This window comes from Kocuria aegyptia, assembly GCF_039530085.1.
GTDB lineage: Bacteria > Actinomycetota > Actinomycetes > Actinomycetales > Micrococcaceae > Kocuria > Kocuria aegyptia.
In genome coordinates this window covers 1-86,263 of the sequence record NZ_BAAAOA010000020.1, presented here as the reverse complement: position 1 = coordinate 86,263, position 86,263 = coordinate 1, and the positions used below count along the sequence as shown (strand labels likewise).

Annotated in this window: 80 protein-coding genes, 2 pseudogenes and 1 riboswitch; of the genes and pseudogenes, 42 read left to right on the top strand and 40 right to left on the bottom strand. The window is 71.6% G+C overall.

Features of this window, described 5'->3' with window-relative positions:
- Positions 1 to 295: 295 nt before the first annotated feature.
- Complete coding sequence (locus tag ABD220_RS10165; RefSeq protein WP_344122210.1) at positions 296 to 958, bottom strand: maleylpyruvate isomerase family mycothiol-dependent enzyme; 663 nt, start codon at positions 956 to 958, stop codon at positions 296 to 298.
- A 219-nt stretch (positions 959 to 1,177) separates the two neighbouring features.
- Here ABD220_RS10165 and ABD220_RS10160 point away from each other — a divergent pair, with 219 nt between their 5' ends.
- Both ABD220_RS10160 and ABD220_RS10155 read left to right on the top strand, forming a co-directional pair.
- Positions 1,178 to 1,621, top strand: a complete 444-nt coding sequence (locus ABD220_RS10160) for a MarR family winged helix-turn-helix transcriptional regulator (RefSeq protein ID WP_344122209.1) — start codon at positions 1,178 to 1,180, stop codon at positions 1,619 to 1,621.
- A gap of 383 nt (positions 1,622 to 2,004) precedes the next feature.
- Entirely contained in the window at positions 2,005 to 3,219 is a 1,215-nt protein-coding gene (locus tag ABD220_RS10155; protein WP_344122207.1) for a VWA domain-containing protein, read from the top strand.
- A 204-nt stretch (positions 3,220 to 3,423) separates the two neighbouring features.
- Here ABD220_RS10155 and ABD220_RS10150 read toward each other — a convergent pair whose 3' ends face one another.
- Positions 3,424 to 5,340 (bottom strand): serine hydrolase domain-containing protein, encoded by a 1,917-nt coding sequence (locus ABD220_RS10150; RefSeq protein ID WP_344122204.1) that lies wholly within the window; start codon positions 5,338 to 5,340, stop codon positions 3,424 to 3,426.
- 598 nt (positions 5,341 to 5,938) lie between these two features.
- On the opposite strand from ABD220_RS10150, the gene ABD220_RS10145 reads away from it, so the two are divergent.
- Positions 5,939 to 6,376, top strand: a complete 438-nt coding sequence (locus tag ABD220_RS10145; RefSeq protein ID WP_344122202.1) for a VOC family protein — start codon at positions 5,939 to 5,941, stop codon at positions 6,374 to 6,376.
- A 474-nt stretch (positions 6,377 to 6,850) separates the two neighbouring features.
- Here ABD220_RS10145 and ABD220_RS10140 read toward each other — a convergent pair whose 3' ends face one another.
- The 3 genes from ABD220_RS10140 to ABD220_RS10130 all read right to left on the bottom strand — a co-directional run bounded on the left by ABD220_RS10140 (position 6,851) and on the right by ABD220_RS10130 (position 8,729).
- Positions 6,851 to 7,837, bottom strand: a complete 987-nt coding sequence (locus tag ABD220_RS10140; protein WP_344122214.1) for a cation diffusion facilitator family transporter — start codon at positions 7,835 to 7,837, stop codon at positions 6,851 to 6,853.
- Positions 7,837 to 8,322, bottom strand: coding sequence for a transporter substrate-binding domain-containing protein (locus ABD220_RS10135; protein ID WP_344122200.1), 486 nt, complete (start codon positions 8,320 to 8,322; stop codon positions 7,837 to 7,839). Before ABD220_RS10135 ends, ABD220_RS10140 begins: the two co-directional genes overlap by 1 nt.
- Before the next feature lie 272 nt (positions 8,323 to 8,594).
- On the bottom strand, positions 8,595 to 8,729 hold the full coding sequence (locus tag ABD220_RS10130) for a hypothetical protein (protein WP_344122199.1): 135 nt from the start codon (positions 8,727 to 8,729) through the stop codon (positions 8,595 to 8,597).
- A gap of 1,012 nt (positions 8,730 to 9,741) precedes the next feature.
- Here ABD220_RS10130 and ABD220_RS10125 point away from each other — a divergent pair.
- The 7 genes from ABD220_RS10125 (at position 9,742) to ABD220_RS10095 (ending at position 16,604) form a co-directional block, all read left to right on the top strand.
- Positions 9,742 to 11,037, top strand: a complete 1,296-nt coding sequence (locus tag ABD220_RS10125) for a cytochrome P450 (protein WP_344122198.1) — start codon at positions 9,742 to 9,744, stop codon at positions 11,035 to 11,037.
- A gap of 196 nt (positions 11,038 to 11,233) precedes the next feature.
- The gene (locus ABD220_RS10120) at positions 11,234 to 11,527 is read left to right on the top strand and encodes an LLM class flavin-dependent oxidoreductase (RefSeq protein WP_425552548.1); all 294 of its coding nucleotides are present in this window, start codon (positions 11,234 to 11,236) and stop codon (positions 11,525 to 11,527) included.
- Complete coding sequence (locus ABD220_RS10115; protein WP_344122196.1) at positions 11,527 to 13,455, top strand: glycoside hydrolase family 15 protein; 1,929 nt, start codon at positions 11,527 to 11,529, stop codon at positions 13,453 to 13,455. The genes ABD220_RS10120 and ABD220_RS10115 overlap by 1 nt, the downstream gene beginning before the upstream one ends.
- Positions 13,456 to 13,465: 10 nt before the next feature.
- The gene (locus tag ABD220_RS10110; RefSeq protein ID WP_344122194.1) at positions 13,466 to 13,678 is read left to right on the top strand and encodes a CsbD family protein; all 213 of its coding nucleotides are present in this window, start codon (positions 13,466 to 13,468) and stop codon (positions 13,676 to 13,678) included.
- Between the two features lie 62 nt (positions 13,679 to 13,740).
- A complete protein-coding gene (locus ABD220_RS10105; RefSeq protein ID WP_344122193.1) occupies positions 13,741 to 14,151 on the top strand; it encodes a hypothetical protein in 411 nt (136 codons plus the stop codon).
- A gap of 236 nt (positions 14,152 to 14,387) precedes the next feature.
- Positions 14,388 to 16,031 (top strand): alkaline phosphatase D family protein, encoded by a 1,644-nt coding sequence (locus tag ABD220_RS10100; RefSeq protein ID WP_344122191.1) that lies wholly within the window; start codon positions 14,388 to 14,390, stop codon positions 16,029 to 16,031.
- Positions 16,032 to 16,181: 150 nt separating this feature from the next.
- Positions 16,182 to 16,604 (top strand): hypothetical protein, encoded by a 423-nt coding sequence (locus ABD220_RS10095; protein ID WP_344122189.1) that lies wholly within the window; start codon positions 16,182 to 16,184, stop codon positions 16,602 to 16,604.
- A gap of 285 nt (positions 16,605 to 16,889) precedes the next feature.
- On the opposite strand, the gene ABD220_RS10090 is transcribed toward ABD220_RS10095, so the two are convergent.
- From ABD220_RS10090 to ABD220_RS10080, 3 genes are all read right to left on the bottom strand, one after another.
- Entirely contained in the window at positions 16,890 to 17,240 is a 351-nt protein-coding gene (locus ABD220_RS10090; protein ID WP_344122187.1) for a DUF202 domain-containing protein, read from the bottom strand.
- A gap of 5 nt (positions 17,241 to 17,245) precedes the next feature.
- Positions 17,246 to 17,632: a YidH family protein gene (locus tag ABD220_RS10085; protein ID WP_344122186.1), complete on the bottom strand. Its 387-nt coding sequence runs from the start codon at positions 17,630 to 17,632 to the stop codon at positions 17,246 to 17,248.
- 429 nt (positions 17,633 to 18,061) lie between these two features.
- Positions 18,062 to 18,904 carry an IclR family transcriptional regulator gene (locus tag ABD220_RS10080; RefSeq protein ID WP_344122185.1) on the bottom strand — a complete coding sequence of 281 codons (843 nt, stop codon included), beginning with the start codon at positions 18,902 to 18,904 and terminating at the stop codon, positions 18,062 to 18,064.
- Between the two features lie 259 nt (positions 18,905 to 19,163).
- Between ABD220_RS10080 and ABD220_RS10075 the strand changes: the two are divergent.
- From ABD220_RS10075 to ABD220_RS10050, 6 genes and pseudogenes are all read left to right on the top strand, one after another.
- A pseudogene (locus tag ABD220_RS10075) lies at positions 19,164 to 19,412 on the top strand (choline dehydrogenase); the annotation flags it as partial.
- Positions 19,413 to 19,703: 291 nt separating this feature from the next.
- Positions 19,704 to 21,788, top strand: a complete 2,085-nt coding sequence (locus tag ABD220_RS10070; protein WP_344122184.1) for a BCCT family transporter — start codon at positions 19,704 to 19,706, stop codon at positions 21,786 to 21,788.
- A gap of 316 nt (positions 21,789 to 22,104) precedes the next feature.
- A complete protein-coding gene (locus ABD220_RS10065) occupies positions 22,105 to 24,450 on the top strand; it encodes an arylsulfatase (RefSeq protein ID WP_344122182.1) in 2,346 nt (781 codons plus the stop codon).
- Positions 24,451 to 24,574: 124 nt separating this feature from the next.
- Positions 24,575 to 25,516 carry a formylglycine-generating enzyme family protein gene (locus ABD220_RS10060; RefSeq protein WP_425552547.1) on the top strand — a complete coding sequence of 314 codons (942 nt, stop codon included), beginning with the start codon at positions 24,575 to 24,577 and terminating at the stop codon, positions 25,514 to 25,516.
- Between the two features lie 297 nt (positions 25,517 to 25,813).
- Positions 25,814 to 25,957 carry a hypothetical protein gene (locus ABD220_RS10055; protein WP_344122180.1) on the top strand — a complete coding sequence of 48 codons (144 nt, stop codon included), beginning with the start codon at positions 25,814 to 25,816 and terminating at the stop codon, positions 25,955 to 25,957.
- 150 nt (positions 25,958 to 26,107) lie between these two features.
- Positions 26,108 to 26,506, top strand: coding sequence for a cupin domain-containing protein (locus ABD220_RS10050; protein WP_344122179.1), 399 nt, complete (start codon positions 26,108 to 26,110; stop codon positions 26,504 to 26,506).
- A gap of 292 nt (positions 26,507 to 26,798) precedes the next feature.
- Here ABD220_RS10050 and ABD220_RS10045 read toward each other — a convergent pair whose 3' ends face one another.
- Positions 26,799 to 27,275, bottom strand: coding sequence for an excalibur calcium-binding domain-containing protein (locus ABD220_RS10045; RefSeq protein WP_344122178.1), 477 nt, complete (start codon positions 27,273 to 27,275; stop codon positions 26,799 to 26,801).
- A 519-nt stretch (positions 27,276 to 27,794) separates the two neighbouring features.
- Here ABD220_RS10045 and ABD220_RS10040 point away from each other — a divergent pair.
- On the top strand, positions 27,795 to 28,613 hold the full coding sequence (locus ABD220_RS10040; protein WP_344122177.1) for an alpha/beta fold hydrolase: 819 nt from the start codon (positions 27,795 to 27,797) through the stop codon (positions 28,611 to 28,613).
- A 71-nt stretch (positions 28,614 to 28,684) separates the two neighbouring features.
- The gene (locus ABD220_RS10035) at positions 28,685 to 29,239 is read left to right on the top strand and encodes an SDR family NAD(P)-dependent oxidoreductase (protein WP_344122175.1); all 555 of its coding nucleotides are present in this window, start codon (positions 28,685 to 28,687) and stop codon (positions 29,237 to 29,239) included.
- 274 nt (positions 29,240 to 29,513) lie between these two features.
- Here ABD220_RS10035 and ABD220_RS10030 read toward each other — a convergent pair whose 3' ends face one another.
- The 3 genes from ABD220_RS10030 to srmL form a co-directional block, all read right to left on the bottom strand.
- On the bottom strand, positions 29,514 to 29,672 hold the full coding sequence (locus ABD220_RS10030; protein ID WP_344122173.1) for a zinc transporter permease: 159 nt from the start codon (positions 29,670 to 29,672) through the stop codon (positions 29,514 to 29,516).
- Between the two features lie 214 nt (positions 29,673 to 29,886).
- Entirely contained in the window at positions 29,887 to 31,671 is a 1,785-nt protein-coding gene (locus ABD220_RS10025; protein ID WP_344122171.1) for an Ig-like domain-containing protein, read from the bottom strand.
- Positions 31,672 to 32,020: 349 nt separating this feature from the next.
- Entirely contained in the window at positions 32,021 to 33,175 is a 1,155-nt protein-coding gene (gene srmL, locus ABD220_RS10020) for a PheS-related mystery ligase SrmL (RefSeq protein WP_344122169.1), read from the bottom strand.
- A 334-nt stretch (positions 33,176 to 33,509) separates the two neighbouring features.
- Here srmL and ABD220_RS10015 point away from each other — a divergent pair, with 334 nt between their 5' ends.
- Complete coding sequence (locus ABD220_RS10015; RefSeq protein ID WP_344122167.1) at positions 33,510 to 34,628, top strand: alpha/beta hydrolase family protein; 1,119 nt, start codon at positions 33,510 to 33,512, stop codon at positions 34,626 to 34,628.
- Positions 34,629 to 34,851: 223 nt separating this feature from the next.
- Here the strand turns inward: ABD220_RS10015 and ABD220_RS10010 are convergent, their stop codons facing one another.
- On the bottom strand, positions 34,852 to 35,433 hold the full coding sequence (locus ABD220_RS10010; protein WP_344122165.1) for a TetR/AcrR family transcriptional regulator: 582 nt from the start codon (positions 35,431 to 35,433) through the stop codon (positions 34,852 to 34,854).
- A 91-nt stretch (positions 35,434 to 35,524) separates the two neighbouring features.
- Between ABD220_RS10010 and ABD220_RS10005 the strand changes: the two genes are divergently transcribed.
- Positions 35,525 to 36,412 (top strand): DoxX family protein, encoded by an 888-nt coding sequence (locus tag ABD220_RS10005; protein WP_344122163.1) that lies wholly within the window; start codon positions 35,525 to 35,527, stop codon positions 36,410 to 36,412.
- A gap of 462 nt (positions 36,413 to 36,874) precedes the next feature.
- Here ABD220_RS10005 and ABD220_RS10000 read toward each other — a convergent pair whose 3' ends face one another.
- Complete coding sequence (locus ABD220_RS10000; protein WP_344122161.1) at positions 36,875 to 39,214, bottom strand: right-handed parallel beta-helix repeat-containing protein; 2,340 nt, start codon at positions 39,212 to 39,214, stop codon at positions 36,875 to 36,877.
- Positions 39,215 to 39,634: 420 nt separating this feature from the next.
- Between ABD220_RS10000 and ABD220_RS18080 the strand changes: the two are divergent.
- Positions 39,635 to 39,886 (top strand): annotated as a pseudogene (locus ABD220_RS18080) (SDR family NAD(P)-dependent oxidoreductase); the annotation flags it as partial.
- A gap of 78 nt (positions 39,887 to 39,964) precedes the next feature.
- Here ABD220_RS18080 and ABD220_RS09990 read toward each other — a convergent pair.
- The 4 genes from ABD220_RS09990 to ABD220_RS09975 form a co-directional block, all read right to left on the bottom strand.
- Entirely contained in the window at positions 39,965 to 40,459 is a 495-nt protein-coding gene (locus tag ABD220_RS09990; RefSeq protein ID WP_344122157.1) for a hypothetical protein, read from the bottom strand.
- Between the two features lie 308 nt (positions 40,460 to 40,767).
- Positions 40,768 to 43,251 (bottom strand): PEP/pyruvate-binding domain-containing protein, encoded by a 2,484-nt coding sequence (locus ABD220_RS09985; RefSeq protein WP_344122155.1) that lies wholly within the window; start codon positions 43,249 to 43,251, stop codon positions 40,768 to 40,770.
- A 427-nt stretch (positions 43,252 to 43,678) separates the two neighbouring features.
- Positions 43,679 to 44,326: a dihydrofolate reductase family protein gene (locus tag ABD220_RS09980; RefSeq protein ID WP_344122153.1), complete on the bottom strand. Its 648-nt coding sequence runs from the start codon at positions 44,324 to 44,326 to the stop codon at positions 43,679 to 43,681.
- A gap of 325 nt (positions 44,327 to 44,651) precedes the next feature.
- Entirely contained in the window at positions 44,652 to 45,674 is a 1,023-nt protein-coding gene (locus ABD220_RS09975) for a zinc-dependent alcohol dehydrogenase family protein (protein WP_344122151.1), read from the bottom strand.
- Positions 45,675 to 45,847: 173 nt separating this feature from the next.
- Here ABD220_RS09975 and ABD220_RS09970 point away from each other — a divergent pair, with 173 nt between their 5' ends.
- Together ABD220_RS09970 and ABD220_RS09965 are read left to right on the top strand one after the other, a co-directional pair.
- On the top strand, positions 45,848 to 46,723 hold the full coding sequence (locus ABD220_RS09970; RefSeq protein ID WP_344122150.1) for a helix-turn-helix domain-containing protein: 876 nt from the start codon (positions 45,848 to 45,850) through the stop codon (positions 46,721 to 46,723).
- A 115-nt stretch (positions 46,724 to 46,838) separates the two neighbouring features.
- A complete protein-coding gene (locus ABD220_RS09965) occupies positions 46,839 to 47,408 on the top strand; it encodes a sugar O-acetyltransferase (protein WP_344122148.1) in 570 nt (189 codons plus the stop codon).
- 470 nt (positions 47,409 to 47,878) lie between these two features.
- On the opposite strand, the gene ABD220_RS09960 is transcribed toward ABD220_RS09965, so the two are convergent.
- From ABD220_RS09960 to ABD220_RS09950, 3 genes are all read right to left on the bottom strand, one after another.
- Positions 47,879 to 48,838 (bottom strand): 2-hydroxyacid dehydrogenase, encoded by a 960-nt coding sequence (locus ABD220_RS09960; RefSeq protein ID WP_344122146.1) that lies wholly within the window; start codon positions 48,836 to 48,838, stop codon positions 47,879 to 47,881.
- A complete protein-coding gene (locus tag ABD220_RS09955) occupies positions 48,835 to 50,034 on the bottom strand; it encodes a pyridoxal phosphate-dependent aminotransferase (RefSeq protein ID WP_344122144.1) in 1,200 nt (399 codons plus the stop codon). Before ABD220_RS09955 ends, ABD220_RS09960 begins: the two co-directional genes overlap by 4 nt.
- A gap of 251 nt (positions 50,035 to 50,285) precedes the next feature.
- Entirely contained in the window at positions 50,286 to 51,524 is a 1,239-nt protein-coding gene (locus ABD220_RS09950; protein ID WP_344122142.1) for an MFS transporter, read from the bottom strand.
- A gap of 459 nt (positions 51,525 to 51,983) precedes the next feature.
- Between ABD220_RS09950 and ABD220_RS09945 the strand changes: the two genes are divergently transcribed.
- From ABD220_RS09945 to ulaA, 3 genes are read left to right on the top strand one after another with little or no spacing between them, the layout of a single operon-like run.
- Positions 51,984 to 52,736 carry a YcnI family copper-binding membrane protein gene (locus tag ABD220_RS09945; protein WP_344122140.1) on the top strand — a complete coding sequence of 251 codons (753 nt, stop codon included), beginning with the start codon at positions 51,984 to 51,986 and terminating at the stop codon, positions 52,734 to 52,736.
- A 10-nt stretch (positions 52,737 to 52,746) separates the two neighbouring features.
- Positions 52,747 to 53,544: a PTS sugar transporter subunit IIAB gene (locus tag ABD220_RS09940; protein WP_344122139.1), complete on the top strand. Its 798-nt coding sequence runs from the start codon at positions 52,747 to 52,749 to the stop codon at positions 53,542 to 53,544.
- A 12-nt stretch (positions 53,545 to 53,556) separates the two neighbouring features.
- Positions 53,557 to 55,101, top strand: coding sequence for a PTS ascorbate transporter subunit IIC (gene ulaA / locus ABD220_RS09935; protein ID WP_344122138.1), 1,545 nt, complete (start codon positions 53,557 to 53,559; stop codon positions 55,099 to 55,101).
- A gap of 75 nt (positions 55,102 to 55,176) precedes the next feature.
- On the opposite strand, the gene ABD220_RS09930 is transcribed toward ulaA, so the two are convergent.
- Positions 55,177 to 56,289 (bottom strand): alanine racemase, encoded by a 1,113-nt coding sequence (locus ABD220_RS09930; RefSeq protein ID WP_344122136.1) that lies wholly within the window; start codon positions 56,287 to 56,289, stop codon positions 55,177 to 55,179.
- 166 nt (positions 56,290 to 56,455) lie between these two features.
- On the bottom strand, positions 56,456 to 57,400 hold the full coding sequence (locus ABD220_RS09925) for an NAD(P)/FAD-dependent oxidoreductase (protein ID WP_344122134.1): 945 nt from the start codon (positions 57,398 to 57,400) through the stop codon (positions 56,456 to 56,458).
- Positions 57,401 to 57,498: 98 nt separating this feature from the next.
- Between ABD220_RS09925 and ABD220_RS09920 the strand changes: the two genes are divergently transcribed.
- On the top strand, positions 57,499 to 58,149 hold the full coding sequence (locus ABD220_RS09920) for a helix-turn-helix domain-containing protein (protein WP_344122132.1): 651 nt from the start codon (positions 57,499 to 57,501) through the stop codon (positions 58,147 to 58,149).
- 42 nt (positions 58,150 to 58,191) lie between these two features.
- Here the strand turns inward: ABD220_RS09920 and ABD220_RS09915 are convergent, their stop codons facing one another.
- On the bottom strand, positions 58,192 to 59,571 hold the full coding sequence (locus tag ABD220_RS09915) for an MFS transporter (RefSeq protein ID WP_344122130.1): 1,380 nt from the start codon (positions 59,569 to 59,571) through the stop codon (positions 58,192 to 58,194).
- Between the two features lie 229 nt (positions 59,572 to 59,800).
- Here ABD220_RS09915 and ppgK point away from each other — a divergent pair, with 229 nt between their 5' ends.
- Positions 59,801 to 60,661, top strand: a complete 861-nt coding sequence (ppgK, locus tag ABD220_RS09910) for a polyphosphate--glucose phosphotransferase (protein WP_344122128.1) — start codon at positions 59,801 to 59,803, stop codon at positions 60,659 to 60,661.
- A 15-nt stretch (positions 60,662 to 60,676) separates the two neighbouring features.
- Here the strand turns inward: ppgK and ABD220_RS09905 are convergent, their stop codons facing one another.
- Entirely contained in the window at positions 60,677 to 60,868 is a 192-nt protein-coding gene (locus tag ABD220_RS09905; protein WP_344122126.1) for a hypothetical protein, read from the bottom strand.
- Between the two features lie 348 nt (positions 60,869 to 61,216).
- Between ABD220_RS09905 and ABD220_RS09900 the strand changes: the two genes are divergently transcribed.
- Positions 61,217 to 61,564 (top strand): hypothetical protein, encoded by a 348-nt coding sequence (locus ABD220_RS09900; RefSeq protein WP_344122125.1) that lies wholly within the window; start codon positions 61,217 to 61,219, stop codon positions 61,562 to 61,564.
- 40 nt (positions 61,565 to 61,604) lie between these two features.
- Here the strand turns inward: ABD220_RS09900 and ABD220_RS09895 are convergent, their stop codons facing one another.
- The 3 genes from ABD220_RS09895 to ABD220_RS09885 all read right to left on the bottom strand — a co-directional run bounded on the left by ABD220_RS09895 (position 61,605) and on the right by ABD220_RS09885 (position 63,085).
- On the bottom strand, positions 61,605 to 61,808 hold the full coding sequence (locus ABD220_RS09895; protein WP_344122123.1) for a hypervirulence associated TUDOR domain-containing protein: 204 nt from the start codon (positions 61,806 to 61,808) through the stop codon (positions 61,605 to 61,607).
- Positions 61,809 to 62,117: 309 nt separating this feature from the next.
- On the bottom strand, positions 62,118 to 62,447 hold the full coding sequence (locus ABD220_RS09890; protein ID WP_344122121.1) for a DUF3140 domain-containing protein: 330 nt from the start codon (positions 62,445 to 62,447) through the stop codon (positions 62,118 to 62,120).
- Positions 62,444 to 63,085, bottom strand: a complete 642-nt coding sequence (locus ABD220_RS09885; protein ID WP_344122119.1) for a GntR family transcriptional regulator — start codon at positions 63,083 to 63,085, stop codon at positions 62,444 to 62,446. Before ABD220_RS09885 ends, ABD220_RS09890 begins: the two co-directional genes overlap by 4 nt.
- 126 nt (positions 63,086 to 63,211) lie before the next feature.
- On the opposite strand from ABD220_RS09885, the gene ABD220_RS09880 reads away from it, so the two are divergent.
- From ABD220_RS09880 to madM, 4 genes are read left to right on the top strand one after another with little or no spacing between them, the layout of a single operon-like run.
- Positions 63,212 to 64,495 carry a malonyl-CoA decarboxylase domain-containing protein gene (locus ABD220_RS09880; protein ID WP_344122117.1) on the top strand — a complete coding sequence of 428 codons (1,284 nt, stop codon included), beginning with the start codon at positions 63,212 to 63,214 and terminating at the stop codon, positions 64,493 to 64,495.
- Complete coding sequence (locus ABD220_RS09875) at positions 64,492 to 66,018, top strand: AMP-binding protein (RefSeq protein WP_344122116.1); 1,527 nt, start codon at positions 64,492 to 64,494, stop codon at positions 66,016 to 66,018. The genes ABD220_RS09880 and ABD220_RS09875 overlap by 4 nt, the downstream gene beginning before the upstream one ends.
- 9 nt (positions 66,019 to 66,027) lie before the next feature.
- Positions 66,028 to 66,435 carry a malonate transporter subunit MadL gene (madL, locus tag ABD220_RS09870; protein WP_344122115.1) on the top strand — a complete coding sequence of 136 codons (408 nt, stop codon included), beginning with the start codon at positions 66,028 to 66,030 and terminating at the stop codon, positions 66,433 to 66,435.
- Positions 66,432 to 67,199: a malonate transporter subunit MadM gene (madM, locus tag ABD220_RS09865; protein WP_344122114.1), complete on the top strand. Its 768-nt coding sequence runs from the start codon at positions 66,432 to 66,434 to the stop codon at positions 67,197 to 67,199. Before madL ends, madM begins: the two co-directional genes overlap by 4 nt.
- Before the next feature lie 73 nt (positions 67,200 to 67,272).
- On the opposite strand, the gene ABD220_RS09860 is transcribed toward madM, so the two are convergent.
- The 3 genes from ABD220_RS09860 to thiE all read right to left on the bottom strand — a co-directional run bounded on the left by ABD220_RS09860 (position 67,273) and on the right by thiE (position 70,195).
- A complete protein-coding gene (locus ABD220_RS09860; RefSeq protein ID WP_344122113.1) occupies positions 67,273 to 68,184 on the bottom strand; it encodes a VOC family protein in 912 nt (303 codons plus the stop codon).
- 181 nt (positions 68,185 to 68,365) lie between these two features.
- Positions 68,366 to 69,376 (bottom strand): hypothetical protein, encoded by a 1,011-nt coding sequence (locus ABD220_RS09855; RefSeq protein ID WP_344122112.1) that lies wholly within the window; start codon positions 69,374 to 69,376, stop codon positions 68,366 to 68,368.
- 99 nt (positions 69,377 to 69,475) lie between these two features.
- Positions 69,476 to 70,195 carry a thiamine phosphate synthase gene (thiE, locus tag ABD220_RS09850; RefSeq protein WP_425552545.1) on the bottom strand — a complete coding sequence of 240 codons (720 nt, stop codon included), beginning with the start codon at positions 70,193 to 70,195 and terminating at the stop codon, positions 69,476 to 69,478.
- A gap of 15 nt (positions 70,196 to 70,210) precedes the next feature.
- A riboswitch (TPP riboswitch) is annotated at positions 70,211 to 70,314 on the top strand.
- Here thiE and ABD220_RS09845 point away from each other — a divergent pair.
- The 4 genes from ABD220_RS09845 (at position 70,310) to moeB (ending at position 73,935) form a co-directional block, all read left to right on the top strand.
- Positions 70,310 to 71,665, top strand: a complete 1,356-nt coding sequence (locus ABD220_RS09845; RefSeq protein WP_344122111.1) for an FAD-dependent oxidoreductase — start codon at positions 70,310 to 70,312, stop codon at positions 71,663 to 71,665. It overlaps the preceding riboswitch by 5 nt.
- A complete protein-coding gene (thiS, locus tag ABD220_RS09840; RefSeq protein WP_344122110.1) occupies positions 71,662 to 71,901 on the top strand; it encodes a sulfur carrier protein ThiS in 240 nt (79 codons plus the stop codon). Before ABD220_RS09845 ends, thiS begins: the two co-directional genes overlap by 4 nt.
- 64 nt (positions 71,902 to 71,965) lie before the next feature.
- The gene (locus ABD220_RS09835; RefSeq protein WP_425552549.1) at positions 71,966 to 72,763 is read left to right on the top strand and encodes a thiazole synthase; all 798 of its coding nucleotides are present in this window, start codon (positions 71,966 to 71,968) and stop codon (positions 72,761 to 72,763) included.
- A complete protein-coding gene (gene moeB, locus ABD220_RS09830) occupies positions 72,760 to 73,935 on the top strand; it encodes a molybdopterin-synthase adenylyltransferase MoeB (RefSeq protein ID WP_344122107.1) in 1,176 nt (391 codons plus the stop codon). Before ABD220_RS09835 ends, moeB begins: the two co-directional genes overlap by 4 nt.
- Before the next feature lie 225 nt (positions 73,936 to 74,160).
- Here moeB and ABD220_RS09825 read toward each other — a convergent pair whose 3' ends face one another.
- The 3 genes from ABD220_RS09825 to ABD220_RS09815 all read right to left on the bottom strand — a co-directional run bounded on the left by ABD220_RS09825 (position 74,161) and on the right by ABD220_RS09815 (position 75,795).
- A complete protein-coding gene (locus ABD220_RS09825) occupies positions 74,161 to 74,895 on the bottom strand; it encodes an ANTAR domain-containing protein (protein WP_344122105.1) in 735 nt (244 codons plus the stop codon).
- A gap of 313 nt (positions 74,896 to 75,208) precedes the next feature.
- Positions 75,209 to 75,412 (bottom strand): hypothetical protein, encoded by a 204-nt coding sequence (locus tag ABD220_RS09820; protein ID WP_344122103.1) that lies wholly within the window; start codon positions 75,410 to 75,412, stop codon positions 75,209 to 75,211.
- A 170-nt stretch (positions 75,413 to 75,582) separates the two neighbouring features.
- The gene (locus tag ABD220_RS09815; protein ID WP_344122101.1) at positions 75,583 to 75,795 is read right to left on the bottom strand and encodes a hypothetical protein; all 213 of its coding nucleotides are present in this window, start codon (positions 75,793 to 75,795) and stop codon (positions 75,583 to 75,585) included.
- A gap of 256 nt (positions 75,796 to 76,051) precedes the next feature.
- Between ABD220_RS09815 and ABD220_RS09810 the strand changes: the two genes are divergently transcribed.
- Positions 76,052 to 77,281 carry a cytochrome P450 gene (locus tag ABD220_RS09810; RefSeq protein ID WP_344122099.1) on the top strand — a complete coding sequence of 410 codons (1,230 nt, stop codon included), beginning with the start codon at positions 76,052 to 76,054 and terminating at the stop codon, positions 77,279 to 77,281.
- Positions 77,282 to 77,314: 33 nt separating this feature from the next.
- Here the strand turns inward: ABD220_RS09810 and ABD220_RS09805 are convergent, their stop codons facing one another.
- From ABD220_RS09805 to ABD220_RS09790, 4 genes are all read right to left on the bottom strand, one after another.
- Entirely contained in the window at positions 77,315 to 77,698 is a 384-nt protein-coding gene (locus tag ABD220_RS09805) for a low affinity iron permease family protein (RefSeq protein ID WP_344122097.1), read from the bottom strand.
- A 17-nt stretch (positions 77,699 to 77,715) separates the two neighbouring features.
- Positions 77,716 to 78,024 carry a hypothetical protein gene (locus tag ABD220_RS09800; protein ID WP_344122095.1) on the bottom strand — a complete coding sequence of 103 codons (309 nt, stop codon included), beginning with the start codon at positions 78,022 to 78,024 and terminating at the stop codon, positions 77,716 to 77,718.
- A gap of 152 nt (positions 78,025 to 78,176) precedes the next feature.
- Positions 78,177 to 78,899 carry an ANTAR domain-containing protein gene (locus tag ABD220_RS09795; protein ID WP_344122094.1) on the bottom strand — a complete coding sequence of 241 codons (723 nt, stop codon included), beginning with the start codon at positions 78,897 to 78,899 and terminating at the stop codon, positions 78,177 to 78,179.
- Positions 78,900 to 79,256: 357 nt separating this feature from the next.
- Positions 79,257 to 79,991 (bottom strand): GAF and ANTAR domain-containing protein, encoded by a 735-nt coding sequence (locus ABD220_RS09790; RefSeq protein WP_344122092.1) that lies wholly within the window; start codon positions 79,989 to 79,991, stop codon positions 79,257 to 79,259.
- A 486-nt stretch (positions 79,992 to 80,477) separates the two neighbouring features.
- On the opposite strand from ABD220_RS09790, the gene ABD220_RS09785 reads away from it, so the two are divergent.
- Positions 80,478 to 80,855: a hypothetical protein gene (locus tag ABD220_RS09785; protein WP_344122090.1), complete on the top strand. Its 378-nt coding sequence runs from the start codon at positions 80,478 to 80,480 to the stop codon at positions 80,853 to 80,855.
- A 66-nt stretch (positions 80,856 to 80,921) separates the two neighbouring features.
- Here the strand turns inward: ABD220_RS09785 and ABD220_RS09780 are convergent, their stop codons facing one another.
- Positions 80,922 to 81,986, bottom strand: coding sequence for a GAF domain-containing protein (locus ABD220_RS09780; protein WP_344122088.1), 1,065 nt, complete (start codon positions 81,984 to 81,986; stop codon positions 80,922 to 80,924).
- Positions 81,987 to 82,281: 295 nt separating this feature from the next.
- Between ABD220_RS09780 and ABD220_RS09775 the strand changes: the two genes are divergently transcribed.
- From ABD220_RS09775 to ABD220_RS09765, 3 genes are all read left to right on the top strand, one after another.
- Entirely contained in the window at positions 82,282 to 83,295 is a 1,014-nt protein-coding gene (locus ABD220_RS09775; protein ID WP_344122086.1) for a bile acid:sodium symporter, read from the top strand.
- A 260-nt stretch (positions 83,296 to 83,555) separates the two neighbouring features.
- Positions 83,556 to 84,041 carry a pyridoxamine 5'-phosphate oxidase family protein gene (locus ABD220_RS09770; RefSeq protein ID WP_344122084.1) on the top strand — a complete coding sequence of 162 codons (486 nt, stop codon included), beginning with the start codon at positions 83,556 to 83,558 and terminating at the stop codon, positions 84,039 to 84,041.
- Positions 84,042 to 84,125: 84 nt separating this feature from the next.
- The gene (locus ABD220_RS09765; RefSeq protein ID WP_344122082.1) at positions 84,126 to 84,308 is read left to right on the top strand and encodes a PspC domain-containing protein; all 183 of its coding nucleotides are present in this window, start codon (positions 84,126 to 84,128) and stop codon (positions 84,306 to 84,308) included.
- A gap of 447 nt (positions 84,309 to 84,755) precedes the next feature.
- Here ABD220_RS09765 and ABD220_RS09760 read toward each other — a convergent pair whose 3' ends face one another.
- Positions 84,756 to 85,760, bottom strand: coding sequence for a LacI family DNA-binding transcriptional regulator (locus tag ABD220_RS09760; RefSeq protein WP_344122080.1), 1,005 nt, complete (start codon positions 85,758 to 85,760; stop codon positions 84,756 to 84,758).
- Positions 85,761 to 86,263: the final 503 nt, after the last annotated feature.

The window sequence follows — 86,263 nt, the reverse complement described above, 5'->3', positions numbered from 1 at the left end:
TACGGTGCGGCCTCGGCCACAGCGTACAAACCCCAGGCGAGCACACCACCGAAGGGACTGCCGCGCGGATCATGTGACATCTGCTCCGACCTGCCCACAGGGCGGGCCCAGCCGAGATCCGAGGGCGCGGCTGTGCAGTCGCTGGTCGGACCGTCGACAGGAGGTGCACAAGAGGCCTGAAGCCCATGACTTCACGTAAGGCCGGATTTCGGTCCGGTCTCCACGGGGCGATGTTCCCGCAGGGTGTCGCGTGGCAGGTGGTGGGGAATGGCGCCTCGTCGGGGAAATCGGGGGATCAGGGGGCGGTCGCCAGATGCCGGCGGAGGGTGTCGGCGCCGGAGCCGGTGAGTCGGGGCAGGGCCGCCGGGCGGCCGGTGAGCAGCAACAACAGGGCGCTGATCGGCCCCCGGATCTCCAGCCCCTCACCGACGGCCCAGTCGACGTCCTCGGCTACGAGCCGGAAGCCGCTCAGCGCGATGTCGCGGAAGACCTTGGCTCTGCCCGTGCCGCGGGAGGTCCACACCCGGGTGGCGGCTTCCGCAGCGGCTTGCGGGGGCATCTCCAGATCCAGGCCCAGCGGGATCGCGATGTCCTGGCCATGCACGAGGACGTCGATCAGTGTCTCCCGGCCGGTCAGGCCCATGTTGTGCCGCCGCGATCCCACCGATGCGCGCAGCCGGGCGATCAGTTCTTCCGTCGGCAGGGCCGCTCGATCCCGGGCGGACTCGTGGATGATCCGGTTGACGCCCCCGGGGTGCTTCATGAACATCAGCAACCCCGTCCCGGGTCCGACCTGCTGCAGCGTGAGGTGGGCGGCCACGTCGCGTACCGTCCAGCCCTCGCACAGCGACGGGCGGCGCCACTGCTCCGCCGTCAGTCCCTCGAGCAGCTGGGCGGTGCGCAGGCGCTGGGCATCGATGGCGGCCCACAGCTGGTCGTCGGTGAAGGTGCGGTCCATGATGTCGTCTCCTCGGATGTCCCGGTACGGACGTGCCGTAACCGGTGTGGTCCACAGAACATGACGCCGCCGCAACGGGCGTCAGGAGCGGCCGCGAAGAACTTGTCGTTGGCCGCAGAGCAGGCCGGGGTTGAGGTGACCGGGGCCTCCAGCACGAGGCATCTAGTACGATGATAGGACTATTTTAGTTCGCTGATAGGATTGTTTCAAGGGGTGGGCATGGCGGAGGAGATACATGTGGGCGTGCTGATGTTCACCGCCTACCGGTCGGCGGAGAACCGGATCATCGACGCGGCCCGCCGGGCCGGCTACACCGACCTCACGGTGCCCCAGGCCCGCATCGCCGCCCGCATCGGCCCGCACGGGACCCGGCTGACCGAGCTCGCGGAACAGGCCCAGGTCGCCAAGCAGACGGCCACCGTTCTGGTGGACCGGCTCGAGCGGGCCGGCTATGTGGAGCGGGTGGTCGACCCCACCGATGCCCGCGCGCGCCTGGTGCGCATCGCCGCCCGGGGTGCAGAGGTCATTGCTGTCGCCCGAGCGGAGGAGGCCCGGATCGAGGCCGAGTGGAGCGAGCACCTGGGCCGACGACGGATGCAGCAGCTGCGCGAGGCCCTCACGATGCTGCGGGAGATCACCGACCCCTACGCCGCACCGGACTGACACTCGGAAAGGGAAGCCGCCGGCCTCGGCGCCCTCAGCGACTGACCCCACAAGGGGCACGCCGATCCCGTACATCGTTCAAGGGACCCGACCGGACCAGCCGCCGTGGCCTCACCCGTCCATTCCGAGGAGCCCATCATGGCACGGTACATTTGTGCATTAGGGAATGATCTGCCGCCGAGAGAAAGCCCGATATGCGAATCAGCATGCGTCCGCTCCTGACCGCTGTGTGCGCCGCCGCGTTGCTGACCGCCTGTGCCGGTGGGGAAGGGGACGGTCCGGAGTCAATCGTCTCCGAACCGACCACCACTTCCCCAACAACTCCTACCACTCCTACCGGCACTCCCGGCGGGGTGGGGGCGGTCGCGCACGGGCTGACGGAGGTGCCTTTCGACGACGCCCCTCGCCAGCTGACCGGGCTGGAACAGTCGTTGCTGGTCGATCCCGGGCCCTACGCCGAGGAGGGCACCACCGAAGAGGCGCTGGCCGCGGCCCGGGCGAGCGACCCGCAGAGCGCCGAGCAGTGGAGCGCGGCCATCCTGGCGCAGATCCACGGTGACTACGCCGAGGACGTCAAGACGGTGGTGCGTTTCGACCCGGGCACGGGTGCGCGTGGGGCGGAGCCCACCGCCGCCGCGACCGGCCCGGGCGTCGGGCAGAGCGTGGGCACCAATCACTTCGCCCTTCTGTTCGACGCCAGCGACTCGATGGCCATGGACGCCGGTGACGGGACCCGGATGGACACCGCGCGGGCCGCGCTGACCGCCTTCGTCGACCGGCTGCCCGAGGGCAGCACGGTCAGTCTGCGCGTGTACGGCCATACGGGCGACACCACCGCAGAGGGCAAGACCGAGTCTTGTGCGACCACCGAGGTCCTCTACTCCGGTGCAGCCGACACCGGTGCCCTCGGGCGGACCCTCGCAGGAGTGGAGCCCACCGGGTACACCCCGCTGGCGAAAGGCATCCAGGAAGCTGCTGCTGACTTCCCCGAGGAGTCCACCGACGGCATCGTCTACGTCGTGACCGACGGCATGGAGACCTGCGGTGGTGACCCGGTCCGGGCAGCCGAACAGCTGAGCGGTTCCGGCGTCGAGCCGGTCATCAACGTCATCGGTTTCCAGGTCGAGGACACCGACCACCAGGCCCTGGCCCGGATCGCCGCCGCCGGCCGGGGCAAATACACCCAAGCGGCTTCCCGTGCCGAGCTGGAGACCTACTGGCGGGAACAGAATCAGGCGATGATCCGGGCCTGGAACGAGTGGCGCAATGCGGAGCTGCGCGCCGTCAACGACGCCGGCAACGCCAACAAGCAGCTGACCAACGAGGTCGGCAACCGGATCAAGAGGACGGCCAACGACGAGGGCAATCGGGGCAAACGCGTGGCCAACCTCCTCGCGGGGGAGGTGGACGACGAGGTGCGCCAGAAGGTGTGGGACTTCTTCGACCAGCGCAACCGCACCGTATGGAACTGGGCCGATCAAGCACACCGGGACAACTGGGACGCCGCCGATGCGCAGCACCAGCAGGACTGGAACGCGGTCTACGACCGCGGCCAGAGCAAGTGGACCGAGTACTACGAACGTGCGCAGAAGGACTGACAGCGCGGATGGAGCGGTCCTGCAGGTTCCTGAGCAGGCTCCTCACCGGGGGCGCGGGCACGGAGACCACCCCCGGTCGATGACGCTCGGCCTGGCACGTCGTCCCCTCGGGGCTGCCGGTGCGGAGCACCCCACTGTGCACCACGGTCCGTGGCACGCTCCGGTCCGAGCCCCGAGCGCGTCCTGCCTGCCCGATGACGCGGGTCAGATGCTGATGTCGGGCCACAGGATGCGGTAGGCCACGGTGTAGCCGCCGATGTAGGTCAGGGACAGCACGAGCAGTCCCGCTCCGGTCACGGCGATCACCCCGGCGCGGCGCCGGATCGTGTCGGCCAGGTGCCAGGCGGCCGGGATCAGGCCGAGGACGCCGAGGAGCAGCAGCGCCTGCCCGAGGCGGGTGAGGGGCCGGAGCAGGGACAGGTCCGGCTGGAGGCTCGAGACGAACAGCAGCAGTCCCGCGAGCACCAGTACTGGGGCCGTGTAGGCCAGCCGGCGCACACGCCGGGGACGCACGGCCGCCCCGGGGGCGTCCCGGCGGCGGCGTCGGCGCAGACGATTCACCGGCCAGACCACCAGCGTGACCACGAGCACCAGCAGCGCCGCCAGCAGCAGCAGGTGCTGGACGAAGTACCCGTGCCAGGCGCTGACCTTGCCCTCGGCCCAGTAAGCGATCAGGGTGACGTCGCGGACGGTGCCGTCGTCGTCGGCGCGGGCCGCGAGGGTGCCCGTTCCTCCGACCTCGCGCCAGAGCCAGGGCTCGACCTCCTGCATGGTCATTCTCGTCGGGAGGAATCGGTAGCCGGCGGTGATCGTTCCATCGGGCCCGTCCGGTCCCTCGGTCACGCTGAGGATGGACACGGATCCCGCCAACGCCGCGGCGTTGGACTCCGCCCGTCGTTCGCTGCGGTAAAAACCGGCCACGGCCGCGGCCCGCTGCGCGGCGCCGGGGGCAGGCTCGGGCAGCGTCTGTCCTGGCGCGGTGAGGTAGCGGCCGGCGAACTGGTCGACCAGCTGCTGGCGCAGCACGCTGGTGCTCAGGGCACCTGCCCCGTTGCCGTTGAGGGAGACGAACAGGCCCGTGTCGGCCTCGGGGAACAGTGCCATTTCGCTGTGGAAGACGTTCGTGTCGCCGCCGTGGGAGAGCGCGCGCTGCCCCCAGACGTCGTGGCTCCGGAAGCCCAGGGTCATCTGCTCCGCCGCACCGAGCCCGCCCAGGTCCTCGGGCGGCAGCGCCGGGGCGTGCATCTGCGCCATCGCCTCCGGGCCCAGCACGGCGTCGGGGCCGTGGCCGAGGTGGAAGTTCAGGTACGCGGCCATGTCGGCGGCGGTGCTGCTCACGGACCCGGCCGGTGGGAGGGAGACGTGCTCGAAGGGCGCCTGCTCGGCTTCCGGGGCCGGGAAGCCGTCGGCCATCCGGCCGGCCAGCGCAGGTGGCAGGGGTTGTTCCGCCGAGGTGGAAGTCATGCCCAGCGGGTCGAGGATCTCGGTGCGCACGTACTCGGCGAAGGGGACACCGGTGACACGTTCGACGACGTAGCCGGCCAGGGCGTTGCCGTAGTTGGAGTAGGCCGGGGTGGTGCCGGGGGCGAAGATCTGCTGCGGCGGGTCCTCGGCCAGCTCGGTGCGCAGGTCCCGGACCTTCCCGGGGTCGTCAGTGAGGAGGTGGTCCACCCGCTCCTCGAAGCCGGCGGTGTGGCTGAGCAGGTGCCGCAGCGTCACCGCCCCCAGGGGCAGCTCGAGGGAGAAGTCCAGGTGCTCGCGGATGTCGGCGTCCAGGTCCAGGGCCCCGCGCTCGACCTGCTGCAGCACGGCGGCGGCGGTGAGGAGCTTGGACACCGACCCGGTCCGGAACAGGTGATGCTGCGGGTCCACCGGGGTGGCCCCCGGCACGGATCGGGGCCGGTCGGCCGCGCCGAAGCCGCGCAGTGTGACGATCTCGCCGGCGGAGACCACGGCCACCGTCGCCCCCGGGATCCGCTCGGTCTCCAGCAGGGCCGGGACCAGCCCGTCCAGCCACGTGTCGACGTCCTCGGCGGTCAGCTCCCGCGCCTCCTGCACATCGTGCTCGGTCGCGGCGGCGATGGGCGGTGTCGCAAGGTGACCAGCGAGCAGAAGAATCACAAGGACGAGAATCAGCCGCACGGTACGTTGCGGAGGGCGGGGAGAAGGCCGAGTCCTGGTTGAAGCGAGGGTCATGAGGCCATCCTCGCCGACCTTTGCAGTCGACATCCGCGTGTCACGCAGGATCAGGGACATTACTTGATCCCCTGGACGTCATCGGTGCGGCGTCCAGTCCTCGCCTTCCGTCGTCGTCGGAAACAGGGCCGGCGTGGACCCTGCGGAGTGGGCAGCGAGCGTGGGACCGCGGTGACTGCCGCACCGAGAGGCTCTCCGCCCATCACCCGGTCTCGAACGTGGGACGACGGCCTTGAAAGACCAGTACCTCGAGCGGAGCACCTGGGGAGCGTTCAGAACCGTTCCATGGAGATTCCCTTTTCCTGCCGGCGTCCTGCGTGCTGGGAGCGGGCACTGCAGCCGTGCTCTCAGTGCCGGTGGAGAGGCCGTTGCAGGGCAACGGGCGCAAGAACCGCTCGACGCCCTCGGCCTCACCGTGGCGGACCACCGACCAACGACTCGGGACGGGACAGGGGTTCCGCCTGCCGGAACGTGAAAAAGCGGCGGCCTGAACCGTTTGCCGAGGCTCGGTAACATGCAACGCATGACCATCAGGTTCGAGAACGTCGGCATCACCGTCCGCGACCTCGAAGCGGCGATCGCCTTCTTCACCGACCTCGGGCTGAGCGTCCTGGGCCGGGACACGGTCAGCGGTCAGTGGGCGGACACCGCCGTCGGCCTCGACGGCAACCACGCCCACATCGCCATGCTCCAGACCCCGGACGGCAACGGTCGCCTCGAGCTCTTCGAGTACATCCACCCTCAAGCCATCGAGACGGAGCCCACACGGCCCCACGAGATCGGCATGCACCGCGTCGCCTTCTCGGTCGACGACCTCGACGAGTCCCTCGAGATCGCGGCGAGACACGGCTGCCACCCGCTGCGCGGGGTGGCAACCTATGGGGATGCCTACAAGCTCGCCTATGTCCGCGGCCCCAGCGGCATCATCGTGATGCTCGCCGAGGAACTGAAAAAGCCCTGAGGACCAGTCGACAGTCGCGTGGCCATCGATCGACGGAATGCCGGCGACCACTTCCGCCGGCATCACCGGCGGGGGCACGCCGAGGAGCGCCGACGGATGCCCGCCCCATAGCTGCCATGGGATCTTCGGCCTCGGTACGTGCGCGCCGGTGGCACGATCAGTGCGCACAGGGCCGAGACCTGCATCCACAGCGCCGTGATGCTGCCGGCCGCAGGGCGCGACGCCCTGGTCCGGGTCGCCGACGAGCTCGCGGCGCACCTGGACCTGATGCCCGTCCCCCGCAGCGAGCAGCTGTGGGGCCGGACCCGGCTCTCCCCCGGAGACCCGTCCGGGGCGGGCAGGGCTGACTCCCTGCGGCACCTTCCCATGGCGCTGTCCGCGTCACCGGGGCGCTGTCGCCCTCGGCCGTTGGAGAGCGCGCCGACCCGTGACCGGGCCGTGCGGTGATCCGTTCCCGAGTCCAGGGCCCAGCGCTCAGGACCGGGAGGCGTGCCGCTCCAGGACGTCCGGGAGTTTCGGGACGGTGGCGATGACGGCGTCGCGGATCTTCCAGTCGAGGTCCAGCAGTCCGGCCCGGGCGGCTTCCAGTCGTTCGGGGGTGGCGGTTTCCGAGGGCTTGGGCACCACGAATCCCTCCACATGGAAGACCTGGCCTTCGTCGCGGACCCGGGCCCCGGCGGTGTGCACCCAGTCCAGGGAGCGCAGATAGGCGTCGATCTCGCCCAGCAGCGGATGCGGGTCCTTGTTGTCCACACTGGTGGGACGGGCATCGATGAGTCCGGCCACGGCCGCTTTCAGGTTCGTGATCCCGTCCCTGAGGATGGAGGTGGCGATGACGATCGCGGCCGCCGCATCGGCCCACCACCAGCCCAGCCCGATCCCAGCGACCCCGACCAGGGCCGACAGGGAGGTCATCCAATCGGCCTTGTTCATGTCCGCGTCCGCATAGAGCACCTTGTTGTGCAGCGCCGGGGCGAGCTTCAGCTTCTTCCGGCCCAGGATCACCGGCGGGATCGCCGTGATCACCATGGCGGCCATCATCAGCCAGCCCAGCCAGATGGTGGTGCCGAACAGGGCGATCCCGCCGATCGTGGGATGCTCCACGGTGATCAGCTTGAGCGCCGAGTCCACGATGAGATATCCACCCATCACCACCAGGGCGGTGGATGCCACCACGTGGGAGACCCCGATCGCCCGGTGGTAGCCGAAGGGCCGTTCGGCGGTGGCCGGCCGGCGGGTGATCCGCACCCCGATCAGGAACGCGATCGGCGGGATGAAGGAGAGCATGTCCTCGATCCAGGCGGTCTTCATCGCCTGGGAGTTGCCCATCACCGCGTAGACCAGCCCGACGATGAACACGAGAGAGCCGATGGTGATCCACTCCAGCCGCACCGCCCGCCGCAGGTCGTCAGACACCTTCTCGGGCAGCGGCTCGTCGTCGACGTTGTGGTGGGTGGCCATCACGACTGCCCTCCCCGGGCCTGCAGGAACTCGTCGAGGTCCAGCAGGAACGCGTTCTCGCCCCTGCGCACGGCCATCACGCGCTTCTCGGTCTGCCCGAACTCGTCGGTGGCCTGCGTATAGGGGCGGGTCAGACCGACCTTCTGCTGCCACGGGGTCTTGTCCGTCAGGCCACCGATCATCATGTCGAGTCGCCCGTGCTCGAGCTGGTCCACCAGCTCCTCCTCCCCGTCGGCGGTCCACTCCACCTCGGCGCTGAGGGTGGCGGCGTACTGCTCCACCAGCTCCACCTCCCGCCCCGACGGGGCCGGGCCCGCCACGGAGACGAAGGGCTCGTGGTGGGAGATCCCGACCCGCAGCACCGAGCCGGTGACCCGCTCCAGCGTCCCGTGCGGATCCGTCGGGTAGGAGGCTGCGCACCCGGTGGCCACCAGCACCACCACCACCCCCAGCCCGATGATCAGCTTTCTGATGACGAGGCTCATGCCATGACGGTAGACCCGGCCGGGCGGATTGTCCCGCCTCGAACCCCGCGGGTGGCTCCGCAGCCAGGGGTGTCAGGCGCGGTCGGCGATTCCTTCGGCCCCGGCGTGCTTCGCGCAGTGGGCGCAGCAGTAGATCGTGTCCCGACCTCCACGCCGTGGCCGAGGATCCGGCAGCCGCAGTGGGCGCCGCCCGTCGCACGGTGTGCCCGGATGCTCGCTCCGGGCAGCGAGCTGATCCGGAAACGGCACGACATCCGGGACGGAGGCGGAACTCAGGCGAGGAACTCGATGTCGTCCTCGGGGCGTTCCCGACCGGGTCCACAGGTGAGGGCAGGGCGCTCGTCGGTGACGAGGACCTCGTCGTCCTCGGGGCGTTCCCGGTGCGCTCCGGGGGTGGTGTCAGTCATGGTGTTCTCCTTCGGGTGGAGAGCGCTCTGTCGGTCAGGGCAGAGGCCCAGTGGTCAGAGCAGTCGCGTGGGTACTGGCCGCATCCGGACGAAGCGGCCCGGTGCCTGTCGGCATCGGCGGGTATCTGCTGTGAGGTCCGCCGCGGTCCAGCCGGAGTCACCGGTGGAGGAAGACAAGAGCGCGCCGGTGTCGACGCCCGCGGTGGTGACGCCGGCGCCTTCCGATGGCTGCCTCGGCGCGGACCGGTCTGGTGGAGATCGGTCCGGACAACAGCCGAGAGCACGTCCGCCCATGTCGGCACCCTTCATCGCGCGCAGCACAACCGGGGTCGGTCGACGCACCTCCGTCCGGCCACCGTAGAGACCCGAACCGACCGATCACAAGGGCGAGGATCTGCTGCCCGCCGATATTTCGCTGACCGACGAGTAGATTCCCGCCGCAGAGCCGACTCAGGGAAACGGTAAAGAGCGCCCGCGCGAGGAGCGTCCCCAGCGAAGGCGCACAGCCACGCGCCACAGCTCCCTCGGATGGTCTGTGATTCTTCAGCGTGTTCGTGATGAGCCATGCGTGAGGCGTTGCACTCCGCAGGTGGATGGTCGCTTCTTCACACGGTCATCACGGGAACCGTGGTGCTTGTACCCATGGTGATCACGGGAGCCGTGGGGCAGGGTGGGTGGAAAGGACCCGCTGTCGATCCGGAGGTTTTCCCGTGTGTATCCGAGACCGAGCTGTCGTGGAGGCCCGTTCCTCGAGGGGGGTTCCCCACCCCGTTGCAGGTCGGGGACGTCGTCCGTTTCCCGGCCGGGGTGCAGCGCAACGGCTGGACCTGTTGGGGGATCTACTCGTGGTGAGTACTGCATCGACGAGCCATGGGAGGACATCATAACCCGCTCCGATGACCACGCGGGGGCCCCGGGGGCCGGCCCGCCCGCGGACCCGCACCGCACCGACCGGGCGCCGGTGGGGTCCGCCGGGTCCCGGGCGTTGCCGCGAGCCTCTGTCGCGGACACCGTGCGCGTCCTGGGCGGAGTCGTTCTGCCGCTGCTGCAACGTGGGGTGATCGTGCGCCGTCCGCTGATGACGCGGCTCGTGGATCGGCTGGAGGCAGACCGCAAGGCCGTCCGCCTCCTCCAAGAGCTGCGACGACGGTACGGCCGCGGTCCGCTGCGGTTGCACACCCCGGGCCGGCGGATGGTCGTCGTGCTCTCGCCGGAGCACGTGCACCGGGTGCTCGCCGGATCCCCGGAGCCCTTCCATCCCGCGACCCGGGAGAAGCGAGCGACCCTGGCGCACTTCGAGCCGGCCGGGGTGCTCATCTCCTCCACCGAGGACCGCCCCGAGCGGCGCCGGTTCAACGAGGCCGCCCTCGACACCGACCACGCCGTCCACCGCGGCGCCGACGCCATGCTCGGGAAGATCAACGACGAGGTGGACCGGCTCCTGGCGGACGTGGACCAGCGGGGTGGTCTCGTGTGGGAGGACTACAACCGGCACTGGATGCGCATGGTCCGCCGGGTGACCTTCGGCGAGGGCGCCGCCGATGACGAACAGCTCACCGAGGACCTCCTCGCCCTGCGGGCGGCGGCGAACTGGGCTTTTCTGCACCCCGAGCGCCGTGGCCGGCGCGCCCGGTTCCTGAACCGGGTCCAGCACCACCTGGACCGGGCGGAACCCGGGACGCTGGCCGAGTGGACCGCGAAAGCACCGACCACGGCCAACACTTACCCGGAACACCAGGTGCCGCAGTGGCTGTTCGCCTTCGACGCCGCCAACTGGGCCAGCTACCGGACCCTGGGACTGTTGGCCTCCCACCCCGAGCACGCCGGCCTGGCCCGCCAGGACCTCGCAGGCCGGGACCTGCGCCGCCCCCAGGATCTGCCGTACCTGCGGGCCTGCGTACTGGAGTCGCTGCGGCTGTGGCCCACGACCCCTGCCGTGCTGCGCGAGACCACCCGGGGTACACAGTGGGAGGATGGCCCGATACCGGAGAACACCTCGATGCTCATCTACGCGCCGTTCTTCCACCGCGACGACGAGCACGTCGACGCCGCCCACCGCTTCGAACCGGATCTGTGGGCCCGAGAGCGCACCGAGGGCGACTGGCCGTTCATCCCGTTCAGCGCCGGGCCGGGGATCTGCCCGGGGCGCAACCTCGTGCTCCACGTGACCAGCACCGTCATCGGGCGCCTGCTCACCGAGCGGGACCTCGTCCTGGAGGACCACCTGCTGGACCCACGACATCCACTGCCGGGCACGCTGAACCCGTTCACGCTGCGGTTCCGCACCGAGCCTCGCCCCGCCCCGTGACGGGTGCCCGGTCGCGTGCGGCGCGGGAACCAGGACCTGATCACGTTGGGAGGTGGCGACGATGACCTCGAGGCAAACGCCCCGTCGAGCTGGTAGCAGTCGAGGGCGCCCACAGGGGGCAAGGATCGACATCACTGTCCATTTCTCCGACCGCGAGCCGGCCGGCCCGTACCGGGTCGAGGCCCCGGCCGGGCGCATGCTGCTGACCCACGTGCAGCAGGCGGAAGAGGCCGGGTTCGAGGCCGCGATGTGCTCGGACCACTTCCACCCGTGGAGCGAGGTCCAAGGGCAGTCTGGCTCTGCCTGGTCGTGGCCCGGTTCGGCGCTGCAGGCGACGTCGCTGACCATGGGCACGGTGTGCGCCCCGGGGCAGCGATACCACCCGGCGGTCATCGCCCAGGCCGCGGCCACGCTGACCGAGATGCACCGGGGCCAGGAGACCTTCATCCGCGGCTGCGGGTCGTGGGTCCTGCCGGAGCTCGAGCGCTGATGGCCGGCGGCTACCTCCCGATCGAGGACCACGCGGCGATCGGCAACCTCCGGTCGGTGGCACTGGTCGGCCGGGACGGCTCCATCGACTGGTGCCCGCTGCCGGGGCTGGAGAGCGCGAGCGTGTTCACCGCGATCCTCGACCACCGGAGAGGCGGACGCTTCCAGGTGCGCGCACGCGGCGCCGAGGTCGGAACGCAGGCCTACATCGCGCACACGAACGTGCTCGAGACCTCCTTCGACACCGGCGAGGGGCGACTGGTGGTCACCGATTGCATGCCGCTCCGAGGGAATCTGGACGGTGTGGGCGGATCCACCGCGGAACCGGCCGTCCATCGGCTGCTGCGGGCCGAGGGCGGCGACGTCCAGGTGCAGGTCGAGTGGAGCCCCCGGTTCCAGTACGGCAACGGGCTTCCGCAGATCATGTCGATCGACGGTGGCTTCCTGGCCTGGGCCGGCGACGACGCGCTCACGCTCAGCGGTCTGCAGCAGGACGAGGCGACATTGGCCGAGGAAGACGGCGCCGCCACGCTGCGCGCCGGCTTCACGCTGGGGGCCGGGCAACGCCGGGCGCTCGTCACCCGGTGGGGAGCGAATCCGGCCGGGAGCGGGCTCGATGACCCCCGGGACGTCGTCACCGCCGCGGTGGAGAGCTGGCGGGCGTGGGTCCACAAGGCCGAAGCCACTGGTTCCCGCGCGTGGGCGGCCCCGCACGAGGAGCTCATCATCCGGGCCGAGCTCGTGCTGAAACTGCTCACCCACGGTGAGACGGGGGCGATCGCCGCGGCGGCGACCACGTCGCTGCCCGAGGAGGTCGGGGGTGTGCGGAACTGGGACTACCGCTACAGCTGGATCCGCGACGCCGCTCTGGCCGCCCAGGCCCTGCATGCCCTCGGGCACGATGCCGAAGCGCACGCCTTCGTCGAGTGGGTCGAACGCGTCGCGCGCGAGCACCACGACGAGGACCGAGCGATCCAGATCGTCTACGGCGTGCACGGTGAGGCCGAAATCGGCGAGAAGGAACTGCCCAACCTCGAGGGCTACCGGCGATCGGCCCCGGTACGGACCGGCAACGGCGCCGTCGACCAGCTGCAGCTCGACGTGTTCGGTGAGCTGATCGGCGTGGTGTACGAGCTGGTCCGGGTCGGCGAGAACGTAAGCGACGACATCCTCGAGTTCCTGCCCGACGTGGCCGATGACGCGTGCCGCCAGTGGCAGGAGCGAGACTACGGGCTGTGGGAGCTGCGCAACGGACCCTTCCACTTCGTGTACTCCAAGGTGATGGTCTGGATGGGCCTGGACCGTGCCATCACCCTCGCCGAGGCCGGCCTCATCGACGGTGACGTGCAGCGGTGGCGTGCCACCAGCGAGCAGATCCGCGAGGAGGTCCTGCAGCAAGGCTTCGACCCCGAGCTGGGGGCGTTCCGGCAGTCCTACGAGCGCAACGTGCTCGACGCCTCCAACCTGCTGTTCCCGCTGCTGGAGTTCCTGCCCTTCGACGATCCCCGGGTCCGGTCCACGATCGACGCGACCATCGAGGGCCTCACCGACAACGGCCTGGCCCACCGGTACCACGCCGACGACGGCATCGCCGGCGGCGAGGGCGCCTTCGGTCTGTGCAACTTCTGGTTGGTCGACGCCCTCGCCATGTCCGGACGGACCGAGGAGGCCCGCGACCTGTTCGGGCGCATGGTCTCCCACGCCAACCACGTGGGCCTCTACGCCGAAGAGATCGACCCCGCCACCGGCGCCTTCCTCGGCAACTTCCCCCAGGCCTTCACGCACATCGGGCTCATCAACAGCGCCCTCTACCTGGCCTACGCCGAAGGGCGGGACTCACCGGTCCCGGACCCCATCGGCTCGGAAGAGCACCGGAACCACCGCATGGACAGCGCCCGACAGCGCTCCGCCGAAGCTCAGGGGGAGTAGCGGACACCAAATGGATCGAGAGCAGGGAGTATTCGTGGGACTCGGAGACAGGATCGGTGCCGCCGTGGACAAGGCCGCCGGTGCGGCCAAGGACAGGATCGGTGCCGCCACCAATCGGCCTGCTCTGCAGGCCGAAGGCCAGGCGCAGAACGCTGTGGGCCATGCCAGACAGACCGGCCATGATGTTGAGGAAGCAGCCCGGGACATCGTGGACGACGAGTAGCTCGGCTCGATCTGCCCCACCACGGGCATATCGAGACCTCACCCGTGGGCGTTGCGGAATGGATGCACTGCCCCCCGGGGGTGCACGAGGGTTCCGGGGCCCGGGCCCGCTACGGGCTGGTCCAGGCCGAACTGGACCCGGGCGGGCAGATGCTGGTCTTCCCGCAGGGCCCGGTGGTCGATCCCGGTGAACTGCGCGCCGGGGCCGGGCTGCTGCTGGCGGAGGAGTTCGGGCAGGCCATGTCCGCGGCGGTGATCGCTCCGCTGGGGATCCTCTACGCCGATCAGCGCCAGGAGGAGCGGATCGATGTGATGCTCGCGGTGGCGCGCCGGGCCGAGGCCGGGTGCGGTCAGGCGCTGGAGCCGGCCGATGAGCAGCACCTGGTCGAGCACCTGCGCTCGGGGCGGATCGTGGACACCTCCACGGCCTCGGCCCTGGCCCTGCTGCAGGCCTGTGGTGAGTTCACGCGCTGACCGGCCCACCACCGAAGCCGCCCCGATCCGGCCAGGACCGACAGGGCCCGCCACGGGCAAGGGGCGCACGCGAGCAGCCCGCCTTTCCCGTCTCGACATGTGGCCGGTCAGAAGTCATCCAGCCACGGGAATTCCTGGCATCGGTTCCGTCGGCCCTACCGGGCGCTCACCGACCGGTCGACGGGACGTCGCCGGCCGTTCAACCCCAGGTCAGGCGCGGGGCGGAGGATCGAGGCATGGCTACCTTTTCCCGCCGAGGACTGCTCCAGGGCTCCCTCGCGGCTACCGCCCTGACCGTCGCCGGCACGACCGCGGCCTCTGCCGCCGGCCCCGTGGCGCCGGCCGGTCCGTCGCTTCCGGCCCTGGTGCGCCGGCGCCTGCACCTGCCCAGCGGCATCGCCACCGGCGATGTGACGTCCTCCTCGGCGATCCTGTGGTCCCGGACCGACGGCACCGGCCGCATGGTGGCGCGCCTGCGCGCCGTGGACGCCGAGGGCGCGCCCGTCCGCGGCGGCTTCGAGCGGACCCTGACCTCTGGGTGGGTGAGTGAGGCCACCGACCACACCGTCAAGGTCGGGGCCACGGACCTCCCCCCGGGCACGCGCTTCGCCCTCGAGGTGCGATTCGAGGACGAGGAGGGCGTGCTCTCCGACGTTCGCCACGGCACCTTCCGGACCGCGCCGGGCGGCCGGGGAAGGGGCGGTTCCGGCGGGCGCGGACACGGCGCCGACAGCCGCAGCCAGTCCTTCGTGTGGACGGGCGACACGGCCGGACAGGGCTGGGGCATCAACCCCGACCTCGGCGGGATGTACACCTACCGGGCGATGCACGACCTGGACCCGGACTTCTTCATCCACTCCGGGGACACGATCTACGCCGACGGCCCGATCCAGGCGGAAGTCACCGAGGCGGACGGCCGCATCTGGCGCAACGTGGTGACGGAAGGCGTCACCAAGGTCGCCGAGACCCAGGAGGAGTACCGGGCCCGCCACCGGTACAACCTCATGGACGAGAACGTGCGGGCGATGTACGCCGACGTGCCCGTGGTGGCCCAGTGGGACGACCACGAGACCACCAACAACTGGTGGGCCGGGGAGATCCTCGACGACGATCGCTACACCGTGCGCGACGTCAACACCCTGGCCGCCCGCGGACGTCGGGCCTGGCAGGAGTACCAACCACTCGGCGAGGCCCGTGCCCTGCGCCCGGGCACCACCGGTTTCGAGGACCAGCGCATCTACCGCCGGCTGGAGCGTGGCCCGCAGCTGGACGTCTTCTGCCTCGACATGCGCACGTTCAAGGGCAAGAACACCGCCGGCACGGAGCCCCACGCCACGCCCCTGCTCGGGCAGGAGCAGGTGCAGTGGCTCATCGAGGGCGTGAAGTCCTCGCGGGCCACCTGGAAGGTGATCGCCGCGGATCTTCCCCTGGGGGTGATCGTCCCGGACGGGAAGGCGCAGGAGTCGATCAGCAACGCCGACGACGGGGCCCCGCTGGGTCGAGAGCTCGAGCTGGCCCGCGTGCTCAAGGCCTTCAAGGACGCCGGTGTGCGCAACATCGTGTGGGTGACCGCGGACGTCCACTACTGCGCGGCGCACCATTACTCGCCCGAGCGGGCTGCGTTCACCGACTTCGACGAGTTCTGGGAGTTCGTGGCCGGCCCGATCAACGCAGGCTCCTTCGGCCCGAACGCGCTGGACGGCACCTTCGGCCCGGAACAGGTCTTCGCCAAGGCCGGTCCCACCGGAGGCTCCCCACGCGACGGCCGCTTCCAGTTCTTCGGCCACGTGCAGCTGGACGAGGACGACGTCCTGACCGTGAGCCTGCGCGACGGCCACGGCGACACGGTCTTCAGCAAGGAACTGGTCCCGCAGCGCTGATCCCCACCCCGGTCAGCCCCCGACCGCCCCGGCCGGGCTGCTGCGCGGCTGCTTCACACACCGCGACGTCGGTGCGCCCGACCCGCCAGGACCACCTGCGGTATGCCAGGGTGATCGGAGAACCGATGAGCCCATCGACGGGAGAGTGACATGCGCAACCGACGGCTCTACGCGCTCATCATCGTCGCCCTGGTTCTTGCCATGGGCCACCACCTCGACCACATCATCCGCGGCAACCACGTCGGCTGGCCGCTGACGGGCGAGGTGAACGCCTTCACCTTCAGCCTGATCATCTACCCGCTGATCCTCACCGGGCTGATCCTCTCGCGGGCCGGGATCATCGGTCCCGGGACCTGGGCCTTCCTCTCCGGCGGCGGGGCGATCTTCCTGACCGTCATCCACTTCGGCCCCTGGGCCGTCGAGCCACCGGGCGACATCATCGGCCTCTACGACCCGCCGTTGATCGGCTGGCTCGCCTTCGGATGGCTGCTGGCACTCATCGCAGTCCTGATCGCCTCAACGATCTACGAGGTGCGGCTGTGGCTCCGGCACCGCTCCCTCGAGCACGCCTGACAACCACCCGATCGCGCCGAAGTTGCGCCCTCCACCGAGGAGAGCAGCATCTCCTCCGCGGCACCCTCGCCCGCGGCCGCGCCGTCCTCGCCGCTCATCTCTGATTCCAGCACTCCTGTCCCGCCAGGCACGGCACGGGACCGCTTCGCATATGGCCGGCTACCGGTCAGCGGCTCAAGAGGCGACGGTGCAGTACCGGTTCCTCTGCCGTTCGTTGTGTGAGCCCTTCGGCCGGAGGTTGCCGTGGAGGGCCTGTCCGAGCGAGGTGCGGAGAACCCGGCCTGGTCAGGTGAGGATGACCACCACGTAGAGGCCCAGCAGACCGAGGACGGCTGTTGCCGTGGCCAGGCCCAGGACGCCTGCGGCGTCGGCGGCCACCGTCTCGTCGGTGATCCCGCGGCAGCTGCGGGCATAACGGGCGCGCTGGCTCAGGCAGATCGCCGCCCCGGTGGCCACCGCCAGCGCGAACAGTGTCAGGACGAACACGCCGTGGTCGGCGATCCAGCGCAGGCAGATTGCGGCGGCGGTGATGAGGGCCAGCACGGTGCGTCCCCAGGCCAGGGTGGTGCGTTCGGGCTGGAGACCGGGGTCCTCGTGGGCGGCGCTGGTGTTCCGGTCCTGCTCGGGGCGGGCCATGCGGGTCAGTTCTGGATGACGAAGACGATCAGTGCCGCCGAGACGATGGCTCCGCCGGCTCCGAGCAGTGGTGCGATCAGTGGCAGCGGCAGGGGGGTCTGGTGGCGCAGGCTGCGTTCGACCTTGTACCAGCGCACGGCCGCACCCGCGCTGAGCAGCACGCCCAGCAGTAGCAGGACTACAGCCAGCAGGGTGCGGATCTGTTCGGGGAAGACGTCGGTGGTGAAGGCTTCCACGGCGATGCCACCGGCCAACAGGGCCAGGGCGGTGCGGATCCAGGCGAGGAAGGTGCGCTCGTTGGCCAGGGTGAAGCGTGGGTCTGGCTCGATCCCACTCCTCAGCACGCGGCGGGTGCGTCGGAGGGGTTCTCGTCCGGTACGGGAGTGGTCCACTGGATGTCCCTTGGTTGTTCGTGCGGGTGCAGAGAGCTCGCTGCGGAGAGGGCCGGGCCGGGATGTGTCGACCGTCGGGTGCGAGCCTGTGGCTGGAGCCGCCCCTCTGCGTGCCCGCCCAGTGGCTGATCGGGGTGACCTCGAGGTCGTCCGGCACCAGGAACTCACCGGCGAAGGCGGTGTGGCCGGCATCCCACGGTCGCCGGCGCGGGACGGAGTCCGCGGGATGGCCGGACGTTTGTAGCTTTCTCCGCAACTAGTTCTCCTCTGTGCAACACAGTGTGGGAGTGCGGAGGCGTCCGGGTCAAGAGTGGATGGTGCCGGGCGAGCCCGTGGGTCGCACGGCGCCGCCGGCAGCCGGATCCATGGCTCCGGCGGGCGTCCGTTGCTCGCTCGCCCCGACCTGCAGCGCGCCCCGGGCGCCGGCGTTCAGGCGTGAGTGTCGGGAATGTAGCCCATGCGCCGGCTGATGGTCTGTCCCGCCTGCTTCAGGTCCTCCACGAGGCCCTGCATCGCTTCCTCCGTGAAGCGGAAGGCCGGTCCGGCGATGCTGACGGCGGCGATGACCGCGCCACGGTGGTCGCGCACGGGCACCGCGATGCCGTTCAGACCGATCTCGAACTCCTCGAAGACGGTCGCGTAGCCCTGGGCGGCGATGTCGATGAGCTGGCGCTCCAGCTCGGGGCGTGACGTGATGGTGCGGCCGGTGACTGCGGGCAGCCCGTGCTTCTCGTACACGGCCTCGCGTTCGGGGGACGGCAGCGCCGCCAGGAGGACCTTGCCGCTGGAGGTCGCGTGGAGCGGCGTGATGCTGCCCAACCAATTGAGGGCTCCGAGCATGGTGGGGCCCATCTCCTGGTCCAGATTGACCGCTTGGCCGTCCCGCAGGACCGCCAGGTTGACCGTCTCGCGGTGGTTCTCCGCGAGGCGGAGTATCTCCGCGCGGGCCTCTGTCACCAGGTTGAGCCTGGCCGGGATGGCCTGGGCCAGGTGCAGAATGCCGAAACCGAGCCGGTACTTACCCCTCTCGCTGTTCTGGAGGACCAGATCGCCCTCCTCCAGGGCGCTCAGCAGCCGGGATGCCGTGGACTTGTGGACGCCGAGCTCGTCCGCGACCCTGCTGACGCTGGCACTGCCGAGGTCCGCCAGCAGCTTGAGGACGGTAATGGCCCGGTCGACGGACTGCAACTGCCCGGGTGCGGCCCCGTCCGGGGCATGGGTCCCCGGCGTGGCTCCGGAGCCGGGGGCGGGTTCCGACTTTTCGATGTCCATTGTCGTCATCCTATCGATTGGCTGGGGCGCGGACGACGATGCGGTCGAGCGTCGTTCGTCGGCCGGCGAGGGCGTCCAGGGAGGTCGCCACGCGCAACTCTTGACAGTACCCGTGTGACACGGAACACTTCCCTCAAGGTCGCGAGTTGTTCTCTCCGCAAGTAGTTGCGCAGAGCGGTGACTATCCGGTCCGTGGCAGTTCGGTTCCGGGGCGTAGCCCGGAGGCCCTCCATCCATCCCGGCGAAAGAGGTGCGTCTCATGGAGACGACGTATGACTATGTGATCGTGGGCGGCGGTAGTGCGGGTTCCGTGCTGGGCAATCGCCTGAGCGCGGACGGGACCCGGAGCGTTCTGGTCCTGGAGGCCGGGCGCAGTGACTATCCCTGGGACCTGTTCATCCAGATGCCGGCGGCGCTGACCTTCCCCAGCGGGAATCCTCTCTACGACTGGCGCTACAAGTCCGATCCGGAACCGCACATGCACGGACGCCGGATCGACCACGCCCGCGTCGACCACTACCGGCACGGAGTCAGTGCTTCGCTGCAGGCCGCGCCGACGCAGTGACATCCCCTCCACCGCGGCTCCGAGGACCGGGGCCTGCCGGACACGCCCCGGTTCCTGACGGACCTCGATGGCAGTGCCGAACCGTCGCCGAGGTGGCGGCACCGGTCGTGTCACCGACGGCGGGACCGGCCGGGCCACTGCACCGCTGAACTGAGCGAACACGTGTATCACGGCGAATCGTTATGCATTCACTCCAACTGAAGTGTAAATCGAAGGAACAGAGGTGCATGTTTCATGGCTGAAGACGTATCGTCCACTCACAAAAGGGGCGGCGACGAAGCTCAACATGCCGGTCGCAAGGCCGGCAATCCGATAGGCAGCCTGGATTTCCTCCGGCCGCGGTATCCTCACAACATTCACCCGGCGTTGGTCCCGGGTATCAGCGTCGATGAACAGCGTCGGCATTACGGTCTGGACAGGGTCGTATTCGCTGTGGCCGGTACTTTGACCGTGGCTTTCGTTGTCTGGGGTGTTCTCAGCCCGTCCAGCGTTTCCGAGGTGGCAAGCGCGGCCTTCTCCTGGACCACCGCCAACTTGGGCTGGCTCTTCAACGCCGTCGCCACCGTCGTGCTGGCGGTCCTGCTGTGGTTGGCTCTCAGCCGATACGGGAAGATTCCGCTCGGCAAGGACGGGGAGACCCCGGAATTCTCCACGTTCTCCTGGGTGGCGATGCTCTTCGCCGCCGGTCTCGGCATCGGTGTGCTGTTCTGGGGCCCCGCCGAGCCGCTGGCCTACTTCGTGAACCCGCCGCCGAGGACGGTCGAGGCCGAGTCGGTCGAAGCCATGCATCAGGCGCTGGCTCAAACCTACTACCACTGGGGATTCCACGCGTGGGCGATGTACGCCCTGGTGGGCGGCGCGGTCGCCTATGTGGGATACCGGCGCGGACGCGCGCTGTTGATGTCCTCGATCTTCCGGCACCTCTTCGGAAAGAGGCAGACTGAGGGATTCGCCGGAAAACTGGTGGACATCTTCGCCATCATCGCGACTCTGTTCGGCACGGCTGCAGCGCTGGGGATCGCCGCGCTCCAGATCGGCCAAGGCGTCACCGTTGTCTCGGGTGTCTCTGAGCTGACGAATACTGTCCTCGTCGGGATCATCGGTGTGCTGACGATCTGCTTCGTGCTCTCCGCCGTTTCCGGCGTCGCCAGAGGAATTCGTTATCTCTCGAACATCAACATCATTCTCACGTTGGGCATCGTCGGAGTGATGTTCATTCTGGGGCCGACGCTGTTCCTGCTGAACATACTGCCATCGGCGATCATGGAGTATGTCGGATCACTGTTCGATCTGATGGCACGGTCTGCTTCCTGGGGCGAGGAAACGCGCGAGTTCCAATCCACGTGGACCGTCTATTACTGGGCCTGGTGGATCTCCTGGTCACCGTTCGTCGGCATCTTCATCGCGCGCATCTCTCGCGGCAGGACCATCAGACAATTCATCCTGGGTGTGATCTTCATTCCGTCCGCACTGCTTTTTGTCGCGTACGGAACCATGGGGGCGACTGCGATCTGGATGTATCGGGAGGGGAGGCCGGGGTTCAGCGATTCGATGGCTCCTCCCGAAGTGCTGTTCACCTTGGTGGACAATCTTCCCTTCGCGGAATGGCTTCCTCTGGTGATCATGGTGGTGCTGGCGATCTTCTTCATCACCTCTGCCGACTCCGCCTCAGTGGTCATGGGTATTCTCACCACGCGCGGCAGTCAGGATCCCCCCAAAGTCGTGGTGATTTTCTGGGGCCTGGTCATGTCCGGGATCGCCGTGGTCATGCTGTTGATCGGGAGCACGTCCGCTCTTGCAGGGCTGCAATCACTGGTGATCGTCACGGCCGTGCCGTTCGCCGTCGTGATGATCCTGATCATCTTCGCCTGGTTCCGAGAGCTGCGATCGGACCCGTATATTTTGCGTGCTCAGTACGCCCAGATCGCGGTGAGCAATGCCGTACGAGAAGGCGTCCACAAGTACGGGGACGACTTCGGCCTCCAGGTCGTCGAGACCGATCCGGGGCGCGGAGCCGGTGCCGAAACCGATTCGGAGTGCCAGGAGTACACGGAGTGGTACCAGCGCACCAATGCAGAGGGCGAGCCGGTGGGTTTTGACTACGAAACCGGTGAATGGGCCGACGGCTGGGACCCCGTGACCGGCCAGATCCGCATCGTGCCCGCGCAGGCGACCGAGGACGCAGAGACGGGTGAGGACGAGAGATCTACGACTGAGGGCGTCCGTCGTCATGACGACTCCCCGCAGCCGGCGACCTCGGTCCCGCCGGGCGGTGCCCCGGTCAACGACGGCGGGGCCGTGAAAGGCACGCGACGATGACCTGCCCGGCCTCGACCTGAAAGCTGCGATGCCGCACCGCTGTGCAGACCGAACGAGAACGGAGCGAACCGGTGACGATCATTCGCACTTCCCATGTCGGTCATCTCGATGCGGTACAGCTCGCCCCCGCTGAATGAGGGCCTGCAGTGAAAGGCCCCAGTGATCAGTCGGTCCACGGCCTGCAGGTGCTTGCTCGCGGTGCGTCCGCGTCGCAAGAGGCGCACCCGACAGCAGCATTCGAGCTTCATTCCCATGAATCTGAGCTCGTCGGCACCACCGATCGAACCCCAGAAACCTACGATAGGAGCAAACTACGATGCGTGAAATCCGTGAGATTCTCCCCATCCCGGGGACCACGAAGTCCGTACCGACGGTGATGGACGTCCGGCAGCAGACGGAGGCCTTCACGCCAGTGGCTCCGCTGCAGGCTCCGGAGAACGCCCCCAACGTCGTCCTGGTGCTGGTGGATGACATGGGGTTCGGGGCGTCCAGCGCCTACGGCGGCCCCTGCGCGATGCCCACGGCCGAGCGCCTGTCCGGCGGCGGCCTGCGGTACAGCCGCTTCCACGTCACGGCACTGTGCTCCCCGACCCGGCAGGCCCTGTTGACGGGGCGCAACCACCACTCCGTCGGTATGGGCGTGACCTCCGAGATGGCCACCTCGGCCCCCGGGTACACCGGGTTCCGCCCGCCGAGCGCTGCCACGATCGCCCAGACCCTGAGCGGCAACGGCTACAGCACGGCCGCTTTCGGGAAGTGGCACCAGACTCCTCCCCGCGAGGTGTGCGCCTCGGGCCCGTTCGACCGCTGGCCCACCGGGGAGGGCTTCGACAAGTTCTACGGCTTCATGGGTGCCGAGATGAACCACTGGTACCCGCAGCTCTTCGACGGGACCACGCCCATCGAGCCCACTCGGCGCCCGGAGGAGGGATACCACCTCTCGGAGGACCTGGTGGACCGGGCCATCGACTGGGTGAACACGCAGAAGACCCTCACCCCGGACAAGCCCTTCTTCACGTACATCGCCTTCGGCGCCACTCACGGCCCCTTCCACGTGGGCCAGGACTGGAAGCAGAAGTACCGCGGCCGGTTCGACAAGGGGTGGAACGCTCAGCGCGAGGAGACCCTCGCCCGGCAGAAGGAGCTGGGCATCGTCCCCCAGGACGCGGAGCTGGCCCCGTGGGTCGACATGGTCCCGCACTGGGACGAGCTCGACGAGACCGAGCGCAAGGTCGCCTGCGGCTTCATGGAGACCTACGCCGCGTTCGCCGAGCACACCGATGCCCAGGTGGGCCGGTTCGTCGACGCCCTGGAGGAGATCGGCGAGCTCGACAACACCCTGTTCGTCTACATCCTCGGAGACAACGGTGCCTCCGGGGAGGGCGGGCTCGAGGGCACCACCCGCGAACACCTGGTGGGCCACGGGTTCGCCGACAGCACCGAGACGATGGCCGAGGAGATCGACACCCTGGGTGACGCCAGCACATATTCGATCTACCCGGTCGGGTGGGCCCTGGCGATGAACACGCCGTACCAGTGGACGAAGCAGGTCGCCTCCCACTACGGCGGCACCCGCGACGGCATGATCATGCACTGGGGCAACGGCATCACCCGCGGCAACGAGATCCGCCACCAGTGGCACCACGTCATCGACATCGCCCCGACGATCTACGAGGCCGCCGGCGTGCCGCACCCGGTGATGGTCAACGGCGTCGCCCAGCAGCCGATCGAGGGCACCAGCATGGTGTACTCCTTCGACGATCCGGGCGCGCCCGACCGGCGCCGGACCCAGTACTTCGAGATGTGCGGCAACAGGAGCATCTACCACGAGGGGTGGACGGCGGTCACCCGACACGGCGTTCCGTGGCAGATGGTGCCGGAGGGCCTGCCGTCCTTCGACGACGACACGTGGGAGCTGTACGACACCACCGTCGACTGGACCCAGGCCCACGACGTGGCCGACCGCTACCCGGAGAAGCTGCGTGAGTTGCAGCAGCTCTTCCTGATCGAGGCCAGCAAGTACCAGGTCTTCCCCCTCGACGACCGGGTGACGGAACGGGAGAACCCCACCCTGGCCGGCCGCATCGACCTCTTCGGGGACCGGGCGTCCGTGACGTACCGAGCAGGCATGGGCAGGTTCACGGAAGAGACCGCGCCCAACGTGAAGAACCGCTCGCACCGGATCACCGCACGGGTCGAGGTGCCCGAGGGCGGAGCCGAGGGCGTGATCATCGCCCAGGGCGGCCGGTTCGGCGGCTGGTCCCTGTACGTGGTGGACGGGTGCTTGAGCTACGCCTACAACTGCTACGGGCGCGAGCTCTACACGGTGGGCTCCGACCAGCCGCTGGAACCGGGGACGAGGGAGCTGGTGTTCGAGTTCTTCTACGACGGCGGCGGGGTCGGCCTGGGCGGCACCGTGCAACTGAGCGTGGATGGGAAGCAGGTCGGGGAGGGACGCGTGGAGAAGACCACCGCCTACTACTTCTCCTTCGACGAGACCCTCAACATCGGGATCGACCGGGGCACCCCGGTGACCGACGACTACCCCGTGCTGGACAACGCGTTCACCGGCACCATCGACACCGTGCGCGTCGATCTGCACGACGACGTCGAGGAGCTCACGGCGGCCGAGCAGCAACGAGCGCTGCTGGCCCACCAGTAGGGTCGGGCGCATCGTGCGATCCTGAGGACAGCGGTGCGGGTCCGCCCCGCACCGAGAGGAACCGGACGTGGCCCGGCGCAAACCCGCGCCGGGCCACAGCCACGCGAGACAGTGAGGAAAGACGTTGACCAGTTGCTGTGCACCCGCCAGGCGCTCCCCCGAGCCGGAGCGCCGGCTCGGGGGCGAGGGCGTCGTGGGGACGAGGGCGGGCGTTGCGACGCACGAGGACGTCCGCATCCCTGCGGGGACGTTCCTGATGGGCGACCACTTCGACGAGGGCTACGAGTCCGACGGGGAGGTCCCCGTGCATCCGGTGGAGCTCGATGCCTTCAGCATCGACGTCACCACGGTGACCAACGCCCAGTTCGCCGCCTTCGTCGACGCCACCGGGTACCGCACGGAATCCGAGACCTTCGGCTTCTCCGCCGTGTTCCACCTCGCCACCCGGGCCGCCGCCGCGGACATCGAGGGCGCAGCCACCGGAACGCCCTGGTGGCACGTGGTCCGCGGCGCGGACTGGGCGCACCCGGCCGGGCCGAGGAGCAGGTGGCAGGACATTCCCGACCACCCCGTGGTGCAGGTCTCCTGGAACGACGCCATGGCGTACTGCCGGTGGGCGGGGCGGCGGCTGCCCACGGAAGCGGAGTGGGAGTACGCCGCCCGAGGCGGCCTGACCGGTCAGCGCTATCCGTGGGGCAACGACCTGCAGCCGGACGGTGAGCACCGCTGCAACATCTGGCAGGGCGAGTTCCCGGTGCGCAACACCATGGACGACGGCTACCTGACCACGGCGCCGGCCCGGCACTTCCCGAGCAACGGGTACGGCCTCCACCAGACCAGCGGCAACGTCTGGGAGTGGTGCGCGGACTGGTTCCTGCCCAAGTACTACCGGAACTCCCCGGCGACGAATCCTCAGGGACCCAAGGTCGGCAGGGGACGGGTCATGCGCGGGGGCTCCCACCTCTGCCACGAGTCGTACTGCAACAGATACCGGGTCGCCGCGCGCAGCGCGAACACCCCCGACTCCGCGAGCGGGAACATCGGCTTCCGCACCGTGGCACTGTAGTGCTGCCCCAGCAATCGGGGGTGCTGTCACACCGCCCGGGCCGGGCCCGCGTCCCCACACCGCCGCTCGGTTCGGTGGGGTGCGGGCGGTGACGGTCGGTCGTCGTGGGGCCGGCAGATATTGCTCGGCCGACGAGATCGACGTCTTCTGGCGCCGGACAGCAGTACGGCGAGGATCCTTTCCCACTGCGACTGCGCCACCGACAACGGAATCCCCTTCACCATCAGCGGCCCCGACGTCTGCATCAAGTTCGCCACCCAGAATCAGCCCGGTGACACCGGCGGACTGGCCGAGCTCATGATCGGCTGGCAGCATGTGCACACCATCCCGCACGACCTGGCCAACGACGACGTCGGCACCGCCGAGCAGTTGGAGGCCACCGGCGGGATGGGACCGGGCGGCGCCCCCGGCCCGGCCTCCGGTGCCGCCCCGGAACAGTAGGGCCCCACCACCAGGGCCCGGGCGCCACACTTTCCATAGTTCACACGATTGCACTGAAGGTCCTTCTCGTGTGTGCCAGGAAAGGCTGTGGCGACCTGCAGAGCGCCCGGAGGCGTGTGCTCGGGTTTCCCGATGGTGTGTACTGGGGGCATGGAGACCGATCACACCGCCACCCCTCCAAACCTCGTGCTCGAGGAGGACGAGCGCCCCGTCGAGGGCTGGAGCGACGAACGCGGCCGGCTCACCTGGCGCCCCCTGTTCTCGGCCGATGCCACCCCCACCGACCAGCTGGTCACCGGGGTCGCCGAGCTCCAGGAGGACGGGTTCCTCGCCCTGCACCGGCATGAGCAGGCCGAGACCTACTACGTGCTGGCCGGAGAGGGCGTGGTGACCCTCGACGGGGCAGAGCACCCGGTGCGCGCCGGGTCCAGTGTCTTTATCCCCGGCTCCAGCGAGCACGGGATCCGGAACACCGGTACGCAGAAGCTGCGCTTCTTCTACGCTCTGGCGGCCGACGACTTCAGCGACGTCGAGTACGTCTTCTCCTGAGCCAACCCCGGGCCCGCGGCATGACGCCCCACCATGTGCTGGAGGTTCCCCGAGGACGTTCTGGGCCGAAAGATGTGATGCCGGCGGCCTCAGGGCCTCTTGAGCAGGTGTCGGCTCGAGTGCCGACAGCGGTGCATGAGCACATCGGCGTCCGCCGCTTTGCATACGGCCGGTTGCCGGACTCCCAGCTATGGGATTTGCGGCCTCTGCCGGTACGTCCGTCGGAGCGATCCGACCCTGTCGTCGTGGTGGTGCCAGAGGTGGGACAGACCTGTCGGACCGTGCGTGCCGCTCAGGCGGTGCGAGTGCGCCGTCGCAGCAGGAACACGCCACCGGCGAGGGCCGCAGTCAGGGCCAGGCCACCGGTCGCCGCGGCGGCGCCGTTGCCGTCGGCGGTTTCCACGGCCACGCCGGTGTCGGCGCCGCCGACGGGGACCTGCTCGATCTGCGGTGCCTCCTCCAGGCCGGTGCCGCCGGGGCCGGCAACGATGCCGGTGCGCGGGGGCAGCCCGTCCAGCTGCTGGTCCGTGGCCACGATCCCGGCGACCTTCGCGGCGTCGTAGGCGTAGGTGTCGCTCTCACACCCCACACCGTCGGAGTCGGTGTCCAGGGCGGGGGAGTAGGCCGGACTGGCAGCGGGGATGTTGTGGGCGCCGGCGGCTGCGGCGGCGTCGCAGCTGGGGAACGGCAGGATCGCGGCGGTGGCCGGGGCGGTGGTCAGGGCCGAGAGCCCGACGGCGGTGATCAGTGCGGCACTGGCTGCGCTCATTCGCATCTGTTTCTCGCTTTCGGAGAGGTAGTTGTCTTTGCAACGTATCCAGCCGGCATCCTCGAGACCACCCCGTCAGCGACACAAACCCGATCTGCCCCGGTTCTGTTGACTTCGGGAATTCAACGGGCCGAGACGAAACCTCTGTGTTGCGCGGCGGCCGCCTCGTTCCCGTCCATGGCACCTGGGACTGCGCCGTGGATCTCATGGCCGGAACAGAGCCTCCGGCTCCTGCCCCGGTGCCCCCGTCTTCCCACCGAGGACTGCTGACGCTGCGATCGACGGGCGGGGACTGCGGCGTTGCGCATGGGGTTCCTGTATTGCTCGGGCTGTCCGAGGTCGGCTTGATTCGGCCTGCTTCACTGCCCGAAGGGTTCTCCGGCGGTGGGTAGTGGTCGGCTTTCCCGCGTAGGCGTAGTGTCCGGAGGGCACCAAGCATGCTGATGAAGTGTCTGTCGAGGCTCGGTCGTCGAGAATCACCGGATCGCTGAGGCACGAACTGGAACAGGAGCCCATCCCATGACCTACCCCGTAACCCGTGAACAGGTCGAGGTGGACGGCACGGAGCTGTCCGTCCTGACCGCCGGTGACCCGCGGGCCCGGCCCCTGCTGCTGCTGCACGGCACCTTCTGGAGCCGGGTGTGGCAGCCTGTGCTGCCCGCCCTGGGCGGCACCGCCCGGTGCCTAGCCCTGGACCTGCCCGGTTTCGGCGCCAGCGGCGGGGAGCTCGACGTGGAGCACGCCACCGTCCCGGCCCTGGCCGACACCGTGCTGGCCGCCGCCGACGCGCTGGGGCTGGAGGAGTTCGACCTGGCCGGCCACGACATCGGCGGCGGGATCGCCCAGCACGTGGCTGCCACCAGCGGCCGGGTGCGGAAGCTGGTGCTGATGAACTCCGTGATGTTCGACTCCTGGCCGGTGCCGGCGGTCGAGCGGTTCCGGGACCCGCAGGTACGGGCGGCCACCACCGTGGAGGATCTGCTGGCGGCCCGGGCGGCCTCCACCCGCGGCAGCGTGGGGCGGGAACTGGGGGAGGAGGAACTCGCCGACTACCTCGCGCCCTGGCGCGAGCCGGCCCGGGTCCGGTCCTGGACGGCGCTGGCCGCCGCCGCGGACCCGAGATATACCATGGAGCTGGTGCCCGCCCTGCAGGAGGCGGCGCTGCCTACCCGCCTGGTGTGGGGCCGCGACGACGACTTCCAGAAGATCGGTTTCGCCTACCGCTACGTCGAGCAGATCCCGGGGGCGGACCTCGTCGAGGTGGACGGCAAGCACATCCCCACGGAGGACTCCCCGGTCGCGGTCGCCGAGGCGATCCTGGAGCACCTCATCGACTAGCCGGCCCAGCTCCGGGACGCCGACCCCGGGACTCGCGTTCTCCGTGCTGCATCAGCAGACCCACACCTTTCGTGCCACATAGTTCGGAGGCAAGTCCCACGGACCCGATCAGCCGCGCGATCCTGCTCACCCGTGCCGCACTGCCGGGGCTGCGGGCTTCGGGGGACGCGGTAGTCGTGAACGTCTCCTCCGAGCTCGGTCTGCTCGGGATGGCGTTCTGCGCGACCTATGGGGCGACCAGGGCCGGGATCGCCCACTTCGGGGAGGGCCTGAGCCGGGAGCTCTACGGAGAGGGCGTGCACGTGCTCAACGTCTTTCCCGGGGCCACCGGCACACCGATGACGGACAGCTCCGAGGCTCAGGCCGAGCACGGCTTCAACTACGAGAGCCCTGAAGAAGTGGCCGCCGCGACGGTGGCGGCGATGATCGGTGCTGAGATCATCGTGGTCCGCGGCCAACCCATGGGGCAGATGCTTACCCGGAACCGGGAGGACCCGGCCGCGGTGGGCCAGATGCTCGCCGCGGGCCAGGACGCGCTGGACCGGAGGCCGCGGCCGACCACTCCAGCCTCTGAACCCCATCCGACGGAGAAGCCGCGGCCCCGTCAGGACTCACAGCGGCGCTGACTCGGCGGCACCATCCTCTCCTTCGAAACGCCGATGAGCCCGACCTCGTCGAGGCCCTCGGCCGGGACTCCCTCACCGCCTCACCCGGGTGAGGCGGTGAGGGAGTCCCGGCCGCTCGACATGTGGCGGAACAGCTGCCATCAAGCCAGCTCGGATATCGCTCACATATGCGGCATTGCTCGTCGTGGTCAGGAATGCGTTATGTCCACCCTTGGTGGAGGTGGTTCGGGGAGCCCCTGTCCCGGCGGGGCTCCTCGAGCTGTTGCGGGAACGGCTACTGGCACTCGTCGTAGTGGTCCTCGTGCTCGGAGTGCCGGTGACCGTCGTGGAGATAGTCCACATGGTCGCCGTGCTGCATGGTGTCGTGCCCACAGTTGTCCCCGTGGGTGTGTTCGGCCTTGGTGTGTTCGGCCTGCTCGTCGTGACCAGCCATGATGATCCTCCTTGGAAGTGCGGACCCGGAACGGGCCTGCATCTTCAGCCAAGCACCGACACCGAAACCTGGCAATGGTACGGCCAGGACTGACGTTCCCCTGGTGCAAGGGGCATTCTCCTCGTCAGCGGTTCTCGGTCCGGGGAGACCGGTCCGGCGCCGGCCACTGCTTCCTCGTAGGTGGCGCCGAGGATCCCGCGCACGGCATCGCTTGTCAGCTGCTTCTGGTGACCGTGATGGTGGTGCCGTCAGAATCCCCGTCCGGATCGGTGTTGCCGGTGGCAACGTAGCTCAGCGCGGTCGGGTGCGTCAGGGAGCCGACCGTGAAGCTCATCGAGGACGTGGTCCTGGACGTCGAAGGGCTGCTCATCGCACAGGTGCCGTCGGCGGCGGTCTGGCACGAACCGGTCGTGCCGTCCGCGCTCCAGGTGCCCTGCACGGTCGCCCCGGCCACGGGGGCCCCGGTGTTGTCGACGACGGTCGTCACGACCGTGGCCGTCCACCGGTTCTTCTGCGCCTGGGTGGTGCCATCGAGGTCCCCGACGTGCATCGAGTCGGCGGCCACGTCGTTGTTGGCGACGGTGACGCCGGCCAGGTCGGTCGAGGTCTGCCCGGTGGCGTCGATGGCGGTCGCCGAGACCGTGTGCGCGCCGTCGGCGACGGTGGCGGTGTCCCAGGACGCCGTCCACCCATCGGCCCCGTCGGTGTCGGTGCCCACGGTGGTGCCGTCCACGGCGAAGGCGACCTTTGTGACTCCCACATCATCGGTGGCCTCGGCGGTCAGCGGCACCGTGCCGCTCACCGTGGCGTCATCGGCCGGGGTGGTGAGGGCCACGATGGGCGGGTCGTCGGCGGAGGCGGCCATCCGGTCGGCCACGTGCAGGCGGATGGTGGGCAGCTGGGCGTAGAGGCGTTCCCCGGGGCATTCGGTGGCCTCGTAGTCACGGTGCCCACCGATCGTTGGCACGGTCTTCTGGGTGCCGTTGACGGGGTTGGTGTAGGTGACCGTGGCTGTCGGGTCGAGGTCGTGGCGCAGGGCGAGTTCGGCCAGCAGGTCCTTGAGGGAGGACACCGCGGCCGGCTTCGGGTCGGCACCGAAGCGGCGGTGGTTGGTGAACTCCCCGAGCAGCGCCACCCCGAGGTTGCCGGAGTTCCACCCGACCACGTGGGCGCCGGTGACCATCCGGTCGGTGCCTTCCTCGTGGGCGAAGTCCGCCCCGGTACCGCCGGCGGCCCCGCACGAGGTGCTGGCCGCGCCCGACCAGCGGCCCTCGTAGACGATCCCGGACTCGTCGATCAGGTACTGGTAGCCGATGTCGCCGAAGCCCTGGTCGATGGCGTGGTAGCGGTAGAGCGCCCGCACCGTGGCCGCCGGATCGGGGTCGTTGTTGGTGGTCGCGGTGTGGTGGACGGTCGTCACCTGGGCGTCGTAGAACTGTGGGGCCCAGACCTCCTTGCCTGCGGCGTCATGGCGCAGGGACTCGTCGGCACCCCACTCGGCGCGGGTCCGGCACTGGCTGCTGTTCAGGGCCTGGGCGGACCCACCGGGGGCCTGGTCCACGGTGACACGGGGTCCGTCGGTGGTGTTCATGGCCACCGCGCGCGGGGACTCGGCCCCGGCGGGGATGCCGCGCACCTGGTAGGCCTGGGCGTCACCGGCGGGCACCAGGCCACTGGCCCACTGCCCTTCGCTCGTGACGCCATCCTCGCCCAACGGGAGCCAGGGCCCCCACGTCCCGTCGTGGCGCAGCCGCACCGCCCCGTGCGGCTCCGGACCGGGGGCCTCCGCGGCGTGTTCCTGGCCGACAGGGGTGTCCCACAGCACTCCGACGTAGTCGATGGAGAAGGCCGTGGTCACCTCCCCCGCCTGCACCGGTTTGGCCTCGGCCAGGGTCTCCGGGACGGTGCGGGCCTGCGCCGGACCCGACCACACCACCGCCAGGGAGACGAAGAAGCCGACCACGATGACGTGGGTGAAAAACCCCAGGAAACGGCGCATGCCCAGAACCCCCGAAAGACGTGATCACCTTGTGGAGGTCGCACGCCCACAGGTATCCCCTCCCGCCGACGGACCCCCATCCGTCGCCTCATTCTGAGCCGGTGCGCATCGGCGGGCAATCCCTGACCGGTGGGTAACGCGGAGCCGGCCGCCTGTACCGGACCGGCGGGAGGTCGACAGCTGCACCTGGCCCGGCCCCTCCGCAGTGCTTTGCATACGGTCGGTTGCTGACGAGGGGTCAGCTCATGGCATGGTTCCGGCCGTGCAGCCGGCATCGCCTGTTCCCCAGGCTGACCGCGGGGCACGGGGAGTTCCTTCATCGGCTGACACTGCTCTCGGCGACAGGCTCTTACCTGTGCTCATTCTGCGCAGGATCTGCTGGCTGTTGGATCAATTCGGCATGAGGGCCCTGATGGACAGCGAGGTAGACCGTGTTCCGCAGCTCGTTGGCCTCGGCGGAGGTGAGCGTCCGCAGGAGCGGGCGGATGTGGATCCGGATCAGCGCGTTGCTCTGACCGGGGGCGATGCCGAGACGGTCACGGGCTGTGGCGGGAAGCTGCTCGTAGCGGGTCAATGACAGGACCTGGACGGACTCGAGGAGGTCCGCGTCCTGCCCCAGGGCTGTGCGGATCCGATCGCCGATGGTCTCGTCGTCCTCGCTGTCATCGAGCACGACGGAGATGTCCCGCCGCGTACCGGGGAGCGGCGAGACGTGCTGCCATGGTTCCAGGTCGAGCATCTGGGCTGCGATGCGCGGCTCTGCGGAGCGCAGGTAGCGGATGTCGGGGATCGACTTGCGCAGCATCAAGGCCCGTTCCAGCCCCATGCCCAAGGCCAGTCCGGACCACCGCTGCGGGTCGAGGCCCGAGCCGCGCAGCACATCGGGGTGGATGCGCCCGCACTCGGCGAGCTCGAGCCATTGCCCGTCCATGTGCACGTCTACTTGTCGTCCGCCGAGCGTGTACGGGTGCTCGACGTCGGTGATCTGCCATCGCGCTCCTGGGAGGACTGCTTCGACGACCGTGGTGATCATCTCGAGCAGCTCCTGATCGGTCGTCCTCGGTGTGGACCGGATCCGCCACAGGTCGACCTGGTGCGGCTCACCCACGTGCGTGCGGTCGACGACATCACGTCGGTGGACGAGGCCCGGGACGACGAGCAGCTCGTCGATGTCGGACCGGCCGCGGTAGTCCTGCAACGCTGCGGGTAGCTCCGCACTCGTATGGGTGCGCAGCACCACGGTCGGCGAGACGTAGCGGGTGTACCGCTGCGCCCGGGTGACGTCGCCCGGGTCGTAGCCCAGGCGGTCGTAGTTGTCATGGACCGCGACGAGAGGCGGATGGCGCACCAGCCGGACGGAGCTGCTCCATCGGTGCTGCAGCGCGGCGACAAGATCATCGAGCAGGAGCTGCATCGAGTGCGCGCCTTGTGCTGGGTCGCTGAGGTCGCGCAGGGTCAGCGCGCGGGCGAGCTGGTCAGGGGTGATGTACGAGGGTGCCGACATGGAAGTCTCCTGTGGTGGCGGGACCGGTGGTGGAAACGGGAGTTCCCCCGGCCGTGCCTGCGGAGACTGGGCGGCTCAGAGATGCCCGCTGACAACCCCGCGGCCACTGAGCGGCCGGGGGTGCAGAAATCGCTGAGCACGCTCCATGCGGACAAGGCTAGCAACGATCACCAGCACCGGCATCTGTGCTGCATGTCGGATACAGCCGTGAATCGCTTCGGTGCGGTGGAGGCACGGGCAGACCCGGCCGCTCCGGGAGTACGGTTGGAGCATGGGCGATCCCGAGCTCGTGCCTCTGCCAGTGGGATTCCAGCGGTTCCATCGACGGGACTTCGTGAACTACCAGTTCAACCGAGCACATGCGCTGGGCTTCGCCGACCCCCTCGAGCTGGTCGACGCCGCGGCACGCATCCGGTCGATGGACGACTGTGTCGACGTGTTCGAGGCCTTGTCGCGCCGGGCGGCCGCCGAGGCCCGGCCTCGATACGCGGCCGGATATGCGAGGATCGCGGAATTCTTCACGCCGCCACGGGCGGCGGAGAAAACGGATCGCTACCGCGGCTGTCTCGAACTCTTCGACGCCACGTTCGCAGGTGCCGGCCTCGTGCGCCAGGAGGTCCCCTATGCCGGTGCGGCGCTGCCGGCCTATCTGCTGCCGGCGACCGGGACCTCAGCCGTCGGCACGGTGCTGCTGCACGGCGGGTTCGACTCCTTGATCGAGGAGTTCCTGCCCCTCTGCCAGCGGGTCGCTGCCGCCGGTTTCGACGTGATCGCCTTCGAGGGTCCGGGGCAAGGTGGTGCGCGGACGTTGAACGGGCTCACCTTCGACCACGACTGGGAGAAACCGGTCGGGGCGGTGCTGGACCACTTCCGCCTCGACCGCGCCGCCCTGGTCGGCATCTCGATGGGTGGGTACTGGGCGATGCGCGCTGCAGGACGTGAGCCGCGCATCGACCGTGTCGTGGCCTGGCCGCCGGTGTACGACTGGCTGCACAGGGTCCCACCTGTGCTGCGGGGCCCGGCCCGCACGATGACGCAACACCGGCGTTTCATGCGATGGAGTGTGCGCACCCGTGCCCGGTGGGTGCCGACACTGCGCATGGTGGCCGATCAGGTCCTGTACATGCTCGACAGCGACGATCCGGCCGATGTGGCCGAGTGGTTCATGGGCATGAACGCCGAGCACCTGGACAGCGCACGGGTGCACCAGGACGTGCTGCTCATGTGCGGAGAGCACGACGCCTTCCAGCCGCCGGCCCTGGCCCGGGCGCAGGCCCGAGCGCTCACGGCCGCCCGAAGCGTCACGACGCGCATGTTCACCCGGGCCGAGCAGGCCGACCAACACTGCCAGATGGGAAACCTCGAGCTGGCCTGCCAGGTCCTCACCACGTGGCTGCAGACGCCGGGCACGAGCACGGGAGCCTCGCCGCAGCACTCCGATCTCGCCCCGTAGCGGACCGGGACCATCCCCCAGGCGGTTCACCGTGTGGGCGTGCCCGGAAGGCCATACCGGGCGGCCAGGAACACCGCACCGGCCCCTGCGACATCGGCATGGCCGGCGGTCCAACCTCGGCGCCGGCCCAGCGGGGAGGACACCCCTCCGGGACCATGACGGGAGAAGCGGCGTGAGCGGGCCCCGACGCCTTTCAGGAAATCCCCCGTGCGGGACCCTTCGATTACCTCGCCGTGCCTTTGTCGAAGAGAAACCGGGCCACTGCCTGAGCCGACTCGGTGAGGTCGCCTCTCTCCGCTTCCGTGAGCGCTCCGCCGAGCCAGAGGTCCGCGAAGCCGTGCACGAGGGACCAGGCGGCGAGAGCGGCGATTCTCGGATCGGGTCCCACCACCTCGGGTGGCAACGTCGCGATGCCCTTGGTGAGCGCCTCGGTGGCGGCGGCCCGTGCCTGCACGACGTCGGCGCGGGACGCTTCGTAGAGATCCGGGCGGAACATCACCTGGGTGTGCGCTCGGTGCTCCACCGCGAAGTGCACGTAGGCGACGCCCACCTCGAGGAAACTGCCGGTGCGTTCGAGCACCTCGGTGAGGTGCTGCGCGAGCATCTGGAACCCCTCTGCCGCCAGCGTCGTCAAGAGCCCGGCCTTGTTGCCGAAGTGGTAGGCGGGGGCCGCGTGGGAGACCCCCGCCCGGCGCGCCAGGTCCCGGAGGCTCAGCTGGGAGGGCCCCACCTCGAGCACGGCCTGCGCGGCGGCATCCAGGACCGCTCGAGGCAGGTCGCCGTGGTGATAGGCGCGAGGAGTCATTCCTGCACCCTATCCCATATCTAGGCATTGACAAGTTCCTGATGCGGGCGCATTCTTGTCAATGACAAGATGGAATACCGAGGAGGGCACCATGTCAGTCCTGTTCGTCTTTCTCACCGCGGCCCTGGCGGCGCTCGGCGTCGCCGCGCTCCTGGGGCGGCGACGCCTGCGGGAGGCGGTGCCCCTGGCTCTCCGCGGAGGTCTCGCCGTGATGTTCCTGGTCACCGGGGTGTCACACTTCGCGGGTCTCCGCCAGGACCTCGTCGCGATGGTGCCGCCCGTGCTGCCCCACCCCGAGCTGCTCGTGACGGTCACCGGAGTGCTCGAGCTCGCCGGCGCCATCGGGTTGCTGGTGCCGTGGACGTCCGCCTGGGCCGCCGGTGGCCTGGCGCTGCTGATGGTGGCGATGTTCCCCGCGAACGTCTACGCCGCCACCGCCGGTCTGACGCTGGCCGGGGAGCCGGCCACCGCCCTGCTGCCGCGCGCCGCCATGCAGCTGCTCTACATCGCGGCCGCCGTCGCTGTAGTGGTGACTCATCGGCGGCAGGCGGTGCTCAGCGGCTGGCTCGGAAAGCTCATCACCGTCCTGCCCCGGGCGTACGGGCCTGCCGCGGCGATGCGCGAGGTCCCCGGTGGCGGCATCGTGCTCGTTTCTCGGCTGCGGCTGCGCTCCGCCCGGCATGTGCCGGGGTTTCTGCTCGCTTCGCTGCGACTGCGGCGAGCGCTGCGACGAGCCCCCGGGGCCCTCTGGCTCGATCTCGCCGCCCAGCCGCTGACGGCCACCTTCTGGACCTGGTCCGGGTGGACGGACGAGGACGCGATGCGCCGCTACACCCGCTCCGAGCTCCACGCCCACGTCATGCGGACCTACGGGCCCTATCTGCAGGAGTCGGCCTTCCGTACACTGCCCGCCGGGCAGGCGCCCGCAACGTGGCCCGAGGTCAGAGGAATGCTCGACGTCACGACCGCCCAGCGGTAGCCCGCGACAGCGGCCGCAGCCGAGGCGCCTGCCGGGAACACTCCGGCAGGCGCCGCCGCTGCGTCCATGGTCCGGGTGCCGCGGAAACGGCGTCCCGGGGGGCGTCTCATGCCCCGGGGCCCCGGGGCCCCGGGGCCTTCCTCGGGACGGGGAGGTGGCCGGACGCCCTGTGCTTTGCGCAGGGCCGGTTGCCGGGCACCTCCGGGCGCTGACGCATTGGTGGCAGAGGCGACGGCGAGGATCGGGCGACGGCTGGCCGATGCAGAGCCCAGGGCCCGCCTGCGGAGGCGGCACGGCAGCTGGTCCACGGCCAGGCGCGTCGCCGAGCGCCGGATCCGGCGGAGCGCCGCGCGGTCACCGACCGCACCGACATGGACGAGAGCGGCGCGCGCAGAAGCTGTTCGTCCAGCATCTGCGCGCGCCGTGATTCAGGGAGGGGCCGTTCTCGCTGCGGCCTGCGCGCTACTTGCGGCCTCCCGGGTGGCCGGTGGGCTCGAGAGCACCGATGTGGTGCCCGTTCTCTCCGCCGCCGGCAAGGAACGACCGGAACGTGGGCCGGGCGTAGTCCCCGAAGAGCAACGATCCGTCGTCGGCGCGCTCGTGCCGGGCCGGCTGCTCGAGCGAGACGAAGTCCCTCGGGAACACCAGCCGCTTCCCGCCGTCGATGCGGGATTCGGATCCGTCGTAGAAGATGTTGGTCCTGTCGGCGTCGCCCGAGACCTGATCCGCACGGTGGTGGCTGCCGGTGAAGACGGAGAGGTTGTTGCGGAAGACCCCCTGCTCCTCCGGTCCGAAGTACGGGTTGGTGCGGAAGATGAAGTTGTACCGCTTGTTGTCGACCGCGGTGTTGTTGGTGACGGTCAGGCGACCGGGGTTGAAGTTGTCGGAGAATCCGTCGAGGTTGTTGGCGTAGGCCAGGTTGCCGGTCAGCACGTGGTCCACCGGCAGCCCCTCGCCGCCCACCTTGAAGCCGGTGCCGACGTTGGAGTCCGCGTTGTAGCCGTCGGAGAGCCGGCCGTTGTGGTGGGCGATGTTGTTCTCCATGGTGATGGGGAAGTTGGGGCCCTCGTCGGTGCGGTTGTAGAGGTCCCAGCCGTCGTCGATGTTGTGGTGGGCGACGTTGTCGCGGAAGACATTGCCCGGGCCCACGCCCAGCTTCGCCGCGAAGCCGTCGGCGTTGATGTCGGACGGGTCGCGGTTGTCGTGGGCCTGCGAGTTGACGATCAGGTTCTCGGCCGGCCAGTTCTCCGGGGCACCGCTGCCGCTGAGCTGGAACCCGGTGTTCCCGTTGTGGCTGAAGACCATCGAGTCGAAGGTGTTGTGCGATCCGGAGGACCGCATGCCGTTGCCGGCGGCGCGGGTCAGCTCCAGGTCCGAGATCACCCAGTGGTCCGCATCGGCTCTCATCACCTCGGGGAGAGCGGAGCGTCCGTCGATGACCACCTCTGCGCCGTCGTGGGCGGTCAGGGTCTTGGGCGCATCGGCAGTGCCGGAGTACGCAGGAGTGATCCGGATCGTGCCGGCAGGCGTGTAGGTGCCCTTCAGGAGCTCGACGGACTGTCCGGGCAGCACGTGCTCGACGGCGGTCGTGATGTCCAGCGGCGAATCGACGGTGCCCGCACCGTCGGGGGTGCCTGCGGGGGCGACGATCAGCGCGCCTTCGTGGAACTCGCGGACCGTCACGTCGACGCTGCGCGTGATCGGGGTCCGGTCCGGACCCTCGGAGGGCGAGTAGGTCGCCGTGACCGTGGAGCGCCCCGAGGGGATCGTGATCGTGTGGCTCAGGTCGTTCTCGGCGCCGATCGGCAGTCCCTCGGCTGCCGGAGCGCCGTCCACGAGGAGATCCACGCTGCCCGCGTAGGGGGCCGAGGCCGCCACGTGGTAGTCCGTGCTGCCGGAGCGCGCCGGGGCACGCAGGTCGAAGGACGCCGGGGTCACCGCCTCGGGCCGCTGCGGTCGCGGCTGGGTGTCGGCGTCGCTCAGCACCAGGGACGCGTCGGAGAAGGTGACGGCGACGTTGCGGGACGCGAAGAAGCCCACCGTCATCGAGTCGGGCTCGATGTCCTGCACCCAGTCGGCCCCCTCCAGCTCACGGGTGTGCGTCTGGGGCTCGCCGAGGTGCGTGTAGGTCGTGGACATCACGAAGGAGTCGTCGGTGCGCTCCAGCCGCATGGTCACGGGCACGTCGGTCAGGAGGCCGTGGGCTCCCAGCCGGTGCGTCTGCCGTTCCGAGCCCACCGTTCCCCACGGCTCGGTCACACCGGTGCGCGTCATGGCCACCGGGCCCTGGCGCAGCACGGTCGTCGAGGCGTAGTTGGAGGCCGCCGGGACCTCCTCGAACCCGTCCAGCATCGGGTCCTGGCGCGCTGCGCCGTTGACGTCGCGCACCATCAGGCCGGCGCCCTCCTGCCCGCTCGGGTTGGCGCCCGTCTCCGGCCCGAGCTGGTGGATGGTCACGTCCGCCTCGAGGACGAAGTTGTGCTCGTTGGGGTCGAGGTCGACGTGGTAGAACGTGAGCCCGTCATGGCCGGGAGCGAGCTTCCCGCCGCGGCTCTCCATGAAGACATCGCCGTCGATCGACCCCGGTACCTCCGGTCTCGCCAGGTTCACGCCGACCTTGCCGGGCAGCACGTTGGAGGAGAAGTTCAGGTCGGTGGACTGGCCGAAGGTGATCTCCTGCCACTCCAGGGAGGCGCTGGAGTGCTCCGGTGCCTGCGGCTCGGCGGCACCCTCCGGAGAGGGTGCCGCCCAGACGCCCGCCGGGGCGATGAGAGTCGCGGTGAGGGCTGCGATGCTGATCACCGCGGCCCGGCGTGCTGAGCGCCTCGGGCGCCACGCGCGTTGCTGTGCATGGGTACCGGCGGCAGCCGGCTGACTGCCGCTGTTGCGAACTGGCATGTGCTGTTCCCTCCGAATGCGCTCGACGTGGGCCGGGGGTCCTCGAGAGGAGTCGGTCCTGCACGCTTTGCGTCTGCTGTGCACCGCCCGTGCCGACAGGTGCTGTCCGTTCTATGGAATACGCTTTCCAACGAGCGTAGGGTGACCTGAAACACATGTCAATGCATCGTGCCCGCTGGGCGGGGGATCACCGGCCGCAACGGCGGGATCAGCCGGCCGGCACCGGTCCGGAGGTCCGGCCCCGCTGTGGAAGCGCTCGGACCCGGCCGTGGAGGAGGCCGGGCGCCGGGAACCCGTCAGGCTCCCGGGGCTGCGTGGGAGCGGATGCGCAGCACCGACCCGGACGCACTGCTCTGCACGGCCCGCGCGATCATGCCGTGGCCGAAGCGGTCCCGGGGCGGTCCGGTGGCGATCTCCTCGGTCTCCGGCATCCGCGGGGACGGGGGGCAGGCCGCCCGCAACGCGACCAGGGGCGCGGTGAACGCGATGGTGCAGGGCCTCGCCCCGGACGCCGGGGTGCACGGGGTGCGCACCGACGTGATCGCCCCGGCCTCCGTCGCCATCCGCCTGACGCAGGCGCGTCTGGAGGACCCGGGCCTCGCCGCTGCCCTGGCCTGGCGGGCGGCACTGGGGCGGCGTCGGTGGGTGGGCCGGTCAGCGCGTGAACTCACCACAGGACTGCAGCAGGGCCAGGGCCGAGGCCGTGGAGGTGTCCACGATCCGCCCCGAGCGCAGGTGCTCGACCAGGTGCTGCTCATCGACCCACTCCACCCCGGGAACACCGGCCGGCTCCAGCGCCCGACCGCACCCGGCCTCGGCCCGGCGCGCCACCGCGAGCATCACATCGATCCGCTCCTCCTGGCGCTGATCGGCGTAGAGGATCCCCAGCGGAGCGATCACCGCCGCGGACATGGCCTGCCCGAACTCCTCCGCCAGCAGCAGCCCGGCCCCGGCGCGCAGTTCACCGGGATCGACCACCGGGCCCTGCGGGAAGACCAGCATCTGCCCGCCCGGGTCCAGTTCGGCCTGGACCAGCCCGTAGCGGGCCCGGGCCCCGGAACCCTCGTGCACCCGGGGGATCACGAGCATCGAGCGCTGGGCCGGGACGGGGTGCAGGACCGCTGGCCGGTCCGGGGCGAGGTCGGTCATCAGGGCTGTCCTCCGGTCGGGGAACGCACCGGCACCTGCGGGCCTGACGGCCCGCAGGCGATGCGCGTGACCAGCTTAGGACCGATGGCTCAACGCGGCCCGGGAGAACCACGAACGGCGCCTTGACGGGTCCCGCTGCCCGGGAAATCCGCAGCAGCACCTGCGAGCGCGAGCCCACCCGCTCGACCACCCCCGGACCAGGGCCCCGGGGGCCGGAGGGCTGGTGGCCCCGAAGCCGAGTCACGGAAGAGGGCCCCGGATGAGAGCACCGGCATGCGCCCGAGGACGCCGTGCACCGGCAAGGCGCACTAACGGCGGACAGTGTTGCGGTCGGGTGCCGTGTCCTGCACCCGGATCAGTCCCGTGGCGCCGTCGACGGTGACCACCTGGCCCTCGGTCAGCCGGGTGGTGGCGTCGGGCACGCAGATGACGGCCGGGATGCCGTACTCGCGGGCCACGGTCGGGCCGTGGGCGATCGTGGAGCCGGTCTCCGTGATGAGTCCGCCGAGGGTCAGGAACAGCGGGGTCCAGCCCGGGTCGGTGGTCGGGGCGACGAGGATGTCACCGGGCTGCAGCCTCGCCTCGGACGGCTGGTGGACGATCCGTACCGGCCCGGTCGCGACCCCGGTGGCCGCCGGCTGGCCCACCAGCACGTCCGGCCCGTACTCGGCCGCGGTGTCGTCGGGCAGGGCCTGAGGGTTCGTGCCGTCGGACAGCAGCAGGCCCGGGATCTGCCGCCGTCGGGCCTCGCGGTCGTGCTCCCGGCGCCGGCCGGTCACCACCGCGCGGAGGTCCGCGCCGTGCGAGGCGTCGAGGGCCTCGTCCAGGGTCAGGAACATGATGTCCTCCGAACGTTCCAGCAGGCCGCGTTCGGTGAGCTCGGCTCCCGCGGTGAGCAACTGCCGGCGCACCTCGGCCAGCGGGGTCAGCCAGAGGAACTTGGGCAGCTCGCGCAGGCCGGCCAGCTCCCGGCTGCGGCGCAGCAGGGAGCCGGCGAGCCGGGCCCGCAGCGGCCGGGTGCGCTTCGCGCGGTCGACGAGGTCCGTCAGAGCGGCCTCGGCTTCGACGGCGGCGCGGGCGAACCGGGCGGGCGGGGCCTGGTCCGGGTCGGTCACCTGCAGGTAGCCGGACAGGGCGGCGAACACAGGGGTGGAGTCGTCGGCCCACCGGGGGGAGCCGACGTCGATCTCGGCGCTGCCTCGGATCCCGTACTCCTCCAGGAAGGGTGTCAGGCCGAACTCGGGCAGCTCACCGCGTGAGAAGCGCCCGGCGAGCTCCTCCGGGGCGGTGCCGGCCAGCAGCGCGCGGTGCGGGCGGGCGGCCTCAGTGACGGACCAGAGCTCCAGGTCCATCTGGGTGGTGACGTTGTGGGGCATGCCGCGCAGGGTCGCGTTCAGCTCACCCGGCTGCAGGAGCGCGTCCAGCAGCCATCCGGCCACCCCCTGGGCGATGAGCGCCGCCCACAGCGGTGGCAGGGAGCGCATCATCGGTCCGGTCATCGTCGCGTCCTGCAGGCCGGCGGCGCAACGGATCCGGCTCGCCGTGTCCGCCGGCTCGGTCCTGGGCTGCCGGCGGACCTGCTCGAGTTCGTGGAACGCACGCTCCCGGGCGGCGGCGGGCCGTGCCAAGGCCCGCAGGGCGCCGAGCAGCGAGGCAGGCACGACGGTCAGGAGCAGCCGCGCGGTCGCACCGGGGGAGAACGTGCGCTGACCGGGAGGAGCGGGACGGGGGGCGTAGCGGGGGTCGTCCAGGACGCGCCGCACGCCCCGCGCCACGGCCGGACCGTAGACCTGCACCATCTCGGGGACGCGGGAGTGCAGGCGCGGGCTGCGGACGAAGCCGGTGAGGTCCACGAACAGCCGTCCGCCGATGTCGACGAGGAACGAGTCGACCACTGCGTCGTCGACGCCGATGATCTGCAGCCAGCGGCGGGTCGTCTCCCGCAGCACGGACACGCCCATGGGAGTGACCGGGCGTCGCAGGCCCTGCATGTGGCCGACCTCCAGGTAGATGCGGGGGTCGTCCTGCACCGGATCGGTCCCGGGTGGGAGCGGGAAGAGGGTGGTGACGGCCCGGGACTGCAGCAGCCACAGCGTGCCCGCCGCATCGTAGGCGAACTCGATGTCCTGCGGGCCGCCGAGGGCGCGCTGCACCCGCTGCCCGGCCTGCTGCAGTTCGCGGAGCTGCTCGGGGGAGAGGCAGCCGTGGTCCTGTGGTCCGGGGAGCGGGCCGTGCCCGGGCAGGACGTAGTGGTCGGTGTCCATGGCGCCGTCCACGACGCCGGTGCCCAGGCCCGGGACCGCGTCGATGACGGTCTCGGTGCGGGTACCGGTCATCGGGTTGGCCGTGAACATCACCCCGGCGGCCGTCGGGGTGATCATGCGCTGCACCACGACAGCCATTGCCAGGTCGTCGGTCTCCAGTCCCTGCCCGGCCCGGTAGGCGACGGCGCGCGGGCTGTGCACAGAGTCCCAGCACTGCCGGATGGCCTCGAGCAGCGCGTCCTCACCCGCTACGTCGAGGACGGTGTCCTGCTGGCCGGCGAAGCTGGCACCCGGCAGGTCCTCGGCCGTAGCGCTGGAGCGGACGGCGACGGGGCCGCCGCCGAGGTGTTCGTAGGCCGTCAGGACTGCCCGCCTGGGGATGGTGCCCGAGCGGTAGGCCTCGGTGCTCAGGCAGAACCCGTCCGGCACCCGCTCGCCCGCGGAGATGAGGGCGCCGAGGCCGGCCGCCTTGCCCCCGACGAGCTGGGTCATCTCCGGGGTGATGTGGGCGAGGTCGATCACGTCCATGGGTTGCCTCTCTGGTGCCCGGGGGTGACGGGAGGTGGGGAACCGGCAGTGCCCTGGGGCGTGCGGTGCCCCGTCCGTAGCCGATGATCCGGCGCGACCGCCGGCCGGACAGCCTCCTCGTGCCCTGAGGTATCAGGGTCCCGGCGCGGCGGTGCTGGTGGGCAGGAGCGGGTTCCGTCGGTGTTCTCGGTCCATCCGCTGAAGCGTCACGGTGGTCCTCCTCGGTGGCGGGGCAGCCTGGCGTGGCCACTGGCGTACCCGGGACGGAGGCGGCCCCGCTTGCTCGACACCCGGAAGCGGGTGGCGTTCCGAGGAACTGCCTCGGGCGGTCACCGCCCCGGGGCACCCCCCACCGCGCAACGAGACCCATCCGCACGCACGCCGTTCCGTGGCGGTGCTGTCACCACATGCTCCGCGGCGGCCCTGGTCACGGGGTTCTCCGGTCGAAGGTCAGGTGGGTGACCCCGCTGGGCGCCGAGACGGCCTCGATCTCGTAGTGCTCCTCCAGCGCCTCCAGTCCGTCCCACACCCGCACGCCGCGGCCGAGCAGGATCGGCACCTGGACCAGGTGCATGTGGTCGACCAGGCCCGCGGCGAGGAAGTCGCGCACGACGGTGGGGCCACCTCCGATGCGCACGTCCCGTCCGCGGGCCGCCGCACGGGCGGTGCTCAACGCCTCGGCCGGTGCGGCGTCGAGGAAGTGGAAGGTGGTGCCACCCTCCATCTCGATCGAGGGCCGCGGGTGGTGGGTCAGCACGAAGGTCGGCGTGTGGAACGGGGGGTTCGGTCCCCACCACCCCCGCCAGCCGGGGTCCTCCTGCCAGCCCGGCGGACCGAACTTGCCCGCGCCCATGATCTCGGCGCCGATGCCCGGCTCGTGCTGCTGGGCGAACGCGTTGTCGACCCCGGTAGAGCCGCCGGTGCGTCCCACGATCGGGGCGCCGAAGCGGGTGGCGATCATCCACTCGTGCAGCCTCTCTCCGGCGTGCCCGAAGGGAGCGTCCCGGCTCAGACCCTCGCCGGTGCCGAAACCGTCCAGGGAGATGGAGAAGTTGTGAATACGGGTCCGTGCCATCTGCTCGCTCCGTCTGCTCGACCGCGGGTGCGCAAGGGACTGCTGAAGCTCCGGTGGACTGCTGGGCCCATGAGCTGTGGTTGGGGTTTCTCATCCGGAGGGGCGCTGTTCGCCTCCCAGGAGCTGCTTCAGGCGTTCCCGGTGCTCTTGGTTCTCATGATCGTGCCTTTCCACCCCTCGCGACACGATGACGAACATCGTGACAGTGGCCAGATCACTCACCGCCGTGCTCCAGGAGCTTCCACTAGCGTGGACACCCGTACCCGAGAGGCCTGATGGTCCGAAGTGGGGATCGCGGCGACGCGCGAGCGCCGCCGATCAGGGCTCACAGGGTGAGCAGGACCTTGGTGGCCCGGCGCTCGTCCATGGCCCGGTAGCCCTCGGCGGCCTCTTCGAGCGGCAGGGTGAGGTCGAAGACCTTGCCCGGGTCGATCCTGCGGTCCCAGATCAGCTGGACCAGCTCGGGCAGGAACCGGCGCACCGGGGCGGGACCGCCCAAGGTGTGGATGCCGGCGAAGAACAGCTCGATGCCGGGGATCTGCACGTCGTAGTTGACCCCTACATAGCCCAGGTGCCCGCCACCGCGGGTCGCCCCCACGGCCTGCATGAAGGACTCCTGGGTGCCCACGGCCTCGACCACCGAGTGCGCCCCCAGCCCACCGGTCAGCTCCTTGATCTTCGCCACGCCCTCCTCGCCGCGCTCCTCGACGACGTCGGTCGCGCCGTAGAAGCGGGCCAGCTCCTGCCGCTGGGGGTGCCGCGACATCGCGATGATCCGCTCGGCTCCGAGCTCCTTCGCGGCGAGGACCGCCATGAGTCCGACGGCGCCGTCGCCGACGACCGCAACCGTCTTGCCCGGGCCGGCCTCGGCGGCCACGGCGGCGAACCAGCCGGTGCCCAGCACGTCGGAGGCGGCCAGCAGGGAGGGGATCAGCTCAGGATCGGGCTGGCCGGGGGTGGCCACGAGGGTGCCGTCGGCGTGCGGGATGCGGGCCTTCTGCGCTTGGGTGCCGATGGTGCCGGCGACGAACTCGGCGTGCACGCACTTGGACTGGAAGCCGGCGCGGCAGATCTCGCAGGTGTTGTCGGAGACGACGAAGGACCCGACGACGAAGTCCCCGACCTGGAGGGTCTGCACCGCGGAGCCGATCTCCTCGACCACCCCGACGTACTCGTGGCCCATCAGGGTGTGGTCGACGGGCTCGACGCCGCGGTAGGGCCACAGGTCGGAGCCGCAGATGCAGGTCGCGGTCAGCCGGATGACCGCGTCCGTGGGCTCGATGACGGTCGGGTCCTCGCGGTCCTCGACCCGGACGTCGCCGGGGGCGTGCATGATGACTCCGCGCATGGCGGTGCTCTCCTTCTGGGACGATGATTCGGTGCTGCGCCGGGTGGTGAGCCACTGTGCCGGCGGGAGGATCGCTCCCAGTCAATCGCGCTGTTCGGCGGCGTGGGAGTCCCTGTCGAAGGGTGTACCGGCAGGGTCTCCCTCACGCGCCGAGGGCCACCTACTCTTTCGGCATGGACAACCGCACCGAGGTTCGCGAGTTCCTCATGACACGCCGGGCCAAGCTGACTCCCCAGCAGGCCGGTCTGCCGGCCGGGGGCACTCGGCGGGTGCCGGGGTTGCGCCGGACCGAGGTCGCGGCCTTGGCCGGAGTGAGCGTGGAGTACTACGCCAAGCTCGAGCGCGGGGCCATCGCCGGAGCCTCGTCCTCGGTGCTCGAAGCCATCGCCTCCGCCTTGCGCCTGGACGAGACCGAACGGGCCCACCTGCTGGACCTGGCCCGTGCCGCCGACGGCGTGCCCGCCTCGGGGCGTCCACGGCGCCGCGGCACCAGATCGGGGGAAGCGCGGCAGAGCCTGCAGTGGGCCCTGGAGGCGATCACCGACGGAGTGGCTTTCGTGCGGGATGCGCACCAGGACCTGCTGGCCACCAATGCCCTGGGCCGGGCCTTCTACGTCCCGTTGATCGGGGAGGGCGGGCGCACCCCCAACCTGGCCCGTTTCCAGTTCCTGGACCCGGCCTCCCGGGACTTCTACCCCGACTGGGAGGCATTTGCCGGCATGTGCGTGGCCATCATGCGCGCCGAAGCCGGCCGGGACCCGCACGACCGGGGTCTGCAGGACCTGGTCGGGGAACTGTCCACCCGCAGCGAGACCTTCCGCACCCTGTGGGGGGCTCACGACGTGCGGACCCACGGCGCCGGCACCAAGCGCTTCCACCACCCGGTCGTGGGGGAGTTGACCCTGGCCTATGAGGAGCTGGCCGTCACCGCCGAGCCCGGACACGTGTTCATGATCTACACCGCCGAGCCCGGCTCGCCCTCGGCCGAACGGCTCCGGCTGCTCGCCTCCTGGGCCGCCGACCGGCACGCCGCCGTCCCCGAGCCTTGACCGAGGCTGCGGATTCAGGGGCAACCACACGCGGCATCACGGTGCGCGAACTGGGCCGCAACCCGCGGCGCGGAAATCGCGGGCCGGACACCCCGGACACCACTGGAAGGACACCATGGAACTGACCGATCTCCTGGACGCGCTCAACGCCGGGCGGACCATCACAGGGGACTCGCCCCTGCACGAGGTGATGCACCGGGTCAGCCAGGACGCTCTGCGCATCACCGGTGAGCTCAACGGCGGATACCAGGAACCGGCCCGGGTCCGGGAGCTGCTGGCCCAGCTGACCGGGAAGCCGGTGGACGAGTCGGTGACGGTCTTCCCGCCCTTCTACGCCGACTTCGGGAAGAACATCACCTTCGGGAAACGGGTCTTCCTCAACTCCGGGTGCAGGTTCCAGGACCAGGGCGGGGTGGTCATCGGGGACGACTGCCTGATCGGGCACAACACGGTGCTGGCCACCCTCAACCACGATCTGGCCCCGAGCCGTCGGGCGGACATGCACCCGGCGCCCATCGTGATCGGGCGCAATGTCTGGATCGGTTCCAACGTCACGGTGCTGCCCGGGGTGACGATCGGTGCGGATGCCGTCGTGGGTGCGGCCTCGGTGGTGACGAAGGACGTCCCCGAGAAGTCCGTGGTGGTGGGCTCGCCGGCACGGGTGGTGCGCGCACTGAGCGACTGAGGTGCGCTGGCGTCGGTCCATCTGGCGGAACGACTCACGGCCGGCGGACACCGAGCGGATGCGCCACGAAACCCCGGATCAGATCGCGCGAAGCCGCCGAGCCCGCCGGCGACCCACCGATTCGATCATGCGATCGGGTGCCCTCCTGCGGGCGCCACGCTGATGATCGCACCGTCGGGCCGTGCGGGGCAGATCCATCGCGGCGGAGACGCAGATCGCCTGGAAAGGGGTTCCGCCGGCTCAGCGCCACCTGTCGCCCGGGGCTGCGGACGCGCATCCGGATCAGGTTTGGCGCGGACTCCGCCGACATGCTCAGCACGTGGGACAGCAGCCGTCCCACCGGGTCGGAGGGGTTGTACTCGCTGCCGTCCATCGACAGCGTCACCCCCGGGCCGGTAAGTTCAGCGGCCCGGGGGTGCATCCGGCGGAGAACAGGCTCAGGGCCGTCCTCCGTGAACGCGGCTGCAGTGCTAGCCGATCGGTGCAGGCGGTTGTTCCCCGCCGAGCACGGCGAGCACGTTGTCGGCGGCGAGCATCGCCATGGCGGTGCGCGTCTCCACCGTGGCGGAGCCCAGGTGCGGTACCAGCGCCACGTTGTCGAGCTCCAGCAGCTCGGGATGCACCTGGGGCTCGTGCTCGAAGACGTCCAGCCCGGCACCCGCGATCCGCCCCTCACGCAGCGCGGACGCGAGCGCCGCTTCGTCGACGATCGGTCCGCGCGCGGTGTTGACGAGATACGCCGAGGTCTTCATCGCCGTCAGCTGCTCGGCTCCGATCAGATGATGCGTGGCGGGACCGTAGGGGCAGTGCAGCGAAACGACGTCGGAGACGGCCAGCAGCTCGTCGAGATTTACCCGCCGGGCGCCCAGCTCGGCGGCGACCCCGGGATCGATCTCACTGCGCGACTGGTAGACGATGTCCATGCCGAAGGCCTTGGCCCGGCGCGCGGTCGCCTGACCGATGCCGCCCATGCCGACGACGCCGAGGGTCTTGCCCTGCAGGCTGCTGCCGAGCAGGAAGAACATGCCCCACTTCCAGGCCTGGCCGGAGCGGATGAGCCGTTCCCCCTCGCCGAGCCGGCGGGTCGCCATGAGGATGAGGCCGAGCGCGATGTCGGCCGTGGCGTCCGTGAGCACGCCGGGCGTGTTGGTGGCCACGACGCCCCGTTCGGTGCAGGCCGGCACGTCGATGTTGTCGTAGCCGACGGCGACGTTCGCGACCACCTTCAGCTGCGGCCCGGCGGCGTCGAGCAGTTCGGCGTCGATGCGCTCGGTCAGCAGGCTCACGACGGCATCGGCGCCGGCCACTCGGCACAGGAGCTCCTCGCGGCCGATCGACTCCGGGCCGGGCCAGGCGTCGACCTCGTGCTGGGCGCGGAGCTTCTCGACCGCGGCCTCGGGCACACGTCCCGTGACGACGACCCGGCTCATGCCGACTCGATCCACTGGCACAGGCGGCCGAGGCCGTCGCGGATGTCGGCGACGTCGATGCCCGAGTAGGCGAGCCGGATGTACTGTCGCTCCTCGCCCGGCTGGCGTCGGCCGAAGTGCTCCCGCGTGCAGAAGGAGACGCCGGTCTCGTGCAGTGCCGCGGTGGCGAAGTCGCCGACTGCCGTGTAACCCAGCCGCTCCATGGCTTCGGTGACGTCGGGGAACAGGTAGAACGTCGACTGCGGCACGGCCACGTGCATCCCGGGGGTGGCGTTCACGAGCTCACAGGCGGCATCCCGGCGCTCGCGCAGGATGTCGAGCATCTGCTGCACGGGTTCCTGCGGACCGCGGAGTGCTTCGATGCCGGCCCACTGCACGTAGTGCGTGGTGCACGACTCGTCGTTGGTGTTGAGCGTGCTGAGCACCTTGGCGAGCTCGGGCGGCGCGACGGCGCAGCCGAGCCGTGAGCCGGTCATGGCGAACTTCTTGCTGAACGTGTAGAGGATGACGGTGCGCTCGGCCATGCCGGGGAGCGACGCGATCGAGCTCGAGACCCCCTCGTAGCGCGTCTCGAAGTAGGCCTCGTCGGAGAGCACCCAGAGATTGTGCTCCTGAGCGAGCTGCGCGACGGCCTCGCGCTCGGCGGCCGTCGACTCGGCCGAGATGGGGTTCTGCAGGTCGTTGTAGATGATGGCGACCGTGTTCGGGGTGATCGAAGCGCGCACCTGGTCGAGGTCGATCGCGAAGCCCTCCTTCGTGGGGAGGTAGCGGTACGGCACGGCCGTGCCACCGAGGTACTCGATCTGCGACTCGTAGATCGGGAAGCCGGGGTTCGGGTAGAGCACCTCCTGGCCGGGGTTCATGACCGCCTGCAGGAACTTCGTGATGACCGGCTTGCCGCCCGTCATCACCACGACGTTGTCCGGGGTGAGGCTGATGCCACGACGCGAGCCGAGGTCCTCGGCGAGGGCCTCCCGCAGCTGCGGGATGCCGGGGCCGGGGCAGTAGCCCGTGTAGCCGTCGGCGATGGCCCGGTTCATCGCCTCGATGATGTGCGGGGCCGTCGGGATGTTGATGTCGCCGAGATGGAAGGGGTACACGCGGTTCCCCTTGGCCTTCCAGGCGGCCGCGGCTTGGGCGACGCTGAAGGCGGTCTCGGTGCCCAGCCGGTCGAGCCGGTGCGCGAGTTGCGGCATGCTGTTCCACTCCTCATCAAGTTGGCGATCAACCCTCCGGCAGATCCGCAACGAGTATACGACTCATATATCAGTCTGGGAAGAGTGATCGGAAAAGGGATCCCACGGGAACAGCGCCGCGAGATCGCGGTCCCCGGCGGACGGACTCCGTGGTCTGCTGCTCGGAACGGTTTCGGCTCGGGGCCCTGCTCAGGTCCCAGCGCATCCCGAGAGCTGCCGCGGTGTCCCGCCCCTGGCGGCCGTCACGGGCCTCATCCCCGGACGGGTGCCGCCGGCGGGCGGCGGCGGGTCTCCGCGACGGCCAGGAGGGCGCCGATCAGGAACACCACGGTGGCGCCCAGCACGACCAGCAGGGGGACGGTCCACCCCCCGGTGCCGGAGTTGAGCGCGCCGACCAGGGGCGGGCCGACGGTCGCGGCCAGGTAGCCGCTGCCCTGGATGCGGGCGGAGGTCCCCGCGGCCTCGGCGTCGCTGCGCACGATGCGCGCGACGATCGAGAAGATCGTGGTGAAGCCCCCGCCCTGGGCGACACCGCCGACGGCGGACCAGACGAGGTAGCCCTCGGGGGCGATCAGCAGACCGACGGGCAGGGTGATCCACAGCGCCCCGATCACGGCCACCGGCGCCCACGACGGGGTCCGGGCGGCCAGCAGGGGCACCCCGAGGGCCCCGGCGATGGCGGCGACCTGGAACAGGGACGCGCCGGCCCCGGAGGCCGCCAGGCTCAGCCCGCGGGTGTCGGCCAGCAGGGTGGGCAGCCAGGCGGTGACGGAGTAGTAGGAGATGGCCTGCCCGCAGAAGGCCAAGGTCAGCCACCAGCCGATGCGCCGGACCTGCCCGGTGCTCCGGACCGCCCCCGTGGTCCCGGTGATGGTGGGCGGCTCGGCACGGGACGCCGCGGAGGCGGGTGAGGTGCCGGCCCGGCGGCGCGCCACGACCAGCCAGAAGACCAGGGCCGCCAGGGTCAGCACGCCCCAGGCGGTCAGTGCCCAGCGCCAGCCGACCACCGCGGCCAGCGGCGCGGTGCCCAGAGCGGTGATCATCGACCCCACGTTGAGGGCGGCCGTGTAGGCGGCGGTCACCACGGGGATCCGGCGCCAGGAGACGTCGCGGCGGATGATCACCGGCACCACGATGTTGCCGACCGCGATCGCGGCACCGATGACCACGGTGCCGGCCAGGACCACCGGGGCGGGGCCGGCCGAGCGGATCACGGTCCCGGCCAGCACGCCCGTCAGGCACACCAGGACCGCGGCCTCCGGCCCGCAGCGTCCGATCAGCTTCGAGGCCAGCGGGGTGACCAGGGCGAAGAGCAGCACCGGCAGGCCCGTGAGCAGGCCCGCGGTCGCCGCCGAGAGCCCGAGATCGGACTGGAGCTGCGTGATCACGGGGGTCGGGGCGATGATCGGCCCGCGCAGACTCAGCGCCACGAGCACGATGCCCACGACGACCCACGGCAGGGCGCGCGGCGCGGCGGTGCGCGTGCTCATCCCAGCCCTCCCGGGGTGCGCAGCAGCGGCAGGAGTCCGCCGACGGCGCGGCGCCCGGCGATCTCCGGGCACGGCTCGGGCGAGGTGCTCATGGCGGCTCCTGGGGCAGGGCGGGACGAGGCATGCACCTGCGGACGCGCATCCGGTGGAGGCAGGCCCGGCCGGCCGGTCCGGGGGTGCTGGTGCGGCCCGGGCCCAGCTCGCCGTGACCTCCGCGGGTGGGGCGGGTGCTCCCGCCAGCTTGCCAGATCCGCGCCGTACATCGGGACGGACGTGCGCAGCCCCACACCCCCGGGTTGCGCGCCGGAGTCCGGCCGCCGGTAGGTTCGTGCTGGCCGCCCGGCGCGACGCCGAGCGGTCCTGGCCCGAGGTCAGCGCGGCCCCGCCGTCGCCGACCACGGGCCCGGCGCTTCCCACGCCCCCGGACTCCGGCGGCACGCACGAAAGGCACCCCGCCCCATGACCCACCCGACCCCCCGCGCGGCCGCGACCGGATCCGCGCTGCTGCTCGCGACCGCGCTGACGGTGCTCGGCCTGTCGCCGGCCGCCGCCCACGTCTCGGCGTCCTCCACCAGCACGGCGGCCGGCGGCCATGCCCGGATCACGTTCACCGTGCCCAACGAGTCGGACACCGCCTCGACCGACAGGCTCGAGGTGCGGTTGCCCACCGACACCCCGCTCGCGTCGGTGCGGGTGCAGCCGGTGGAGGGCTGGACCGCCGAGCTCACCGAGGAACGGCTGCCCGAGCCGGTCCAGGTCGGCGAGGGCGCCGTCACCGAGGCCGTCACCACCATCACGTGGACCGCGGACGAGCAGCACGCGATCGCCCCGGACCAGTTCCAGACCTTCACCGTCTCGGCCGGCCCGCTGCCCGCCGAGGGCACCACCCTGGTCATGCCGGCGACCCAGTCCTACACCGACGGCCGCACCGTGGCCTGGACGCAGACCGCCGCCGAGGGCGGGGAGGAACCGCAGTACCCGGCGCCCTCCCTGACCACGACCGCCGCCGAGACGGACGACCACGCCCACGGTGCGGGCGCCGCGCACCACGCCGCCGAGGGGCCGGCCGTCGGCGCGTCCTCGACCGAGCAGGCGTCCGCGGGGACGGCCCTGAACTGGATCGCCCTGGTTGCCGGTCTGCTCGGCCTGGCCGCCGGGACCGCAGCCCTGCTCCGGACCCGGCGGACGGGCCGAGCCGGCGCTCCGGCCTAGGATGAGAGACATGTCTGACATCAGTTCTCTGCTGGACCGCGCCTCCGTCCGCCTCGACACGGCGGTGGACGACTGGCGCGGCGCCATCGCACTGGCCGGCGAGCTCCTCGAGCAGCGGGGCGCGACCAGCGCCGAGTACACCCGGGCCATGATCGCCAGTGTCGAGGAGAACGGCCCGTACATCGTGGTCGCCCCGGGGTTCGCCTTCGCCCACGCCCGGCCCTCGGAGGCCGTGCACCGCACCGCGATGTCCTGGGTCCGGCTCGCCCGCCCGGTCGAGTTCGGACACGCGGCGAACGACCCCGTGACCCTCGTCGTGGCCCTCTCCGCGAAGGACCGGAAGGAGCACCTGCGGGCCATGCGGGAACTGGCCACCCTGCTGGGCTCGCCGGAGACCCGCGCCGCCCTGGACGCGGCGAGGACCCCCGAGGAGGTGCTCGCCGTGCTGGCGCAGGACGCGCCTGGCTCCTCCGCGGAACCGGCGCCGAGCGCGGAGCCGGCGACGGAGGCGGCCGCGGACAGCCGCAACAAGATCCTCACCGTCTGCGGCAACGGGCTCGGCACCAGCCTGTTCCTGAAGAACACCCTGGAGCAGGTGCTCGACCGCTGGGGCTGGAGCCGGTACCTCACGGTCGAGGCGACCGACACCATCTCGGCCCGCGGCAAGGCCAAGGAGGCCGACCTGATCCTCACCTCCGGCGAGATCGCCCGCACCCTCGGGGACGTCGGCGTCCCCGTGAAGGTGATCGAGAACTTCACCAGCACCACCGAGCTCGACGCCGCCCTGCGCGAGCTCTACGACGTCTAAGGCAGGCAATCCGTGAACTGGCTCGTCAGCATTCCCGAGTTCCTGGTCAGCGAGATCCTCGCCGTCCCGGCGTTCCTCATCGGCATCATCACCGCCGTGGGCCTGGCCGCCCTGCGCAAGAGCACCGGCCAGATCATCGGCGGCGCCATCAAGGCCACGCTCGGCTTCCTGCTCATCGGCGCCGGCGCCACCCTCGTCGTCGCCTCCCTGGAACCCCTGGGCGCCATGATCCTGGGCGCCACCGGCGCCCAGGGCGTGATCCCCACCAACGAGGCCATCGCCGGCATCGCCCAGGCCGAGTACGGGGCCCAGGTCGCGTGGCTGATGATCCTCGGCTTCGCCGTGAGCCTCCTGCTCGCCCGCTTCACCCCGCTGCGCTACGTCTTCCTGACCGGCCACCACGTCCTGTTCATGGCCACGATGCTGACCATCATCCTCGCCACCGCCGGGTACGACGGCTGGGTGACCGTGCTGCTCGGCGCCGTGCTCCTCGGCATCCTCATGGTGTCCCTCCCGGCGCTCGCCCACCCGTGGACCCGCCGGATCACCGGTGACGACAGCGTGGCCATCGGGCACTTCGGCACCGCCGGGTACATCGCCGCCGGAGCCGTGGGGCAGGTCGTGGGGAAGAGGAGCCGGTCCACCGAGGACACGAAGCTGCCGGAGGGGCTGCGCTTCCTCCGCGACTCCATGGTCGCCACCGCACTGTCCATGGCCCTGATGTACGTGGTGCTCGCCGTGCTCTTCCTCGCCCGGGCCGGGGCCGAGGAGGCCTTCACCGCGTTCGAGGGCGGCGCCACCGGCGTGGGCAACTACCTCATGATGTCGATCACCCAGGGCCTGCAGTTCGGCGTGGCCGTCGCCGTGATCCTCTTCGGCGTGCGCACCATCCTGGGCGAGCTCGTCCCGGCGTTCCAGGGCATCGCCGCCAAGGTGGTCCCGGGCGCCATCCCGGCCCTCGACGCGCCGATCGTCTTCCCCTACGCGCAGAACGCCGTGCTGCTGGGCTTCGTCGCCAGCTTCGTGGGCGGCCTGATCGGACTGCTCGTCCTGTCCGTCTGGCTCAACCCGGCCATCGGGCTCGCCCTGATCCTGCCGGGGCTCGTGCCCCACTTCTTCACCGGGGGCGCGGCCGGCGTCTACGGCAACGCGACCGGAGGGCGCCGCGGTGCCCTCGCCGGCGGCTTCGTCAACGGCCTGCTCATCACGTTCCTGCCCGCGTTCCTGCTCTCCGTCCTGGGCGCCTTCGGGGACGAGAACACCACCTTCGGCGACGCCGACTTCGGCTGGTTCGGGATCGCCGTGGGCTCCGCCGCCAAGATCGGGTCCGTCGGCGGGATCGTGGTCATCGCCCTGATCGGGCTCGCGGTGCTGGCCCTGGCGATCGCCGTGCAGCGCAAGGTGGTCGACACCCGCTGGGATCCGGCCGCCGGCCGCGCCTGGCCCGGGGCCGGCGGCGCTCCGGGGACCGCGGGCGCGGCGGCCGGCCCCTCCCGCGCGTTCCCCAAGATCGCCCCGCCGAAGGGCGCGCCGGCTCCGCCGCCGCCTCCGCGCTGATCCGCCGGCCCGGGGCCGCCGAGCGTCCGCCCGGCGGTCCCGGATCGTCCGATGACCGACCGCCGCAGCACGGGGTCAGCTGTTGCGGCCCCGCGCGGCCACGGTCCAGCGCTCCAGCAGCGTCCCGCCGCGCACCACGGCCACGTCGTCGACGAGGTTCATGGTCAGGCACACGTGGTTGGGGATCACGCGCAGGCGCTCGCCGAGGGCGGGCAGCGGGGCGTCCGCGGGCCAGACGACGGTGGCGTGGTGCTCCGACAGCGCCGTGATCCGCGCGTCCGGGTGGTCCATCAGCCGCCCGTATCCGGTGGCCCAGGCGGGCCGGTCGCTGCCGAGGACCTTGCTGCCGGCGTCCAGGACGACCCGCCGCGGCACCCCGTCCCCGTCCGCGGTCCCGCCCTCGTGCCGGCTGACCACGGTGGCGGCCACGGTCAGGGCGATGTCCTCGAGAGCACACCGGCCGAGCTCCAGCTGCTGGGCGTCGCCGAAGACGTAGACCCCCGGCCGCACCTCCGTGGCCGCGGTGCTGTCGGTCAGCAGCGCGCTGGGCGTGGAACCACCGCTGCGGCGCCGCACCGCGAAGCCCGCGGCCTCGAGCTGCCCGGCCGCCCGGTCCAGGGCCTGCTGCTCCTGTGCGGCGGCCTCGACCGGCATGCCCGGAGCGTAGCTGTGGCCCGGGAAGGTGAAGACACCCTCGACGCGCAGCCCGGCCCGGGCCGCGGCGCGGGCGACGTCCGCCGCGGCGTCCGGGTGCACGCCGCTGCGGTGGTGGCCGCTGTCGATCTCCACGAGCACGGCGATGTCCTCGGCCGCGTCCCCCAGCTGCCCGCCCATCGCCGCGGCGGCCTCGGCCGAGTCCACCCCGACGCTGATCCGGGCCGCGGCGCTCAGCCGGCGCAGGCGCTCCGCCTGCCGGGGCCCGACCCACAGCGGATACGCCACGAAGAGGTCCCCGGCCCCGTGCGCGGCGAAGACCTCGGCCTCCCCGAGCGTGGCCACGGTCAGCCCCGCCGCTCCCGCGGCGAGCTGCAGCGCCGCGATCTCCGGGACCTTGTGCGTCTTGGCGTGCGGGCGCAGTTGCAGCCCCCGCTCGCGCACGGCCGCCGCCATCCGCTCGACGTTGCGCTCGAGCACGTCCCGGTCGATGAGGACGTCCGGGGTGTCGACTTCTGCGGGAATGCGCTGCATGGGGCTCCTCGCCGCCGTCACGAACTGGTGAGCTCGGTCCATGCTACGACCCGGACGAGGCCTGGCGGCCCGAGCTCAGCGGGTCTTCCGCGCGAAGGACCTCCCGTCCTGGCCGGGTCCGAGAGCTCGGCGGGGCCCGGGCCGGTTCATCCGGTCGGGCCCGTCGTCAGACGGACGTCCGGGCGCGCACGGCGGCGGCCGCGTCCTCGGCCACGAGGTCCGCGTTGATCGCCGCGGCGGCGCCGACCCCCGCTCCTGCGGCGGAGGAGACCATTGCCGAGAGGTCACCGGCATTGCCGGCCGCCCACACGCCGGGGATCTCCGTGCTGCCCATCGGGCCCGTGGCGATCAGCGCCCCGGCGGGGTGGTCGGTCAGGGTGCCGCCGAGCTGCTCGTAGAGGTCGGCCCGGGCCGCGAACCGGGGCGCCACGACCAGGGCGTCCACCGGGATCTCCCGCCCGTCCGCGAGGACCACGGCGCGCAGCGCGTCGGCCACGATGCGCAGCCGCTGCACGGAGCCCTCGACCACCCGGACCCCGAGGGCGGAGAGCTGCTCCCACGCCTCGGCACCGGGGTCCGGCATCCGGTCCGGGAAGAAGGTCACGTCCTCGCTGAGCTGCCGGAACAGCAGCGTCTGGTGGATGCTCATGGGCCCCGCGCCCAGCACGCCGATGCGCCGGCCGCGGACCTCCCACCCGTGGCAGTAGGGGCAGTGCAGCACGCTGCGCCCCCACAGCTCCCGGACCCCGGGCACGTCGGGGAGCTCGTCGACCAGCCCGGAGGCGAGCAGCAGCCGCCGCGAGCGCAGTGTCCCGCCCCCGGCGAGACCGACCGTGAACCCGCCACCGTCGGCCCGGGCGGTGACGGCGCGGTCACGCACGATCTCCGCCCCGTACTGCTCCGCCTCCCGCCGGCCGGCGGCCAGCAGCTCCAGCGGTGGGATCCCCTCGCGGCCCAGAAGGTTGTGGGCCCCACCGGCCGGGGCGTTGCGCGGCTCGCCGACGTCGACGACCACCACCGAGCGCAGGGAGCGCGCCAGGGCGACGGCGGCGCTCAGGCCGGCGGCACCGCCTCCGACGACCACCACGTCATGGGTCAGCTCCGGGCTCATGGCACACCTCTGCTCTCCTGCACGGTCCTCCGGCCGGGAATCCCCGGCCACGGCACCACGGTAGACGCCCTGTGCGCGGTGAACATAGCATCTTGCCCATGGCGCAAGAACTTGATCTGGATGCCGTGATCCGCCGGCGCATCCGCGGCCTGCGGCTGGCCCGCGGCTGGTCCCTGGACGCGCTCGCGGCCCGGTGCCGGCTCAGCCCGTCCACGCTGAGCCGGCTCGAGACCGGGCACCGCAGGATCGCCCTCGACCAGCTGATGCCCATCGCCCGGGCCCTCGACACCTCGCTCGACCAGCTCGTCGAGTCCCCCGAGGACGAGGACGTGGTGATCCGGCCCCAGCCCAGCAGCACGCCGGGGCTGACCACGTGGCTGCTCTCCTCCGACCGTGCCCTGCACGGGATGACCGTGGCCAAGATGCGGATCCAGCCCGGCCGGCCGCCCGCCCCGGACCGGCTGGCGGTGCACCCGGGACGGGACTGGTTCACCGTGCTCTCCGGGACCGCCCGCCTGCACCTGGGCGAGCGGGTCATCGTGATCGAGGCCGGCCAGGCCGCGCAGTTCTCCACGATGGTCCCGCACGCCATCGTGGCGCAGGGCGGGCCCGTGGAGATCCTCACCGTGCTCGACCACGACGGCGAGCGCGCGCACCTGCACGCGGAGGACCCGTCCGGCGACCGGCTGGTGCGGGGCTCGGCCGGCCGTCCGGAGCCCGGCGGGGTCGATCGCGCCTCCGCCGAGTGACGTGCGCCCAGGGCTGGGCCCGAAGCGTGCGGGCGCCCCGGCTCAGGAGCCCGGCGCCGCCGGCGCCGTCTCGGTCCGCTCCGGGGACCCGCGCCGCGCCGCCGGCCCGGCCGGGCCCGGGAACCGCGGGATCAGCGCCACGGCCCCGGCGGCGACCAGCGCCACGGCGGCGAAGACGATGAAGTTCCACTGGAACGACAGGGCCGTCGAGCCGATCCAGCCGCCGATGAGCGGGCCGGAGATCGCGCCGATCCGGGCGAAGGACAGGGCCCAGCCGGTGGCGGTGGCCCGGGAGTGGGCGGGGTAGTACTCGGCCACCCAGCCGGTGAGCACCAGCGAGGTGGAGATCGAGCCGATGCCGGCCAGGGCCACGAACACGTAGTTGATCACGATGCTGTTGGGGAACATCAGCAACAGGATGCCCACCCCGCCCAGCAGGTAGAAGACCACCAGGACGAGCTTCTTGCCGTAGGCGTCCGCGGCGCGGCCCAGGGCGATGCCGCCGATGGCCGAGGCCAGGCTGAAGACCACCAGGAACGTCAGGGCCGGGCCGAGCTCGTAGCCGGCCGAGCGCATGATCGAGGGCAACCACGTGTTGAGGCCGTAGACCAGGACCATGCCGCAGAACAGGGAGACCCAGAAGAACACCGTGGCGATCAGGTAGCCGCCGGAGAACATGGCCGCCAGGGACTGCTTCCAGCCCACGGACCGTGCCTCCGCCTCCTCCGAGCGCACCGGCGTCCAGTCGCTCTCGACGAACGGGGCCACGTGCAGCCGCTCAGCCAGCCGGGCGGCCTCCTCGCGGCGGCCCTTGCCCACGAGGTACTCGAGGGACTCGGGCAGCAGCTTGGCCACCAGGGGCAGCAGCACCACGGGCAGGAACCCGACACCCACCACCCAGCGCCAGCCCAGCGTGGGCAGCAGGGCGATCGCCACGAGCGCGGCGGCCAGGATGCCGAGGGAGTAGCCGGAGTACATCAGGCCGTAGTTGAAGGAGCGGCGCCGCGGTGCCGAGTACTCGATGGTCAGGGCCGCCGCCACCGGGATGATCCCGCCCATGCCCAGGCCGCCGAGCAACCGGAAGAGCCCGAAGACCTCCGGGGTGGGGGCCAGTGCGGCGCCCAGCTGCATGGTGGTGAAGATGGCCATCGAGACCAGCAGCATCTTCTTCCGGCCGATCCGGTCCGAGAGCGTGCCGATGACCATGGCCCCGACGAGCATGCCGATGAGGGCGTAGGAGCCGAGCCCGCCGAGCTCCAGCGGCGTGAGATCCCAGGCCCGGTGCTCCGCGAGGGCCGGCAGGACGGCGCCGAGCACTCCGACGTCGTAGCCCTCGGCCAGGATCGCGAGCCAGCAGGCGAGCAGCACCCGGTTGGTGGTCTTCTGCGGCACGGGCCATGCGGCCGTGGGGGAGCTGGTCATGCGGGGAAGTCCTTCGAGAGGCGGCGGGACGCCCGGGCTCCGGGTGGGCGCGGGCGCTCGCGGGGTGGCCGGGACTCCTCGATTCTAGGGAACACCCGGGGTGGCGCGGGCCACGCCGGGCCAGTGGCGGGTTCCCCGCGAATAATTGCCGTCCCCGCCCGGTTGTACAGTCGACCAGGTGCCGTCCGCTCGAGGGCGTGCCGTCCCCGCCTCGATCCAGGACCGTGTGATGACCTGTGCCCTGCCGTCCGTCCGGACGCCCCCGACCGTTCCGTCCGTCTCCGCCGGGGGCGACGACGACGCCCGCTGCCTCGGGGTGGACATCGGCGGGACGACCATCAAGTACGCGGTGGTGGACCCGGTCCGCGGCACCACCGTCGGCCCGGTCCGCCGGGTGCCCACGCCCGCGCCGGCCACCCCGGCCGCGGTGGTGGCCGCCCTGCGCGGGGTCCTGGCGTCGCTGGAGGGTGCACCCGGGCCGGGCGGGCCCCTGGGTGGGGTCGGCGTGGGCGTCCCGGCCATCATCGACCACGGCATCGCGCGCTCGGCCGCCCACCTCGACGACTCCTGGATCGGCACGGACGCCCGGGAGCTGCTCGCCGCCGGGCTCGGGCGCGAGGTCGCGGTGCTCAACGACGCCGACGCCGCCGGGCTGGCCGAGGTGCGCTTCGGTGCCGCCCGCGGGGCGACGGGCACGGTGCTGGTGATCACCCTGGGCACCGGGATCGGCTCGGCGCTGTTCCTGGACGGGGAGCTGGTCCCCAACAGCGAGTTCGGCCACGTGTGGCTGGACGGTCGCGACGTCGACGGCTGGGCCGGCGCCTCCGCCCGGACGGCGGAGGCCCTGGACTGGCCGACCTACACGGACCGGCTCCAGCGCTACCTGTCCCACCTCGAGCTCCTGATCTCGCCCGACCTGATCGTCCTCGGCGGGGGCATCAGCGAGCGGCACCAGGAGTTCCTGCCCCACCTGCGGCTGCGCGCCCGCGTGGCCCCCGCGCAGCTGCGCAACGCCGCCGGGATCGTCGGCGCCGGCCGCCAGGCCCACGTCGGGGCGGTGCGGGCGGCCGGCCTCGGCGGAGGCCGCTGAGCCGGAGCGGGGCGATCAGCCCCGGGTGTGCTCGGGCATCGGGGGAGCGGCCTCGGGCCGCGGGAGAGTCTGCCGGGTGTCCCGCGGGCCGGCGCTCCCCGGCGTGGACGTCCCCGTGGTCCTCCGCTCCGGCAGTGCGCCGCGGCGCGCCCGGTCCTGCTGCTCCAGCTCGCAGAGCGCGGCGCTGTTCATGTTGATCGTGATCACGGTGTCGACCTCTCGTAGCTCATGACGGCGAATGTATGCGGGACTCGGGGCCGCGCCGCCGCCATCGGTGCGTTCCGTGCGTCACAGTCGGCCGGTCCGCGCATCAGCGCTGGTGGGGAGGGGGTCGTGGCACTGGCGTGGGAGGAATTGTGACGCCGGGCGACGGCCGGAACGCCGGTGCCTGAAAGTTCGTGCACCCGGGACGGCGGGCCCTGGACCGATGAGAAAGCCCCTTCCCCTGTGTGACCTGGCTCTCTATCATGGATGTCGACAGCGTCGTCGAGCACCCCGCCCGGCATCAGGGCCCCCTGGACGTCCTGATGCGCTCGTACGACTGGAGAACCCCCCATGAGCATTTCCGAACTGACCACTGTCCCCGACGACACGGGATCCCTCGACGTCCTTCCCGGCATCGGCGTGGGACCGGTCGTGGACCCGGTCTCGTCCATCACCGTCTCCGACGTGGCGCGCTACCGCATGCGCACCGACCGCGCGGGGCTGGACGTGCGTGCGGGCGAGGTGGTGCTGTGCGCGCCCTACCACCCGGTCGAGCTGGGCATGGTGGTGCTGGTGCGCTGCGAGGCCGACGGGTACAGCCCGGGCGCCCTGGTCCCGGCGAACGACGTCGAGTACCTCGAACCGGCAGGACAGTCCTTCGGCCCGTTCGTCTGGGACACGCCCGGCGTCCGCGGCTGAGCGCCGCTGTCCGCTCTCGGGCTGCTGAGCCCGTCGCCGGTCACGCCTCGGTGAGGGCGTCCGCCTTGTGGGTCGCGCGCGCCCCGGAGCTGTCGGACTCCACGATGTAGTGGGGGTCGTCCGCGCTGGCGCGGTACGTGCGGCCGTCCAGCTCGAAGTCCTCGGTCTTCTTCTCGACCACGGTGCCCTCGGTGGTGCCTTGCGGGGTGTTCCACGTGACCTTGGTGCCCTTGCTCAGGCTCATCTGCTGCTCCTCCGCTCGCCGGTGCCGGTGCACGGACGACCCCGGGCGGCCTTCGGACCCGGTGCCCGGCCGTGCCCGAGCACGCTCCTCAGCCTACGGGGCGGACGGCGGCCCGGCGACTCCCGGCCGAGCGCGGCGTGCGGCCGTGCCGCGACGGCTGAGCCGTTGCGACCGGGATCCAGTCGCCGGGCGGTGCTGCTGCCGGATGGCGTCTCCCCGGCGGTGCTGCTGCCGGGGCGAGACGCCCACGGCGGGGAAGAGCGGGTCGGCGCCGCACGCACCGCCCTCGAGCGCGGCCGGTCCTCGGGCTCAGTCCTCGAGCGGGTCGTGGCCCCAGTTCATCAGGGAGTAGCGCCACCGGGTCTCCCGCACGTCACCGTCGGGCCGCTGGGGCAGGTGGCGGTCGACGTAGCCGACCACCTTGCGCATGTGCTCGTGGTCGGCGTCGGTACGCTCGTCCTTCGGCTTCTGCAGGATCTCCACGATGCGCCGTCCGGAGCGGTGGCCCACGGACTCCCCGCCGTCGTCCTGGCCCACCGAGGTGGACTCGTCGGTCTCCAGCCACGCCGACAGCTGCCCGGCGGTCATGTTGACGGCCTCGTCGAAGTCCTCGGCGGTGGTGTCGTTGCTGCTGCTCATGCCTCGCTCCTCAGGACCAGCTCGGTGTACTCGTCTCCCTGGATCTTCACGTGCGCCCGCGCCCGCGCCCTGGCTGCTTCCGCGTCGTGCCCCAGGATGGCCTCCGCGATCGCCCGGTGCTCGTCCAGGCTCCTGGCCATTCGGTCGCCCACGCGCAGCTGGAGGCGGCGGTAGACCTCCAGGACGCCCTGCAGCTTCTCCGTCTCGGCGCGCAGGAACTCGTTGCCGGAGCCTGCGTAGATCGCCCGGTGGAAGCGGCTGTTGGCGTCGTAGTAGCCGTCCGGGTCGTCCTCCTGCACGAAGCGCCGGCAGGCCTCGAGCCACGCGGTCATCTCCGCGGCCGCCTCCGGGGGCATCCTCCTGGCCGCCAGTTCGGCGCAGAGGCCCTCCAGGTCCGCCATGACCTCGAACCGCTCCGCGAGCTCGCGCACGCTCAGCCGGGAGACGAACGTCCCGTGCTTGGGCCGGATCTGCACCATGCCCGAGTTGCTCAGGTGCTGGAGCGCATCGCGGACCGGCGTCCTGGAGCATCCGTACTCCGCCGAGATGCTCGTCAGGTCCAGCTTGTCGCCCGGCCGGTAGCGGCCGGCGACGATGGCCTCCTCCAGGCCCCGCCGCACGCGCACGGCTTCGCTCATGGTTGCTCCTTCGACGGCTGAGCCCAATCTATCCCAGCGGAACTGTGGCGCAGCTCACAGGAATGCTCTACAGTTCCCTCTTATATACAACAGCGCACGAGATATATACATCATCAGGAGCTGAGCATGGACGCTTCACCCCACCTGCCGAGGGAGCTGACCGAGCAGTGCGCCGCGCTGCTCGACGTCGGCGACGGCCACTTCAAGCCGACCCTGGCCTCCTCCGTGCTGGACGCCTTCGAGGAGCTCGACCCCGAGGGGCGGGCCGCGTTCTTCCACCACCTCCACGGCAACCTGGTGGCGGACCCGGCCGCCGTCGACGACGCCATCGCCCGGTGGCGGGACGCCCCCACCCAGCAGTCGGCCCAGCAGCTGCACGCGGCCAGCGAGTCACCGCGCCAGGCGCTGCTGCGGGCCCTGAACCTCGCCGAGGACGGCACCTTCCGCCTCGTCACCATGCGCTCGCGCTTCCTGGAGGTGCTGGCAGAGCACCCGGAGCTCGAGCCCGTGGACCAGGACTTCCTGCACCTGTTCCGTTCCTGGTTCAACGCCGGCTTCCTGGCGCTCCACGAGCTCTCCTGGCACTCCCCGAGCTCGCTCGTGGAGCACATCCTCCAGTACGAGGCCGTCCATCCGCTGGGCGGCTGGGCGGACCTGCGGTCACGGCTGGAGCCGGCGGACCGCAAGTGCTTCGCCTTCCTGCACCCCTCCATGGGGGACCGCCCGCTGATCTTCGTCGAGGTGGCCGTGACCGAGGACGTCCCCGCCTCGACGGACTTCATCACCGACCTCGGCCGGGCTCGGCAGAGCTCCGCCCGGACGGTGGCGACGCTGTACTCCATCAACAACACCTTCCCGGGCCTGCGCGGCATCCCGTTCGGCAACCACCTCATCAAGCAGGTGATCGCCCACGTGCGGCGGCACGACCCGGAGGTCACCACCTTCGTGACGCTCTCGCCGGTGCCGGGCTTCCGCCGGTGGCTCGAGACCCAGCCGGCCGACGGGGCCGGGGGCCGGCGTCTGGCCGAGGAGGCGGACGCGGCCCTCCGCCCCGGGGCCCCGGTCGGCGCCGTCGCCGCGCTCCGGCCGGCCATCGTCGCCGCGGCCCGCAGCTACCTCCTGGGCGGCACCGACGGCCGGGGCAGACCCCTGGACCGCGTGGCCCGGTTCCACCTGGGCAACGGTGCCGTGCTGGACCGCATCAACTGGCCCGCGAGCGCCGAGCAGCACGTCCTCGACCAGTCCTTCGGGCTCATGGTCAATTACCTCTACGACGCTCCGGGCGACGTCGACGGCGACGGCGGCGAGCGCGACAGGACCGAGCGGCACAGGACCGAGCGGGTCCCCGCGACGGCGTCCTCCGCCGCGGGAGCGGCCCACCGACAGACCACCACCGAGGAGACCACATGAAGACCATCCACCAGCTGTTCGAGGAGGCCGTGGCGAGGCACGGCGACAAGGCGCTCACCGTCGAGCCGGACGGGCGCCGCCTGAGCTACGCCGCGGTCCACGAGCTGACCGAACGACTGGCCGGGACCCTGATCGCCCTCGGCGTGCGGCCCGGCGACCGGGTCGCGGCCAAGGTCGAGAAGCTGCCCGAGGTCATCGCGCTCTACCTGGCCACCCTGCGCGTCGGCGGCATCTACCTGCCGCTGAACACGGCCTACACCGGCAGCGAGCTCCAGTACTTCGTCGAGGACGCCCGGCCGGCGCTGTTCGTCTGCAGCCCCGGAGAGGAACAGGAGCTGGCCGGGCGCAGCCCCGGCGGCGTCTCCTTCGCGTCGATGGGCCCGCACCGGACCGGCACGCTGTTCGCGCAGGAGGACGCCCGGCCGGCACCTCCGGTCGACGTCGAGCCCGACGCGCCGGCGGCCATCCTCTACACCTCGGGCACGACCGGGCGCTCCAAGGGCGCCGTGCTCACGCACCGCAATCTCGCCAGCAATTGCGCCACCCTCACCGAGGCGTGGGAGTACACGCACGACGACGTGCTCATCCACGCGCTGCCGATCTTCCACATCCACGGGCTCTTCGTGGCCGTCAACATGTCGGTGACCACCGGGGCCACCATGCACTTCCTGCCGAAGTTCGACCCGCAGGCGATCCTCGACCTGATGCCCGGGTCCACGGTGCTCATGGGGGTGCCCACGTTCTACACTCGGCTGCTCCGGCACCCGGAGCTGACCGCCGAGCGCGCGCGGAGCATGCGGCTGTTCGTCAGCGGGTCGGCGCCCCTGACCGCCGAGACGCACCACGAGTGGCAGGCCCGCACCGGCCACGCCATCCTCGAGCGCTACGGCATGACCGAGACCGGCATGATGTGCTCCAACCCCTATCGCGGCGAGCGCCGGGCCGGAACCGTCGGCCCGGCGCTGCCGGGCATCGACATCCGCGTGGTCGAGCGCGGGACGAACACCCAGCTCCCGGCCGGGGAGGTCGGCTCGATCCAGGTCTCGGGCCCCAACGTCTTCCGGGAGTACTGGAACAAGCCGGAGAAGACCGCCGAGGAGTTCACCGGCGACGGGTACTTCATCACCGGGGACCTGGGCGTGATCGGCGACGACGGCTACCTCTCCATCGTCGGCCGGGACAAGGACCTCATCATCTCGGGCGGCTACAACATCTACCCCAAGGAGATCGAGGAGCTCATCGACGAGCACCCCTCGGTGCGGGAGTCGGCGGTCGTCGGCGTGCCGCACCCCGACCTCGGGGAGGTGCCCATCGCCGTCGTCGTGCCCGAGGGCGCCGCCCCCGCGGACCCGGAGGAGATCCTCGAGGCCGTCCGACCGCGGCTGGCGCGGTTCAAGCAGCCGCGGGCGGTCGAGTTCGCCGCCGAGCTGCCCCGGAACGTGATGGGCAAGGTCCAGAAGGCCGCGCTGCGCCAGGACCATGCCGGCCTGTTCCAGCAGGCGCCGACCGGACCGACGAGCTGAGGGGCGGACATGATCATCACAGGCGTAGCGGTACTGGCCGGGTGCTTCCTGGCCGGCATGCTGATCGGTGAGTTCCTGGGGCTGCTCATGGGGGTCGACGCCAACGTGGGCGGCGTCGGCTTCGCGATGGTCCTGCTGGTGCTCGTCACCCACCGGATGCGCCGGGCCGGCATGCTGCCCTCGGCGACCGAGCAGGGCGTGTTCTTCTGGAGCGCGATGTACATCCCGATCGTGGTGGCCATGGCGGCCACGCAGAACGTGGTCTCCGCCGTGGCCGGCGGTCCCATGGCGCTGCTGGTCGGACTCGCCGCCCTCGTCGCGGGGGCCGCCCTGGTGCCGGTCCTCGCCAGGATCGGGGGCCAGGCGGAGCCGCTGCCTCCCCTGGGGCGCGAGCAGGAGATGGAGGAGGTCGCATGAACGACGTCGTCGCAGGACTGCTGGAGGCCAACGGCCTCGTCTTCGCCTTTCTCGTGGTCGGGGTGCTCATCCTCGTCTCGAACCACCTCTCCCGGAGGCTGACCCGTGGCCGGCTCCAGGGCTCGGCCATCGCCATCACCGTGGGGCTCGTCCTCGCCTACTTCGGCGGCCTGCACACCGGGGGCGAGCGCGGCCTGGCGGACGTGGCGATCTTCGCGGGCGTCGGCGTCATGGGCGGCGCCATGCTGCGCGATTTCGCCATCGTCTCCACGGCCTACGGGGTGGACCTGGACGAGATCAAGAAGGCGGGGCTCACCGGGGTGCTCGCCATCCTGCTGGGCGTCTTCGTCTCGGCGGTCGTCGGCGCCGCCATCGCAGCCGGCTTCGGCTACACCGACCCCGTCAGCATGGCGACGATCGGGGGCGGCGCGGCCACGTACATCGTCGGCCCGGTCACCGGGACGGCGCTGGGCGCGAGCAGCGAGGTCATTGCGCTCAGCGTCGCGGCCGGTCTGGTCAAGGCGGTGGCCGTCATGGTCGGCACCCCGCTCATCGCCCCGCTGATCAAGCTGGACAACTACAAGTCGGCCATGGCGTTCGGCGGGCTGATGGGCACCACCTCGGGGGTGGCCGGCGGACTGGCCGCCACCGACAAGCGGCTGGTGCCCTACGGCGCCATGACCGCGACCTTCTTCACGGGTGTGGGGTGCCTGCTGGTGCCCTCGGTCTTCTACTTCGCCCTGGTGCTCGTCACCGGCGGCTGAGCCGCCGGCATCGGCCCTGGGGTCGCCCCCGTTCCTGCCGGGATCGGGGGCGCCCCCGTGCGCGGGAGGGATCTCAGGCCGCGACGCCCACCTGGATCAGAGTGTCCCAGGGATCCTCGAAGCGCAGCACGGCGCCGTCGTGCCGGGTGGCGATCCCGTGGTCCGCGAGCCGGGACTCCAGGGCCGCGACGTCCTCGGCGCCCGGCAGGTCGATGTTGACCTGGCCCAGCCCCAGCGACGCGGCGCGCGGACCCGCCCCGGCGCTGTGCCAGGTGTTGAGCGCGATGTGGTGGTGGTAGCCGCCGGCGGCGATGAACAGGGCGGAGCCGATGTCGCTCATCACCTCGAAGCCCAGGACGTCCACGTAGAACTGCCGGCCCAGCGGGATGTCGCCCACCTGCAGGTGGACGTGGCCCAGGGTGGCCGGCGGTGCCGCTGGGAGCCGCCCGTCCCGCTCGGCCAGGTGCTCCTGCAGGAAGCCGTTCGGGTCCAGGGGGTCGGAGGCCAGGGTCAGCAGGCCGCTGGGCTCCCGCCGCCACGTGTCGCGGGGGCGGTCCGTGTAGAGCTCCACCCCGTTGCCCTCGGGGTCGTCGAAGTAGAAGGCCTGGCTGTAGAGGTGGTCGGCGCTGCCGGTGAAGGAGCGGGGCGCCACGGTCGCCACGGACGCCAGCGCCGCGGCCAGGGCGGGCTCGTCCTCGAAGACGACCGCGGTGTGGAACAGCCCGGCCTGCCCGCGGCGGGCCGGCGGGAGCTCCTTGACCTGCCGCAGCCGCACGACCGTCCGGCCGTCCCGGCCCAGGACCGCGGTGTCCCCGGCGTGGGCGAGCACGTCGAGGGTGATGGCATCCGAGTAGTAGGCGACCATCGTGTCCAGGTCCGAGACCAGCAGCTCCACGGCACCCATCCGGGTGCCGGCGGACAGCAGGTCCTCGGCGGGGCGCTTCGTCAGCGTCCGCGGGTCGGGGTTCTGGGGAAAGATCGGCATCTCGGGGTTCTCCGTCGGCTGGGACAGCGTCTTGGTTGATGTGTCCCCAAGAATAGCCCAGAAAGCTTTCCCGTGCAAGTAAATGGAGATGCTGGAGGATCGCGGCCCGGAGCCAAGCCGCCGCGCTCCGGTGGGCAGCGGGTGGCCAGGGGATGGCCGGCGGAGGCGGCCGGGGGTGTGGTCAGAGGATGAAGATCAGCGCCGCGATGACCGCCAGGATGCCCAGGAAGACGAATCCCCACGCCTTGAGGTTGTCGGAGTCGTCCTCCTCGGGCTCGGCCGGGCGCGGCGGCCACCCGCCGGGACCGGGCCCGAACACCGGCCCGGCGGGTCCCTGCCCGCCGGCGCCCGGTCCTGCGGGCGGCCGGCCCTCGATGGCGGACCCGGGAGCCCCGGACCCGGGAGCCCCGTACCCGGGAGCTCCCTGCCCGGGCGCATCCTGTCCCGGGAACTGCCCGGGCGGCGGGGGAGCCGGGGTCGCGGGGCTCACGCCCCACTGCGGGTTCTCCGGCGAGCCCGCCGGGGGAGCACCCGGCGGGGGAGTGCCCGGGCGGACGCCGCCGCCCGCGGCCGGGCCCGGCGCCGGGGGCAGGGTCTCGCCCGAGGGCGCGGGCCCGTCCTCACGGTGGCCCTTCTCCGCCTCGGTCAGCAGGGCCACGAACTGCTCGAGCGGCTCGGACCCGTCGTGCTCCCGCGCCAGGAAGCGCTCGGCGCGTCGGCGCACCACCCGGTAGACCCGCCCGTCGTCGGGGATGCCCAGGTCACGGGCGGCCCGCGCCACGGCGAGCGGGGGCTGCTCCGGCAGCGGATCGGTGCCCCACTCCAGGAGCCCGGTCAGCAGGGGGCGCTCGAGCACGCGGGCCAGGGCCGCCCGGGCGCCCGGCACCCGGGTCAGCTCCAGCAGCCCGCTCGGCGGCGCGGACGGGCACCCCGGCACGTCGCTGGGCAGCCGGGCGGCGCGCTCCAGCCAGAAGGTGTCGCCGAAGAGGGTCGCGAGCAGCACGGCCGCGGCGAGCCGGTCCTCGCTCGGCGCGGCGTCCTCCGGCGCGCCCTGCTCCCAGTGGCTGCCGAGGGCACGGCGGGCGGGCTCACCGGCCAGCCGGACGCGCAGCTGCGCGTCCTCCGGGCCACGGGCGGTCTCCGCGGGACGCTCCACCGCGTGCCGCACCTGGGGGTCGAGCTCGGGGTCCATGGGTCACCTCTCCGTCGTCGTCCTGGGTCCATGCTGTCAGAACGTGCTGGGCGGCGGCGGGGAACCGGCGGTGAGCCGGGATGTTGGGCCGCGCCGGGCTCAGGCGGGGAGCAGGCTGCGCAGCTGCCCCGCGGCGAGGCGGGGATCGGGGGCCTCGGTGACGGCGCGGACGACGACGACGCCGCGCGCCCCGGCCGCCAGCACCTGCGGGAGCCGCTGCTCGTCGATGCCGCCGATGGCGAACCACGGCACGGGCAGGACCTCCGGGTCCGCGTCCAGCCGGGCCTCCGTCAGTCCGGCGACCGCGCGGACGAAATCCAGCCCGGTGGCCGGGCGCCCCGGCTTGGTGGGCGTGGCCCAGACGGGGCCCGTGCAGAAGTAGTCGACGTCCGGGTCCTCGAGCGCCGCCCGGGCCTGTCCGAGGTCGTGGGTGGAGCGCCCGATCAGCACGTCCGGGCCCAGCAGCCGCCGGGCCTGGGCGGGGGTGAGATCGTGCTGGCCCACGTGGAAGACGTCGGCGCCCACCAGCGCGGCGATGTCGGCGCGGTCGTTGACCGCGAACAGGGCGCCGTACTCGGCGGCGACCCGGCCCAGCAGCCGCAGCGCGGCGATCTCCTCGTCCGCGTCGATGCTCTTGTCCCGCAGCTGCACGATGTTCGCCCCACCGGCGTAGGCGGCGTGCAGGAACTCCTCGAGGTCGCCCCGGTCCCGGCGGGCGTCCGTGCACACGTACAGCCGGGCGGCGAGGAGCTGCGCCGTCCGGGCGTCTCGCAGGGAGGACTCGGCGGGCGCGGAGGTGTCACGGGTATGCTGGGTCACACGCTGATGATAGGTCAGCGGTTCTGCGGGAGCCCCACCGGGGGCTGAGAGGGCGTCCAGCGCCGACCGCCACACCTGATGCGGGTCATGCCGCCGTAGGAAAGGACGTTCCGTGTGACTTCTGCGCACCCCGCCCCGACGACCGCGCCCCACCCGCTGGTCGGGCAGCCCGAGCACGTCCGGGCCGACGTCGCCGTGGTCGGCGCCGGGGTGATCGGCCTGGCCACCGCCTGGGAGCTGCGCCGCCGCGGCCGCTCGGTGGTCGTGGTGGACCCCGAGCCGGGCTCCGGCGCCAGCCGCGCCGCGGCCGGGATGCTCGCCCCGGTGAGCGAGGTCCAGTACCAGCAGGAGCCCCTGTACCCCCTGATGACCGCCTCGGCCGCCGAGTACCCGGCGTTCGTGGCCGCCCTCGAACAGGTCGCCGAGGGGACGGTGGGCCACCGGGCCACCGAGACCCTGCTCTGCGGCGTGGACGCCGCCGACCGGCAGGCCCTGACGGACCTCCGCGAGCTGCAGCTGCGCCACGGCATGACCGTGGAGCAGCTCGCCCTGCGCGCCGCCCGGGCCCTCGAGCCCGCGCTGAGCCCACGGCTCTCCGCCGCGTTCCGGATCCCCGACGACCACCAGGTGGACCCGCGCCGACTCGTGGCCGGGCTGCTCGCCGCCCTCGTCGCCCCGGAGGTCCCGGAGCCTCCGCAGCTGTCCGGGCTGCCGGCCGCGCGCGACGGCGGACCGGCCCGTTTCGTCCACGACCTCGCCACGGGGCTGCGCCGAAACGCCGAGGGCGCCGTGACCGGCGCCCGCCTGGCCGGCGGCGGGATGGTCTCCGCGACCTGGACGGTCCTCGCCCCCGGTGCCGGCCTGGGCGCTCTCGAGGGACTGCCGGAGGGCTGGCACCCGCCCCTGCGGCCGGTGCACGGGGACATCCTGCGCGCCCGGGTGCCCGCCGGGACGCCGGAGCTGCTCGAGCGCACCGTCCGGGGCCTGGTGCACGGGGCGCCCGTCTACCTGGTGCCCCGCGCCGACGGGACCGTGGTGATCGGGGCGACCTCCCGCGAGGACGACCTGGCCGGCCCCAGCGCCGGAGGGGTGTTCCGGCTGCTGCGCGACGCCCAGGCGCTCGTGCCCGGGGTCGCCGAGCTCGAGCTGATCGAGGTGCTGGCCCGCGCCCGGCCCGGCACCCCGGACGACATCCCGTACCTGGGCCGGGTCCGCGACCCGGACGGCGAGCCCGTGCCGGGGCTCGTGGTCTCCACCGGCTACTTCCGCCACGGCGTGCTGCTCGCCCCGCTGGCCGCCCGGCTCGCCGCGCAGCTGGTCGCCGGAGGGAGCGGTCCCGATCCGTCCGCCGACGCCGAGCACCTCGCCACCACCGACCCGCACCGCTTCGACCGACCCGTCGAGGCACGTCGAGGGGACCCCGAGCCGGCCGCCGCCGGCCCCGGGCCCCGGAGCAGGAGCCCCCGATGACCGCCATCACCCTCAACGGCCGCCCGCACCGCGTGGCGGAGGAGGCCTCCGTCGTCGACCTCGTCGCCGAGACCGTCGGCCGGGCGCTGGGCCCCGACGGCGCCCCGCTGGACGGCGGGCGCCTCGGGGTGGCCGTGGCCGTGGACGCCGCGGTCGTGCCCCGCAGCCGCTGGCAGCGGACCCGCGTGGCGGAGGGCCAGGCCGTCGAGATCATCACCGCCGTCCAAGGAGGCTGACGTGACCGTCCCGCACCCCGACCCGCTCGTGCTCGACGGCACGAAGCTGTCCTCCCGGCTGATCATGGGCACCGGCGGCCTCAGCTCGCTGCACACCCTCGAGCAGGCGCTGCTGGCCTCCGGCACCGAGCTGACCACCGTGGCCCTGCGCCGCTACGCTCCCGGCCAGGGCGACTCCCTCTTCGCGCTGCTCGAGCGCAACGACATCCGGATCCTGCCCAACACCGCCGGCTGCTACACGGCCCGGGACGCGCTGCTCACCGCCGAGCTCGGCCGCGAGGCCCTGGAGACCGACTGGGTCAAGCTGGAGGTCATCGCCGACGAGGAGACCCTGCTGCCCGACGTCGTGGAGCTCCTCGACGCCACCGAGCAGCTCGTGGCCCGCGGCTTCCGGGTCTTCGCCTACACCTCCGACGACCCGGCCGTGGCGCGCCGCCTGGAGGATCTCGGCGCGGCCGCCGTGATGCCCCTGGGCGCCCCCATCGGCACGGGACTGGGAATCCTCAATCCGCACAACATCGAGCTCATCGCCTCCCGGGCCTCGGTGCCCGTGGTGCTCGACGCCGGGATCGGCACCGCCTCCGAGGCCGCCCTGGCCATGGAGCTGGGCTGCGACGCCGTGCTGCTGGCCAGCGCCGTGACCCGCGCGCAGGACCCGGTGGCGATGGCCACCGCGATGCGGCACGCGGTGGTCGCCGGCCGGCTCGCGGCCGGTGCCGGGCGCATCCCGGCCCGCCGGCACGCCCAGGCGTCCTCGCCGATGGCCGGGCGGATCGACGCGGGCACAGCGCAGGCCGGCACGTCCGCCGCCGCGGCGGACGTGCCGCGCGGGGACTGGGCACCGGTGGGGGAGCGCCCGTGAGCCCGCTTCCACCGCTCGTGGAGCCCGGCCCCGAGCTGCGCCTCGAGGAGCTCGAGCGCTACGCCCGGCACCTGACCCTGCCCGGGATCGGGCCCCTGGGCCAGCGGCGGCTGGGCAACGCCCGCGTGCTCGTCGTCGGCGCCGGGGGACTGGGCTCCCCCGCCCTGCAGTACCTCGCCGCGGCGGGGGTCGGGACCCTCGGGATCGTCGACGACGACGCCGTGGCGGTCTCCAACCTGCAGCGCCAGGTGGTGCACACCACCGCCGACGTCGGCCGCCCCAAGGCCGTCTCCGCCGCGGAGGCCGTCACCGCCCTCAATCCGCTGGTCGAGGTCCGCACCCACCCCGTCCGGCTGGGTGCGGACAACGCCGTGGACATCCTCCGCCAGTACGACCTGGTGCTGGACGGAGCCGACAACTTCGCGACCCGCTACGTGCTCAGCGACGCCGCCGCCCTGACCGGGATCCCCTGCGTGTGGGGATCCATCCTGCGCTTCGAGGGACAGGTCAGCGTCTTCTGGGCCGGGCACGGGCCCACCTACCGGGACCTCTACCCCGAGGCCCCGCCGGACGGGGAGGTGCCCAGCTGCGCCGAGGGCGGGGTGTTCGGCATGCTCCCCGCGACCGTCGGCTCGGTCATGGTCACGGAGGCCGTCAAGCTCATCACCGGCACCGGGGAGCCCCTGCTCGGGCGGGTGCTGCTGCACGACGCGCTCGCGATGACCTGGCGCGAGATGCGCCTGGCCCCGGACCCCGATGCCGCCCCGGTCACCGCGGTGGCCGAGCCCGAGCCCGTCCGCGCGCTGCCCGGCACCCGCCCCGCCGAGCAGCTCACGGCGCCCGAGCTGGCCCGGCTGCTCGAGCGCCGGGGGCGCGGGGAGACGTCCTTCGCCCTGGTGGACGTGCGCGAGGACTGGGAGCGGGAGCTCGTGTCCATCGACGGCGCCGTGCCCGTGCCCCTGCAGGAGCTCCTGGACCGGGGGGCGGAGGCCCTGCCGCCGGAGGTCCGCGGCGCGGACCTCGTGCTGCACTGCAAGGCCGGCGCCCGCTCCGCGACCGCTCTCGCCGCGCTGCGGCCGTTCTTCGCCCAGCGGGAGGAGCGGGTCCGCCACCTCGAGGGCGGGGTGCTCGCCTGGGTGGAGCAGGTGGAGCCGGGCAAGACGGTCTACTGAGCCGGCCGGGGGTGCCGGCCGGGGTCGGCGCCCCCTCGGGCACGGCACCCTTCCTGGCCGGCCACGGGCGAGCACCGCAGCGGTCGGAGGGCCCGAGAGCCGTCCTGGGGCGGTGCCGGGCCTGCGCACCGGCCGGGGGACGGCCCGGCACGCGCCGGCCTGCCGGCCGGATCCCGGCGAGCCGGCGGCAGGGCGGGGGCTCGCCGGGGCGAGGCCGTCCGGCGGTCAGGGGTGGAAGTGGGTCTCGGCCGGTCCGCTGCCCACGGTGGTCACCAGTTCTGCGGCCAGGTCCCGCAGCTTGCGGTTGCGGTGGTTCGAGGCGCTCCTGAGGATGTCGAAGGCCTGCTGCTGGGGGCAGCGGTTCTGGGCCATGATGATGCCCACGGCCAGGTCGATGGTGGTCCGGGAGGTCAGGGCCGCGGCCAGGTCGGCCTCGGTGTCGCGGTGGCCGGCCAGGCGCACGGCCAGGCGCAGGGCGCTGGAGGCCAGGCCCACCTGGTGTCCGATGGCCTCGATGGCGGCCTCGTCGTACTGGTCCGTCCGGGTGGAGTAGATGTTCAGGGCGGCTCTGGCTTCCCCGGCCAGCTCGAAGGGGACCCCCAGCACGGAGGCGACCCCGGCCCGGGCGGCGGCGTCGGTGTAGCCGGGCCAGCGGTGCTCGGTGGTCACGTCGGGGACGTGGATCACGGTGTGCGTCCGGGCGGCGGTCATGCAGGGGCCGTTGCCGAAGGTGTACTGGATCTCGTCCAGCGCCTCGGCCCGGGGGTCGGAGGAGGCCACGGTGGCGGCCCTCTTCTCCCGCAGCAGGGTCACCGCGCACCACACGGCCTGCCCCTGACCGGCCAGGGCCGTGGCCATCATCCGGGTGAACTGGGTGAGGAAATCGGTGATGTCCTCGCTGTCCAGCAGCATCTCGTGCATCACGTCGCGGGTCGAGGCGCCCGCGGGGGAGTCAATCATGTGTCGTGTTCCGTGGTGGTTCAGGGCGCAGCGCACCACAGCGGGAAGCGCTGAGGGCAGGCGCCGGGGCAGCAGGACGGCATCCCCCACGTCCCCGACTGCGCCCACTGCTGCGGGGCACTGCCCCTGGGAGCGGACGCTGCGGGAGGTGAGGTCCGGCGGCACCGATGCGGGCCACCGGGCAGCCGGCTGCTTGACCACCGAACGATGATCCTAATCCTCCGGCACGGTCTCCCCGCAACCGAGGAAAGCGGTCACCGGGTGCCTTCCCCGCCGCAGCGGGTCGTCCCGGTCCGGATGCCTGGCGGCGGGGTCAGCGCAGGCGCAGGTCGTAGCCGAGCAGATCGAGCATCTTGCGCTGACCGGTGCCGGTTTCGCGGATCCACAGCACGCCCAGCTCGGGCAGCTTCTCCTCCACGACGCCGAAGTGCTGCAGCGCCCCGCCGGACCAGGCCTCCAGCCGGTGCCCGGCGTGCACGGTGGTGAGGTCGTCGATGAACGATGCGGTGTCAGCCAAGCTGCCCACCCCTTCCCGGTCGCGATGTGCCGCCAGCCTGGGCCACGGTCATGACCGTCCGGTGAGCGCCGGGTGCACGGACGGTGGACGCACCGGGAACCCTGCCGGAGGCTCCGGGCCACGTGGGCACCCTCCGCGTCGCACCGCACGGGCGCCGCCGTGACCGGCAGTCAGAGGAAGCGGGCGGTCACCATCAGGGTCATCGCGGCGGTGGCGAGCGCTACGGCCCCCAGGAAGCTCAGCAGCGACCCGTCCGGGCCTCGGCTCCGTCCACCGGCCGTGGTCAGCTGCCGGCGACGGGAGGCCTCGTGCAGCGCCGGCCACAGCGCGGCTGCCAGCAGCAGGGCCGTACTGAGCAGAATGAGTTGCAGGTCGAGGGGCACGCTCCCGATTCTAGGATTCGCCGGCCGCCTGCTCCGACCGTTCCGAGGCATGCGCGGGGGCTCCGGTGGTGGTCTTGCTCACACCGCCGGGACTGTCCGTGGTGGCAGCACCCGCCGAACATCGAGCCATGGAGCGCCACCGCCGAGCGGCCCCGGCGACCGGTCTTGACACCGCCGTCACCGGCGCGGCGGGACGGGCACGGTGGTAGCGTGATCCGAAAGCCTGCTGATCACTCGGGCGGTCGGAGGTCCTCGCATGGAAGCTGTTCCGTTCGACAGCACGATCGCGTTCCTGCGCGAGGGCTACCCGTTCATCTCCTCCCGGTGCGACGCGCTGGGCACCGACCTGTTCACCAGCCGCCTGGCACTGCGTCCGATCACGTTCATCCGCGGGGCCGAGGCCGCCGAGATCTTCTACGCCCACGATCGTTTCACCCGGGTCGGGGCGCTGCCGCCGCCGGCGCAGCACCTGCTCCAGGACGCGGGGTCCGTGCATGCCCTCGACGGGGGAGCCCATCGGCACCGCAAGGCCGCGTTCCTGTCGCTGGTGGCTCCGGAGGCGATGGCCAGGCTCGGGGACCTGTTCGAGGTCCAGTGGCACGCGGCCGCGCAGCAGTGGCAGGGGCAGCGGCGAGTCGTGCTCCACGAGCAGGCGCGCGAGATCCTCACCCGCACCGCCTGCGCCTGGGCCGGCGTGCCGCTGCCCGAGCACCTGGTGGAGCGGCGGACCCGGGAGTTCGGGCTGATGATCGACAACGCCGCCCGCTTCGGCCCACCCAACTGGTACGCCCGCGCCCGCCGGAAGGCCACCGACCGGTGGGCCGCCGGCATCATCGAGGACCTCCGCTCCGGAGAGCTGACCGCACCCGAGGGCACCGCGGTTCACCTGTTCGCCCAGCACCGCGACCTCGACGGGGAGCTCCTCGACCCCGAGGTGGCGGCGGTGGAACTGCTGAACATCCTGCGCCCGACCGTGGCGGTGGCCAGGTTCATCGTCTTCGCCGCCGTGGCGCTGGAAGAGCACCCCCAGTGGCGGGCCGCCTTTGCCGCCGGGGACGAGAGCGACCTGGAGGCCTTCGTGCACGAGGTCCGCCGGTACTACCCGTTCTTCCCCGCCGTGCCCGGCCGTGCCCGGAAGGCGTTCGAGTGGCGCGGGCACCGGTTCGCGCCCGGCAACTGGGTGATGCTGGACCTCTACGGCACCTGTCACGACGCCCGGCTGTGGGAGAACCCGCACAGCTTCGCCCCGGAGCGGTTCCGGGGCTGGTCCTGGGAGGAACACCCCTGGTCGCTGATCGCCCAGGGCGCGGGCCGCCACGGCGAGGACCACCGGTGCCCCGGGGAGTGGTCCACCGTGGAGCTGCTCAAGCGCGCGACCCGGCTGCTGGTGACCACGGACTTCCAGGTGCCGGTCCAGGACCTGTCCATCCCGCTGGACCACTTCCCCGCCCTGCCGAAGAGCGGGTTCGTCCTCACCCGCTCCTGACGCGGGGCAGGGCGCCGGCGGGGCGGGCGCCGGTCACCGTCGGGGCGGAGGCGGGGTGATGAGCTCGTTCTCACGCTCGAGCTCGGCCTCGCTGCGGTTCTCCGCGTCGTAGAGGCCCGGGTCCTGGACCCCGAGCTCCCGCATGATCACGTCGAGCTTCAGGTGCACCGCGGCGCTGTCGCGGTTCTGGGTGTTCTGGATGATGAACACCATCAGGAACGTCACCAGCGTGGTCACCGTGTTGATGATCAGCTGCCACGTGTCGGAGAAATCCAGGAAGGGGCCGCTGAGCGCCCAGGCGACGATGAGGGCCGCGGCCAGCAGGAACATCCCGGGCCGGCCCAGGGCGTTGGCGGCGGTGGTCGTGAAGCGGACGAAATAGCCCGGGTGGCTGCCGGACTTCGTGGTGGTCGACATGGTCTCCTCTCGGATCGTCATCGAACTCGGGCGGGCGGGGCGGCCAGGTGAGCGGGCGACGGCTCCGGGAGCACCAGTTCCACCGAGCCGTGCTGAGGTCCTTCGTGGTCGATGGCCCAGCGCAACAGATCCGCCCCGGCGGCCTCCACGTGCTCGGCCCCGGACAGGTCGACAGTGACCCGGATGCCGGGGGTGAGCGTTCGCGCCCGGGCGATCAACGGGGGCAGGGCCTGCTGGTTGGCCTCGGTCAGGCACCCGGTGGCCATGATCCTGACGTTCTTGCCGTCCAGGTCGATCTGAACGGTCACGGAGAGCTTGTGGGTCATGGCAGCAGCCTCCTGCGCACCTGTGGTCGTCGGGGCCGGCTGCTCGACCGGGGACCAGCATAGGCAATTCCCGAGCACATAGCCAGTACCCTGATCATTCTCGCGGAAGAGGCGCGCCCGGCCCCGTCGCGACCGGGGCGACACCAGGGGGACTAGGGCAGTTCCCCGGTGCGGAGGACCACGTCGGCGAGCTCGGCCAGCCGGCGGTTGGTGGTCTGACTGGTCTCCCGCAACAGGTCGAAGGCGGCGTCACGGAGGATCCCGTGGCGAGTCATCAGCACCCCGATCGCCGCTCCGATGTCCCGGTTGGAGGCCAGGGCGCGTTCGAGGTTCTCCCGGTGCCGGTGGTGGACCTGGCCGGCGACGGCCAGGGCGGCCTGGGAGGCCAGCACCCCACCGGCCCACAGGGTCCGGGCGTCGAACGCGTCGGCGGTGTCGGAGTACAGGGTGAGTCCCACGGTCGTCTCCACGTCTCCGGGCAGAGGCATCCGGTAGGCCAGCAGGCCGGTCATCCCCAGCTGGTCCTGGACCCGGCGCCCGAACACCGGCCACCGCCGGTCCTGGCCCAGGTCTGCGGACACGTGCGGCTGACCCTCCAGGGCCGGGTCCAGTCTCGGCCCCGACCCGAGCTCGTGCTGGAGTGCTTCGGCCTCGGCGGCCGGCTCCCCGGTGACCGCCAGGGTGTGGGCCCGTCCCTGCCGCAGCGTGGTCACGGCCGCCCACCGGCACCCGGGGACGTGGACGATCGATGACTGCGCCACGGCGTCGACCGCCGCACTCCCGGGGGCGGTCCGGAAGGCGCGGCTGAGCCCGGTCAGCAGCTCGGTCAGTTCGGCCCGCCGGACAGGGGTGCTGCTGCGAGGAGGCGTGCTCACCATCGGGCACCGCCGCGGGAGCGCCTCGACGCACCGGCCCGGCGCGCCACCGCGGACGCCTCACCGGCGGTGCGGATGTCGGGGGCACCGGCCGCGGACCGGTGGACCAGTCGATGCCCCACGGGCGGGACGGTCTCGGGGAGGTGCCCGGTGACCAGGTCCCGGATCCTCCTGGGTTCAGGGGCGGTCGCACAGAGTTCGTGGTCCACAACAGCAGCTTTCTGCGTACGAAGGTGTCACGGCCTGCTGCTGGACCATCAAATGATGCTAGTGCATTTCTGCTCCGGCGCCAGGAAGCTCACCGACTGCCCTCCTGCGCACGAGGACCAGCGCTGCGGGGTCCGCCCGAGATGCTGTTCAGGCGTCGAAGTGCGTGATGGCCGGGCCTGCGCCCACGGTGGTCACCAGGTCCGCGGCCACGTCGCGCAGTTTCCGGTTGCGGTGACTGGAGGCGGCCCGCAGGATCTCGAAGGCCCGCTCCTGGGAACACCGGTTCTGGCCCATGATGATGCCCACGGCCAGGTCGATGGTGGTGCGCGAGGCCATGGCCGCTGCCAGGTCCGACTCGGTCTCCCGGTGGCGGGCCAGGCGCACGGCCAGGCGCAGGGCGCCGGAGGCCACGGCGACCTCGTGCCGGAGGGCGGCGACGGCGGCCGGATCGAAGTCGTGCGCCCGGGCGGAGTAGACGTTCAGCCCGGCCTGGGCCTCCTCACCGAGCTCGAAGGGCACCCCGATGATCGAGACCACCCCCTGGCCGGCGGCCGTGGTGCAGTAGCCGGGCCACCGGGTGTCGGTGGCCACATCGCCCACGCGCACCACGGTGTGCTCGCGGATGGCGGTCAGGCAGGGGCCGTCGCGGAACCGGGTCTGGGTCTCGTCCAGGGCTTCGGCCTGGGGGCTGGAGGAGGCCACGGTGGTGGCCTTGTGCCGGCGCAGCAGGGTGACTGCGCACCAGGTGCCGGTGCCGTCGGGGGCCAGGCGACGGGTCAGGGTGGCGGTGAAATCGCTGAGGAACCCGGCGATGTCCTCCGAGTCCAGCAGCAGGTCCGGGAGCTGGTCGCGGTCGGTGCCGCCCGAGGTCTGGGCTGACATTGGGGGCGTCCGTCCGTAGCAGGTGCGGTCCGCGGACCCGCGGAGCGCAGCCAGCCCGACGAGGCGCCAGCACCTTCGAGTCTACGCCTGGGCCGGCTTGCACCCACGGCGTCAGGTGTGTGCTCCCTCGGTCGCGGTGCGGAGGGAGCCGGCGCGGTGGTCGACACCCGCCTGCACGGCGCTCCGGCGCTGCCGGTCGGGGAGCAGGACGCCCCGGCCCGGCCCGCCGACGAGCTCGCCGCCCAGCTGCCCCGGTGCCCACCGTCGGGCTCGGCGCGGAACCACCATCGACCACGGTCCACGCGGACCGTGCTGCAGCAGGAATTTCTGCCGAGGAACGTCTTTACAAATGCCACCTCTGCCGTTCATAGTTTCGGAGGCCTCCTGGGAGCCGGTACCCGCGGACACCGGAGGGGCCGGCCGGGGCAGCGGCCGCAGATCCGGACGATCGTCCGATCCGCTCGTTGACGAGTGAAAGGCTGCGCTGTGCGCGAGGACCTCAAGACTGCCCGCCGAGCCCTGGGCGTGGTCCAGCGCCTGCTCCTGCGCGAGCACCTGCAGCGGGTGGAGCAACTGCTGGACCCGTCCGAGACCGTGCAGGTCCTGACGCCGGGCTGGTGGCGCGGCCACCGCAGCCTCGTCGTGGTCACCACCTCCCGGCTGCTGCTCCTGCGCCGGCAGCTGAAGTGCTCCTCGGCCGATCACGCCGCCTACAGCTTCCGGAGGATCGGGCAGCTGAGTGTTCATGCCGCTCCGCCGGAGGGCGCGCGCTTCCGGATCACCGTGGGGTTGGACCTCGAGGAGTTCTCCGTGACCGGGCGCGCCGCGGAGCTCGAGCGTGCTCTGCTCACGGCCAGGACCTGATGACCTGCGGTCAGGGGCGCCGCAGGTCGAGGCCGTGGCGGACCACGGAGCTGGGCGCGCTCGTGGTCACGGCCGGCGCGGGAAGGGGCTGGGGGCGTCAGGGTCCCGGCGGTCCGGCCCCTCGGCGTCCGCGGCAGGGGAGGCCTCGTCGTCCTTCCCCCCGATGCTGAGCGAGGAGGCCAGGCCGGCCAGGGCCTCGGAGGTGTAGGAAGCCCGCGGTGGGGCGATCTCCTCCAGGATGTCGTTGGCGGCGTGGGCCAGCAGATCCCGCTGGAACTGGGGCAGCAGCATGGCCTGGTGCAGGTAGGCGTCGATCTCGAACTCCTTGACGTTCCCACCGAGGCTGAAGTGGCGCAGCCACAGGTCGTGCCGGCTGATGAAGGCCGTGGTCATCGTGGCCTGCAGCCGACGGGCCTGTTCGTGGCCGACTGCGGCGTCGACCGTTGCGGCGGCGACCTCGGCCACGCCCCGGTCCTGCGTGCCTGCTTCCTCGGCCAGCGCCGCCCGTGCCGCCTCGGGGGTCAGCTGGTCGCGGGCCATGAGCACACCGGCGGCCAGACCCATGAGCTCCCGCGGATCCAGCGTCTCCTCCCACGGGATGCTGAGGCGCACCGGGGCGTCGACGGCGTGGGCGGCCCCGAGCAGGGTGGCCGCCGCATCGGCCAGCAGGCCCAGCAGCCGCTCCTCGGCCGCCCCGAAGGCGCCCGGTGTGCTGGCGTGGACCGTCAGTGCGCCCAGGCGGTGACCCCGGCGGACCAGGGGGGTGCTGAGTGCCGAGCGGATCCCGACCCCGGCCGCGGCCGACTGCCATTTCGGCCAGCGGGAGTCGGTGCCGGTGTCGTCGATGCGCTGGACCTCTCCGGTGGTCCGGGCGCTCAGGCAGGGGCTCGTTCCCAGTCCGTGCTGCAGAGCGCCGGCGGCCCCCGCGGCCGTGCCGGTGGAGGCGACGACGCTGCCGGTGCCGTCCTCGTCCAGCAGCGAGATCCCGGTCCCGGACGCGTCGGGGACCCCCTGCTGGGCGGCGCAGGCCAAGTGGTGCATCGCGGCGGCGACGTCCTGAACGGACAGGAGCAGGCCGGTCAGGTGGGTGGGTGTGGCGGGCTGCCCGCCGGGAGAGGGTTCGGGGAACATCGCGTGCGCCGTTCGGCAGAGGTGGTCGGGCTGGCACGGTGGCCGCTGCCGACTCCGTCAGCGAAGAAAGCGCCTAGTCTCGCGGACCCCTCTTGTGGACAGCCTACTGCTGTTTCGCGCTCCGCGCCCTCACGGCATCCATCGACGACCGGATGGTGTCCGGGCGCGGCCCCGGTGCGCCGCCCACCACGGACGTCGGGACGGGCGCTGGCCTGGGGGGTCCAGCGGCGGAGCTGCCCCCTCGGCCACGACGACTGCGGACGCGCCCTGACGGCCTGCACCTAGGCTGGGGCGGGTGAAAGCACCGACCGCCGCCGCGTGGGCGCAGCGCCACCAGGTGGCCTTGTACCTGGCCGCCGTCGCGGCCGCGCTCCTGGTGGGCTGGGCGGTGCCCGGAGCCCCCGCGCTCGCCCCGGCCATCACCCCGGTCCTGGTGCTGCTGCTGTTCGCCACGTTCCTGGCCGTCCCGTTCGCGTCCTGGGGGCGGGCCTTCACGGACCTCCGCTTCCTCACGGCGCTGCTGGTGGTCAACTTCGCGGTCGTCCCGGTCGTGGTCCTCGGTCTGTCCCGGACGGTCGCCGGGCACGAGGCGCTGCTGCTGGGCGTGCTGCTCGTGCTGCTGGCCCCCTGCGTGGACTACGTCATCGTCTTCACCGGCCTCGCCGGGGGCGCCGCCGACCGGCTGCTGGCGGCCGCCCCGCTGCTGATGCTCGGGCAGATGCTGCTCCTGCCGGTCTACCTGCTGCTCCTCGCCGGCCCGGAGGCGGTCGCCCTGGTGGAGCTCGGCCCCTTCGTGGAGGCCTTCGTGCTGCTGATCCTGCTGCCCCTGGCCGCGGCGGCCATCGTGCAGCGGGCGGCGTCCACCTCCACCGCGGCCCGGCGGCTGGAGTCCGCGACGGCCGCGGCCATGGTGCCGCTGATGGCACTGACCCTGTTCGCCGTGATCGCCTCGCAGGTGCGCGGGGTGGGGGAGCAGCTGGCCGACCTCGCGGCGGTCGTGCCCCTCTACGCCGGCTTCCTGGCGGTCATGGTCGCGATCGGGGTCCTCGCCGCCCGGCTTGCCCGCCTGGACGTGCCCGTGTCCCGGGCCCTGGTCTTCGGCGGGGCCACCCGCAACTCCCTCGTGGTGCTCCCGCTGGCCCTGGCGCTGCCGGAGCGGCTCGCGCTCACGCCGTTCGTCGTCGTCACCCAGACCCTGGTCGAGCTGGTGGGGATGGTGCTGCTGGTCCGGCTGGTCCCCGCGCTGGTGCGGGACCGCCCTCCACGGCACCGTGGGAAGACCGTCCCGTCCGGCCGAGAGCGACCATGACGCAGCGCCTCCGCCCCGCCGCCCGGGCCCTCCGGCTGCGGGGCCCGCGCCGGTGGATCGCCGCCGAGGCCCGGGGCGGCCGGTAGGCCCTGCCATGGTGGCCGTGCTCCCCGGCGGCCCGGCCGTGCCCGTTCCTCGAGGCGCCCCTCGTCCGACGCCCCCCGGGTCCATAGACTGGCCCTGCGCGCCGCGGACCGGCAGCCCGGTCGGCGGAGCAGTCGCCGAGCACTTCAGCAGTCGAACGCAGAAGGGATCTCCCCATGACCGACCAGAACGACGGCACCGCCAAGGTGCGCCAGCTCATCAAGGACACCCGGATCGCCATGCTCACCCACGCGGACGAGCACGGGAACCTGATCTCCAAGCCGATGGCCACCCAGGACGTGGACTTCGACGGCACCGTGTACTTCATCGCCGAGCGCACCTCGGACCAGGTCCAGGACCTGCAGCAGCGGCCCGCCGTGAACGTGGCCTACGCCGGGAACGGCGCCTGGGTCTCGCTGACCGGCACGGCGCTCGTGCTCAACGACGAGGCGAAGCTCAAGGAGCTGTGGGACAGCTTCACCGGCTCCTGGCTCGAGGGCGGGCCGGAGAACCCGGACAACGTCCTCATCGAGGTCACCGGCCGCTCCGCCGAGTACTGGGACACCCCCGGCGGCGGCAAGGTCACCCAGGTGGCCAACCTCGTGAAGGCCAAGGTCACCGGCGACACGATCAAGGGCGACAAGGGCGTCGTCGAGCTCTGACGTCCGCCCGGGGCCGTCCGTTCCGCCCGGACCGGGCGGCCCTGCCCCCGGGCGTGTCCCGGGGCGCGTTGGTAGAATCCGGGCATGAACACAGCACTGGTCCGCCCCCGTAACGGCAAGCTCATCGCCGGTGTCTGCGCGGCCCTGGCGGGGCGCTTCGGACTGCCGAAGTTCCTGCTGCGCCTGGGTTTCGTCGTCTTCGGCCTGGTGGGCGTGGGGGAGCTGGTCTACATCGCCCTGTGGATCATCATCCCCAAGGAAGCCTGAGCTCCGCCTCTGCTCCTGCGTCGCCGCGCAGGGATCAGTGACCTCCCGCGGCGCGGTGAGCGACTCGGGCAGCTGGCGCATTCTCCGTGCGCCCAGGTGCGCGCTCCGGCCGGTCCACGAGCACCGTGGCCGTCGTCCGGCTAGTTCACGTGGCCGGGCCGCGCCGCGATCGAGCTCCAGCGCTGGCGCACGGCGGAGCTGCTCACCAGGCTCTGCCGGGAACAGCGGAATCATTCCTTGCTGCGCGCGAGGAGGACGGCGCGGCAAGTCGCCGCCAACCTGACGCGCCGGCGGATGGGCCGGGCCGCCGGGGTGCTGTTTCCGGCTCACAGACCGCTGTGCCGGGTGGAACCGGGGCACGGGCGATGGGGTCCTGGTGCTGCGCCACCGGCTCCCGCTCGCCGGAGACTCATGGGAGGCCGGTGCCGACCCGGTCCGCCCGGCGGCTCAGGAGGTGAAGCGCGTCGAGTCCCGGGCAACCAGCTCGGGCTGGAAGCTGACGTGGCGGTGGTGGTGGTCGGGGTCGGTGATTTCGTCCTCCAGCAGCTCCACGGCGGTGCGCCCGATCAGCCGGGCAGGCTGGCGGATCGAGGAGAGCGGCACGATCGCCGAGGTCGCGAAGTCGATGTCGTCGTAGCCGATCAGAGCGATGTCATCAGGCACCCGGATGCGGTGGGTGAACGCGAAGGCCTGCAGTAGGCCCAGGGCGAGCAGGTCGTTGGCGGCGAACACGGCCTCGGGACGGCGGGTCGGGGGCAGTTCGAGCACCTGTTCCCCGACCCTGCGTCCCTCCAGCACCGTCAGAGCCGCGGTCTCGAAGGACTCCAGCGATGCACCGACCACGGCTTCGATCGCCTGTTGCGCTCCGGTCCGGCGGTCGCGCACCTGGTGCAGGGAGTCGGGACCGCCCACGTAGGCGATTCGGCGCCGGCCGATGCCCAGGAGGTGGGCGACCGCCGCTCGTCCGCCCTCGACGTCGTCCACGGCCAGCGAGCAGTACTCGCCAGGAGCGGCGTGCTCGTCCACCAGTACCACCGGGGTGCCGCGGGAGCGCAGGACGTCGACGCGGGACCGATCCGGGGTCTGGGGGGTGACGAGCACGCCCCGGACTCGCTGCTTTTCGAACAGGCTCAGGTACAGGCCCTCCCGTTCGGGGGAGAGCCCCGCGTTGCCGATGATCACGGCCTGGCCCAGCCGCTCGGCGGCCGTCTCCGCGCCCAGGGCGATCTCGTTGTAGAACGGGTTGGCCGAGTCCTGCACCACGAGGCCCACGGTGCGTGAGCGGCCGGCCTTGAGCTGGCGGGCGACATCGTTGCGGACGTATCCCAGCTCGTTGATGACCTGCAGCACCCGGCGACGGCGGTCGTCGGAGACCACCTCGGGGCGGTTGAGGACGTTCGATACGGTTCCGATGGACACCCCCGCCTCACGGGCTACGTCCTTGATGCTCACCGGTGGTCGCGCGCCTTCCACAGGTCTCCTCTGCTCGCAAGGTCATAGGCCATCAACTCTAGTGATCCGCTCGCCGGGGCACGGCGCGGTGGGTTCCGCCGCCCCCCCCGGGTGGATCAGGTCACACGGCGTGCAGTGATCGCCCCGGTGCGCCCCTGGGCGATCCGTACGTTCCGTCCACGACCCACCGCTCCCAGCTGCACTGGGATACCTGCGGTGGATCTGCACCCCGGACCGGGTGCAGCGGATGCACGACGAATCCGTGAGTCACGGACACCCCGGGGCGAGGCTGGAGTATTCCGTGGGGCACACCTCCTCCCGCGAGGCGCTTGGTCGATAAGCGGAGTCCGACGAACGTTGGCTCCGCTCATGCACAGGTGCTTGTCCTGCCTCCTGTGACGCCGTCATCCGATGCGTCCACGGGCTGCACGCACCGGGCTCAGTCGGGCAGGCGGGTGCCGGTGGTGGTGTCGAAGAGGTGGACGTGGGCCAGGTCCGGGGTC

What these genes read in the sequence shown, in the direction of transcription:
- ABD220_RS10040 (WP_344122177.1), top strand. Translation starts at nt 27,795, where the DNA reads ATGACCTACCCCGTAACCCGTGAACAGGTCGAGGTGGACGGCACGGAG.
- ABD220_RS09855 (WP_344122112.1), bottom strand. Translation starts at nt 69,376, where the DNA reads ATGGACCCCGAGCTCGACCCCCAGGTGCGGCACGCGGTGGAGCGTCCC.
- ABD220_RS10100 (WP_344122191.1), top strand. Translation starts at nt 14,388, where the DNA reads ATGGCTACCTTTTCCCGCCGAGGACTGCTCCAGGGCTCCCTCGCGGCT.
- ABD220_RS10005 (WP_344122163.1), top strand. Translation starts at nt 35,525, where the DNA reads ATGTCAGTCCTGTTCGTCTTTCTCACCGCGGCCCTGGCGGCGCTCGGC.
- ABD220_RS10145 (WP_344122202.1), top strand. Translation starts at nt 5,939, where the DNA reads ATGACCATCAGGTTCGAGAACGTCGGCATCACCGTCCGCGACCTCGAA.
- ABD220_RS09800 (WP_344122095.1), bottom strand. Translation starts at nt 78,024, where the DNA reads ATGACCCACAAGCTCTCCGTGACCGTTCAGATCGACCTGGACGGCAAG.
- ABD220_RS09900 (WP_344122125.1), top strand. Translation starts at nt 61,217, where the DNA reads ATGAGCATTTCCGAACTGACCACTGTCCCCGACGACACGGGATCCCTC.
- ABD220_RS09920 (WP_344122132.1), top strand. Translation starts at nt 57,499, where the DNA reads ATGGCGCAAGAACTTGATCTGGATGCCGTGATCCGCCGGCGCATCCGC.
- ABD220_RS10165 (WP_344122210.1), bottom strand. Translation starts at nt 958, where the DNA reads ATGGACCGCACCTTCACCGACGACCAGCTGTGGGCCGCCATCGATGCC.
- madM (WP_344122114.1), top strand. Translation starts at nt 66,432, where the DNA reads ATGAACGACGTCGTCGCAGGACTGCTGGAGGCCAACGGCCTCGTCTTC.
- ABD220_RS09770 (WP_344122084.1), top strand. Translation starts at nt 83,556, where the DNA reads ATGACCGACCAGAACGACGGCACCGCCAAGGTGCGCCAGCTCATCAAG.
- ABD220_RS09780 (WP_344122088.1), bottom strand. Translation starts at nt 81,986, where the DNA reads ATGTTCCCCGAACCCTCTCCCGGCGGGCAGCCCGCCACACCCACCCAC.
- ABD220_RS09805 (WP_344122097.1), bottom strand. Translation starts at nt 77,698, where the DNA reads ATGTCGACCACCACGAAGTCCGGCAGCCACCCGGGCTATTTCGTCCGC.
- srmL (WP_344122169.1), bottom strand. Translation starts at nt 33,175, where the DNA reads ATGTCGGCACCCTCGTACATCACCCCTGACCAGCTCGCCCGCGCGCTG.
- ABD220_RS09965 (WP_344122148.1), top strand. Translation starts at nt 46,839, where the DNA reads ATGGAACTGACCGATCTCCTGGACGCGCTCAACGCCGGGCGGACCATC.
- ABD220_RS10120 (WP_425552548.1), top strand. Translation starts at nt 11,234, where the DNA reads ATGCTGCTGACCCACGTGCAGCAGGCGGAAGAGGCCGGGTTCGAGGCC.
- ABD220_RS10025 (WP_344122171.1), bottom strand. Translation starts at nt 31,671, where the DNA reads ATGCGCCGTTTCCTGGGGTTTTTCACCCACGTCATCGTGGTCGGCTTC.
- ABD220_RS09890 (WP_344122121.1), bottom strand. Translation starts at nt 62,447, where the DNA reads ATGAGCAGCAGCAACGACACCACCGCCGAGGACTTCGACGAGGCCGTC.
- ABD220_RS10110 (WP_344122194.1), top strand. Translation starts at nt 13,466, where the DNA reads ATGGATCGAGAGCAGGGAGTATTCGTGGGACTCGGAGACAGGATCGGT.
- ABD220_RS09925 (WP_344122134.1), bottom strand. Translation starts at nt 57,400, where the DNA reads ATGAGCCCGGAGCTGACCCATGACGTGGTGGTCGTCGGAGGCGGTGCC.
- ABD220_RS10065 (WP_344122182.1), top strand. Translation starts at nt 22,105, where the DNA reads ATGCGTGAAATCCGTGAGATTCTCCCCATCCCGGGGACCACGAAGTCC.
- ABD220_RS09985 (WP_344122155.1), bottom strand. Translation starts at nt 43,251, where the DNA reads ATGGACGTGATCGACCTCGCCCACATCACCCCGGAGATGACCCAGCTC.
- thiS (WP_344122110.1), top strand. Translation starts at nt 71,662, where the DNA reads ATGACCGCCATCACCCTCAACGGCCGCCCGCACCGCGTGGCGGAGGAG.
- ABD220_RS10030 (WP_344122173.1), bottom strand. Translation starts at nt 29,672, where the DNA reads ATGGCTGGTCACGACGAGCAGGCCGAACACACCAAGGCCGAACACACC.
- ABD220_RS09960 (WP_344122146.1), bottom strand. Translation starts at nt 48,838, where the DNA reads ATGAGCCGGGTCGTCGTCACGGGACGTGTGCCCGAGGCCGCGGTCGAG.
- ABD220_RS10115 (WP_344122196.1), top strand. Translation starts at nt 11,527, where the DNA reads ATGGCCGGCGGCTACCTCCCGATCGAGGACCACGCGGCGATCGGCAAC.
- ABD220_RS09930 (WP_344122136.1), bottom strand. Translation starts at nt 56,289, where the DNA reads ATGCAGCGCATTCCCGCAGAAGTCGACACCCCGGACGTCCTCATCGAC.
- ABD220_RS10140 (WP_344122214.1), bottom strand. Translation starts at nt 7,837, where the DNA reads ATGGCCACCCACCACAACGTCGACGACGAGCCGCTGCCCGAGAAGGTG.
- ABD220_RS09825 (WP_344122105.1), bottom strand. Translation starts at nt 74,895, where the DNA reads ATGATTGACTCCCCCGCGGGCGCCTCGACCCGCGACGTGATGCACGAG.
- ABD220_RS10045 (WP_344122178.1), bottom strand. Translation starts at nt 27,275, where the DNA reads ATGAGCGCAGCCAGTGCCGCACTGATCACCGCCGTCGGGCTCTCGGCC.
- ABD220_RS10135 (WP_344122200.1), bottom strand. Translation starts at nt 8,322, where the DNA reads ATGAGCCTCGTCATCAGAAAGCTGATCATCGGGCTGGGGGTGGTGGTG.
- ABD220_RS10090 (WP_344122187.1), bottom strand. Translation starts at nt 17,240, where the DNA reads ATGGCCCGCCCCGAGCAGGACCGGAACACCAGCGCCGCCCACGAGGAC.
- ABD220_RS09835 (WP_425552549.1), top strand. Translation starts at nt 71,966, where the DNA reads ATGGGCACCGGCGGCCTCAGCTCGCTGCACACCCTCGAGCAGGCGCTG.
- ABD220_RS09875 (WP_344122116.1), top strand. Translation starts at nt 64,492, where the DNA reads ATGAAGACCATCCACCAGCTGTTCGAGGAGGCCGTGGCGAGGCACGGC.
- ABD220_RS09970 (WP_344122150.1), top strand. Translation starts at nt 45,848, where the DNA reads ATGGACAACCGCACCGAGGTTCGCGAGTTCCTCATGACACGCCGGGCC.
- ABD220_RS10010 (WP_344122165.1), bottom strand. Translation starts at nt 35,433, where the DNA reads ATGACTCCTCGCGCCTATCACCACGGCGACCTGCCTCGAGCGGTCCTG.
- ppgK (WP_344122128.1), top strand. Translation starts at nt 59,801, where the DNA reads ATGACCTGTGCCCTGCCGTCCGTCCGGACGCCCCCGACCGTTCCGTCC.
- ABD220_RS09765 (WP_344122082.1), top strand. Translation starts at nt 84,126, where the DNA reads ATGAACACAGCACTGGTCCGCCCCCGTAACGGCAAGCTCATCGCCGGT.
- ABD220_RS09990 (WP_344122157.1), bottom strand. Translation starts at nt 40,459, where the DNA reads ATGACCGACCTCGCCCCGGACCGGCCAGCGGTCCTGCACCCCGTCCCG.
- ABD220_RS09945 (WP_344122140.1), top strand. Translation starts at nt 51,984, where the DNA reads ATGACCCACCCGACCCCCCGCGCGGCCGCGACCGGATCCGCGCTGCTG.
- ABD220_RS10050 (WP_344122179.1), top strand. Translation starts at nt 26,108, where the DNA reads ATGGAGACCGATCACACCGCCACCCCTCCAAACCTCGTGCTCGAGGAG.
- ABD220_RS09880 (WP_344122117.1), top strand. Translation starts at nt 63,212, where the DNA reads ATGGACGCTTCACCCCACCTGCCGAGGGAGCTGACCGAGCAGTGCGCC.
- ABD220_RS10055 (WP_344122180.1), top strand. Translation starts at nt 25,814, where the DNA reads ATGATCGGCTGGCAGCATGTGCACACCATCCCGCACGACCTGGCCAAC.
- ABD220_RS10070 (WP_344122184.1), top strand. Translation starts at nt 19,704, where the DNA reads ATGGCTGAAGACGTATCGTCCACTCACAAAAGGGGCGGCGACGAAGCT.
- ABD220_RS09950 (WP_344122142.1), bottom strand. Translation starts at nt 51,524, where the DNA reads ATGAGCACGCGCACCGCCGCGCCGCGCGCCCTGCCGTGGGTCGTCGTG.
- ABD220_RS09810 (WP_344122099.1), top strand. Translation starts at nt 76,052, where the DNA reads ATGGAAGCTGTTCCGTTCGACAGCACGATCGCGTTCCTGCGCGAGGGC.
- ABD220_RS09790 (WP_344122092.1), bottom strand. Translation starts at nt 79,991, where the DNA reads ATGTCAGCCCAGACCTCGGGCGGCACCGACCGCGACCAGCTCCCGGAC.
- ABD220_RS10105 (WP_344122193.1), top strand. Translation starts at nt 13,741, where the DNA reads ATGCACTGCCCCCCGGGGGTGCACGAGGGTTCCGGGGCCCGGGCCCGC.
- ABD220_RS09940 (WP_344122139.1), top strand. Translation starts at nt 52,747, where the DNA reads ATGTCTGACATCAGTTCTCTGCTGGACCGCGCCTCCGTCCGCCTCGAC.
- ABD220_RS09975 (WP_344122151.1), bottom strand. Translation starts at nt 45,674, where the DNA reads ATGCGCGGAGTCATCATGCACGCCCCCGGCGACGTCCGGGTCGAGGAC.
- ABD220_RS10130 (WP_344122199.1), bottom strand. Translation starts at nt 8,729, where the DNA reads ATGACTGACACCACCCCCGGAGCGCACCGGGAACGCCCCGAGGACGAC.
- madL (WP_344122115.1), top strand. Translation starts at nt 66,028, where the DNA reads ATGATCATCACAGGCGTAGCGGTACTGGCCGGGTGCTTCCTGGCCGGC.
- ABD220_RS10095 (WP_344122189.1), top strand. Translation starts at nt 16,182, where the DNA reads ATGCGCAACCGACGGCTCTACGCGCTCATCATCGTCGCCCTGGTTCTT.
- ABD220_RS09860 (WP_344122113.1), bottom strand. Translation starts at nt 68,184, where the DNA reads ATGCCGATCTTTCCCCAGAACCCCGACCCGCGGACGCTGACGAAGCGC.
- ABD220_RS09885 (WP_344122119.1), bottom strand. Translation starts at nt 63,085, where the DNA reads ATGAGCGAAGCCGTGCGCGTGCGGCGGGGCCTGGAGGAGGCCATCGTC.
- ABD220_RS09980 (WP_344122153.1), bottom strand. Translation starts at nt 44,326, where the DNA reads ATGGCACGGACCCGTATTCACAACTTCTCCATCTCCCTGGACGGTTTC.
- ABD220_RS09915 (WP_344122130.1), bottom strand. Translation starts at nt 59,571, where the DNA reads ATGACCAGCTCCCCCACGGCCGCATGGCCCGTGCCGCAGAAGACCACC.
- ABD220_RS09955 (WP_344122144.1), bottom strand. Translation starts at nt 50,034, where the DNA reads ATGCCGCAACTCGCGCACCGGCTCGACCGGCTGGGCACCGAGACCGCC.
- ABD220_RS09895 (WP_344122123.1), bottom strand. Translation starts at nt 61,808, where the DNA reads ATGAGCCTGAGCAAGGGCACCAAGGTCACGTGGAACACCCCGCAAGGC.
- ABD220_RS10080 (WP_344122185.1), bottom strand. Translation starts at nt 18,904, where the DNA reads ATGGACATCGAAAAGTCGGAACCCGCCCCCGGCTCCGGAGCCACGCCG.
- ABD220_RS10160 (WP_344122209.1), top strand. Translation starts at nt 1,178, where the DNA reads ATGGCGGAGGAGATACATGTGGGCGTGCTGATGTTCACCGCCTACCGG.